This window comes from Propionispira raffinosivorans DSM 20765 (assembly GCF_000381065.1).
Classification (GTDB): domain Bacteria; phylum Bacillota; class Negativicutes; order Selenomonadales; family Selenomonadaceae; genus Propionispira; species Propionispira raffinosivorans.
The window spans coordinates 1-115,343 of record NZ_KB905847.1; the positions used below are offsets into that span (position 1 = coordinate 1).

Sequence of the window (115,343 nt, forward strand, 5' to 3'; positions counted from 1 at the left end):
CAAGCCAAAGGCAGTCAGATTAGTGCTGGTAAAAATCTAGATATTATCGCAACCGGTACGAACAAAAACGATGGTAACGTGACCATTCAAGGTTCAACCGTAACAGGCGATAAAGTCCATATACAAGCCGTAAAAGATATAACCATCGAAAGTGCCGAAAACCAAACAAGCAATCATACACAAACCGATGGAAAATCCTCTGGAATCGGAGCCCAGATCAGTGCCAAAGGTGTTGGTTTCTATGCAGAAACCAGCAAAAACAAAGAACTTGAAAACGGAACCATTTTGACCCATACACCAAGTGTGGTAACGGCTAAAGATACGCTCAAAATTGAAGCAGGACATGATGTAAATATCCTAGGCTCCAAAGCCAGCGGCGATCGTGTCGAAGTAAATGCCGGCAATAATTTAAACCTTGCCAGCCAACAAGATATAGACAACTACAATGAAAAAAGCAGCAACAGCGGCGGCAAAATAGGAACCGCAGGAATCGGTCTGCAAGGCAATGCCAGCAAAGGAAAAATCGATTCGAACTATGAATCCGTAACCACGCAGGCAGAAATCCATGCAGGACAAGGCGGCTTTAACATCGAAGTAGGGAAAAATACCGACCTGAAAGGTGCGGTTATCTCCAGTGATGCAACGCCAGACAAGAATAAGATTAGTACGGATACACTGAGTTATTCGGATATAAAGAATAAAGCGGATTATAGTGCAAGTAGTACAGGAATTGCTTATGAAAAAGGAACTAAAGATGACCAACATAAAAGGCAAGAAGGATGGCGGCCGGAAGTTAGTCCTGTTAGTAAAGGAGAGGCAAGTAGTATCACACAATCAGGCATTGCGGAAGGGACATTGGAGATTCGTGCTGACAAGAACAAAACTGAGAAAGATAAGACTAATCTGGATAGATTAAATCGAAATCCTAGTAGTGATTATCAAGGTTTAACAAAGATATTTGATAAAAATAAAATAAAAGAACAACAAGAATTATCTAGCCTATTTGCACAAGAGGCATATGAGCAGATAGGAAAAATAGCAAGGGATAATCACTGGGCAGAAGGTTCTACAGAGAAAGTTTTACTACATGGTGCAATAGGAGCAATAGTTTCGGAATTTGCTGGTGGTAATGTATTGGCAGGAGCTGCAGGATCTTCCGTAAATGAAATTGTAAATGGATATATAGCGAAATGGGAATTTGAAAATAAAAAAGATATAGATCCGTCTTTGCGACGTGCAATTAGTTTGGCAGTAGGAAATGTAGTAGGGGGACTTGTGGGAGATTCTCAAACTGGTGGATCTACGGCTTGGATGGGAACACAATATAACGCCTTGTCATCACAGCCTGTAGAAGTTAAAATAGTTGTGTATGATCAGGACTTACTGCATGGTGAATTTGGACATACCTCACTTGTTATTGATAATAAAGAGGTTAACTATGGTAGATATGTGCCTGAAGATCAAGATACGTTAAGGTCGGCAGGAGGTACAATCGGTGAAGGCGCTGTGGTTGTTGCGGATGATGCAAACCAAAAGATTAATAATGCAAAAGAAAGCGGTGAAACCGTAAATGTTTACACGTTAAATCTTTCAAATTCAGAATCGGCTAATTTGGTTCAAGCTATAAATGATGAGGTGGATTCAAATGGATGGCATTGGACCGATAAGGAAAATAACGTAGGCGTGGATTCTGCTTATAGATTTAATCAAGGGGCGTCTTATCAAAAATATGTTTTGTGGCAGAGAAACTGTACAACTTTTGTTACGGATATGTTGACACGAGCTTTGCCTGAAGGAGATACGCGACTTGGTACATTAAAATTAGTACTTGCTCCGCATGATGCGGCAACTATTTTAGATCAGGATGTGCAGGGCCATGGTGGTGACTTAGTAAAAGAAAAGTTGTAGAGGTGTTTTTATTGACTAGTAAATGGATTGCCTATTTGTCAGTTTTTGTTAGTGTTTTAATAGTTTTAAGTAGTATGTACTATTACTATAATTGGAAGCATGGTGCATATATGGATATTGAGGGCACTCTATTATTGCCAATTAATTATAATGAAAAAACGACAAATAAAAAAGCAGGTATTTATCAGATATCCACATTGACAGAAATATCTGATAAACCATACTTTAGTGATGAGAGGTATGAAAAATATGCATATCCTTTTATCATTGGGGGAGATTTTATGTGTGTTGCTAAGAATAAAGAAACTGGAGATAATGTCTTGCTTAGAGTCGAGAATGGTCATATTAGTGAGATGCTGAATTCTAATAAATCAATTTATTTTCCTGTTGTATCTCCTGACTTAAATACGATTTGGTATCTTCAATCTGAGGACAATGATAATAAAACGGCTCGGATAACTTCCCTGTGGAAATATAATCGAATAAATGGAATGAAAGAAAAGTTATTTGATGATCGTATTGATTTTTCATCTGGTATATTAGTAGCTCCGGATGAGTCAATCATTCTTGTTCAACAATCCGGTAAACTAGATGGGCATTCTGAAATTATTCAGATATCTAATATAGGAGAGAAAAAAGTTTTGCTTTCTAAGGCGCATTTTCCATCATGGTATGAGAAGGGTAAAAGTATTCTTTTTAAAAGCGGAAATCAAATTAATGTGTTTATTTTAAAAAGTGGAGAAACTACAAGCATGGGAAGCGATGATCAATGGTGGGATTACCCCCCCGTTGTTAGTCCAGATAAAAAGCATTTGGCGGTAGTTGAATATGCACGAATTCAGTTTTTTGGTGGTGAAAGGGATCATCGGTTGAAAGTAATATCTATTGATGGAAAGGTTGAACATGAATTAACATTTTTGCAGAATGATGGCATCAAGCCATGGGGAATAAATGTATTTTGGCTAAGTAATTAGAGATAGGGGTGAAGACGTGAAACAAATTATGCTAATATTGTTTTTTGTAATTAGTTTATTGTGTAACTATAACATAACTGCGCAAGCACAAGATAATTTTGAAAAGATGCAAGTAGAAGCAGAAAAAGGAAATTCAGCTGCTCAATTTACGCTAGGATTGGCTTATGCAAATGGAAATGGCATAACTCAGAACAATAAGGAAGCAATAAAATGGTGGAAACTATCAGCTGCACAAGAAAATCCGGGAGCTGAATTGTATTTGGGGATTGCCTACGCTAGTGGTATGGGTGTTATTAAAGATGAAGGTGAAGCGGCTAAGTGGTATGCCAAGGCGGCAGAGAAAAAATCAAAAATAGGACAACTGATGATTGCAACTGCCTACTCACAAGGAATAGGAGTAGAAAAAAATCATGAACAAGCAGCGTTTTGGTATCGAAAGGCTGCAGACCAAGGCGTAGGAGAAGCTCAAGCTAGGCTGGGAGAATTATATGCCACTGGTGACGGGGTCGAAGAAAATCTACAGGAAGCCATACGATGGTGGAAACTTGCAGCTAATAATGGTGTTGCTAGAACTCAGGTCTATTTAGCAAATTCTTATGCTTTAGGAAAAGGTGTTGGGACTGATTTAATAGAATCTGCAAAGTGGCAACAACTTGCGGCTGACGGTGGTGACAGTCGTATGCAAACTCAGTTAGGATTTAGTTACTATGAAGGAAAAGGTGTGCCGAAGAATGATGAATTGGCTATAAAATGGTGGAAAAAGGCTGCTGAACAAGGAGAGCCTTTAGGTCAATATATGATCGGAAAAGCTTATTCATCGGGATTTGGTATTGAAAAGAATAGCACAGAAGCAATAGAATGGATAAAGAAAGCAGCAGAGCAAGGCGAGGTAAATGCTATAAGTTGGCTGGGATTTTCATATTATTTTGGCCGTGGAGCAGAACAAGATATAGAAGAAGGATTAAAATGGATTCGTAAGGGAGTTGAAAAAGGCGATCCAACATCACAAGCGTTATTGGGAAATGCAGATTATACGGGACACGGTTTAATAAAAGATTATTCAAAAGCAATTACGCTCTACCGACTATCAGCGGATCAAGGCAATCGTTTTGGTGAATTATTTTTAGGCTTTGCTTATTATGAAGGGAATGGGGTTGAGAAAGATCCTGTTGAATCATCTAAATGGTTGCAGAAAGCAGCAGATCAAGGATTAGAGGATGCAAAGAGGTTATTACAGAAAATTAATCCATAATTTTACAAGCAGAATAGAGACTATCCTGAATTATATGTAAACCATCTATGATGGTTTAAAATAGAGATTGATTTTACCCCTTAAGTATATACTTGAAATTCTTCATTTAAAAGCCAGCTCTTATTGAATAGGGCTGGCTTTTATGCGGATATGGGTTAAGAACACAACAGCGAAGTAGGCGATAAACGATTATCGGCTCTCTATGATGTGCAGGCAGTCCAGGCTTTATCGGGGCTTAAAAAATGATGCACAAGGATTATGGAATATGTTTGCCAACTTTGACGAGACAATAGATGGCATAAAAAATGCAGCAGGAACAATATATGATTTAGGAAAAGAACAAGGATTTAGAGCAGCAGCAAGATACAAAACAGTACCAATGACACTAGACAAGCCAAAGGCAGTCAGATTAGTGCTGGTAAAAATCTAGATATTATCGCAACCGGTACGAATAAAAACGATGGCAATGTGATCATTCAAGGTTCAACCGTAACAGGCGATGCTAAAGATATAGAAGGTTTGACGCCGAAGCAGATTCAAGATAAATTTGCTCTGCCGAATACTCCTAAATATGTATGTGATGTTGAATTAGAAAAAGGTACACACATACGAGTAGGAGAACAACAGGAAACGACGGTAAAAAAGTAAGCGATAGGTTATGAAGCCCATAAACACAAAGGCCATAGTGGTGGATTTTCGACGGTGACCACCACGACATTAGATAAACTAGATCAGACGACCAGTATAGGCACAAGCATATCTGGTGATCGTGTCAACCTGCAAGCAGGGCAAAATATAGAGATACTGGGAAGCAGTGTCGTTGGAACCAATGATGTTAACCTCGCAGCAAAAGACAATATAACCATTGCCGCCGCACAAGAAAATAAAACCGAAAAAAATATGCGGCAAGAAAAAAAATCAGGCCTGATGGGAAGCGGCTTTGGCTTCACAATCGGAACTGAAATGCAGAAAAATACACTGGATGGAACCGAAACGACACAAGCCAAAAGTACAGTCGGCTCCGTACAGGGTAATGTAAACATAAAAGCCGGAAAAGATGTTACGATACAAGCTTCCGATGTTATTAGCGGACAAAACACGAAAATTATCGGAGCCAATGTAAATATAACAGATGGTCTAGAAACATCACACGAAAAACAAAGCTATGAATACAGTAAAAGCGGATTAACGGTATACGTAAGCAGTCCGGCCATCGATACGATACAAAGCATCAGCAATAAAGTAGACAGAGCCAGCGAAGTAGGGGATAAACGATTAGCGGCTCTCTATGCTGTGCAGGCAGTCCAGGCTTTATCTGGGCTTGATAAAAAGATCAATAATACCGTCAATGGAGCCACAACAAATGACGGTAAAAAAGTCAGCGATATCAGCCTCAATGTCAGCCTCGGCAGTACCAGCAAGACACAAAACAGTACCAATGACACTACGCAAGCCAAAGGCAGTCAGATTTCTGGTCTGGAAAAACTAATGGAGTTGGTGGCGCAGAAAAGGCTGCTGAAATTGCAAAATCTCAGGGCGGAACAACGTTGGAATCAATGATTGCAGAGAAAAAAATAAGTATGCCTGAATGGGATATCAATAATTCAAGTTCGATAAAGGCATGGGAGGATGTATCTGCTGAGTATGCTAAACAGGTAGTCCATATGATTTTAATCCTGATGGATTAGTTAAAAATGAGTATCCTGGCACCAAAAATGGTAAGATAATAAAATGGCAAGATCCTCAAACAGGTGCGGGATATGAATGGGATGAAGATCCCGCAAATGGAGAGCATTATCATAAGCTTCCCGAAGGCGGTAATGGAAGAGTGCCGGACCCGGACACTGGCAATACCCATTATTATCCGGGAGATAATGTTCCAGAATAAAAAAGGGAGATGATGAATAAGTGCTGATCGTAAGTGAAAAGTCGAAATTACAGGAAATAAATTTTCATGATGCAGAAGTAGCGAAAATTATTTGTGATTATTATAATGGAACAGTTGAAATGCCTATAATTATGGATGATATAGGTCCATATAGATACAACGCATTGTTGAAATTCGAAAATGTGGTACACGTAGAAGTTAATCGAAGGAAACCATGGGGACCGGGGATTAATATTATTTCATTAGATATTGATTCAATTGAAGGAGATTTATTAAAAGTAGAAATTGTACTAAGCTCTGGAGATGAAATAAATATTACGGCTTCTATAATGATTTATTCGACGGAAGATTAAAAAAATGTAGTATAGAAGAAATTTACGGGTCAGGGGTTATTTCCTTGACTAAGATGACACTTTCAGAATGGGAAAAGGGCAATTTAAAGTTTGATTTTTGGTTATTAAAGAGACTATTTTGAATTATGCGTACGCTTGATGATTTTAGGAAGCTTGTTGAAGCGAAAGATATGGCTGACCAATCAACGAATTGATTACGAAAAATTATCAAACTTAAAAGGAATTACATTGACCGAAGCACTGTCTTTGATTAAAGCGCAACGCCCTGATTGGTATAAGACGTATTCAAATTTGTATCAAATCTAATTGAATACGTTTGAAGATTTTAATAAGGAAGAGAAAGAGATATTCAATAGCATGTGATATCATTGCAAAAAGTACGAAGTGAAATGTTTATGCATATACCTAGTGGTAAGACAGGAAAATTAGCAGATGGTAGGAATGCAAACGTAAGAGTTGATAGCTCAGATGGTAGACCAACATTGGAAATTATGAATAAAAACGGTACACGTACGAAGGTTCGATACGATGATTAATGGGGGAATGATTGAATTGATAGAAGAATGGAAAAAGTGGATTCCATCTAAAGAGCTTTCTTTAAAAATGTATATAGAAAAGGTAATCGATGACAAAAAAGGATTGCAGCTTTTTTGTCAAAGTAAAGATGAGAAGATTACGATTAAAATTTGTTTCGAAAATTTTGTGTTTTCATATCGAAACACAGATGAAGGACGAAGATTAAAAATGTTAAAATTTTTAACTGAAAAATATGGAAAAGAGTTTTATGCTGAGTGGTCATTTTTTAAAGTTATTAATTCGACTTATATTGAATGGTTTAATCAAGAAACTTATAATATGTACTCTGATTATAATATTGAGCATTATGTATTTCTCACATGTGATGATGTTGTAGAAGTACTATCAACTTATGCACCACAAATCAGTCTTGATATGAGTGAAAAGAAAACAACATAAAAGACAAAGAGGTCAGCAGACGTAAAAAATCCGCTGACCTTTCTTGTGAGAGGGCCTACTTTTTTGTGTAAAGCCCAAATATTAGGATGAAATTAATTTAAGTTTTACAAAGAAATTTTGACGTGATCACCAACATAAATCATTAGCTTATCAAGTATCATTCCCCAATTTCGAATGGACATTTTCCATTTATCAATGATGTTTATGGTTGTTAAATACAGCAACTTCATCAAAGCATTATCCGAAACAAAGGCACTTTTTGTCTTTGTTGGAATGATTCGTACGGGTGCAGTAGATACCTAGAGTACTGGTGTAATATAGTACCGGAGATACCATAGATGATCTTATTTATTGGGCAAAACAGTCAGGATGTTCCATCATGGGCAAAAGGGAATCAGCCGGATGAGGGAGAAAGTGGCAAAGATTTTGCAAAACGTTTAATGGACGAAAAATATGGTGAGGAAAATTATGATAAAGGACTAGGGTCTGAATATAATAAAATTCGAAAATGGGGAGATAGCGGTTTTAATACGTGAAGGGGGAGTTTGCTATGGGAGCAGTATACATTCTTCAACATAGTTATGAAGTTGGGGAAGATGGACAATTTGATGAGATAAAAATGATAGGAGTTTATTCGTCCCGAGAAAGTGCAGAAAAAACAATAGCTCGTTATAAAATGCTTTCAGGTTTTAAAGATTATCCTATAAGTTGCTTTTATATTAGTAAATATGAAATAGATAAAGATCATTGGACAGATGGTTTTATTAAAACAGATGAAGCATTATTGTAACTCAGGCTACAGTGGCAGAATGGGGTGCTGATTCTGGGGGGCAGTATAAAGTTGCCAATGTCAATTAACAAATTGATTGCGGACGGCTATTGTAAACCATCTACGATGGTTTACAATAGAGATTGATTTACTCTTTAAGTAGATAGAATTCTTCATTTAAAAGCCAGCTCTTATTGAATAGGGCTGGCTTTTATGCGGATAGGGGTTCTAGAATACACCATCGCAGTAGGCGATAAACGCTTCGCGGCTCTCTATATTAGATAAAGAAGGTGTAGTTGGTATCAAGTACAACTATTGCATTGGTAGAGTTGATCCATTTTTGTGGAGATAGAGTAAAAGCATTTAAACCAGCTTCTTTTTTAAACCCGTCGAATTCGACCCCTTTAAAATTAGTATTATGTAGTTGTTCCCACAAACCAACAAGATATAGACAACTACTTGATTTGATCAATATTTTAAAATTTAAAAAATTAGGACTTAAGTAAACCAACTTAATCATCGATAAAAATAATGAGATATGGAATTATAAAGCAAGTTGTTAATTTACGATGTAGTAACAGATGGATCTGTTATTTAACAATATAAATCATGGAAGATTTAGTTAATATCCTTATATTTAGTGGATTATCTTACATGTAATTGATGAATAATAAGGTTGATGAAATGACTCTGGTTACTATTTATAGAATTTTTGAAGATTTTATAAATGAACCAGAGCCGTTTTTTTTATGAGCATTTTGTACTACATAACATTACAGTCAGCCTAAGTTTAAGGAGGAACGAATTTGAAAGGTGCGCTTTTAAGAAGGGGTGAAGAATATTATACCCACATGAGTAAAGTATTTGCTACGATTAAAGACGAACAACTGAAATATAACTGGTTAATAACAGATTGTATATGTTATCCTCAAAATGCTAAATATACGGAACTTCTGTCGCAAGAATATGCTTGGATCACAGGAGAAGAACTGACTCACATGATTGATCGGGAAGACTTTCAATGGATATGGGGTGTTTTATCAGGTTTTATGAAAAACATTACCCTAGAAGAAGTTTTAAAGTATAAACTACCGTACGCAGATGGTTTTATTGGATTTTGGGGATCAACATTAAATATACAAAATCCTTTGCGGATATTGAAATTGTACCTTGGGACAGTTCACTTGTCTTAGCAATAAGCAGAAACAATATTGTTATTGATAATTTTATGAACTACTTTCCTTTGGCGCAAGACTTAACCACGTATAATAAGCAGTTTGGAAAATGAGCATATTAAACTATTTTTTTTGAAAACTTATGGAAATTTATTTTTTGAGCGGCAGATTAGAACATATACAGAAGCGTATTCTTAATAATGATGAAAAAACAAGACTCTTATTGTGCTTTTGTAAAAAAATTATTGACTCACATATAGAAAGGGATGGTCTAGTGAAAGTTAAGTATCTATTATTAGTAATTGTTTTCGTTTTTACCGTTTGTAGTAGTAATAATGCTGTTTGTGCAGAACTAAAGGATGGTGATCTAATTCCAACTACAGGGGAGACTGTTGGTGTACATGCAGGGGATACTGCACCAGATTTAACATTATTTGATTTGAATGGTAATCTAAAGAACATTTCATTTAAAAATTCTCCGGCAATCCTAATTTCGCTATATAGGCTAAATGGTGATAGTAATAAGATACAACAGCTAGTAGATTTATATGCAAAGCGAAAGGATATAAAATTGCTCTTTGTTGTAAGGGACGAGGCCGAATATGTAAAAGTATCTTTAATGAAGCACGACTTCGACATACCGGTTTATTTTGAACGGAAAAAAGAATTCTCAACTAAGTATAATATCGGTGTACCAACAATGGTTATAATTGATAAGAAAGGTATTGTTCGCTACAATAATACCTTTTGGGTCGATGCAAATTCTATGGATAGTTTTATAGAAAATTTAATTTCGGGTAAAGGGAATCAAACCCCTAGATTATTATATTCGGCACCGAAAGAAGTTAAAAAGGAAGTACCAAGGCTGATCAATCTTGGTGAAAACGTACCTGTAGATGTTTTTCGTGACTTGGAAGGGGCTCCCGTCAAGTTAGATTATAAAGGAAAACCAACCGTTATATTTTATTGGATGAGTTTCACAAATGACAAATTTCTTAATCAAATGATGCCTGTTATGCAGAGTCTTTATGAAGAAAATGGAAAAAAAGCTAATTTTTATACCATCAACGGCAGTGGCGAACGCCGTTTTACGATGAGTATACTTGATCGATATTATAGCAGTTTTCCAACGTTAGTTGGAGGCGACGTGCTTCAATATAGTCGAGTTTTCCCTGCTTTTATAATAATTGATAGCGATGGTGTTTTGAGATACAGGACAAGTACATTTCCCAATGTTGAAGAGTTAAATACGCTTCTGACTGAGATCATAGATGGGTAATAAATGAAATGGATTAGCTGATAAAAGCCGACTCATTTTGGTGGATAAGAATAGTATCATATGTGATTGGTTTGTGATATTTTGTATAACTAATAAAATTTACTGGAACGGGGTAATGTTTTTGAAATTGAAATTTTTAAATAAGCGAATCATACTTGTTTTGTTTTTGGTTATATCACTTCAAGGCATAATGTTTTCGATGGTAAGCGCGTTTTCTTTGCCTGATCCGACTGGAGAGAAAACAAAGGAGTTTAATAATATGTTTTTCAATAAGCAGCAAGTGTATGCAGTGACAGTTCCTATGGAACGTATTTTTATGAAACAAGCAATTTCGGAAGCGACAGCTCGGGGGTTTGCTGAAAACCAGGTGCAGTTTGATTTAGCGCGTGTATATAATTCGCGGATTTATGCTGCAAATTTAGGACTGCATGCCGACACTTTTTCGGTATCAACGAAATCGATTCCGTTGGAAGAGGTATCGGAACAAATTGAGGAACAAGAAATAAATGGGAAAAAATCAAAGTACATGACCGTGGTCTTTCGCGAGAAAAAAATTGACAGTAATGCCTTTAATCCATTTATTGAAAAGAAGATAATATCACAGCCTGCTGTTATTAAAAATTTCAACTATACGGATGAACATTGGGAGATTGAAGCTGAGGGGTATGGATATTATGAGGGCACGGAGGATATTGATCACAAAGCAAGTATTGCCGGAAGTATGGCACGGGCTGCTGTCTTTGATATTGTAACTCAAAAAGCGGTGGAATTAGGGATTATTACTACGGATAACGAACAGGAATTTCGACAGAACCTTGCACAGAAGAAGCGTTTAGGCGGAATTTATGATCCGATCGGATGCGGGGTATATTTTACGAAACCTATCAGAGTTTGGATTACTGATGATGGTGAAATATTAGATGATTTGAGATCATAAAGAGCACAAGGAGACTCTATTAATGAGGAGGAAGAATGTGGAAGATGAAAAGGCAATAGCAACAAGGATTCGAATAGAAAATGGGTATAAAAATGGAGCCAGTTGGTTCTATTGGATTGCGGGAATGTCCATTTTAAATGAAATATTTTATCAAACCAACACAGGTTGGATTTTTGCTATAGGACTCGGAATAACGCAGGTTACAAATGTGATATTTCAAAATAATGGTATGTCGCTTATAGCGACATTGATTTTATCGGGGATATTCGTATTTTTCGGTAAAATGGCACATAAAGGATATAGGTGGGCTTTTATAACAGGTATGATTTTCTATATTTTGGATGCTATTCTTTTTATTATGGTCAAAGATTACATAGGTTTAGGACTACATGGAATTGCAATATTTGGTATATACCGTGGGCTGAGGCTGCATAAGAAACTAATTGAGATAAACAACAACCAAGATTTAAAACCAAGTGAAGAAGGCGCGCCGGTTTAGCGGTTATGATAATATCTTTCTTATGAGCACACGGCGTTTTGAAACGAATTTTCATAACTTTTTGTGCCTTGAACGCAGCGAAAGGCGTGAATGTATATGATAGAATTATCTATAAGTTATATAAATAACGAATTGGTAGTATATGGTACAGTAATAGTAATCCTTTATTTGGGAATGAAATTGCATATATCATGGATTGATGTAGGTGAGAAGATTACAAGAAAAAGATTTTTTTGTCGATGGATAATGTGTTTACTTATAGATATAATCGTATATTTGATTATTGTATTTTCAAAACTATTTGAAGTCCATAATATTTTAGTCTATGACTTAATGAGAAATCTTGTGGCAATATTGATAATTTTGTATGAGCTTTTAGCAATTAGTAGTATCATACAACGATGCCGTTGTATGATATATTCTAGATTTTTTATGATAGTTATAATGCTATTTTGGGTTTTCAATGATTTTTTTAAAGCTTTCGTTAACCCTGTTGCATTAATGATAATTTTAGCAATGGGCATGATTCCAAATAAAGATAATACCAAGAAGTATCATCAAAAATAGATTTTATTTTAGCTTGATAAGTGAGGTCAATGGATGTGAAAATCTATTGACCTCGTTTCTTCATCTTTATTCGGGCTCGATAAAAAGATCGATAATATCTTCCATGGAACTACGGGGAAAGACGGCAATAAGTAAGCGATGTTAGCCGCAATGAATCAAACGGTTGATGAAGCGCATAAACACCAAGAACATGGGGGCGGTTTTTCGACGGTGATCACCACAACATTAGATACGCTGGATCAGACGACCAGTATAGGCACAAGCATATGTTGCTACATCACCAGTCGGAGTAGCAAACTACCAGAAATTAATTGATCAATATCCTAATATGGTTCAAGCTAATGAAAATTACAAAGCAGCCGTCAAACAAGCGCAAGATGACTTCAATGCCAAATCAGCAGATATTAATGACCAAGATAAAAAGCTTTATTTCAGCAACTACAGCAAGAAATCCAGCAAAAACATCAGGAACTATTAAATGTTATTCTTAGTAAAGTAAATGTTGCTGTTAAAGAAGTAGCTGATTCCAAAGGGTTAGCCATTGTCGTGGATAAAAGTGTTACCATATATGGCGGTCAAGATATTACGGATGATGTGTTAAAGAAAATAACGGATAAATAATCTAATGACATTCGGAAAGGAATGGTTACAATGTTTCGAGAAATTTTTATAATTAACGGTAGACTTAACCGAAAGAAATTTATTTTATATTGGGTGCTTGCTTCCGTTTCTCCACTAATAATAATGATGTTACTTTATTCTCTTGAAAAAGCACTTTCACTATCGCAAAGTGTGATTGGACTAATTGTAGCAATTAGTTTACTAGCTGGTGTGGTAGCGCATATTTGTTTAGCGATTAGGCGATTGCATGATATTGAACGTCATGGAGCGCTGGTAATAGGTTTATTTATCCCAATAATAAATATTATATTGAATTTTTATTTGTTCTTTACTAAAGGCACTGTAGGTTATAACTATTATGGACCTGATCCTTTAGAGTTACACTAGTGACACCTAATTAACAGGTGATAAATTCCTATTAATAATACAATTTCCATTATGTGCACAAACGATTGAAACGGCCCATACAATGTAGAGCAATAGTAAGTATGTCCAATTATTTAAAAATACTATATAACGAAGATAAGCGAGAACGGGGGCATGGATCATGAAGAATGAACAAAATGAATTGGACTCTACTTGTGGTATATCAGATGATGAGCTTACAAAAAGATTTAGGGAGGCAGTTCGAATTGAAAACGAAATCAAAACAATTAAAGGGCTGCCCATATCAAAATATGACCATGAAAAGAAGGCTCCTTATATACAATACCCTGACGGGAGCAGAGAATATGCATAAGTATTAGATAAATCGAAAGATATCAAGCCTATTTTCCTTGCAGAAGATAGGCTTTTTTATTTTGTGACATCGTTAAATCCATATATGTTTACTGGCGAGATTCCATATTTTTTGAAATTTTGAATATATTAAAAATTTGGCAGGAATATTAGATTATTTGTGTAAATGTAACAGTGTAAATAGTAAAAGATAACACAGGGAGTTGTTTTATTTTATTACGGTAAGACGGGTATGATAATCGACTATAAAAAGAGGAGTGTTATGATGGAATTTTACACAGGACGTTTACCTGCTGGGTTTAAGTATGTAGGACAAGACAATTACTGCATTTATGATTTGGAAGCTGAAAAGCAAACGCCGTATTCATACTTATATTCAGATAGTGCTACATCTTGCATTATCGTTATTGCTATCGGCGAAAGTATGAAAAACGGTCACAAGACAGTATGCATGGCTCATTTGAGCAGACTGCAGCGTTTTGATGCTTTTTTTCAGCTTATGACCAAAACCCTAAAACAGGGAGTTTATTTATATGCTCAGGGCGCTAATCCGGTGAGTGACAGTACAACGCAAACTTCTACGCAAAATGTGATCATTTTAATGCAAAATCTTCAGTCAATTATCAATGCCAATAGTGCATACTTTGCAACCCTAAGTATATCTGTCGGGCAAGGAAATCCTAATTGTGGCTGGGGCACATACGGCGTTAGTGTAGATGCAGCATCAGCAGATTATCTGCAACCGACTAACCGCTATTATGAATTAAGTAACACGGATCGCTGTACAGCACAAGGGGTACAAACGCTTTTTTGTGTGTATGGTCTTAAAACTATGAATATTCATCCCGAACAGTTATTTATCTTGCATAATACAGATGAGCTGGAGTTTCCGAAAAATGAGATTAAAACTCTTGTAGATCGGGCAATTGCTGATGATTTTACGCAGATCTGCGACATGACGGATGATGAAATTTTAACCAAGTATTCTTCTACACCGCAGTATGAGGCTGCATGGTTCTGTGCGACTATGCGTGAAGCGGCGGAGTTTGCCAATAATTATTATAAATAAGGAGGCAAGATGATGTGTACAATTGGTGCAGTATATGACGGGAACTCTATGATTAGTTTTAAACAATGTGATTTGACAGATCCGACTAATTTTTTGAAACCTGAAATTTTGCAAGGTGAAGACGATATTCAATACGTTAAATTTGGTAGGGAAAATACTAATGGATTATGGGCAGGGCTTAATAATTACGGTGTATCTTTTGTGGCTGCTGATTCATATTTGACAGGAATGGATAACCACAGAGGGCATCATACGAGTCCTAAATCGGCATCAGAAGATATTTTTACAAAGTATCGGGAAATTGTTTCAAACTACAAAACAGCAAAAGAAGCTGCTGATGCAATGGTTGATTTTTATACGAATGAATTTAAAGATCCTGATATTTTATTGATTAGCGATGCCAGCGAGCGATATTTTATTGAAGCTTATAATGGTGAAGTAATTAACGTTAAGCTTGCTGATACCGATACTGCCAATTATTTTGCGTCAACCAATCATTTTCGGTATATCCACGGTGGAACTACTTTTCCAGAAAATCACAGCACATATCTCAGACTGCAGCGGGCGGAAAGCATTTTGCAGCAGAATCCTAGCCAGGCTGGTGTTGAGAATGTACTGCAAGATCAATATTATGGACAATCAGTGCTTTCAATTTGTAGGGAAAGTACAATATGTCCTCGGGGGGAAGCTGCGTTTAATACCATGGCATCCGTTATTATGGTTGTACATAATGCGGAAATAAAGTTTGGCTATCAAATTAACGGCAATCCCAGAAACAATGCATATACTTGGGTGACATGCCCTTTTAATAATGGTTATGGTGTAAAATTTTGACAGGATGATAGGATTTTTATCGCTTTTGTACGTGAAGTGCAGAAAGAGGGAGCCTATATGTTCCTGATTGATATTACGGAAGATTTATTGCTGAAATTTATATATTTTACGAAAAAAACACTTTCATATAGCGGCATGGCCGTACTGGGGGTGTTTTTTTGTTGCGCAATGTACCTTTTATGGTCATTGTTTAAAGTTTAATTATATGGGATACTTCTATTAGATTTGAGTATTTTATATAAACCAAACATAGGGATTGAAATGGAGCATTGATAATATGAAAATACGCAATGAGTATACATGTCCGTTAGAAATTGTGCATGATATGGTAAAGGGGAAATGGAAGCCAATTCTTATATTTCAGCTTAGAAATGGAGCCGTAACATTAGCTAATTTGGAACGTCAAATACAGGGTATTAATCAGAAAATGTTAATTGAGCAATTGAAGGAATTAACAGAGTATGGCATTGTAAAACGTACAGAATATGAAGGTTATCCGTTGAGGGTAGAATATTCAATAACGCCTGAACGGGGAAAGAAAATGTTAGATGCGGTTTTGATTATGCAGGCTATAGGAATTGATTATATGAAAGAAAACGGAATGGCTGATATATTGAAGTGTAAAGGTCTTATATGAGTATACTTACAAAAAAGTGGGTAATTTACAGGAAAGAATTCTATCGCTATAATAAAGAAAAATCTACTAGGAGGTAGCGATCGATATGGAAAATGCTGCATTACTTATCATTGATATTCAGAATATTTATTTTCATGAAGGAAAGTTTTACTTACCTGATGCCAAAGCTGCTGTAAATAATGCAAAAAAAATTTTAGATGTATGGCGGGACAATGAAAAAACAGTAATTCATGTCAAACATCATTTTCACTTAAGTGAGCAAGAGGATTATCTTAATTGTATTAACGAAAAAGTTGCACCATTACAGGATGAATTGGTGATAGAAAAGAAATATCCAAATTCTTTTTTAGAAACGAATTTATTAAAAAATTTACAACAACGAAAGATAAGTCATGTTGTGATTGTAGGAATGATGTCCAATATGTGCATTGATACAACGGTAAGGGCATGCCAGAATTATGGAATTAAAGTTACATTAATTCATGATGCATGTGCAGCGAAACCTATTACATTTTATAATGAAGTGATTACAGCCGATATTGTTCATAAGGTTTTTATGGGGGCACTGGATGGAATGTTTGCAGACGTGATTGATACAAAGAGTGTATTAGCTTATGTGTGAGTAAATGAATAATGGATAAGAAGGACAGATTTGAATGGGATGGAGAAATAAAATGGTATTTATGAAACAGAACTTGATCCAAGTAAAATTTTATATGCAAAATCATTAAAAGTAGCTTCTGAAGGTGATGAAAACGACGTATTAATTGATGTGTATAGTTATGGAAAAAAATGTTGGGTAATATAAGAGAGGTCCGTGGAGATGAAAAATCCACGGACCTCTCTTGTGCTTTAGGCGTTTTCTGTTACGTATCGATAAAACAAGAGCGAGATCAACGGTTATTAAAAAATAGTGTTGGTCTCGCTCTTGTTTTGGGAGTGTAATGTTTTTTTCAATATATTTATAATTGTGATATTGGTAAGCGGCATTATTTTTTTTGCTCTTTTGTTGGCATGTATTCGGAAAAAGATTTACGAAATTGAATTTTTGCCCAGATGCGAATTTCAGGATCTGGGTCAGACATTATTTTGTGAAGGACATCATACATTTCTTTTAAATCAAGATTTTCTGATAATTCATTTTTGTGTAAAGTAGTTTCTCCTGTTAAAATCCAATCTGCAGATACATCATATTTTTTTGTTATCAATATCAACGTATCATATGATGGAGAAATCTTATCTTTTTCCATTTCGCTTAAATTACCTTGAGAAATCTTGATAGATGTAGCAAATTCCTTTTGGGTCAAGTTATGGGTTTTTCTCAATAATTTTAATCTTTTTCCAATACTATCAATGATATCAGGCATTAATAGAAGGCCTCCTTTTGTTTAAAAAATCTAATTTAAAGATATTTTTATTGAAATATTTAGAATACAGATGTATAATAAAGATGTAAGTTGAATAGTTACGTTAATAAATTTATAAAAACCCTACCGGCCGGAGGGTGAAGAGAACTTAAGACTTACCAAAAACTGCATAATACTTTTTTAGAAACTACTTCATTCAAATATTAGGAGGAAGCAAATGAAACATTTCAAAATTGCTTATGGACCTGAAGCTAAAAAGTATTTTACTACGGAACGGGATTTGGTAGAGGCAGGGCAGACGGATTATACCGATGTGGCTGCCATTGTTCTTACGAGTGAAGAAACAAGCTATGCCAAGGCCGTTCAGGATACGAAGTTTGGTATTCCACTCTTTATCGTACTGGTCAAAGATGTTCCCTTGGAAGAAGCTTTCGTGGGAAGGGTTTATCATGTGATGGATACGACGCATTTTGATCTGCGTCTTTACAGCCGTCAGATTGAAGCGGCGGCTGTTTTATATGAAGAAAAAGTATTACCGCCTTTTTTCAAGGCGTTGAGTGAATATGTAGAAAGCGGCAATGCGGCGTTTGACTGTCCAGGTCATCAAGGCGGGCAGTTTTTCCGCAAACATCCGGCAGGACGTTATCTTTACGAGTTTTATGGCGAAAACCTATTTCGATCCGATATCTGCAATGCAGATGTGAAACTGGGCGACCTTTTGATTCATGAAGGATTTGCCTGCGAAGCCCAAAAGCAAGCCGCACAAGTATTTAATGCGGATAAGACATATTTTGTTTTAAATGGCACGTCAGCCTCCAATAAGGTTGTAACCAATGCCTTGCTCTCTCCGGGCGATTTGGTTTTATTTGATCGCAATAATCATAAATCCATCCATCAGGGAGCTTTGACACAAGCGGGTGCTATACCGATTTATCTGGAAACAGCACGAAATCCGTTTGGCTTTATCGGCGGGATTGACAGCCACTGCTTTGATGAAACGTATTTGCGTGAGCAGATTGCCAAAGTTGCGCCACGCAAAACAAAAGAAAAACGACCTTTCCGCTTGGCGGTTATCCAGCTCGGCACGTATGATGGAACGATTTATAACGCCCGACAGGTCGTCGATAAAATCGGTTCTCTATGCGATTATATTTTGTTTGATTCAGCCTGGGTCGGCTATGAACAGTTTATTCCTATGATGAAAGACTGCTCACCACTTTTATTGACGCTGACAAAAGATGATCCGGGTATTATTGTAACACAATCCGTTCATAAACAGCAGGCCGGATTTTCGCAGGCCTCACAGATTCATAAGAAAGACAGCCATATAAAAGGGCAGAAACGATACTGCGACCACAAGCGCTTTAACAATGCGTTTATGCTTCATGCCTCGACGAGCCCATTCTATCCGCTTTTTGCAACCTTAGATGTGAATGCGAAGATTCACGCTGGTGAAGCTGGGCGCAAACTATGGATGAGCTGTGTAAAAATGGGGATTGAAGCGAGAAAAGCATTATTAAAGAATTGTTCGATGATTCAGCCGTTTATTCCTTTAATGGTAAACGGGAAAAAATGGCAGGATTATGATACCGATGAAATGGCAAATGATTTGGAGTTCTTTAACTTTCACCCTGGTGAAAAATGGCATTCGTTTGAAGGCTATGCAGAAAATCAATATTTTGTCGATCCCTGCAAATTAATGCTGACGACACCAGGGATTAAGGTTGATACCGGGGAATATGATACGTTCGGTATTCCGGCGACCATCTTAGCGAATTATTTGCGTGAAAACGGGATTATTCCGGAAAAATGCGATTTGAATTCCATTTTATTTTTACTGACACCAGCAGAAACTTCGACGAAATTGCAAAACCTTGTATCGCAAATTGCTCGTTTTGAAATTGCTATTAAGGAAGATTTGCCGCTGAGTGAAGTATTGCCAACCGTTTATAAAAATAATATGGATCGGTATGCAGGCTATACAATCCGTGCTTTATGTCAGGAAATGCATGATTTTTATAAGGAAAACAATGTAAAGAATTTGCAACGGGATTTATTCCGCAGTAAAACGTTACCACGGACAGCAATCAGCGCCCAGGAAGCACAATGGGCTTTAATTCGCAATGAAGCGGAACTTGTACCATTGACGCATATTGTGGATCGTGTTGCCTTGGAAGGAGCTCTACCATATCCGCCAGGCATTATCTGCGTTGTACCGGGTGAACGCTGGAATAAAACGGCACAGCATTATTTCTTGACGCTGGAAGCCGGAATTAATGACTTCCCAGGGTTTGCGCCTGAAATTCAAGGGGTCTATCTGCAACAAGCTGGAAATCTGATTAAAGGGTATGGCTATGTATTGAAAAAGGATTGATCTGACAGACGGCTTTTAGTCTGTCAGGTTCGTCTAAAAGCCGTCTGATATTTGTATCACCAGAAGAAAGGGTGAATCACAATGTCTGAAAAAAACAATAAAATGAGTGTTATGCAGCTCACTTTTTTAACGGCAATCAATATGATGGGTTCCGGCATTATTATGTTACCGACCAAACTGGCGGAAGTGGGGACGATTTCGATTGTTTCCTGGCTGGTGACGGCAACGGGTTCCATGGCACTGGCGTATGCTTTTGCCAAATGTGGGATGTTCAGTAAAAAGTCCGGCGGAATGGGTGGTTATGCAGAACATTCTTTTGGTAAAGCTGGAAATTTTATGGCGAATTATACGTATGGAATTTCTTTGGTTATTGCCAATACAGCAATTGCTATTTCGGCGGTAGGCTATGGGGCAGAACTTTTTGATGTGACGCTTTCACCGTTTACCGTGAGTCTATGGACCATTTTTACCTTGTGGCTGGCAACCGTGCTGAATTTTGGCGGAGCCAGAATTACGGGGCAAATCAGTTCCTTCACGATTTTAGGCGTTATTATTCCAGTGGTCATATTAAGCATTTTTGGCTGGTTCTGGTTTGACAGCAGTTTATATATCGCTTCCTGGAATCCGCATGATTATCCGCAGTTTGAAGCAATCAGCATGTCGATTTCCATGACCTTATGGGCGTTTCTGGGGCTTGAATCGGCCTGTGCAAATACGGACGCCGTCGACAATCCAGAAAAGAACATCCCGATTGCCGTTTTAGGCGGTACATTGGGTGCAGGTGTTATTTATATTCTTTCCACCAATGTTATGGCAGGTATCGTACCAAACGCAATTATGGCTGAATCAACCGCACCGTTTGGCCTTGTATTTGCAGCGATGTTTAATGATACAATCGGTAAAATTGTCATGGGCCTCATGGTGATGTCCTGCTTTGGCTCTTTGCTGGGCTGGCAGTTTACGATTGCACAGGTGTTTAAAAGTTCAGCAGTAGAAGGTTACTTTCCCAAACTTTTCAGCAAGGTAACAAAATCCGACGTACCGTTGACGGCTATGCTGATTATTACAGCCGTTCAGACAGGTCTGGCCTTGTCGACCATGAGCCCTTCGTTGAACAAACAGTTTAATATTCTGGTCGATTTGGCGGTTGTGACCAATATCATTCCATATCTCCTTTCAATGGCATCCGTGTCCGTCATTCAAGAAACCGCGGGCGTCCCTTTCGGGAAAAGCCGTTGGGTAAATTTTGTTGCCTTCGTGGGATCGTTGTACAGTCTTTATGCGTTGTATGCCTGCGGCTTTACAGCGATGATGTATGGTGCAATGATTACCTTCGCCGGATGGACCTTATATGGATTTGTTTCCAAACGCTTTGATTTAATCTCCTCGGTTACAGATCGACATATTTAAATTAGCTTACCAACCATATGTTTATATATTTTACCGAAAAAACACTTTCAGATAGCGGTAGTTCCGTGCTGAAAGTGTTTTTTTGCTATCTAATAGAGACGATAGATGTAGAAAAAAAGATTGTTAATAATATAAAATGAATTTTGTCCCTAATATTGATTTTTTGTCCCAGGTGTGGTAGTCTATATTTGGAGGTGATTATAATGAAAAAAAAGAATGTTTTAAACTTAATAAAATATTATGCCGAAAAAAATGATGCCGCTTTTAGAAATGAAGCATATGAAATAGCAAGATATTTTGATGAAATAAATAATTATCAACTTTCTGAGTATATTATGGCGCTTTTGTCAGACACAAACACGTTTTCTCCGCAAATGGATGAGACTAAACATATATTTTTTAACCGAATAGATATTAACACGGATTCGCTTCCCTTACCGGATCGTATAAAAGATAGTGTTTTAGGCATTGTAAATGCAGTTAGTCGTAATGCAGGAGTCAACAAGTTTTTGTTTGAAGGACCTCCAGGAACCGGAAAAACAGAGACTGCAAAACAAATAGCACGCATACTTGAAAGAGAGTTATTTGTAGTTGATTTTGATTCGGTTATCGATAGCAAACTTGGACAAACATCTAAAAATATAGCAAGTCTTTTCGATGAAATTCGTAATGTATCACATCCAGAAAAAGTTATAGTTTTGTTTGATGAGATAGATGCTATAGCTATTGACAGAATTAATTCGAATGATTTGCGTGAAATGGGTAGAGCCACTTCTTCAGTATTAAAAGGGTTAGACAGCTTAAATGATAATATAGTGTTAATTGCAACTACTAATTTATATAAGTCGTTTGATAAAGCATTAATAAGAAGATTTGATTCTGTCATAGATTTCAGCAGCTATACTCAAGACGATTTAATGGATATTGGCGAGATCATATTAAATGAATTATTAATAAAATTCAAATCTGCTGGTAGGAATATAAGGCTGTTCAGAAAAATCCTTAGTTGTATGAGTCAAATTCCTTATCCTGGTGAGTTGAAAAATCTTATAAAAACTTCATTAGCTTTTAGTGCTCCTAATAATGAGTATGACTACCTAAAAAGGTTCTATCATGCTGTAAATAAACATATTGCAGAAACTGATTTAAAGGATATGCAAAATAGAGGCTTTACAGTTAGAGAAATTGAAATTTTAACGGGTGTTTCTAAAAGTCAGGTATCTCGAGAATTAAAGGAGTAATTGCAAATGAATAATTTATTACAACTAAAGGGAACCTTTGAACAAGCCTCAAGTGATTCAAGACCAGGCGCATCGAATCTACCATCTGGAAAATCTGTTAAATTTTCACAATTAGAACAACTTAAAAAAAATTTAGAGGAATTAAAAATTTTTTGGTCAAAGGAAAATATATTTTCTGGAGCATTGATTAGCGTGTACTATAATAAAGTTGCAGCTAAAAGCAATAGGATACAAGGTTTATTATCGAAAAGTAGTATTACCGCAAATAGCTCTATTGTTGGTGCAAGATTTACAAATGTTGAATCTCCAAAACACATAATTACACATTATGTTTCTATGGAAATAATAGATGAGTCAATTGAGCGCTTAAATATATGTATTAACATATTAAATGAAAATTTTGATGGGACAATAACCTACGATATAATAAAAAAAATAAACTCAAATCAAAGGTCCTTTGTTTCATCAAAGATTGCAAAAACAAAGTTTCTTAAAGTGATAGTAGATGCTTTTTATGTTGAAAAATTCGATGTATTAGTTGATGATATAGATTTAAAAGATAAATCCATTATCACTATATATAAAACAGATGTTAAAACAAAAGAACTTATGGAAAAATTGGGCATCAGTTTACAGTTTACTAGAGTTATGGACGATACGACTATTTTATTGCGACCAGATGAATTTGCTCTTTTAAAACAAAAAGCACCATATTTAATATCTATGGCGGTTAGTGACATAACACAATTAAGTAAAGTTGATTTTGACTTTTGTGATAATGCTGTAATCTCTATTCCTTCCCCTGGAAATGAACCTACTATAGGTGTAATCGATACTATGTTTGATGAAAATGTTTATTTTTCCGAATGGGTTAAATTTACAAATGTCTTGTCTGAAGACATTCCACTATCACCAAGCGACTATAAACATGGAACCGCGGTATCATCTATTATAGTAGATGGTCCGTCATCTAATCCTCATATGGATGATGGCTGCGGTAGATTTCGTGTAAGACATTTTGGTGTTGCTGCCGGAAATCAGTTTAGTTCATTTACAATTTTAAGAAATATAGATGAAATAATATCGTCAAACAAAGATATTAAAGTTTGGAATTTATCACTTGGATCTAAATTGGAGATAAATCCGAATTTTATTTCACCTGAAGCGGCAATGTTAGACAAAATTCAATATGAAAATGAGGTGATATTTATTATTGCCGGAACTAATAATAATGCAACAGAAAAAGAACCTAAAGCTATTGGCGCTCCGGCGGACTCTATCAATTCTTTGGTTGTTAATTCTGTTAATTTTGACAATCAACCTGCCTCATATACCCGAAAGGGGCCAGTATTATCATTTTTCACAAAACCTGATATTAGCTATTATGGTGGGGATGGAAAGAATCTTATGAGCGTTTGCACTCCAACAGGTGAAGCTTTTGTGAAAGGAACTTCTTTTTCAGCTCCATGGATATCAAGGAAAATGTCTTACTTAATCGATATTTTAGGTTTAAGTAGAGAAGTATCAAAAGCATTAATAATTAATTCAGCAACTGGTTGGGAAAAACAGAAAATAGATATTTCGCTTATCGGGCATGGCATAGTTCCTCTGAAAATAGATGATGTCGTTCGTTGTCCAGATGATGAAATACAATTTGTTTTATCGGGTGTTTCAGAAAAGTATGATACTTATAACTATAATATTCCGGTACCGGTAAGTAAGGATAAACATCCATTTGTCGCAAAAGCCACTTTATGCTATTTCCCCTGTTGTTCTCGAAACCAAGGTGTTGATTACACGAACACAGAACTTGATATATCGTTTGGCAGATTAAATAAAGATGGAATAAAATCAATAAATAATAATTATCAAAGTGCTAAAACGGAATGTTTTACATGGGAAGAAGACGCTAGAAAATTGTTCCGAAAATGGGATAATATAAAACATATTCGTGAAGTATTTACACAAAAAAATCGTCCAAAGACTGCTTATGATAAAGGTCTTTGGGGAATAAGTTTAAAAACAAAAGAACGCTTGGATAAAAAATATGGAGCAGGTATAAAGTTTGGCATCGTAGTAACTTTAAAAGAAATAAATGGTGTTAATCGAATTGATGATTTTATAAAAAATTGTTCGCTTAGGGGTTGGCTTGTAAATAAAATTGATGTCGAAAATAGAATTGATATTTATAATATTGCTGAAGAAAAAATTAATTTTAACGATTTTGATGCTATGCCAAGAAAAAGCACAAACTAGACAGAGTATCCATTGAATGGTAACCGTTTCATAAGGTAGTGGATAGCAACCTTCTATTTAGAAGGCTGCTTCCTAAACTTTTCAGCAAGGTAATAAAATCCGCTGTACCGTTGACGGCTATGCTGATTCTTGATATAATCAATTCAATCTCTTATAGGCGATGGAGTTCGCCATAAATTTGTTCGGTGAACAATGATGACTCCTACCATTTTTCTAAATGGTAGGAGTCTATTTTTTTTATCGGAGAATGTGTTTAAACGATTATGGGGATAGAATACGTGGCGTGAATATCTCATGGAAGTATGACATAATAGGAGATAAGAAATTTTAGTATAGGAGGGACTTTTATGGCTGCTATTAAAAAATGTGCGAAACGGTTACGGATTTATATCGGTGAAACCGATCATTATGACCGCATTGTAAAAAAAGCCAAGGAGCTTGATATGGCAGGGGTTACGGTTTTTCGTGGGATTATGGGTTATGGTGAAAACAATCGGCAAATTCGGTCGGCAAAGTTGGTGGAGCTATCCTGTGATTTGCCAATTGTGATTGAAATTATCGACAGTGAGGAATATATTGATAAATTCATGCCGCATTTGGATACGCTTGTGCAAAAAGGTATGATTACGATTGATGATGTTAAAGTTTTAAAATATGGGAAGCAACTTCCTGGGCATGAATAAAGGTGGGGTCAGTGGTGTTTAGTATCGATCAGATTTTAATTGTTTTATTTGGCGGGGGCTGCGGTGCGGTGGCACGTTATGTTTTAACAACGTGGATTGCCAGTAAATATGGGGCATATTTTCCGTTTGGTACCTTGTTTGTTAATGTAGCGGGATGTTTTGTTATGGGCTTTTTTATGATGCTGACGACGGATCGTTTTACAGTGTCGACCAATCTGAGACTTTTGGTTACGGTTGGATTTTTGGGTGGGTTAACAACGTTTTCTTCTTTTGGTTACGAAACGATGCAGTTTTTACGCGAGGGTGATTTAGTGAACGCGTTTATGAATATGGGAGCCAATTTATGTATCGGCTTACTTGCTCTGTGGCTGGGAATTCTCACGGCGAAGTTCATATGAAGTTTTTTATAAATGAAGATACGCACTTGATTATCTTGCAGCATCGTAAAAGTTTTGCCAAAAACTTTTTTCTGTGCTAGAGTAAAGATTAGTTGAGAAAAACCACGTCGTAGGAGCGAATGATATGAAGTTGGAGATTTCAGAAAAGAAGAAGTATGAATCGATACGTGAATATGCTTTGCGAATCATGAATAAAAATTTGTTGAACATGAATCTCGCCCCCGGCATGGCTTTGTCAGAACAGGAAATAGCCAATGAACTGGAGATAAGCCGGACTCCTGTTAGGGAGGCGTTTATTCGCTTGGCTCATGATAACTTATTGGATATTTTGCCGCAAAAGGGTACGTATGTAGCAAAGATAGATTTGGGACAGGTTGCTGAGTCTATTTTTTTGCGGGAAACAATGGAACATGCCATTATGCAAGCCGCTTGTAAAACTTTTTCGGGAAGTAGTCTGCAAAAATTGCAGTCTTGTTTGGATTTGCAGGAACTTTGTGTGAAAAGGGATGACTTTCCACGCTTTTTTGAAATGGATGGAACGTTTCATGGAATCATCTTTGCTGCGTGTGATAAAACTCGGATTTGGCAAATGATTGAGCAGATGAGTTTGAACTATAATAGAGTTCGCATGCTGAATTTGGTGAATGGGTATTATGAAATGCCAAAGCTGTTTGGTCAGCATGAGGATATTTTTATGGCAATTGAGCAGTCCAATTGGGAAAAAGGCGAGAAAGTTATAGGCGAGCATATTAATAAAGTGTTAAAAGATACAGAAGATTTAAAAGAGAAATATCCATTGTATTTCAAAGACTAAGAGATAGTATCCCTTGCAGAATATTTATTTTGCCGGGGATATTTTTATATAAGAAATTAAAAGTATGGTGTGCTATATGGAGCGCATTAAAGAAATTACATCCAGTTTATCAGTCTGTCAGGAATAGTATATAAAAATAGTTAATGCAACTTATATAGATAAAAGTCAGATTATTTATAAAACTTCAATATGTGGAGAGAATAGAAGAAAATTAAAGATAATAAATGGTAATTATAATAAAATGAATGAAAATAAAATTGTTATTGAAATACTAGTATGGTAGTATATCTATAACAATTATAGAGCTGGAGGAATTTAAAATGAAGATGACATTCCGTTGGTATGGGAAAGATGAAGATAAAATTACATTGCAGCAAATTCGGCAAATTCCAGGTATGGATGGTGTTGTTGGTGCATTATTTGATGTGCCGGTAGGTGACGTTTGGCCGTTAGATAAAATTATGTGTCTTAAAAAAGAGATTGAAGATAATGGTCTTGCTTTTGAAACGGTAGAAAGTGTTAATGTACATGAAGATATTAAACTTGGGTTACCAAGCCGAGATAAATATCTTGAAAATTATATTGAATCTTTAAAAAATCTTAGCAAAGCCGGCGTTACGGTTGTTTGTTATAATTTTATGCCGGTTTTTGATTGGACTCGTACGGAGCTTGCAAAACCGCTTTATGATGGGTCTACGGCATTAGCCTTTGACTATCATTTAATTGAGGGAAAAGATCCTCAGACGATGGTGAAAGAAATTCAGGCAAGTAGTAACGGGTTTTCTTTGCCTGGCTGGGAGCCGGAACGTTTGAAAGAATTGACGCATTTATTTGAGCAATACAGCGATGTTGATGAAGAAAAATTATTTGAAAATCTTGGCTATTTTCTTAAAGCAGTTGTGCCATATGCAGAAAAATATGGGATTCAACTAGCGATCCATCCGGATGATCCACCTTGCAGCGTGTTTGGCTTACCGCGTATTGTGACAAGCGAGAAGAATTTAGCACGTATTGTGGACTTGGTAGACAGCCCAAGCAATGCACTGACAATTTGCAGTGGGTCACTCGGCGCAAATCGGGAAAATGATATTCCACAAATTATTCGGCATTTTGGGAAAATGAATCGTTTAGCTTTTGCGCATATAAGAAATGTTCAAGTGCATGAACCATGGGTGTTTAATGAAGTTGCCCATAAATCAAAATTTGGTTCGCTTGATGTGTATGAAATGATGCGTGCCTTGTACGATGTTAATTTCACTGGACCAGTTCGTCCGGATCATGGCAGAATGATCTGGGGAGAGGTTGGACGCCCAGGTTATGGACTTTTTGATCGAGCACTTGGTGCGAACTATTTATGCGGCTTGTGGGATGCCATTTGTCGGGAAAATAGCAGAAAATAGTAGAAAGAAGGATATAAGATGAAACTCAATGTGGAAAGTCTGCAGGATGCATTTACTTGGGAAAGTAAAGGGATAGCATTGCCAGAGTTTGATCGCAGCAAAATGCTGCAGGAAACCGCAAAAAATCCAAGCTGGCTGCATTTTGGACCGGGAAATATATTTCGTGCTTTTATTGCTTCCTTACAGCAGAATTTGCTCAATCAAGGGGCTGTGAACACGGGAATCATAGTAGCCGCAACGAATACTCGCGAAATCATTGAAAGAATTTATCAGCCACATGATAATTTGAACTTATTGGTTACATTGTATCCAGATCAGAGTATTCGCAAAACTGTAATTGGCAGCATTGCAGAAAGCTTGACTTGCCGTACGGAAGAAAAAGCTGACTGGAAGCGGCTGCAAGAAATTCTGCGTAATCCATCGCTTCAGATTATCAGTTTTACGATTACCGAAAAAGGGTACAAGGTTAAAACGAAGGACGGTACTTACTTACCTGATATTGCTGCAGATCTGGTAGCTGGACCCAAAGCACCGCAAAGCTTTTTAGCAAGGGTAGTTTCGTTACTCTATGAACGTTATATAGCAGGTGCTTGTCCAGTAACGCTTTTAAGTCTGGATAATTGTTCACAAAATGGTCTGGTTTTGAAAAATGCGGTACAAGAGATTGCTCAGGTTTGGGAACAAACAGGTCTTGTCAAAGCAGGCTTTTTGGAATATCTAAGGCAACAAGTCGCTTATCCGTGCAGTATGATTGATAAAATAACACCGCGCCCGTCAGAAGCCATACAAAAAGAACTTTTGGAAGACGGATTTACGGATATGGAGTTTATTTCTAGCCAACGTGGTGGCTGTTATGCTCCTTTTGTCAATGCGGAAAAGACCGAATATTTGGTCGTAGAAGATACATTCCTTAATGGAAGGCCGCCTCTCGAAAAAGCTGGTGTGATTTTCACGAACCGCCAGACGGTTGATTGTGTGGAAAAAATGAAGGTTTGTACGTGTTTGAATCCACTGCATACAGCATTGGCGGTTTTTGGTTGTTTGTTAGGTTATACATTAATTGCCGATGAAATGAAAAATCCGTTGCTCTATAAGCTTGTTGAAAACATTGGTTATCAAGAAGGTATGAAAGTTGTCGCTGACCCAGGGGTATTAAATCCACAAGATTTTATACGGGAATGTTTGACAGAACGTTTTCCAAATCCCGCAATACCGGATACGCCACAGCGTATAGCTTGTGATACTTCACAAAAACTTGGCATTCGATTTGGTGAAACGATTAAAGCGTACCAAAAATCACCAGACTTAGATGTGAGCACGCTTACCTACATTCCGTTGACGATTGCGGGCTGGTGTCGTTATTTGCTGGGCCTTGATGATTCTGGCAATCCATTTACGGTGAGTCCCGATCCATTATTGGCAGAGCTGCAGGGTCATTTGACCGATGTACATTTTGGTTCAAACATCGATGTCCATGCTGCATTAAAACCGATTCTCAGCGATTCAACTATTTTTGGGTTGAATTTATATAAAATTGGGCTAGGGGATCGGATTGAAGTCTATTTTAAAGAAATGATTACTGGACCGGAAGCTGTTCAGAAAACTTTGCAAAAATATTTAGGCTGAAACGTGAGATCTGAAAGGGTGCTATGAAAGTTCCATTTCAGGTCTTACCATTTAAACGTATTACAGAAATAATTATCAGAATATATAAAAAATACAAGCGACTTTCAATTTAGAATATAGGAGGAATTCATATGACTGCGAAAAACAGAAAAATTACAATTCCGATTGGCATTGGCTATGGATTAACTGATTTAATGGGTGGCGGTGCATTTACCATTATCGGGGCATGGATGCTTTTCTTTTATACAACCTATGCAGGCTTAACACCGGTTCAGGCGGCTTCCATAGTCGGAATTGCTCGGATCGTTGATGCGGTTGTCAGCCTGGCGATTGGCAGTATATCCGATAACTTTTTCAAGAATAGCCTGGGCAAACGGTTCGGACGCCGCCGGTTTTTCTTACTGATTGGGTCACCCCTTATGCTGGTTTATGCTTTGCTTTGGCTTACCGGCATGAGTTATTGGTATTATCTAACCTGTTATTTAGCTTTTGAAATTATTGCGGCGATGGTATTGATACCTTGGGAAACTTTACCATCAGAGATGACAACCGATTTTAATTCTCGGACCAAGCTGTCGACCTGTCGTATGTTTATATCCTCTACGGGTGTTTTTTTAGCTACGTTTGTTCCATCCATCTTAATTCGTTATTTTGGTGAAAATAATGCGTATGCCTATACGTTAAATGGTACGATCTTTGCGGTATTGTTTGCTATCTGTCTCTTTATTAGCTATAAAGTGACTTGGGAAAGAGATCTTACTGCGAAAATGAAAGAAGAACTTCTTCAAGCTGAAGTGCCACAAAGTTTTGCGCAAAGGTGTTCAAGTATTGTCTATATTGCCCAAGAATATTGGTCTACTTTGAAGGTTAAAGCTTTTCGTCAGCATTTATTGATCTATATTTGTTCTTTTACGGGAAAAGATGTTTTTAATACAATCTTTATTTTCTTTGCTGTATTTTGTCTGGATCTTCCATCAGCAAATGCCGCAGATATACTTTCACTTAGTCTTATTGGAATACCGACAACAATTGCGGGTGGTTTCTTAATGATTAAATTTGGTCCGCGCAATTTGTTTAAAATTTCGTATATAACAATGATTGCCTGCTTGTTTGGCTTTTTTGCCGTATATCTGTATGATCCCGCTTCAAAATTAGCTATTTTATATGCACTTGGTTTTTTCTATCAAATTGGCCGCCAGCTTCTCGAATTTACACCCTGGAATGTTTTTCCTTTTATTCCGGATGTAGATGAAATTATATCACAGAAAAGAAGAGAAGGTTTGTTTGCGGCGGTCATGACCTTTGCCAGAAAAACTACAGTAGCAATTGCTACCATTATTGTAGGTTTTGTTATGCAGGAAGGCGGTTTTGTTAAAGGGCAGTTGGTTCAGTCACCAGAAGCGATTCATACGATTGCGAATACATTATTGATTGGAACAGCTGGTCTGATTGGTATTGCCTTGTATTTTGCTTGGCACTTTAAGCTAAATAAACAGACCCATGCTGTGTTGATTCAAGAAATTGATCGTTTAAAAGCTGGGGGAAGTAAAGCGGATGTCAGTATTGAAGCAAGGGCGATTACAGAAGAGTTAACAGGGTATAAATATGAAGAACTTTGGAGTCAGCCAAATGAAGTAGAATATCCACAAGGAGTGGAAGCGGATCAACTGGTTTTGGCAAATGCAATTTTGAAAAATGTTGGTGGTGCCTATAATATCGATTATTATACATATTGCGCTACCCGTCTCAGAATTACATTATCCGATAATACAGCGGCAAACTGCGAAGTTTTAAAAAATTTAGATGGTGTTAAAGATGCTGTTATCGTTGGTGAACAGCTCCAAGTAGCCTTGGAGAAAAAAGTAAATCGTGCTTATAATGCTTTACAAAGCGTAATTGGCATAAAAAATAAAAAGAAATAACTGTCTGGGAGTATTGCATTTGAAGCGGTTATGAAACCGCTTCAAATTCATTTTATCCGTTCATGAATTTTTATGTTAAAGGAGTGCTGCTGCTTTGATTTGTGCAACAAAAGTTACAAACAGCAAAAAAATCGAAAATGGTTATTTGATAGAAACGGATGGACCATTTATAAAGCTTATTTTTTTAACGAAAGATATTATTAGAATAAGGACATCATTTGATAAAAAATTTATTGAAGAATCTTATGTACTAACTTTAACCGCCTGGGAAGATCGATTTGATAACTTTCTAGGCAAAGAAAGAAAACGCATCAAAGCGATTGATGTTTCCTATACGGAAGATAAACAAAAAATGATCTTTAAAACGAGCAGTTTAATACTCGAGTTATATAAAGAACCATTTGGCTTCAAATTGTATGATCATACGAAAGTGCTGTTGTATTCCGATTTGATAGGCAGATCTTTTGTCAAAGACCAGTTAGGCAGAAGATATCATTATAATGCGATTGATTTAGATGAAGATCATTTTTATGGGTTTGGTGAAAAAACGGGAAACTTAGATAAAAAAGGACAGCGGATGATGATGAGTCCTAAAGATGCGATTGGACATGATCCTGAAAATGGCGATCCTTTGTACAAACATATTCCGTTTTATATTCGCATCAATGAAACCAGCAAAAAGGCAGTGGGGCTGTTTTACCATAACTCATATGATGCCGTTTTTGATATGGGTCGTGAAATTAGTGGTTATTGGCCACGCTATAGTTATTATATGACAGATGGTGGTGATATTGATTTATTCTTGATTCATGGACCAAAAGTTAAAGATGTAGTGACGAAATATACAGATTTAACAGGTAAGCAAGCGTTTCCACCTAAGCAATCATTAGGGTATACGGCTTCGACCATGTATTATGCTGAGTTAAAAGAAAACTGTGATCAAGAAATTTACAACGTGATTGATAAACATAGCAAAGAGGACATACCAATTGATAATTTTTGGCTGGCATCAGGATATTCGTCTGGTGAAGAAGATAATTTACGTTATACCTTTAACTGGAATCATAAAAAATTTCCTAGCGTAAATGAATTTTTTCGAAGTATGAATGATAAGGGAATTAATGTTATACCAAACTTAAAACCGGGTGTACTAAAAAACCATCCTTATGCTACATATTATGAAGAACAGTCGGCTTTTATTAAAGATGCAGACAATAAAGAAGACTGCTTGGGAAACTGGTGGGGTGGACTCGGGAAATTTATTGATTTTAGCAAACCAAGCGGTAGAAATGCATGGAAGAAATTGCTAAAGGAAAACATTTTGACAAAGGGAACCAGTACCGTATGGAACGATAATTGTGAATATGATGGAATTACGAATAAAGAAGCTATTTGTGATTTTGATGGCGGCTTAGGGACTATGGCGCAGCTGAAAAGTTTGCAGAGTAATTTAATGGCACATGCTGGCCGAGAGGCAATTGCCGAAGTCTATCCAGAGGCTCGTCCTTATATCATTAGCCGAGCCGGGTTTGCCGGGATTCAAAGATATGCACAAACTTGGGCAGGCGATAATTTGACAGATTGGCGTACGCCTAAGTTTAATATAAATACAATTATCGGTATGGGCCTGTCTGGTGTAGCGAATAATGGGTGTGATATTGGCGGCTTTGCGGGAAAAGCACCTGAGGCTGAACTATTATTACGCTGGATTCAAAACGGCATTTTTCAACCTAGATTTGTTATAAATTCGGCAAATAATGATAATACAGTGACGGAACCATGGATGTATGCTGAAAATATTGAATTCGTCAGAGCAGCCTATAAATTAAGATATAAATTATTGCCATATATGTACTCCTTAATGTATGAAGCTTGCAGTGAAGGTACACCGATTATTAGACCGTTGTTTTTGGAATTTCAAGACGATACAAGATGTTTGACGGATGATAACTTTACGTTTATGTTTGGATCCAGCATATTAGTAGCGAATGTTTTTGATAAGGGGGCTGTATCCAGAAAGTTATACTTGCCGGCCGGATCAGCTTGGTATTACTGGGAAACAATGGAGAAATTTGATGGTGGTCAAGAGATTGAAATACCGATATCTTTAGCATCAATTCCAATGTTTTTTCGAGATACTGCTATTGTGCCAATGACCGAGGACATATCAAATATCAGTAAAGATCAAGTTGAAAAATTAGAATTGGTTATTGCGACGGATAGGGACAGCAAATTTACATTTTATGAAGATGATGGAAAAACGAATGAATATTTAAATGGTACATATTTAAAAACTATGATTACGGTAAAAAATAAAATAAGATCAGAAATTATTTTTCACAAAGAGGGTAAATTTGTTTCAAGTATTGAAAGCATATTTTTACAGGTAATTAATAAAGAAAAAGGGGCTTATTGGGTTACTGTTAATGAGAAGCAGCTAAAACAGTATTTACATGTTGATACCTTCGCCAAAGCAGTTGAAGGGTGGCATTATAATCCTTCAAGGGGAGTTGTATGCATAAAATATAAAAATATTCCAATTGATTACAAAGTCGTGGTCAGTTTTGAAAAATTCGATTTAATTGGCATGGAAGATGAATTGTAAATATATGATATTGCATGAATTAAAAATTGCGACAGCTAGGGGTATTATACAAAATAAAGATTATCGAGGGAGGCCTTGCTTATGAAAGTGAGCAGAAAAGTTGTAAAAATAGAGAACCACCATACTTATTTAGATATAGAGACAGATGCGGGCAAGTATCGATTGATCTTGTTAAATGACGATATTGTACGGATTCGCTGTACGTTTGCAGCTGAATTCAAACCAGAGGCTTCCTATGCACTGGTCCTGACAGCTTGGCAAGATCATATGGACGAGCTGCTGCAAGGTGAAAGAAAAAGAGTAGAAGCCATTGCCGTGGCTTATCAAGATTGTGATACTTATATTTTATGGGCTGCTAAAAAATTGAATATCAAAATTTACAAAAATCCTTTTGCAATAGAGATTTCAGATAAAAACGGAAATATATTGCATTCTGATTTACAAGAAAAAGCCAGTGTTCAAGATGACTTAGGGAGAATTTATCATTATTCCTGTATGGATGATGATGATTATTTTTATGGGTTTGGTGAAAAAGCAGGGGACTTAAATAAGAAGAAACGTCGAATGAGAATGCATAATGTTGATACGCTTGGCTATGATTCTGAATTGACAGATCCGCTGTATAAGCATATTCCGTTTTATATTAAGCTAAATAGCAAAAACAATATAGCGAGCGGTTTATTCTATAACAACTCCTACGATTCTGTTTTCGATATGGGTTGTGAAAGAAGTGGGTATTGGAATAAGTATAGCTATTTTTGCGCAGATGGAGGAGAGTTAGATGTATTCTTTATTTGTGGGCCGAAAATAAAAAATGTCATAAAAAATTATACAGATTTAACAGGGAAAACAATCTTTCCCGCAAAATATTCCTTGGGTTATATGGGATCTACAATGTATTATACGGAATTGGATGTTTCTGCTGACAAGGCTATTCTACAATTTTTGGACAAATGCAAAGAAGAAGAAATTCCGTGCGATGGATTTTTCTTGTCTTCAGGTTATACTGCAGGGGTGGATGGAAAAAGATATGTATTTAACTGGAACTATGACCGCTTTACGAATCCTCAAGGCTTTGTAGAAGAAATGAAGGAAAAGGGTGCGGCATTAGCACCTAATATCAAACCGGGCATGTTAACGACGCATCCGTTATATAAAGAGTTTGCTGCGGCCGGAGCCTATATAAAAGATGACAGTGATGAGAAACCGCAAACTGACAGGTATTGGGGGGGACAAGCTTCTTTTGTTGATTTTACAAATCCTAAAGGTCGTGAACTCTGGAAAAAGTATTTGCAAGAAGCGATTGTTTCCCTTGGAATTACCTCAATATGGAATGATAATAATGAATATGAAATGAATGATTTAGCATCAATTTGTCACTATGAGGGATTGAAGGAAAATGTGAGTGCCTTGCGTCCCCTTATGCCAAATCTTATGGCCTTTATGGCTAAAGAAACCGTTTTAGAGACGTATCCTAATATTAGGCCTTATATTGTCAGCAGGGCTGGGTTTGCCGGTATTCAACGTTATGCCCAAACCTGGGCGGGGGATAATAATACAAGTTGGAAAAGTTTGAAATTTAACATTCCGGTGATACTCGGTATGGGTTTGTCTGGGGTAGCGAATCAGGGCTGTGATATTGGAGGATTTTTTGGGCCGGCCCCTGAACCGGAACTCTTTGTCCGATGGGTACAAAATGGAATTTTCCAACCGAGATTTTCAATTCATTCTTGCAATACGGACAATACTGTTACGGAACCGTGGATGTTCCCTTCGTATACAAAATATATCAAGGCGGCTATTCAATTGAGGTATCGCTTAGTTCCTTATTTGTATTCATTGCTTGTGGAGGCGGCTACCGAAGGTTCACCGATTATGAGACCCTTAATATATGAATTCCAAAATGATCACAATGTACTGGAAGAAAGTTTTGATTTTATGTTAGGTAGTTCCTTGTTGATTGCTAATATCTTAGATAAGGGTGCAAAAACAAGGCGGGTTTATTTGCCAGCAGGAGCAGAATGGTTTGACTGGTACACTAAGAAGCGTTACGAGGGCGGGCAAACAATTGAAGTAGAAGTATCACTGGGCTCCATTCCAATGTTTCTTAGAAGTGGTGCTATTATACCGATGAGCGAAGAATTAACGAATATTCATAAGGATGTAGTCGAAACACTGCACCTGCTTGTGGAAGTCTCAAGAGAGGCGGAATTTAGTTTATATGAAGATGATGGTATTACAAATAACTATAAGCACGGCGATTATTTAAAAACAAAAGTTAATATCAACAAAAGTAATGGCACGAAAATTACCTTTACGCCAGAAGGCAGCTTTTTGACACCCGTTAAAGTAGTGCAGTTAGACTTAATCTGCCATGATATCGCACCAATTCAAATTAGATTGCAGGGCAGGAAACTCCCGATGTTTCTAAATCAACGAGAATGGCAAGCAAGTACTGCCGGCTGGTACTATGATATGGAACAAAAAATAGCTAAAATTAAATATAATAATATAAATGAAACCTACACCATACATGCCGATTTTGCTGTTAAAGATTTAATTTCGGTGTAAGCAATGCAAACAATAAGGACAAGGGGAGACGAATCCCTCTTGTCCTTATTTTTATAAGTGTGTTTTAAATTTTGCTGATCAATTTTATATGAAATGACAGTGTTAAAATGTAAGCACTATTTTACAAACTTCAGCTGGATTTGTATCCATAAAGGTAAAAGCTTTTTTGGCATCATAAACACGAAAGGTATGAGTAAGAACTTTTTCTGGTTGCAGCAAGCCTTTGTCAAACCATTCAATTACTTGAGGAAACTTGCCTCTGTTAAGGCGAGTCCCGATAATCTCAAGTTCGCGGCTCATAATTGCGACTTGTGGTATTTGTACCAGTTCTGTGCTGAAACCCAGAACGACAACTCTGCCGGCAGGGGAGGCAATTTTAGTAATACATGTTTCAAGTACCTTAATATTGCCGGTTGCCTCATAAATAAGACTGGCACCTTCTTGATTGGTAAACGTCATCATTTCTTCCGTCACATCGCTGCTAGAGGCATCAATAACTAGATCTGCTCCCATTTCTTTGGCACGATTCAGTCTTGTCGCAAGTACATCCATAATAGCAGCTTTGGCACCAACCATTTTAACCGCTTGCAAAATAATTAAGCCAATCGGTCCTGCACCACAAATTAGAACCTGATCATCTGCTGTTAGTCGTCCTCGTTCTAAGACTTGTGCCGCAATCGTATAAGGTTCAATCAGTGAAGCAATTTCCCATGAAATATGTTGAGGAATTTTATAGACATTTTCACTTTTTACAGCTATATATTCTTGATAGCCGCCATCTTGATGTACGCCTAGAACCTTGAGGTTTTTACAGACATTATGTCGGCCGATACGGCAGGCATAACAATGCCCACAAGCCATAACGGGATCAACGGCAACTCGATCACCCACTTGCAGCTTTTTTACATTCACACCGATTGTGATGATTTCTCCCACAAATTCATGACCAACAATACGCGGATATGTTGCAAAGGCATTTTTTCCATGATAAATATGAACATCAGAACCGCAAATTCCAGCAGCTTTCACTTTTATCAAAACTTCATTTTCTCCACAGGCAGGAATTGGACGTTCTACAATTGTGATTTCGTCAGGTTTTAGCACTTCAATTGCTTTCATAAGCTGCAGCCTCATTTCTTATATCTTTAGACAAATTTAACATTGAAGAAAAAATATCTTCTATTATAAGTTGCATTAAATATTATATATGGCAATCGTCAGGAATGGATATGGGGTTGAGTGGCGTTACGGAGGAAGCAAACGATGCCCTATATCCATTCCTGGCAGCCTAATAGGTTAGATGCAATATATAGATAAACTAGAGCGGCAAAAGGCCAGAATTTATTTCCGGTTCTTTGGTGATGAATTGGATAATTTTATTTTTACAACAACTTTGCGGATTTTATCAACAGAACCGGTAGAACAGCCCGGACGATGAACATCATTGGGATAAACAACCGCATAATTGCCGGCTGCTAGTTTTACATTGATTTCATCCACGGTGTTTTTATAAAAAATGACATCCTGCTTGGCTAGTAAATCTTCCAAAACTTCATTTTTGTCAGATAAAAAACTGCAGCCAAGGAATTCTTCGCCCGAATGAACATATTGAATGTCAATGTATTCCTGGTGGGCTTCTGCGCGCCGCATCGCCTTGCTTTCTGGCAGATAGTCTGAGACAACAGCGAACATTGTATCACCGTCTATTACATGCTTACCCGGAGATAATTTCGCAATGTCTGTAGTTTTTAAATACTCTAATCCTTTTTGAATCATGGGTGAAAAAGCACTTTTTTCCTGTTCTAGATTTTTTATGCAACCATAAATCATCATAATCATCCTTTGTTTATTTAGTTTTAGTCAAAAATATTTATAGTTTGAGTATTTCCTGCCATACATTTTCATCTGCGGGAATTCCTTGTTCCATATTCTCACGGCGTGTTTTTGCAGCTAATTCGCCAGGAAAGTAAATTTCTCCGTCTTCTTTTACGGGTTCAGAAGCTTTTATATAGTCAACCGTTTCATTTAAAGTTTGTTCGACAAAAGTCTTTGTCCCAGCGGCATAAGGATCAATAACGATGAAAATTTGACTGCAGCCGCCGCAGCTTCCTTCCTGGATCTTATCAATCCCAGAAGTAGCTAGACCATTCGATAAAATCGCAGCTACGGTATCAAGTAAAATAGCAAATCCAGACCCCTTCCAATAACCTGTAGGCAAAATTCGCATCGATTCCTCAATAAGACCAGGGACACTGGTTAAGTTACCGTCTTTATCATAGCCACCTGGTACGGGTAAAAGCTCATTTTTCAGTCTTGTCACTTGCAGTTTACCATAAGAAAATTGTGACATAGCCATGTCTAGGACAATATTTCCCTCAGTTCGCGGCAGCGCCATTACAAAAGGATTATTGCCAACTCGGGTATTTTTTGCGCCCCAGGTCGGCATGCAAGATTCTGTATTGGTCCAGCAAATCCCCACATAGCCTTGATTGGCTGCATCCCAGCCATATGTACCGCCGCGCATCCAGTGCGTGGTGTTGCGTAAAGTAACAAGGCTAATACCAAATTTTTTGGAGATTTCAATGGCACGATTCATAGCAAATTTTGCATTCAGGATGCCAGGGCCACGATTCCCATCATAGTTTTCGATAGCCCCTGCACTTAAAAATAAAGTAGGTTCAGCATTTATATCAACCCAGCCTTTTTGTACGTAATCAACAAATCGAGCTACACGATTTAGACCATGGGAATATACCCCGTCGCGACTTGACTCTGTATGGACTTGCGCACAGACCTCCGCCTTTTCTTCCGACATTCCGACTTTCAAGAAAACTCGCTTTACTTCTGCCTTCATTGTTTCAAAAGGTATTCTCATTTTATTTTCCTCCACTCGTAATTTGATTTAATAAATTAAAATTTTTCTCTGTATATTGCTGGGTATTTATTTATCTAATATAACTGTTTTATTTTTGTGAATAATCTAATAATTTAATCTCTGTACACAAAATATCAATCATTAGACTACTATTAATCTACATCTTATAGAATGTTTTGAACATATATTATATAATTATATTTGTACTATCTCACTATTTATGGAGGTGCTTATGTCTGATTTATCGCCTGAATATTTATTAGAAAACATGTTTCTCCAAATTACGTATGCCGCGGAACGAAAATGTACTCCCGATTGGAAGCTCGAGGGAAAAACCATTTATGACAGACATAATTTAATTTTAGTTTATGATGGTGAAGCCAAGCTGGTTTGTAATCAAAAAAGTTATAATGTTAAAAAAGGAGATTTGGTCTATTATCGTCCGGAAGATTATCGATTAGGGAGTACCAGTTCCCCAAATTTGATGAAATGTTTTACCGTCGATTTCTTTTACACGCATCCAATTTTTAGTGATAATCAGTGGATTCAGACAGATAATCCTCTTCCATTTTGCACGGTAGAAAACATTGCCGATCATTTTTTATACTCCCGCATCGCCGAATTGTTTTCCAGTTTCATAAAAACATGGTTTTTTAGCGATTATAATCGAATGATACGGGCTAAAGCTATTTTTATGGAAATTTTGTCGCTGCTGCTCTATTGGAAAACAACCACAAATTTCAGTTATGACCACATAAGGAAAATAGAAACTTTACTTCATTTTATGTCCAAAAACTATTGCAGCAAAATTACATTGAAGGATCTTGCTGATAAAATTAATATTAGCCCAACCTATCTAGAAAATATTTTCAAAAAGATCACAGGGAAATCACCAATTAACTATCTAATCCATTTGCGGATTCAAAAAGCCAAAGAACTTTTACTTGATGGTCACACGATTTCTGTTGCCGCTGAAAAGGTTGGATTCAGTGATGTTTTTTATTTCAGTAAATGTTTTAAAAAATGTGAAGGATTTGCCCCTTCACATTTTTTAAAATGATAGGGATATGAATTTAATGCAAAAAAATAAGGGTAAGGGGAGTGCGAAATCCCCTTGCCCTTATTTTATAAGAGTGCTTTTAATTTTTTCCGGTCAACTTTACCGGAATCGTTTAGTGGTATTTCATGGATGAAGATAAATCTTTTTGGTATCTCGACTGCCATCAGAGTTTCTTTTATCATGGAGCGGATAGAATCTTTTTTGACCTTACCGTCGGTAACAAGAAACGCAGCTGCTTCATTGCCCCTTTTATCATCCTGATAGGCAATGACGGCAATGTTCTTGATGCCGGGTATTTTTTTGAGTGCCTCTTCGATTTTTACACAGCTTATTTTGAAGCCGCCTTTGTTGATCACATCTTCTTGTCTGCCTAAAAATATTAAGTGCTGATTTTCAGCAAAATAACCTCGATCATACACCGTATACGGCAAGGTGATCCCTTCGATATGATACGGTGTATCAACATAGATAAATCCTTCTTTGATCGATACGGTTACGCCGGGAAATGGCTTTCCTACGCTGAGTGGGTTTGTTAGTAGATCACTATATTCGAGATAGGTAATGTAATTTAATTCGCTGGCGCCATAATAGAGAATGATGTTGGTATTGATGAATTTTTCTTTTAAGGTACGGGCCATTGAAGAAAATAAGAGCTGCGAACCGGTGAAAATCATCGTTACGCTTTTATTTGGTTCATGGATGAACTTGATGAATGCTTTTAATTTGGCTGGCACAAGGTAAATCGTCGTTACTTCAAATTCGTTTATTTCGTTCAGCCAGGTTTTGCAGTGGAACACATCGGTTAATACGATTGAGCCGCCTGCATATAAAACAGAAAGAATGGCATTGAGATTTCCGGTAAAACTTAAACTGCCATGCATAAATAAAATGCTTGAGGCGTCTATGCCAAAAATTTTATTTTGCGTAGGAAAAAATCCGGCCCAGCTTTCATAGGAACGAAAGAGGACTTTAGGGACATCGGTTGATCCAGAGCTTAATACTCCCATACAAATAGTAGACGTGGTACTTTGTTCTTCTTCAACCTCGGTCGTTAATAAAAAAGCTTCGGGCATCGTTTCAACCTTGACAAGAAAATCAAAATTCGGGTTTTGATCTGATAGGATATATTTTATCTGATTTTTAATTATCATTTTTTTTAATGACTCAATAGGGAGACTGTAATGCGACAAAATGGGAATATTCCCGGATTTCATGGCCGCAAAAAAAGCGGTGACTTGAAAAAGTAAATTGTTAGAATAGATAAGCACAACAGAGTGTCTTAGTTGTATTTGATCACCTAAGCAATTTGCTGCAAAAAATAGATCTTCATAAGAATAATTGTTTTGATTGAGCCTTACAAACAGCTTAGTTTTGTTTTTATATGACAGTTCTTTCAATAATGTAAAATAATTCATTACGCTTTCGTCCTCTTGATTAAAATTGCTGAACCTAGTCCGCCTGCTCCGGCAATCGAGCAAACGCCATAAAGTCCCTTTGTATATTCTAGGGCTTTTAATAGATGAAGCATAATGATTCCTCCAGAGGCTCCATAGGGATGCCCGTACGCTAATGCGCCGCCCAATATATTATAACGGTCAACAAGCTTTGGATAGGCACGTTCAAATAATACATCAATAACAGCAAAGGCTTCATTGAATTCAAAATTTGCAATATCGTCGTATTTCAAATTGGCACTTGTTAGGAGTTTATCCACTGCTTTCATTGCTGACAGCGGGCTGTATAAAGGGTTGGTTCCGATGGAGCAGGTGTGCAAAATTTGTGCGAGGGGAGTTTGTCCATTTTGCTTAAGAAATTTTTCGGAAGCGAGGACAATAAAAGCTGCTCCGTCGTTGATCAGACATGAATTTCCAGCGGTTATGAGCGTATTTTCCCCGAGCAGTAAGGGCAGGCGGTCTAATAATTTTTGGCTCATTCGTTCGCGAATACCTTCATCTTTGGTGCTGCCATATAGAGGCAGGATCACATCGGCAAGTTGGTTTTGATTTTTGGCAGCTTTGGCACGGATATGACTTTCTAACGACCAAAAATCAAGTTCGGCTTTTGTTATTTTTTCTTTTTGTATGACTCGCTGTGCACCTTCGAGCATGGCAAGGTCACTGTTTTCGTTTGGTGAGAATTGTGCCACCATATACTGGGCATGACCATCGCTATAACGACTGTCATTTTTTACGTAGCTGCGAAGTGGCTGGAGGGAACTGCTCTCCATGCCGCCGGCGATAATCAAATCACATTGTCCGCTTTGGATTTTGGCGAAGGCAACATCGATGCTCATGCAAGCTGACGAGCATTGCATATCAATTGTAAAAGCAGGGACTTCTTCGCTAATACCTGCTTTTAATGCCATTAAACGGGTAATATTTCCGCCTGTTCCAACGGCATTGCCGCCAATGATTTGGTCGATGGTGTCGAGTTGATATTTTTTGATCAATTCTTTTAAGAGGTCAGCTGCTAAGTCTTCCGGCTGTACATTTTTAAATATACCATTTTTGAGTCCGATATGGCTTCGCATACCACCTAGAATATAAACATTTTCCATTTTATTTATCCTCTTTGACTTGCAAAAATTTTATTCAACTTAACTCCTAAATAGGCAGCAATTCCAGATTTGACGATATCACCGATAATGAAAGGAAAAACTGCCACCACCAGTGTAGAAAAGATATCTAAATTTTGCACGAGACACATTGAAATGGAACCACCTATATAAATAACAGGCATTCCGATAAAAACAGCAACCGCCATATAGCGTTTGAAATCAGGGGTTTTTCCTTTTAAGAGACTCATTAAAGGTACGGCTAAAAGATAGCCGAAAATAAAACCACCAGTCGGTCCGAATAATTTACCAGGGCCGCCCATTCCTCCTACGAAAATAGGCAGACCAGCTGTTCCAAGTAAGATATATACGGCAAGGGTCAGAAAGGCTTGTTTTGGCGTTAACACAAATGCGACCAGGTTTACTACGACCGTTAATGCGGTCAGCATAGCGGCGGTAAACGGCAATGGAATGGATATGTAAGCGGATACGCTTAAGAGTGCTACACAGATTGCTATTTTGGTTAAAACTCTTGTATTCATGGTAATCAAGCTCCTACTTTTTTATTTTGGAATGTAAATAATTTTTGCGATTTGGCATTAGGGCTTTTGGTCGTTTATGCTATTCTTCATTATACCTATGTCCGGTTAAATCGTCAACCAAGTTAGATTCTGATGGTTGACAAATTTATTTTGCTGCTTATTGGTTTATGATAAAAAAGGGACATTCATTTTTCCTTCATAAAGTGTTATAGTGTAGATAACACAAGAACAGTATTTATTGAAATAATATCCCACGAATAATGCAGTGAGGAGCTGGTATCATGGAAAAAACATGGTGGAAAGAAAGTGTAGTTTATCAGATTTATCCGCGCAGTTTTTATGACAGCAATGGTGACGGCATTGGTGATTTGCGGGGGATTTATGAAAAACTTGATTATTTAAAGGATCTAGGGGTTGATGTACTATGGCTGTCACCGGTATATCAGTCACCAAATGATGATAATGGGTATGATGTCAGTGATTATCAGGCGATTATGCAAGATTTTGGTACGATGGTCGATTGGGATGTTTTAGCAAAAGGAATTCATGATCGTGGCATGAAGATTGTTATGGATTTAGTGGTAAACCATAGTTCTGATGAACATAAATGGTTTATTGAATCTGCATCATCCAAAGACAATCCAAAACGTGATTATTATATTTGGCGTTCAGCAAAAAATGGAAGGGAACCAAATAATTGGGAGTCATTTTTTGGTGGGTCAGCCTGGCAATATGATTTAAAAACGGATGCTTATTATTTACATTTGTTTTCGAAAAAACAACCGGATTTAAATTGGGAGAATCCAGCTTTGCGTAAGGAAATTTACACTATCATGAACTGGTGGCTGGCAAAAGGAGTTGATGGCTTTCGGATGGATGTCATTAATTTCCTCTCAAAAGTACAATCTTTGCCAGATGCTTCAATAGTAGCTGGACGAGCTTACCAGGCAGGCGGGCAGTTTTTTATCAACGGGCCGAGAATTCATGAATTTTTACAGGAAATGCATGCAAACGTATTGACGAATTATGATATCTTAACGGTTGGTGAGATGCCAGGAGCGAGTGTTGAAGATGCTATATTATATACAGGCCAAGATCGACATGAACTGAACATGATTTTTCAGTTTGAGCATATGGATTTGGATCGTGCCGATGAGGACAAATGGCACTCTAAACCATGGAACTTTTTGGAACTGAAACGGATTATCAGTAAGTGGCAGATCGGTTTGGCAGATCGAGGCTGGAATAGTTTATATTTGAATAATCATGATACGCCGCGTATGGTCAGCCGCTTTGGCAATGATAAAATTTATCGGGTGGAGTCGGCAAAAATGCTGGCAACGTTTAATCATATGCTTCAAGGGACACCATATATCTATCAGGGGGAAGAACTTGGCATGACCAATGTGAAATTCTCGTCGATTGAGGATTATCGTGATATTGAAATTTTGAATATGTATCAGGAAAAAGTAATAGAATGTGGTGAGGATAAAGAAGCTGTTATGGAAGCTATTTATCGCAGTGGCCGGGATAATGCGCGGACGCCATTTCAATGGAATCAGGAAGAAAATGCCGGATTTACAAAGGGAAAACCATGGATTGGTGTGAATTCGAACTATAAAGAAATCAATGCGGAAGCTGCTAAACGTGATGAGAATTCCATTTATTATTATTATAAGCAATTGATTGAATTGCGGAAAACACATGAAATTATTGTTTACGGATCGTATCGACTTCTTTTGGAAAACGATGGGAAAATTTACGCGTTTATGCGCGAATTTGGAAAAACAAGATGGTTGGTCGTTTTAAACTTTTTTGCTCATGCTGTGACTTTCCATTTACCAGAGGATATTTCGTATACGAAAGCTGAATTTGTGATTGGTAATTATAAGGATGATATACAAGAAAATATCGATCGGATTTGCTTGAAGCCATATGAAGCCTGTGTGTATAATCTGCTGTAAATAAAAAAATATTTGCCTGTATTTTCCAAAATCAAAGAGAGATCAAAGAAATGAATTGTAAAATATACTATATAAGTTGTATTAAATATTTTATATGACAGACGAATAGGCTGGATGTCATTTATTTAATGCGTATCTATAAAATAAATTATGAGTGGAGATCATGTATATGAAAATTATAGCAATGTTAATGTTTTTTAGCATGCTGCTTACTTTTACAAGTATATCGAGAAGTATGAAACTGAGTGAAGTGCCTGCGGTTATCAAAAAGAAATAATTGGATGAATCGTTAAAACATCCTATAAAAAGACATGTTTTATGTCTTTTTTATAGGATGTTTTTTTTCGAGCATTTTTGCATACGATCTGTTAAAATAAAAAGATATTCTGTAATGGTCATAGCAAAGGAGACAATGTACTTGAAAAAAGTGAAGTTTTTGGTGAATATATGTATTATTTTCGGTCTATTGTCCTGGGTGGCTTTTTACTCAAATACAATGTGGCCCGAAAAACAGAGTTCGGGAATTTTTCAAGTTGTCGCGCAAGATGGGACAGATGCAGTGATGCAGGATGATGTACAAAAAACGGCGGATCTATTTAATCAGGTTTTGCAGGCAGATATGAAGGTTACATTAAATAGGGACATCAAGATTTTCATCTGTCCAACCAAGGAGCAGTATGCATCTGTTTTGCAAAAAGAATTTCATATGAAAGAGAAAAATATTGATCGAGAAGCGCAAGTAACCGGCGGTATGGCGAATGCCGACCTGAAAGTCGTTGCGCTAAATGGTTATTCGAATAATATGCGTTTGTCACAAAATCGCGTAGCTACCATGGGACATGAACTATTTCATCAGCTACAGGCACAATTATCACATGATAAAGGTGATAAAGCTTTGCGCTGGCTGACGGAAGGTACGGCTGATTATATGGGTGCTCGTATGGCTGAGAAAAGTGGCTATTTACCGATGCGGCAATTTCCGGTCGAGCGCATCAATGCTTTGCGCAGTAAAAGCGACCAATTAAATCCAGGCGAGGTGTTTCATGCAAACAAGGATCAATGGGTAAAACTTATGGAAAAGGACGAATCATCCTATCGTATCGCGGATTTGATGGTGTTTTATCTGCTTGCTTCTGTACCAGATAATCAAAAATATGAATTAATTGCTGCATATTTTCGGGAAGTAGGTCAACTGGGAAATGGTGAAAAAGCATTTGAAAAGGTTTTTCAAAAAAAACCAGATGTATTTTTAAGTGATTTTGAAGCATGGTTTTCTAATCAGCTGTCTGAGCCAACCACGCTGCAAATTGTTCGACAAGATGGTGTATCGGCTGCTTATTATGAGGATGTTGAAAATAGTGTTATGCTGACGCGGCAGTTTTTAAAAAATCAGTGGGGCAGTGATCTGCGTGCTTCCCAAAAAATCATCCTTACAAATGAAGCAGGATATCGAATGACGCTGCAACGTGAATTGGGTTTGAGCCTGGCAGAGGCTGAAAAACGGGCAGGCAAAAGCCTTTATTATAATTATGGGCATACCGTTGTTTTAAATATGACGAGTTTATCTCATAAAGAGCAGCGTGTTTTTGTGCCGGCTATGATCTTGATTAGTTATTTTCAAGAACAAACCGCTTCACAAGAACAGTTAGCAAAGCTGACCTGGTTTAGTAATGGAAGTATCTATGTTACAGCGGCTTACACCGTTGAGTCAGCAGGTCTGGCCAATTTGAATATGTATAAAAAAACATGGTTTCGCCTATTGGCAAAAGCAGATACAAGACCAAGTTTGCTAGAATTGGAAACGGCTGATGGCTGGGAAAATGCCGTAAAAACCTATGGCGAAGGTACGGTTGATGAAGTCGCTGAATTGGCCGCTTGTTACTTAGTGGATATGTATGGTGTGGCTTCAATTCATAATTGGACACAACAGGTTCAAGCTACAGGTGATGCTGAAAAAGCTTTTACTGAAGTATATGGTATGACACCGACAGAATTTGATGTTGTGTTTGAGGCATATTTAGCGAAATATTTATCAAGGAACAAGTAAGCGGAGCCGGTTTATTTTCTTTTGTGTGACCGTACTGGTATTATGGGGACAAACCATATATAATAGAATATATATAATCACAGGGAAAAGTGAGGGTAATGTATGAAAAAAGCGATTTTCTTTGATGTGGATGGCACATTGATTGATATAAGCAAAGGCATGATGACGATGAGCGCTAAAACAAAAAAAACCATTCGTCAGCTGCAGGATGCGGGGCATTATACTTTTATTGCTTCAGGCAGACCATTTGCTTTTTTAGATAAAGAAATCACTGAATTTGGCTTTGATGGATATGTATTGATGAATGGTGCAGCCGTTATCATGGGAGATCAGGTGCTTTATAAAAAACCACTGGATAAAGCTTATGTAGCAAGCACTTGTAAAAAGTGTGATGACCATCAAGTGGAATATATATTGCAAGGGACGAAACATGTTTATTTAAAGCCGGAATTCAAACAGCTGGACGATTTTTATGAAGATATTGAAATAGCAAAAAATCGGTTTGTGTATGATTTTGATGCGAGAAATTTAGATGTTTATAAAATGGAATTTATTTCGAAGAATGAGCAAGGATTGGATGTATGTATGTCGTTTGTGAATGATAAAATGGAATTCATGACCGATCCACGTCATAAGCTGAACTTTGAACTTTATGCGAAAGCACAAACAAAAGCGACGGGCATTCAGCGGGCTTTGCAGGCTTTGGATATTCCGCTGGAAAACAGTTATGCCTTTGGCGATGGTAAAAATGACAAGGAAATGCTGGCGGCTGTAGGGTACGGTTTTGCTATGGATAATGCGGATGCTTCACTGAAGAAGATTGCGGATTATACAGTAGATTCTGTGCATCATGATGGTGTAGCACAAGGCATATTAGAATATATACTCTAAAAAAATATTGATTCAGCAGGCGGCGAAAATGAATTTTTTGTCGCTTTTTTTTATGCGTTTATTTGGTCTATAATCTTTACAATAATATAACAAAATCATAACCATTTCTAGTACGTAACAGCGTATGATGAAAATTAGTACCATCGTAGTCCAGTTTAAATATAATTGGAGGGAAATGGAAATATGAAAACAAAAAAAAGGATTTTGACAGCGGCCATTTTTGCGGCGATAAGTTTGGGAACTTTGACTAGTTTTGCAGCTACGGAACATTGGAATGATGCTTCATTAACACCACAAGCTGTGACAAAAACGCAAGTGTCTGCAGATACAGATTGGCAAGCTTGGAAAGCTGCCTGGGATGATACAAAAACAAATCATGAGCAGGTTTCCCTGTCTCCCGGGAGTGATGCGAGCCAGCTGAATTTTGCCTGGTATTCGAAAATGGACGGGGCGCAGGTTCGTGTGGCGAAAGATGTTTCGATGAAGAATGCAAAAGAATTTTCAGGAACATCCGAGACTGGGTCCGTTGTAGAAGGCATTCAATATTATGCGAATAAAGTTGTTGCTGACGGATTTAAGGCGAATCAGACCTACTGGTATCAAGTGAAGATTGATGGAACTTGGCAGAAACCGCAAGAGTATAAGACAAAAAGCTTGTCTGATTTTTCTTTTTTGTTTGTTGGTGATCCACAGATCGGTGCTTCGACAGGGCAGGTTCCTGTAGGCAGTGATCAAAAACAGAATTCGGAGTTAGCTGCGCGAAATGATGCTTATAACTGGAACAAAACATTAAATGCAGCGCTTACACAGCATCCTGAAATCAGTTTTATGATTTCGGCGGGTGATCAAATTAATGAAGTGGCAAAAAATAATACACCGGATGAGATCAAGCAGCAAGAATACCAATATTCCGGATACTTGTCAGCTGCGGCACTTCGTTCTTTACCAGTTTCCACAACGATTGGTAATCATGATTCTTTGACAAGAGGGTATCAGAACCATTTTAATACACCGAACCCTTTTAAAGAAGAACAGAGTCCAACTGCAGCTGGACATGGCTATTATTATAGTTACGGCAATGCCTTGTTCATTGTCCTTAATACAAACAATTATAATGCAGCCGACCATAAAGCTCTTATCGAAAAGGCTATTGCCGCTAATCCGAAGGCTAAATGGCGTATTGTGATGATTCATCAAGACATTTATGGTTCAGGGCTTGATCATTCGGATTCAGATGGAATCATTCTTCGTACGCAGCTTACCCCAATATTTGATGCAAATCATATTGATGCTGTTTTGCAGGGACATGATCATACTTATGCAAGAACGTATCAGTTAACGGGGGACAGCAAACAACATCAGGCCTTTGACAAGACGGTGGATTTAAAAAATGAGCAGACACGGGCGGATTTTTTAACACAAAATAATTGCTACAATATTGCTGATATGCGTCAGGGAAAAGTTACAAATCCTAAGGGTGTTTTCTATATGACAGCCAACTCTGCTACGGGATCGAAATATTATGAGCTATTGCCAATCCAGCAGGATTATATCGCAGCTCGTAATCAGAGCTGGCGCCCAACGTATTCAGTGGTAAATATTACCGCAGATACATTCGCCATTACAACGTATGATGTAGGAACCGGTAAGGCAATTGACGATACGTACAGTATCGTAAAAAAATAAAAAATGTTATTTTAGGTAAGCGAAGCTGCGGTAAAGTGATGAAACTTTATCGCAGCTTTTTGGAAATTCAGGAGATAGGATCGATGGCAGATGAGATTTAGCAGATTAAAGCATAAACGTATTTATGTATGGCTGGGAACGATCGCTATATTGGTTGGCTTGGCAACTTTTTTATATATTTTTCAGCAAGTGGAAAAACCGGTTTTAGTGAATACGGGCGGACGAACGTTTGAAAATGCGACGGTATTGGATATTCTGGAAGATAATATGCAGGAAAATGGCATGCGAATCGGGGATCAGAAAGTAAGGCTTCAGATCGATAGTGGTGTGCTATCGGGTAAAACGGTTGAAGCGACAAGTGCCAATGGTTTTTTGTTTGGTGCAGCCTGCACTGTGGGCGGGAAAGTCGTTGCCATCGTTAGTTTAGCCGGAGATAGCCAAATGGTTACAGTTTATAGTGTAAATCGTGCTTTGCCAATTTATGCTTTTATTGGTTTTTTCCTTTTGTCACTTTGTGTGATCGGTGGGAAAAAAGGTATGAAATCAGCGGGGGCTTTGATTTTCACGATGGTTTGTATCGTATATCTGTTTTTACCAATGCTGGTTCGAGGTATTTCTCCGTTCTTGGCAGCCAGTATAACTGCTGTGGTTACAGTAACTGTGAGTCTGAGCTTGATTGGCGGCTTGAATCGTAAGACGCTAGCGGCAATCCTTGGTACATTTTTTGGTGTTGTCATTGCCGGAACCTCAGCCGCTGTTTTTGGTTATTTTGCCAGTATTTCAGGCTATAATGTTTCTAATATTGAAGCATTGCTTTTTGTGGGGCAAAATACGAAAATCGATATTGGTGGATTGTTGTTTGCGGGTGTCTTAATTGCGACATTGGGGGCGGTAATGGATATAGCTATGGATATTGCGGCAGCGGTCAGTGAAGTACATGATAAGACACCTCAGCTTACCAGACGGCAGCTTTTTGAAAGCGGTATGAATGTAGGGCGTGACATCATGGGAACGATGGCGACCACCTTGATTTTGGCATTTACGGGAAGTTCATTAGGTATTCTAGTCCTGAATTATGTTTATGATCTACCATATCGACAGGTCCTTAATTCAAATTCGATGGGCATTGAAATTATGCAGGGGATTTCCGGCAGTCTGGGCGTTGTTTTCACTGTACCGATGGTGGCTGTGATGGCCGCACTTTTATTGAAAAAGGCCAGTGCAGAATAAAGAAAAATAAAAGTCAATTGTAAACCACTTTAAATAAAAGGTTTACAATTGACTTTTACAATTTTTTCTTTTATAATTCAGATTGGTAGACTCAAGGTTGCTAATTTCGTAAGGGTGATCATGGAGCTAATTAGAGTATCTATAATTATAATATACTGGTCAACCTTGTTTTAAAATAAGGTTGACCAGTATAAGGGGGGGGATGTTTTTATGAGCCTAAGAAATATGACTACCACTGCGTTACTTGCGGCACTTATTGCAATTTCAGGTTCGTTCAAGATCCCAGGGTTTATTCCTGGAACTGAATTTCAACTATCGGCGCCTTTAGCTGTAGCGATTTGTGCAGCTTATGGGTTTCAACGGTATTTTATTGCGGGTGTTATAGCTAGTACGCTTGTTCTTCTGTTGGGGACACAAACTGTTTTAAATGTGGCCATTGCATTATTGTTTCGGGTTGTTATTGGAATCGTTTTCTATTTGGGGGGGACATCGTTGTTTGTTATTGTTATTGCGGGCCCGATCGCTTCCTTTATCGCTCGTTTAGCTTTTATAGGCATTATAGGGCAGGCCGGTTGGGTTGTTATTTTTGCAGCTATTCCCGGCATGATTTATACAGCTTTGGCAGCTTGGCCACTTACGTTGGTATTACGTCGAGTTCGACAAACCGCAGAAAGGATGCTTACAAATGTTGTATAGCGTTAAAATGCGTTCAGCGAAAGGTGGAGCACATGAATTGGGTGGAAAACATATTTCTGGTGCGGAACGTATTGTAAATCAAGAAGAAATTGCAAGAAGTGTCCAAGCCATGATCGAAAGAGCATTTCAACATGATCGTGGCTGCGCTGATTTTATTAATTTAAAAATTGAACAAATTGTGCCGCAGAATATTGTTTATATTAGGCAGCTGGCAATCTCCACGCTTGCAGCGGATACGATGTTATCAGGGCGCAATGCTGCAGTGGAAAAACTTATAAGTTCGGGGGTAACGAAAGCGGCAGCGCTATCGGGGATAGAACAATTAGCTGGACTCAGTGAAAGTATGCATGGAGCGATGCTGTTATCTTCAACGACCGGGCAACGGCTGGACGCAGCGGCACAACGAGGAATTCGAGTCAGTAATATGGATGTTGCAGATTTGCCTGCCTATAAAATGGTGCTTAGAAATTGTGGCTTGTTGGATATGCATGTTCGTGAGGCTGTAGTTTTGGCTTCTAAAGTTCAATCTGCAGCAGGTGTTATGGCGGAACTTTGCTGGTCGGACGATTTGACTTATACAACAGGCTACGTAGCCAATCAATCGGGGTATTATAGAATTCCACATTTAAAATTGTTGAATAGTCCAAATGGCGGACGGGCATTTTTTATTAAACCAGATACGAATATTGAAGCATTGGTTTCTTATTTAGAAAACACACCTGTTTTAATTAGACCACAAGCGAAAGCAGGCTGTGATCCATGCAAAAATTAACACAGATAAAAACGCAGCTGCTTTCCATGCATGCAGAAGCTGTTTTACGTCAACTTCATGAATTCCATTTTGCTGATCCCGTGCATGTTTACATAAAAAATGAAAAATATCTATTGATGGCATCCAATAATTACTTGGGATTGACGCATCATCCGGCGGTTAAAGCAGCGGCAGCTGCTGCTATAGAGGAATATGGTACAGGTTCAGGTGGATCTAGATTGACGAGTGGTAACCATCCGCTTTACGGACGATTGGAAAAGGATATCGCCCAGTTTAAACAGACGGAAGCTGCTTTAATATTTAATTCTGGATATATGTCGAATATCGGAACCATTAGTGCTTTAGCCAATACAGCAGCAGATGTTATTTTTAGTGATGCTTTAAATCACGCGAGCATTATTGATGGTTGTCGTTTAGCGAGAGCAAAAACGGTTATCTATCCACATAGTAATATGGCAGCGCTGGCAGATTTGCTTCAAAATATACCTTGCAGCGGGCAGCGTTTTATTATAACGGATGGTGTATTTAGTATGGATGGGGATATTGCTTGTCTGGATAAAATCGTTTATTTAGCAGAAAAATATGATGGTTTTGTGATCGTAGATGATGCACACGCTACTGGCGTTATTGGCAGTGGGGGCCGGGGATCAGCAGCTTATTATGGACTTAACGGGAGGGTTTCGCTGGAACTTGGCACATTGAGTAAGGCTTTGGCTTCTGAAGGAGGCTTTGCAGCGGGCAGTCAATTGGTTATTGACTATCTGATTAATAAAGCCAGAAGCTTTATTTTTTCAACCGCTTTGTCCCCAGCAACGCTTGCTGCAGCTAGTGCTGCATTGCAGATTTTGCTAACAGAGCCATACCGAGTGGAAAAATTGGCTGTGAAAGCTGCTATAATGAAAGATGAATTAAGGCTGGCTGGTGTTCCCTTACTGAAAAGTGAGACACCGATTCTTCCAATTCTAATTGGCACTGCTTCACAGGCTATGGACTTTGCCGAAAAACTTTATGCTGAAAAATTGATTGTATCAGCGATTCGTCCGCCGACGGTTCCCGTTGGGAGCAGCCGATTGCGCTTGACGATAACAGGGGCGCATTCAGTGGCAGATATAGATAAAGCCAGTGATCTTATAATTCATACTGCGATAAAAATGGGATTGGTGAAACCTTTTGCCCGATAGGGCTCTTACAAAAATGAAAATAAATCTCTAGTGATACGAGTTGTCACTAGAATTTTTTTTGCTTTTTTTAGTTACAAAAAAAGCAAAAACACAAACAAGGGACTTTGTTCCTATTAATAAAAAGACTTGAATTTTATATACTTAACTATATTGTTTCAAAAATATCATGGAATAACAGTTAATTTGTCTTAACATTCAGAAATGAACAATAGGACTTATGTATAAATAGGAGGGGTTTATTTGAAGTTGTTGAATGATCTAAATGTAGCAAAAAAACTGGCATTACTGATTTCGATTTTTATGGTTGGTCTGGTTGCAGTATGGATTACGGGGTATGTTTCTTTAAACAAAACGAATGAAAATATGGAATCCATGTATAGCAAGAATTTTGCGGCCGTTAATTTATTAACAGAAAATCGCAATCATGCTCGTGCAATTGAGTCAAATATGTTTGCTATGATTTTGGCAAAAGAGCCACAGGATATCCAAAAATTGCAGGCTGATATTACAAAGCGTGGTCAACAGTTTGATGAAAATTTAAGTGCATATGAAAAACTTGGCTTATCGGGTGATGAACAGATGAGTTTGAAGAATGTACGTGAAGATCTAGTGAAATATCGCGAAGTTCGCAAAAAAGTTTTAGAACTTGCAGCTCAAAATAAAGACGAGGATGCATATCGTTTATATCAACAGCAGGGAGATCCATTATCGAAAAAATTTAGTCAGGATCTTTTAGCGATGAGTGATAAGGCGAAACAACAAGCGGCGGCAACGAATGAAGATAGTAAAAAAGATTTTACGGGAGCGAATGTTACCTTTAGTATTATCGTGCTGTGCTCTATTTTCTTAGGACTTATTTTGGGCATTGTTATTGCTAAACGTATTGCAATGCGCCTAAAGCAAGCGGTAGGGTTTTTAGAAGAAATTGCCCAAGGTGATTTTTCTCGTGACGTTCCAGCTGATAGTTTAGCTGATAAAAGTGAATTTGGTGTTTTATCAGCAGCCGTGGATCGTATGAATAAAAATGTTAGGGCCTTGATTCAAAAATTAGCGCAGGCCTCGGAACAACTCGCAGCTTCTTCGGAAGAACTGACAGCCAATGCAGAACAGTCGGCTCAGGCGTCCAATCAGGTAGCTGGAGCTGTAACAGCAGTAGCGCAAGGTGCTGAGCAGCAATTGCATTTGGCCAATGAAGCCAATACAGCGGTCGAAAATATAGCAAAAGCAATTAATCAGGTTTCTGATAATACGCTAGTGGTTTCTACTTCATCAGAAAAAACAGCAGAAACGGCTAATAAAGGCGGCGAAGCAATTCGCAAAGCAGTTCAGCAGATGTCAATTATTGAAGAAAAAACAAAAAGTACATCGGGTGTTATCGGTGAACTGGAAGCTAAATCCAAGCAAATTGGCCAAATTGTTGAAGTGATTGCAAGTATTGCCAGCCAAACGAATCTTTTGGCTTTAAATGCAGCCATTGAAGCAGCTCGAGCTGGTGAGGCTGGTCGCGGCTTTGCTGTTGTGGCGGAAGAGGTTCGAAAATTAGCTGAGCAATCGCAGGAAGCGGCGAAGCAAATCACGGGATTGATCAATGAAGTACAAGAAAAAACGGATAATGCTGTTACCTATATGAGTGACAGTCAAAATGAAGTCAATCGAGGTGCGGAAGTCGTTAAGGCAGCTGGTGATAATTTCAGTGCAATTTTGCTGATGGTTAGTGAAATGACAAAAGAAATTCATGAAATTTCCGCATCCCTGCAAGAAGTTACCAGTGGCACGCAGCATGTTGTAACTTCTGTAGAAAATATTGATAAGGAAAGTCAGAAAACGTCTGAACAGACACAGAATATATCAGCGGCGACCGAAGAACAATCGGCAACCGTTGAAGAAATTGCCTCGGCCAGTGAACATCTGGCACAGATGGCAGAAGAATTACAACATTCGATCCGAACGTTTAAAGTTTAAGTACAGATTGATTTTTTTACCGTGCAGTCATATTGTCTGCACGGTGTTTTTATAAGTATCATGGTATCATTTTTGATACTATGGCACTTTAGAGTGTCTACTTCCCATAAGGGGCTAATTGGGTTATCATTGTATTTATAAGATAGAAATAGATAATAAAGGAGCTTATGAATATGAAAATTGCAATTATTGGCGCGAGTGGTAAGCAGGGAAATATGATTTTAAAAGAAGCCAGCACAAGAGGTTTTGAGGTTACGGCAATTGTTCGAGATAAAACTAAAATTACAGATGCAGTAACGACAGTAGAAAAGGATTTATTTCAGCTAACGGCAGCCGATTTAAAACAGTATGATGTTGTCGTTGATGCTTTTAATGCACCACCTGGAAAAGAAGAACTTCATCAAAGCGCATTGGCTCATCTGACGAAAATTTTTGAAGAATTACCGTCGGTGAGGCTTATCGTTGTTGGTGGAGCGGCGAGTTTGTTTGTTGATCCAGATAAGAAAGTTCGTTTACTGGATACAGAAAATTTCCCGAAAGAATATTATCCAACGGCATCGAATATGGCGGAAGCTTTTAAAAAATTACAACAAAGCAGTATTCAGTGGACGTTTTTGAGTCCGGCCGCATATTTTGATTATGCAGGAAACCGCACTGGATCTTACAAGCTGGGGGCAGACAATTTGATTGAAAATGCAGCGGGTGAAAGTTATATATCCTATGCGGATTATGCGATTGCTCTTGTTGATGAAGTTGAAAAGAAAGCTCATATTCGTAAACGGTTTACGGTTGTTGGTGAAAAAGCATAAAAAACAAAAAGGTCTCCTGTTATCAATATAAAGATGATAACAGGAGATCTTTTTATTTTTTTGTTATATATAATGCATTAAAGAAATTGCATCTAGACTATTAGGCTGCCAGAAATAGAGTTGTTAGTTTATTCTTTTTGACCAAATATTCATATTTTCAAATTGCCCGCAGATATGGCAATTGTTTATCAGGCAGCCATAGTAGTTATACATATTATGAAAAAAAACGCTGTTCATTCCAATGGAACTAGCACGCGCTATAGAATACAATGTTATAAGTTGTAGTTGTTTGGCCTCGCTTTCGAGGCTTTTGACTAAATGTGACATCAGACCTTTGCCGGAATGCTTTTTAATAGTAGCACAGTCAGTAAGTTCAGCACTGCTGGTTCGTTGGTCTACATCAATTGATGCAGCACTAATGATTTTATTTTGATACAGCATTATCTTAAAAATAGAAGTTTTTTGCATGATTTTTTCTAGATAGGTATGGTCATTCATTGGTGATGGATACGTTGAAAAAACACTGGTATATAAATTGGAAAGTTCAGGAATTGAGACGGGGTCAGCTGTTTTAATGCTATATTCAGATGGTAAATCTCTGCTTGTGTGAGGGCTTTCTTGGACTTTTTTCAATAAAGCTTTTTCAATCAGGCGATGATTCGATTCCTGTCTTTCTATATTGGTGAATTTTGCTAAGTGAAAGCCGGGTTCACCCTTAAAAAAAGATGGGTGAAGTGCTTCCAGCAAAAAATCGCGAACAAATAAAGCTTCCCAATCTTTTTGTTTTGCAACGATAATGATTTTGTATAAATTGTGTTTTTGGGCAGTTGTTTCTAAGAATCCAACAAAATCATCATAGTTTTCACAGGTATAGTCTTCGATTTTTAGTCTATTGTTTACAAAATCTATAAAGAAGAGAACTTTAAAGGTGTCCGTTTCTTTGGTTGCGTGGTAGCTTAGCTGATGGGCTTCATCTAAAAGTTTATCGATGGGTTCTTTTTGTGTTAAAATCATAATTTTTCTCCTTTTCGTTTAAACTGAGAAAAAGATTTTCGGCGTTTTTCACGGTTGTTGTCGGTAGGAATCAGACTGATTTTTTTATCAGAAAATAATTTGCCGATGCCGATTTTGCTGCTTTTGCTTTTATATTCTTCACAGAGTCCGCATTCGTGGCACTTGCTTTGTTTATGAGTTGATTCTGCATAGGTGGAAATAATACCCTCATAATTACGTAGTATTACTTTTTTTTCGGATCGGGATATTACATATTGTGGTCCAACCGGGATTTTTCCACCTCCACCAGGTGCATCTATTACATAAGTCGGTACAGCAAAACCTGAGGTATGTCCGCGCAGCATTTCCATAATTTCAATTCCTTTGGAGACAGATGTACGAAAATGATCAATACCGTTTGATAAATCACATTGATATAGATAGTAGGGACGAACACGCATTTGCACTAATAAATGTACCAGCTTTTTCTGTATATAAGAACAATCATTTACACCACGCAGCAGGACGGTTTGATTTCCTATAGGAATACCGGCATCAGCAAGCTTTTCACAAGCAGCAGTGGATTCAGCAGTTACTTCATTTGGATGGTTAAAATGAGTGTTAACCCAAATTGGATGATATTTTTTTAGCATATTGCATAGTTTATCGGTAATTCGTTGTGGCATTACAACAGGGGTACGTGTTCCAAAACGAATAATTTCTACATGGGGGATTTTGCGAAGCCGTATTAATAGAGATTCAATAAATTCGTCACTTAGCAGAAACGGATCTCCGCCGGATATTAAAACATCACGAATTACAGGTGTTTTGGCAATATAGTCGATAGCCGCAGTGATTTGGGCAGGGCTTCTTGCCTGATCTGTAGTACCGGCAAACCGTCTTCTTGTACAATGACGACAATACATAGCACATTGACTTGTAACTAAAAATAATACGCGGTCTGGATACCGATGGGTTATTCCGGGAACCGGAGAATCGGCATCTTCCGACAAAGGATCGTCCAAATCGTAGACCGTGTTGACTAATTCGTCCATTGTCGGGATGGATTGTTTCCGAATGGGACAGTCGGGATTGGCAGTATCAATTAAAGATGCATAATAAGGCGTAATCGCCATACGCAGAGTTTTCAAACAATTATTAACACCTTTTTCTTCACTGGGAGTCAAATCTATTTTAGTTTTTAAGGAAGTTACGTCTGTAATTCTGTTTTTTACCTGCCAGTGCCAATCATTCCAGTCTTGATTTGGCACATCTTGCCATGCTGATATAAGTTTTTCTTTACGTAAATACATTTTACAACGCATCCTTTCGTCAAATCCTTTTTTTGATAAAAGTTGCGTTGAAATTCTAGATTGATTCATCTGGATAATTCCAACGCAACTAACAACTCTATAATACATTAAAAGCTGTTAGTTGTCAATTTTAGCTCTTATAAAGCCGTAAAGATTATTTACATAACTAGCACTTTATGATAATATTTAGGTTGTTAGTTTAGAGGGGAGACCCGTTTATGAAAGATTCAATGCAAGTTCGTTTTCGAGAAGCTATGATCCAAAAACGTTTAATGATTGTACAATGGATCGTTGTAAGTATAATTTTTCTGTTATTGGGACGTGTTGCTTTTTTACAGATTATTACAGGTCAATATTATGAAGGCTTGTCGGAAACGAATCGCATTCGGACTGTATCAATAGAGGCTCCGCGCGGTAAGTTTTTAGATGCAAATGGCAGTCTTTTAGTTTCGAATCGGCCGAGCTTTGTGGTTTCTGCGTGGTTGTTCCCACGTAATATTTCTGCAGATGAAATACAAAGATTAGCTGACATATTGCATATGGACTCGCTAGAAATTCAGGAAAAGATCCAACAGCCGCATAGTTTGCCATTTCTTCCAGTTAAGATAAAAGAAGATGTTGATTTGACAACGATTACGCAGATTGAAGCAAAGAAAGAAGAGTTTCCGCAGATTGTTATAAAAACGGAGCCCATCCGAAATTACTTGTATGGTAATTTTGCCGCGCAAATATTTGGCTATACAGGAGAAATCAGCCAAAATGAATTAGCGAAAAATCCTACTGAGTATAAGAGCGGGGATCTTATTGGTAAATTAGGTCTTGAAAAAACATATGATGCATATATTCGGGGTAAAGCTGGAGCGGATCGAGTCGAAGTGGATGCTGGGGGACAAATGGTAAAACTCTTGCATCGGGTTTTACCGGTTCCGGGAAATAATTTGGTTTTGACAATAGATGCATCTGTCCAAAAAGCAGCCGAAGAAGCGGTAGATACGCAGCTGAAACTGCTTCAGACGCAGCATAAAACAAAAGCACAAGGCGCAGCCGTTGTAGTTATGAATCCGAATACAGGAGCAATTATTGCGATGGTAAGCAAACCGGATTTTAATCCGAATTTATTTAACGGAGGCATCTCTAAAAAAGCTTGGGATGTTATAATAAATAATCCATTTAATCCAATCGAAAATAGGGCGATTTCGGGCGAATATTCACCGGGATCTACGTTTAAGATTGTTACAGGCACGGCTGCTTTAGAACTTGGCAAAGTCACGACCGAAGAAAAAATATTAGATACAGGCAAGCATTGGCTGATACCAAAGGGGAATGCGGATGGTGAGGCTTTGGGGTGGATCAGTTTCCAAGAAGCATTAGCAAAATCGGATAATGTGTATTTTTATGAGATGGGAAATCGTGTAGGTATTGATAATTTAGCTCAATATGCTTATTTATATGGCTTAGGGAAACCAACTGGTATTGATCTGGCGGGTGAAGCGAGTGGGATTGTAGCTAGTCAGGAATATAAAGAGAAAACATACGATGAACCATGGTATCTTGCTGAAACGTTTGATGCGGCAATCGGACAGGGTTTTCAATTAGTGACACCACTGCAGATTGCAATGCTGATGAGTGAAATTGCCAATGGCGGTGATCGTTATAAACCGTTTTTGGTCGATAAAATTGTTTCGGATCAAGGGGAGATTGTGAAGCAGTTTTCTCCTGAAAAAACAGGACAGATTACCATACAACCATCTACGCTCACGGCTATTCGTAATGCTTTGCATGATGTAGCCATGTCCGGCGGGACGGCATCTACGGTTTTTCAGGGATTCCCGATTCCAATTGCGAGTAAAACAGGAACAGTAGAAAATTCGCAGGGCGATGACCATGGATGGTTTGTTGCTTATGCACCATTTGATAAACCAGAGGTTGTTGTGGCAGTTCTCGTTGAGCATGGTGGATATGGTACAGCATCCGCAGCACCGATTGTCAGAAAAATATTAGAAGCTTATTTTAAAATACAATAAAATTTTTCGTTAGAAAAAGGGAAGACGAATTTAGCTGTTATCAAAATCAGCCCAATTTGTCTTCCCTTTTATAGTTTCATTTTTTATGATCGATGGTATTTTTTAGTTAATAAAAGTTGTAACCGTGTTTAATTTGTCCAATGTTCCGATTACTACAAGCCGATCTTCTTTTTCGAGAATATCATCAGGACCAGGTGCGATTAAAACTTGCGTGCCGCGGCGAATTGCGATGATTAGAGTTCCTGTTGATTGCCTTAGGTTTAGTTCACGTAGTGATTTACCAATTGCTGCGGAATGGGGAGCTATTTGGATTTCAATTGGATTATACGGCGTGATGTTTTCTAGCCGATCAGAGTAATGCATAATCTCATTGGTTACTTTATGAAATCTTTTATCAATGGCTTCTTTTTCTTTGATCAATCGTTCTAATTCTTGTTTTAAAGAATAAGCTGCATCTATTTCCTGATGGTGGTCTAGAAGATGAGCGGCTTGTTGCGTGGAAATCACAAGCACTTCTTTTCCCTGCGAGACAGAGACAATATTATTTTCTTTTAATATGTAAATTGCTTTGCGAATCGTTTCCGGTGATACCTTATATTGACTGGCCAATAAGGTTCTACCTGATATCTTAGTGCCTGCTAAGAATTCTTGATTGACGATCCTTTTAGCGATATCAAGTGCGATAGCTCGATATACTGGTAAATCCATTTATGATGCCTCCATATAAAAAATAATTTTAATAAAAAATGCCGTTGTTGAAACAATTTTTATTATACATTATTTTAAAACAAAATCACAGAACTAAAAACTTAAAAATATGTTGAGATTGTTAGAACGAGGAGAATCATTGCCAATAAAGTCTTTTGTTCAATATAGTAAAATTTAGATAGGCTATTTTACTTAATTTTTATATAATAACAATAGACCCTCCGTTAGAAGGGTATTCAGAAATTTATTACGGTGAATTTTGGCGAATAAAAAGGAGTTTTTATGAGTATGAAGAGAAAAGACATTTTATTGGCTTTGCTTGTTGTGACTGCTTGGGGGGTGAATTTTATTGCCATTAAAGTTGGCTTGCTTGTTTTACCCCCGCTGCTTTTAGGGGCGTTACGTTTTTTATTGGCGGTTGTGCCCATTATTTTTTTCTTGCCACGACCACCTGTTGCTTGGAAATGGCTGCTTACATTAGGACTTTGCATCAATGTTGGTCAGTTTGCTTTCTTATTTTATGGTATGAAGGTTGGAATGCCAGCGGGACTTGCTTCTTTGGTGCTGCAGTCACAGGCATTTTTCACTTTATTTTTTGCAATCGCCTGGTTTCATGAATCCTGGTGCTGGAACCATATTGCAGGGCTGTTGATTGCCGTTGGGGGTATGAGTGTGATTGGGATGAATCAAGATGGAAATATGACAATGGCAGGTTTTGTTTTTACGCTTGCGGCGGCGGTGAGCTGGGGGCTTGGTAATGTTGTGATGCGTCGTACGACACTTAACCTGCCGCCTTTTTCGATGCTGTCACTTGCTGTTTGGGCGAGCGCTGTCGCAATCGTGCCGCTTTTCATTTTATCTTATTGTGTCGAGGGGATTGCTTCTTGGCGAACTGCTTATCAAAATTTTGATGGGGTAACACTTTGTGCAGTTTTATATCTTTCCTACATTGCCACTTTAGGCGGATATGGTCTTTGGGGTAGACTGATGTCGCGATACCCGGCTACGGTGGTTGCCCCTTGGGCATTATTAGTGCCAATTGTTGGTATGAGTAGTGCGTCCTTTTTTTTAGGGGAGACTTTTTCTCTTTGGCAGGGGCTTGGCTCTCTTGGTGTGATGGCAGGCCTTTTAGTGCATGTTTTCGGTCAGCGATGGAAATTATAAAAAATAGCCTATGGCAGTTTAAACTGTACCATAGGCTGTTTTTGTTGTTAGATGTAGTTTTATGTATGCGGGGAGGTGCTTAGCAAGGCTGATCTTGAGGATCAACCAGATTCGTTGCAATCAATAAATTACGATTACTGAGGATGTCTTGCGGTAAACCTTCAGCTGTGATTTCATGATCATCACCTAATACAATAACTCGATCCGCTATTTCGGGAACGAAGTTAAGCTGATGGGTTGCTAGAATAATCGTTTTTCCTTGCCGATTTAGGTCATTTATCGTATTCAAAATCCAGCGTTGTGATTTTGGATCGAGCCCATTTGTTGGTTCGTCAAAGATTAATACATCGGGATTGCTGGCCAAAACAGCGGCAATGGCGACTTTTTTTTTCTCCCCACCACTTAAATGATGTGGCGAATCATGTGCTAGTGAAGCAATATCACAATAGGCAAGCAGATCATGGGCCCGTTTTTTGGACTGATGCAGCTCTAAACCCATGGCGATAGGACCGAACATAATTTCATCTAAGACACTGGAGCAAAAAAGCTGCACATCTGAATTTTGGAAAACAAAACCGACTTTTCGGCGAAAAACAACGGAAAAATTTTTATCTTTCATTGCATTTTCGCTGATTTTTCGATCAAATGCTGTCAGCGTGCCATCCGTTGAGAAAATTAATCCGGCGAGTATTTTTTGCAGAGTTGATTTGCCGCAGCCGTTAGGACCGAGCAGCATAATTCGTTCGCCGGCGTTGATTTTGAGATTAATCTGATTGAGTGCGGTTTTATTTGATGAATAACGATACGAAAGATTTTGGAGATTATAGACTAAAGATCCAGACATGGTTCATTCCTCCATAGGCATAACACCCCAAAATAATAATTGCCGCAGCAAACCAAAAATCAATCAAATGTAGTGGCCCCTTTGCTTCTGCATAATAAATGCCAGTATAGCCGCGGGATTCTAGTGCATATTGAATATCTTGACTGTACTCTATCGTGATTCTTAAAAAATCAGAAATTGTACCGCCTATCCAAGCAATTTTTGATGATTGTGTTTCCAAACCAACTAAGCGGCTTTTTCGACCTAATACATAGTCCATAAATATAAACAAAAATAGATAGATATAGCGATACGTCATATCTAAAATTGTCACGATGATATTTGATAAACCGTATTTTGCCAAAACTTTTGTTAAGACAGACCAGCGGGTTGTTTTTATCAAAAGCATCGCAATACCTAAAGAAGCAGCACTTCGAAGTATTACAAAGAGTGCCGATTTTACACCTTGTCGGGTGATGGTTAGTTCCTCTGGTAAAGTGAAGAAGTGTCCACTAAACGTTAAATTGCTATATATAGTATAAAGCGGATCACCAGGAGTGACCCAATTGATTATGCCTGGTAATACGGCAATTCCAGTAAAAAAGAAAATCGGCAGCCAAATGCGTACGAAGTAATCGCCCAACCGAATACGCGATTGTAATGCTGCAAATAAAATAATGCTATTCAGCATTATTAAAAATACTAAATTTTGCGTTAAAGCCGCTAAAAGAATAACCGTTAATAAACCAGTTACTTTCATATGCGGTTCAAGTTTTTGGAGTAATCCATCTTGATTATTTAGAACAGAGCGATTGTCTTCAGACAAGATAGCATGAATTTTTTTCAATGTTTTTTCTAAATAATTGTGTGGTTTCCATGAGTGGGTGACAGCAGGCAGTCTTATGGTATCATTACTTTGGAGCCACGCAGGCAGATCCAATCTGTTCATTTATTGGAGCAAGACAATGTTGAGTTTTTTTTTGCTGCTATCATTTTCGTAAGTAATAGAGAGAGTCCATATACCATTGCGGAACCGATTATGGCGGCAAAGATATAACCGATGGATTGACCTAGAGAACTTTCGCCGAGAAAGCCGATACTATAGTCAGGGAATATGCCTGCCCAGACATCTTGTACATTTTTCATCCCTTGTGGAATATACCCTAGTGTTTCCGATAAATCGTCACCACCCCATTCACCCCACGCTGTGCCGTCAGCAAGCAACCCAAGTGGTGATAATATAATTAGTGCCGCAATGGCCAGCCAATAACGTTTCATCATAGTTATACAACCCCTTCCCTTTTATTTGTTTGTGATTGCAGCATTGTCACAGGTTGCACTGCCATGAATTTTAATGCCGCGGCGGTTACGATTCCCTCAATAAATCCGGCAACGGTGAGGTGCGCAACCATCATTGCAGGTATTGCCACATCTAAACCATAAGGACAATACAGTGGTGTACCATCAGCGGCTGTAAAGAAGAGTGGTTGAATGCCAAATTCTATAGAAGCAACAAAAGCAGCACAGTTAATGGCGATATAGCCAGCAATGGCTCCAGCAGCTAGTTGGCGGGTTGAACCTTGTAATGCATTTGTACTGATGAATTTGTAAACATAATAGCCGACAAAAGGGGCAACAAACGCCATATTAAAAGCATTTGCACCAAATGCTAAAATGCCACCATCAGCGAATACAAGAGCCTGAATGGCGAGTGCCACACTCATAGCAATAACCGCAGCCCAGGGGCCGAAGATAATGGCAACGAGCGTAGCACCAATGGCATGCGCGGTTGTACCATTTGGAATCGGCACATTAAACATCATAATTAAAAAACAAAATACAGCACCCATGGAAAGAAGGGGGACTTGTTTTACGTCCAAATCTTTTTTTAGTTTGGCTGAAGCTTTATACCATATAGGAATCATCACAGCTCCTAGAGCCAAACAGGTTGAAGGACTTAAATATCCGTCGGGAATATGCATTTCACTTGGACCTCCATTTTGTTGAATTTTTAGGTGAACGGGTAATCTATTTCAAATGACTATGCTCCGCTACCGATTCTTCATTCATATGGGTTACAGATAATTCGGCATAAAATACACCCTTTTGAACTTGAATTTGCTGGCAAAGTTCATTTAATTTTCGATAAACACCTCGTACGACTAGTACTTCAAGACATTGTGCATGATTTAGATGAACGTGCATTGTGGAAATGATCTCATGATGGAAATGATGCTGCAATTCAATTAAATACGCGGCTAAACCATTAAAAGCATGGTCATAAACAATTACGATGGTACCAGCTACGGCTTGCGTTTGCTGCAGCATAGTTGGTTCAATCAAAGCTTTACGGATCAAATCACGGATCGCTTCAGAGCGATTATCATAACCTTGTTTGTCGATGATTTTATCGAATTGTTCAACCAGATCCTGGTTCATCGAAACGCCAAAGCGGATCAAAGCATCTTTTTCAGTCATGAGAGCACGTCCTTTTCATTTCGTGTTACTTATATCATATATAGTAACACGAAATGTTTTTTTTTTAAAGTATCTATATAAGTTGCATTAAATATTTTATATGACAATCGTCAGAAATGGGGTATAAGGTTCCGTGGCGTTACGTAGGAAGCAACGATGACCTCTCCCCATTCAGGTTACAATTTTTTTAATGCCACTTACTATATAAATAGAAGTGCTTGGAATAAAGAGAATTAAGAATTGTAAAAAAAATAAATGATAATGATAATTAGTATTGATTAAAAGCTACTGCTGTGCTATTATAGGTTCATAGAAGAAATACATCGTTTTACTATGAATGTAATTTTGAAAGGGGATATAGCATATGAGTAATTTAATAGGAACAGAGTTGACGGATTTCAAGGTACAGGCGTATCAAAAGGGTCAATTTCGTGAAATAAGAAAACAGGATGTTTTAGGCAAGTGGTCGGTTTTCTTTTTCTATCCGGCAGATTTTACTTTTGTATGTCCAACCGAATTAGGCGATGTACAAGATTTTTATAAAGATTTTACAGAACTTGACTGTGAAATTTATTCTGTATCGGAAGACACGCATTTTGTACATAAAGCGTGGGCTGATTCATCCGATACGATCGGAAAAATTGAATATCCAATGATCGGTGATCCGACAGGCGCCTTAGCAAGGTTTTTTGGCGTTTTGGTAGAAGAAGCCGGTCAAGCCTTGAGGGGAACCTTTATTGTCAATCCACAGGGTGTTATAAAGGCTTATGAGGTTCATGATATGGGAATCGGCAGAAATGCTGAAGAATTATTGAGAAAAGTACAGGCAGCTCAATTTGTCGAAGAACATGGTGATCAGGTTTGCCCTGCTAAATGGAAACCAGGTCAGGCAACCTTGATACCAAGTCTTGACTTGGTAGGTAAGTTATAAGAACAACAAAACTCTATCAGGGTTTCCTGATAGAGTTTTGTTTATGAATAGGTGATGTTAACATGCAAAAAATATATGACTTGATTATTATTGGCGGCGGGTGCGCTGGTTTGTCAGCGGGAATCTATGCTGGCAGAGCAAAACTCAATACATTGCTCATCGAACGAGATCATCCCGGCGGGCAGACCAGTAATACCAATGAAATAGCCAATTATCCAGGAGTTCGGAAGATTACAGGACCTCAATTGATGCAGGAAATGCAATCTCAGATGCAGGATTTTGCTGTGAGTATTGTGCAAAACGACATACAAATGGTTGATTTTTCTGGTGATGTGAAACGTTTGTATACAGCAGATGCTGAATACAACACTCGCGCTGTGATTATTGCAACTGGTGCAACACCAAAAAAAATAGGATTCCCGGGAGAGGTTGAATTTACCGGCAAAGGAATTGGTTATTGTGCAACCTGTGACGGAGAGTTTTTTTCGGGACTTGATATTTTTGTAATTGGTGGCGGTTATGTTGCGGCAGAAGAAGCCGTTTATTTAACACGATATGGAAAAACCGTTACGATTGTAATGCGGGGGAAAGATTTTTCTTGCGCAAAATCCATTGCGGATCGGGCGAAAGAACATCCAAAAATCAAAGTGCTCTATAATACCGTGGTGCGGGAAGTTCAAGGAACTGATTTTCTAGAAAAAGTGGTCTTTTTTAATACAAAAGAAGAAAAAGAAGTGGTTTATAAAGCAGATTTGACAGATAAAACATTTGGCTTATTTGTTTTTGCAGGGTATCAGCCAGCAACGTCTATTTTTAAAGATCAGATTACACTCGATTCGGCTGGGTATATTCCAACGGATGAATTTATGCAAACCAATGTGCCAGGAGTATATGCAGCAGGTGATTTACGGTCAAAGAGTTTACGCCAGATTGTAACTGCGGTAGCCGATGGCGCAATTGCTGCAACTGCAGCTGAAAAATATATTGCCCAGGAAAAAGAACGGCTTGGTATTGTTAATTCTGTCGAATCGGTGAATGTTACACCAGCGAAAACTGAGATACCTTTGGCTGTAAAAGGACAAACTTCAGAAGAAAATCCGACAGAATTTATTCCAGCTGAAATGAAAAAACAACTTACCGGACTTTTTGCTGCATTGGTAAAAGATATCTCAATTGTTTCGATTTATGAAGAAACGGATGCAAAATCAATGGAGATGGTTACTTTTTTAAAAGAGATAACTGCTTTGAGTGAGCAAATAACATTATTGCTTTATCGCAAGAATGAAAATCCGGATATGGAAAAACAAATTGGCTTTACTCGGATGCCAATCGCTGCTTTCTTGAACGAAAAAAATGAATATGTTGGTATTAAGTTTTCAGGGATACCAGGTGGACATGAAATGACTTCATTTGTATTGGCTGTTTATAATTTGGCCGGCCCGGGACAGCAAATAGAGCAGAGCGTGCAAGCTAAAATCGAAAAAATAACAAAACCAACTAAACTAGAAGTTTTTGTATCGTTATCGTGTCATTTTTGTCCGGATGTAGTCAGTGCTGGACAGAAGATTGCATCGATTCAACCGTTGGTAGAGGCGGAAATGATTGATATATCACTCTTTCCTGAACTTAAGCAAAAATTAAAAATCATGAGTGTTCCTGCAATGTCAATTAATGGCGGAAAAATTATTTTTGGTGCTAAAAAAATTGATGAAATTGTCGATCAAATCTTACAGGAGGCATAACGTCGAAGAATTTGTTCATAAGAATATAGGCGAAATTGATAACTATTTTTATAGTTATTGATTTCGTCTTTTTTAGAGCTTTAAAAGGATGTTTTTAAAAGAGGAAATTGTTAGAATACAGCGAATAATAATACTAACCGGTTAACTAAATTGATTGCTATTAACCTAATAATATACATAAATGGTTTATTTAAGTATAATCTATGATAGACAAGGCATATGAAAAATTTTGGGTGTTGAGGTGGAGAAACAAAATGAAACTTACGATTGGTAAACAGATTTCAGCAACTTGTATCATGATTATTGCTATCTTTATGATAATGGATGTGTACATGTATTATCGTTTGATAAATGTTGAGCAGACGTATCAAACTCTATTAACAGATTCTACAGAGTTTACCAGTGCCGCAAAAGATATTCGCGCACAGCTTTGGATACGCAATACACACATACGAAATTATATATTGACGGGTGATAAAGCCTATTTAAAACAGAGTGATGATGTGAAAAAATTGACAGACGATAAGGTTAATGAGCTAGAATCTTCTATGAATTTTTCTCAAGCGAAAAAAGAAATAGGAATACTAAAATTAGCTCTGACCGAGTATGATAAGACGTTGAATCAGGGAAATGAAGTTCGTGATAAATTAGGTATTGAAGGGACCTTGAAATTTTTGTCGGCTTCTGGGAAACGGGCTGATGGAATGGATAAAGTCATTGATGGTTTTACGAATTTTGTGGGAGCGGAAATTAACGCAAGGATCGATCAAACAAAAGCGGAACAAAAACAGGCAAGTGTAATTTTAGTTGTATGCAATTTATTGACTTTGATTTTTGCTGTTTTGGCATCCATTATTTTAGCACGGAAAATATCACGACCCGTGGCGATGATGGCAGGTGTTGCCGGAAAAGTTGCCGGTGGTGATTTGCGGTCAGAGGATGTTGGCTATCATTCGAATGATGAAATCGGTGATATGGCTAAAGCAATTCAGGAAATGGTTACACGCCTGCGTAGTATGGTCCAGCAAGTTGTGCTTACGGCTAAAGATGTCGCAGCAGCTAGTAATCAATTAAATTTGGTTTCGGATCAATCGGCACAAGCGGCACAGGAAATTGCGGACACGACTACTCAATTAGCCGAAGGTGCGGTGAGACAAACCACTGAAATGAATCAGGTTGTCAGTGTTGTGGGGGACATGGTAGATAATATTGGCAATGTTGCTGATAATGCAGTGCGTTTGTCACAGCGGGCTACGAAAACCGCGGATGTTGCAGTACAAGGGAAAAATGCGGTGGCTAAAGTCGGATCGCAGATGCAATTGATTAATGATTCCGTGAACCAGTCTGCAGATGGTGTTAAAAATCTAGGTGAAAGTTCAAAACAAATTGGCGAAATTGTTCAAGTTATTAGTGAAATTTCAAGTCAAACCAATTTATTAGCTTTGAATGCGGCGATTGAAGCGGCAAGAGCCGGTGAGCATGGCCGTGGTTTTGCAGTTGTTGCTGGTGAGGTAAAAAAATTGGCGGATCAGTCTCAAAAAGCAGCGCAGAGTATTACAGAACTTATCAATGATATACAAGTACGTATCCATTCGGTGGTTGAAATGATGGAAAAGGGCAGTGTCGATGTACAAAATGGAACGACTGAAATGATGTCAACCCTCGAGCAATTTAATAACATTGCAACACTTATACAGGAACTTGATCAGCAAGTCGGCGATATCACCAAGGGAACCGCAAATGCATCCACCTCAGGTACTCGAGTTTTGGATTCCATTGAAATGGTTAAAAAAATGGTTGGGAAAACGGTTTCGGGGACACACTCTATTTCGGCTGCAACCGAGCAGCAGCTGGCATCCATTGAAGAAATTTCATCTTCGAGCAGTTTGCTGGCAAAACAGGCAAAAAAATTGGAATCAATGATGGATCGGTTTAAACTTTAATTTATTTAATACAGTTGATGGAGGTTTACGGGAATATGATGAGGAAAACTGTTTTATTGCTGCTGGTTATTTCTTTGCTTGTTCTTATATCTGGCTGTGGCAGTTCAGATAAAGAGAAAAATGCGACGATCATTTTAAAAGCAAATGATGTACATACAGACGATTACCCAACGACACAAAGCACAAAATATATGGGGAAGCTACTGGAAGAGCGGAGTAATGGCCGGATTAAATTGCAAATCTATTCAGATGGGCAGCTAGGGGATGGCAAGGTAATTGAAGATGCTATGGCTGAGGGGGTCATTGATATCGATCGGGAAGGTATTGATCGTTATGCAAGTCAGATTCCGACGCTGCAGGCCTTCATTATGCCTTACGTATTTCGTGACTCAGCGCATGTATGGAGAGTGCTTGAGGGGCCTATTGGTGAGCGGGTCAAAAGTGAATTAAAAGATAAAGATAAGGTAGTTTTGGCCTTTTATGATTCAGGTATGCGAAGTTTTTATGCTATGAAACCGATTATGAAACCGGAAGACCTTAATGGAATGCAGCTCAGGGTACTAAGTGGTGATGTGTTTGAAAATATGCTGGGAATATTGCAAGCGCAGAGTGTGGCGCTAGGGTATAATGATATTTATCCAGCATTGCAGGTGGGGAAAATCACTGGAGCTGAAAATAATATACCGAGTTATTTAAGTGCAAAACATTTTGAAATTGCTAAATATTATACCTTGGATGAGCATATGGCAATTCCAGAAATCCTGTTTATCAGTAAACAATCCTGGGATAAGTTAAGTCCGGATGATCAAAAATTATTAGCAGAGTGCGGTGCGGAAGCTGGTCAATATGAACGGAAATTATGGGATGATTTCACAAAGAAGGGGATGGATGAATTACAAAAGCAGGGTGTACAGTTTATTAAACCGGATAAAGCGGCTTTTACAAATGCCATGCAGCCGTTATATGAAAAATACCCCAATTTAGTGCCAATTATCAAAGAAATCCAAGCCGTACAGTGATAAATAAGACCTCTCAGCTTTTTTGCTGAGAGGTCTTATTTAGTATGGTTACGTATTTATTTATGCTTTGTTTTTTGGTAGACATATTTTATGTGAAATCGTTACCAGACAGGTGTCTCGATTCTTTTTTGTCGTAATATCATATTGTGATTTAAATTCTTTTGTATCAAGCCATGGCGGCAGGTGGGAACAGATAAAGTCCAGTTTGATAAAGGGTGTGTTTTTCAAAAATGGCTGTAAGGCTCTTTTGGATGAGATATCGGGATGTGTAGTTTGGAGCTGGATTAAATCTAAAAAATAAATACCATCTACGGTTTTTACAGGACCTAATGCAGTGTCTGACTGTTCACTGTTTTCGTGTTCAGAGCGATAAACATCAGCGACTATTTCATCGAAGTCTTGCGGTGTAAAGTTCGTCATTTCGAAAATATGAAAGCCCATTCGGTCAAAGATATGAAAAGGGAGACCATTAATCGAAGGACTGAGAATGATTTTACAGTCTTCTAATTTTGTGATTAAATTGCGAATCTGATTACGAAGATCTTCTAAATTACTTTTAAAATTGAATTGTACAGGAATTTCTTTGCGTAACTGCCATGTATCATCTTGCTTTTGATAGAGCAAGATAATCGTTGTTTCGCTCAGTGCAGCAAAATTTTTGGCTGTGTTTGTTGTTATAGAAATTTTGTCCAACATGAGTTTACATTCCTTTCATTAATCAATGATTTATTTATAAAATATAGGCTACACTGTATAAAAAGTCAAGCGGAAAGATTGTATACAAAATATTTATAAAAACTTGAAAATTTCTTCGACGAATAAAATAAAGTAAATATATAGAATGTATTAATTTTTAAAGTAAAAAGAGGACACTTCTTGTTTAGTAAGCTATGAATACAAATGACAGAAAATTTAAAAAAGAGAGGATTTTTTTTACATAAAATGGAATTGACAAAGATATTTTTATAATCTATAGTTATCACATCGAAGGGAAATTGCCCTGAGATTTATAAACAGGAAATAAAAAATTTATGTTGATGCAATGAGTAAACTTATATAGTTTTGGTTTTGCGGACAGAGACGTCTTGATTATAGCAATCGCTATGATCAAGACGTTTTTTTATTCTCTTTGTTGTAAAGTGCAAATAAGGAAACATCCTTTTTGTCTTTATATAAATAAATTAAGTGATAACGAGATGGAGGGTTTTATTATGAGACAGGTAGCTATTTATGGCAAGGGTGGAATTGGTAAATCTACAACGACACAGAATTTGAATGCTGGTTTAGCCGCAATGGGGAAAAAAATAATGATTGTTGGTTGTGACCCGAAAGCTGATTCAACTCGCTTAATTTTGGGAGGACTGGCACAGCAGACTGTTCTTGACACACTTCGTGAAGAAGGCGATGATGTTGAACTGGATCTGGTTTTAAAAGCAGGTTTCAGTGGTATCCGCTGTGTTGAATCAGGTGGTCCGGAACCAGGTGTTGGTTGTGCTGGTCGTGGTATTATTACCTCGATTAACTTATTGGAACGCCTTGGTGCATATGAAGAGGATTTGGATTATGTGTTTTATGATGTTTTAGGTGATGTTGTTTGCGGCGGGTTTGCAATGCCAATCCGTGAAGGTAAAGCAAAAGAAATTTATATAGTTGCTTCTGGTGAAATGATGGCATTGTATGCAGCCAATAACATAGCCAAAGGGATTACAAAATATGCAAATACTGGTGGAGTTCGTTTGGGCGGTATTATTTGCAACAGTCGTAAGGTTGATGGTGAAGCAGAGCTGGTGGAAGCATTTGCCAAGGAACTCGGTTCACAGATGATTCATTTTGTACCGCGTGACAATATGGTACAGAGAGCCGAAATCCATAAACAAACTGTAATTGAATTTGATCCTGAATCTACGCAGGCTGGTGAATATAGATCTTTGGCAAATAAAATTGACGGTAATCAAATGTTTGTTATACCAAAACCATTGTCGCAAGAACGTCTGGAATCTTTATTAATGGAACATGGATTGATGGATATTTAAAAATTTACAGTTGAGATAAGAAGGGGGATATGATTATGATTATGATAAGGGCGGTTGTCAGACCCGAAAAATCGGGGCTTGTTTTATCAGAATTATTGGATGCTGGTTATGTTGGTGTAACGAAAGAAGAAGTTTATGGTCGTGGTCGCCAAAAAGGAATTATTGTTGGTGAAGTTCATTATGATGAACTGCCAAAAGAACTTTTGATTATTATTGCCGAAGATGCCGATAAAGAAGACATTATAAAAATTATTATGAGAAATGCGAAAACCGGTGAGAATGGCAACTTCGGTGATGGCCGAATTTTCATCACACCAGTTGATGAAGCGTACACGATTAGTTCTGGAAAAGCTGGGCTATAAGAGAGGATGGGTGGCAAATGAAAGAAATAATGGCTTTTATACGCTTGAATATGGTCAATCCAACCAAGCATGCACTGGCAAAAGTCGGTTATCCGTCCTTTACTTGCTCGAAGGCGGTAGGACGAGGTAAAAGACCGCTGGCCGCAGAAGCAATTCAGGTTATTATGGAAAATGCAGGTTCGGTTCCCGCCGATGAAATAGGGGAACATTTATCAGAAGGTATCCGTTTGGTGCCGCGTCGTTCTTTTTCTTTGATTGTGGATGATGAACAAGTGGCTTTGGCTGTGAAAACTATTATTCAAGTAAATCAAACAGGAACACCAGGAGATGGCAGGTTGTTTGTGATGCCGGTTGCGGAAGGCTATAATATTAGAACTGGTGAACGCCAGATAAAAGAACTTGACCGATAGGGGGCGAACAGCGTGAATGAACGCGAGAAAATTTTAGATAAATATTCAGCAAAAGTTTTTAAAAATCGTAAAGATCATGTTGTCCAATTTGACAATGCGGGAATGCCAAAAGAAATTGCTGCCAATAGTCGCTCCATTCCTGGTCTTATGAGTAATCGGGGCTGTTGTTATGCAGGTTGTAAAGGTGTTGTACTAGGGCCGCTGCGAGATGTTGTAGTTTTAACCCATGGACCAATTGGCTGCGGATTTTATAGCTGGGGGACACGACGCAATAAAGCAAAATCTGAAGATGGCAAGAGTTATATTCAGTATTGTTTTTCGACGGATATGCAGGAAGCGGATATTGTTTTCGGTGGTGAAAAGAAACTGAGACAGGCAATAGAGGAAGCTATGGAACTATTTAATCCAAGCTGCATCATGATTTGCTCTACCTGTCCGGTCGGTCTGATTGGTGATGATATCAACGCTGTCGCAACTTGGGCTGAAGAAAAATTCAAAATTAAATGTGTGGCCTATAGCTGCGAGGGCTATAAAGGTGTCAGCCAATCAGCCGGGCATCATATCGCCAACAATGGGTTAATGAAATCCATTATCGGAACTGGTGATGCACCACTGACGAAGAAATATTCCGTGAATATTCTTGGTGAATATAATATTGGCGGCGATGGCTGGGAAACAGAACGGTTGCTCGAAAAAATCGGGTATGAAGTGGTATCGATTTTTACCGGGGACGGCAGCTATGAAGCCATTAAAAATGCTCATACGGCGAATTTGAATCTCGTACAGTGTCATCGTTCCATCAATTACATTGCTGAAATGATGAAAACAAAATATGGGATTGATTGGCTGAAAGTGAATTTTATCGGGATTGATGAAACGATTCGTACTTTACGGGAAATTGCTGTTTACTTCAACGATCCGACCCTGATTGCAAATACTGAAACAGTTATTGCTGAGGAATTGGAAGAAGTGGCAGAAGCCAGAGAATATTATCAAGAAAAACTCCATGGGAAAACCGCAGCTGTTTTTGTTGGGGGCTCTAGATCACATCATTATCAAATGTTGTTAGCTGATTTTGGCATGAAGACCATTATTGCGGGTTATGAATTTGCCCATCGTGACGATTATGAAGGGATGGAAGTTCGACCAAATGTAAAAGTTGATGCTGATAGTCGTAATATCGAAGAACTGACGATGACGCCTGACGATAAATACTATCATCTATCAGTTGACAAAGAACGTTTTGATGCGTTGAAGTTGACCACGGAGCTTGAGTATTATAAAGGTATGTTCAAGGATATGGGTGACGGTACGATTGCGCTTGATGATTTCAATCATTATGAAACAGAAAAATTATTGGAATTGTTTCATCCCAATATTTTTTATTCTGGTATCAAAGATAAATATATGATTCAAAAATCGGGGACACCATCCAGACAAATGCATTCGTATGATTATAGCGGCCCGTATGCGGGGTTCAAAGGTGCTATCAAATTTGCCAGTGATACGTATATGAGTTTATTTACACCAGCTTGGCAGTATATTACGCCGCCATGGCGCATGCAGCCAACGCTTGAAGGAAAAGTAGGAGGTGCAGACTAATGCTGGATTTAACACCAAAAAAAATAATTGAACGTACGGCATTGCGCATCAACCCTTGTAAAACATGCCAACCAGTTGGTGCTATGTATGCGGCACTTGGAGTACATCGTTGTATGCCGCATAGCCATGGCTCACAGGGTTGTTGTTCCTATCACAGAACGTTTTTAGCTCGGCATTTCAAGGAACCGGCAATTGCAACAACGAGTGCTTTCACCGAAGGTACATCGGTATTTGGCGGCGGGAGCAATGTTAAACAATCCGTAAAAAATATTTTTGAAATCTATGATCCAGATATTATTGCGGTGCATACGACTTGTCTAAGTGAAACCATTGGTGACGATTTAAATACGTATATTCAACAGATGGACATTCCTGAAGGTAAAATCGTTGTGCATACGAATACACCAAGTTATGCGGGATCGCATGTTAATGGATTTTTCAATATGATGTGTGGGTTTATTAAATATTTGTCTAAAGCTACAGCCGTTAAAAATGGTAAAATTGGTATTTTTCCGGGGTTTGTCAATCCTGGAGATATGCGTGAAATGAAACGGTTGGCAAAATTATTAAAGGCTGAATTTATCATGTTTCCTGATACCAGCGGCGTCTTAGATGCACCGATGACTGGCGAATATGAAATGTATCCTAAAGGCGGCACGACAATTCCTGAGATTGTTTCTTTAGGTGATTGTGAAAAGATACTAGCACTGGGCGAGCTTACCAGTATGGAACCAGCTATCGAATTGAAACGTAAATGTGAAGTTGACTTTGATTCTTTGCCGCTGCCAATTGGCATTCAGGCAACGGATGCATATGTTATGGCGCTGTCACATTTTTCACAGCAGGAAGTTCCCGCTGCATTAGAAGAAGAACGCGGCCAATTAGTTGATATTATGATGGATGCGCATGCAAACTTTGATAAGAAGTCTGTAGCAATTTATGGTGATCCTGATACAGTTTTAGGGTTGGCTGCATTTGTTTTAGAAATGGGTATGATTCCTAAATACTTGTTGACTGGTACACCGAATGAAAAATTCATGACAAAAGCCAATGCTTTATTTGAAAAATTTGGTGTTACTGGCTGCAAAGCCAAAGCAAATGGTGATTTGTTTGAGCTGCACCAATGGATAAAAAATGATCCGGTGGATTTGCTTTTGGGTACGACACATGGTAAACAGATTGCCAAAGCGGAAGATATTCCATTGGTTAGAGCTGGTTTTCCGATTATCGATCGTTATGTACATTCTTATATGCCGCTTGTCGGGTATAGAGGGGCAATGCGTCTTTTGGAACTCATCTGCAATGCCTTGATGGATCGTCGTGATCGTGATGCAAAAGATGAAGATTTAGAAATGGTTATGTAAAGATTCGTAAAAAATACTTGACATTAAAAAAGAATTTGCCTAATATGAATATATAACTAAAAACTTTAAATCGTTGAGCCGAAGACCTTTAATACAATGAAGTATTTCATTTGTGTTAAAGGTCTTTTTATTTTTAACTGGGAGGGATAGCTATGGGCGCTGGAATCTTAGAAGAAAGAAAAGAGTCTATTTTGGTGAAAGACCATTGCAGCGGCAATGGAAAAGGCATTCAATGTGAGACACAAAGTGTCTCAGGAGCCGTCAGCCAGCGAGCTTGTGTATATTGCGGCGCCAGAGTAGTTTTGAACCCGATTACCGATGCTTATCATATCGTGCATGGTCCGATTGGCTGTGCCAGCTATACTTGGGATATCAGAGGAAGTCTATCCAGCGGCAGTGATATTTACCGCAATAGTTTTTCTACGGATTTGCGTGAACTTGATGTTATTTTCGGTGGTGAAAAGAAGTTGACTTCGGCTATCGATGAGATTGTTGCCTTGCATAAACCAAAATTGATTTTTGTTTATGCAACTTGTATTGTTGGCGTAATTGGTGATGATGTTGAAGCTGTCTGTAAGGCGGCCAGCGCCAAATACAATCTTTGCGTTATCCCAATTAAAGCACCAGGTTTTTCTGGAACGAAGACGTTAGGTTATAAGATGGCTTGTAATGCAATTATGGAAGTAATCAAGCCACATGTAAAAGTTGGGCAGATCAAAAAAGGAATCAATATTTTAGGTGATTTCAATTTAGCCGGTGAAATGTGGATCATTAAAAATTATTTTGATAAAATTGGGGTAAAAGTCATTTCAACGATTACGGGTGATGCTTCCTATGATACGTTAATTCAGGCTTCCACTGCAGAATTGAATATAGTGCAGTGTGCAGGTTCCAGTACGTATCTGGCGACTCGTATGGAGGAAGAACTCAATATTCCCTATATTAAAGTGAGCTTTTTTGGTGTGGAAGACACGACAAGTTCATTGCTTCGAGTTGCACAGGCAGTTGGTGATGCCCAGACGTTAGCACGGACTGAAACTTTTGTACAAGAACAGAGTAAAATCGCCCAAGAATTTCTAGAAAAATACAAACGAAATTTTATTGGCAAAAAAGCAGCGATTTATGTTGGTGGTGGATTTAAAGCGATTTCACTGATTCGCCAATTTAATGAAATGGGTATAAAAACGGTAGTTGTTGGTACGCAAACGGGCAAAAAAGAAGATTATGATATTATTGAAAGTCTGGTTGAAGATGATACCGTTATTTTGGACGATACCAATCCAGCAGAACTAGAAAAATTTATGAAAGAAAAAGAAGCCGATATTTTGGTCGGTGGTGTTAAGGAACGACCGTTGGCCTATAAACTTGGCATTGCATTTTGTGATCATAATCATGAGCGTAAACATGCACTTGGTGGTTATGAGGGCGTTATTAATTTTACACAGGAAGTAAATTTAACAATGAATAGTCCGGTTTGGCGCTATTTATAAAAAGATGATAAAAAGGGGCTGGTCTTATGGGGTACAATTTTACGAATTTAAATGTGAATCCTTGCAAAATGTGTATGCCGATGGGAGCGGTAACCGCGTTGTATGGAATTAAACGCTGTATGTCGATTTTACATGGATCACAAGGCTGCAGCACCTATATTCGTCGTCATATGGCTACACATTATAATGAACCGGTGGATATCGCTTCTTCTTCTTTAAGTGAAGAGGGTACTGTATTTGGCGGGGCGGATAATTTGCTTAAAGGATTAGCAAATATGATTCGCATGTATCAGCCGGAAGTAATCGGGGTGGCGACAACGTGTCTGGCAGAAACGATTGGCGAAGATGTCCCAGCGATTATCAGACGTTTTTATATGGCGAATCCTGACTGTAAGGTGAAGATTATACCAGTATCGAGTGCTGGCTATGCAGGGACGCAATATGAAGGCTTTTTTCGCTCCTTGCGCGCGATTGTTGAGTACGCAGAGATGGATGAAACAAAAAATAACAAAGTGAATATCATCACGGGAGCTATTTCACCAGCTGATACAAGATATCTCAAAAATTTATTAACAGAGCTGGGTATTGATTATATTTTGCTGCCGGATTTGTCAGAAAATCTGGATGGCGGGCATAGTGATGTTTATAATAGACTGCCGGATGGTGGGACTTCTTTGGCAGAAATCGCACATATGGCAGGGGCACAATATACGATAGAACTTTCAACTTTTATCAGTGACGAATCATCGCCTGGGAAATATTTAGCAGATACCTATGGTGTACCTTATAGCCGGATGGATTTACCAACCGGGGTACGAGCGATGGATGAACTTGTTGCTAAACTACTTGAGCTTGGCGGGAAGAGTACGATCAAACTGCAAAAAGAACGGGAACGTTATCTGGATGCAATGATTGATTCACATAAGTACAGTGCTTTGGGGCGGGCGGCTGTTTTTGGTGAACCGGATTTTGTTAAAGCGGTGATCCAATTATGTGCTGAAAATGGAATTGTCCCAGTTGTCAGTGCTACGGGGTCGGCTTGTAAGACGTTCCACGAACAGATTGAACCGGATATTAAAGCAGTAGCAGCGCCCGTGTTTGTGGAACGTTATGCAATGGTTGATGATGCAGACTTTGAGATGATTGAAAAATTGATGGTTGATTTGAAAGTGAATGTCATGATTGGCAATTCCGATGGCAGACGTGTTGCCCAAAGATTGAGTCTCGATTTGATTCGTTGCGCGTTTCCGATCCATGATCAAATTGGCGGGCAGCGCATTCAAATGCTCGGCTATGAGGGATCTTTGCAGCTTTTGGATCGCATTGTCAATTCATTATTAGGGGCGCGTGAACATACTTTTAGGGAAGAACTTTATAATAAATACTATTTAGGTGGTGAGCCGGGGAAAATGGAAACACAAGCAGTCGTAGAGATGAAGAGCGAAGTGCCAGTTGTGATGGAAAAAGTTAGTTCGCCTGCAGATAAAACAGAGACACATCCTTGTTTTAATTGCAATGGCGGTAAATATGCACGTATCCATTTACCGATTGCACCAAAATGCAATGTACAATGTAATTATTGTTTGCGCAAATACGATTGCCCGAACGAAAGCCGCCCTGGTGTAACAACGCAGATTCTTAACCCAGAAGAAGCTTTTGAAAAATACAAATTGGTGAAAGCAAATATGCCAAATCTTAAAGTAGTTGGTATTGCTGGCCCTGGTGATTCTTTAGCCAATTTTGATCAAACCAAACAAACGTTGTCTCTCATTAAAGAATATGATCCTGAAGTTACATTTTGTTTATCAACGAATGGGTTGATGCTGCCGATGTATGCGCAAGATCTTATTGATTTAGGGGTATCACATGTGACGGTTACAATGAATACCATTTCACCAAAAATCGGCGCACAAATTTATCAATATGTGAATTACATGGGTTTTCGTTACACGGGTGAACAAGGAGCAACGATTTTACTGGCGAATCAGCTCGCTGGAATCAAATACCTTACAGATCATGGCATTGTTTGCAAAATCAACATTGTCATGTTAAAGGGAATTAATGATGAGGAAATTGAAGCCGTTGTGCAAAAAGCAAAAGAATTACATTGCGAAATTACCAATATTATGCAGCTTATCCCGGTTAAAGGCAGTACGTTTGAAGATATGCCGCTTGTCAGCAATAAGGAAATCACGGCAATGCGTAAAAAATGTGAAGGGCATATGAAGCAAATGTATCATTGTCGTCAATGCAGAGCGGATGCCGTGGGGACCTTGGACAATGATGAGTCTATTAATTATCAAATGAAACAAGAAACAAACGTGATAGCGATTAAAAAAGAACGGCAGCGTTTTGCTGTAGCCACGAAGAGTGGTATGCTGGTTGATCAGCATTTTGGGCATGCACAAGAATTTTATATTTATGAAAGTGATGGGGAAACGGCAAACTTTATTGAAAAACGCAATGTTGATAAATATTGCAATGGACCTGATGTTTGTGAAGATAAGGTAGATAAAATTGAATCTATTTTGCAGACTATAAAAGATTGCAGCGCTGTGCTGGCACTGCGCGTTGGTGAATCACCATCACGACGGCTGGAGGCTCTGGGAATTCGTATTGTGGTTACCTATGATCGGATTGAAGAAGCTGTTAAAAAAGCAGCAAATCAATAAAATAAAGATACCATATAGGTTGAATTAAAAAATTGATGATTGCCATATGAAATATTTAATGCAACTTATATATTTTAGCGGGGTGAGAAGGATGATTCGTATCATTGATAATACGTTATCCTGTCTTGATTCATATCATGCATCACCGCATGATCTTTATCAATTGTTGGAAAGCTTATTAAAACTGCCAACAACTTATATTGAAATGTCTGCTTCAGTATATGAAAAGCTAATTTCCTTAAAAACGCTGCCGCAAAATAGAAAATATTTATTGCATGTCGTAAGTGCCATGCAGGCGGATCGTCATCCGGGACTTGCTGGTTATATTATGCCAGCCGAATCTTTTGGTAAAATGGGAAATGCGGTATATGAAATTAATTTCAAGAATATGGATAATTTTGTTTTTGATGAAAAATGTGTACAAGGTCTGCGTATTGTTGGCTTTGCTGAACGCATGGCAAAAGAGATCGAACAAGAAATAATAGATATATTGGCCTCGAAAGAAAAATTTGAGTTTTGTCCGAAAAACGATTATTTTTGTGCAACGGCTTTGGCGTTTGAATGGTGCCGTCTGGGCGGACAGAAGGTTGTTGCCAGTTTTTCTGGTATTGGCAATCAGGCTGGGTTGGAAGAACTTTTAATGGCGCTGCATTTAGAAAATTTATATGACCTCAAAGGAGATTTGTCTTGCTGCACCGAAATTAAACATTGTTTAGAGCGTATTGTCGGTCAAAATATTGCTCCCAATAAAGCCGTTATTGGCGAAGCTATTTTCGCAGTTGAAGCGGGTATTCATGTGGATGGTATCGTGAAAAATCCCAGCATTTATGAACCATATCCGCCAGAATTTGTGGGAAACAAACGGCAGATTGTTATGGGGCAATATTCGGGACGCAATGCGGTGCTCGCAAAAATGAAAGAACTGCAAATTCCAGAAAATGGTGTGGATCTTATTAAACTAGTGGAACTATTACAGCATAAAAGTTTGGTACTGCAAAAAAATTTGACGGATGCAGAATTTGCCAACCTTGTAAGGCTGGTGAAATAATGAAAAAACAACTTTATATGATTGATACGACATTACGTGACGGGGCACAAAGTCCGGGAATTTCTTTTTCAAAGACCGATAAAATCGAGATTGCCAAAGCTTTGGAAAAAGTCGGAGTTTATCAGTTGGAAGCAGGAATTCCTGCTATGGGGGCGAGTGAGAAAGAGGCTATTCTTGCCATTAAAGATGTTTGTAAAAAATCATTGATTGCTGCATGGAATCGGCTGAATATCAAAGATATTCAGCATTCTGTGGATTGCAGCCCCGATATTATCCATATCAGTGTCCCTGTCTCGGATTTGCAGGTGTATCAAAAGCTGCAAAAAGATCGTCTTTGGCTCAAAAAGGAAATGCTTGCCTGTGTTGATTATGCCTTAGAAAAAGGATTCTTTGTTACGATTGGTTTTGAAGATGCATCACGCGCAGATCTGGCTTTTATGATTGAAATGGGTACTGCTTTGCAGCAACTGGGCGTAAAACAATTGCGTTTTGCGGATACGGTGGGAATCTTGACACCGCACACTACGCAGATAAAAGTACGTTCTTTGATTGAATACACGGGGCTTGATATTGAGTTTCATGCACATAATGATTTGGGAATGGCTGTGGCTAATTCGATTGCTGCTGCAAGGGCGGGAGCAAGCTTTATTGATACGACAATTAACGGTATTGGAGAACGCACAGGAAATTGTGATTTCTATCAGTTTATAAAAGCGGCGCATTCTTTTTATGATATAATGACGGAAGAACTAGCAGCAAAAGAGATGGTGCAGTTGTTAGAAATAAATTTGCACAGAGAAAAGGATTGAGTGAAATGGTGAATAAAATATCTAGATTATTGGCAGTTTTGGCGATTTTTGCTTTTTCAATTTGGAGTGCTGGCTGTGGTGGGGCTGAAACTAAAAATACAGCGGCAGAGTCTAAGCCGCAAAAAGAAATTTTTGTTTCAGCCGCAGCGAGTTTAACCGATGTAATGAAAGAAATTTCGGCTGCCTATACAAAAAATCATCCAGATACCAAGTTGACGTTTAGCTTTGGCAGCAGCGGTGCTTTACAGACTGCAATTGAGCAAGGCGCTCCCGCGGATATTTTTCTTTCAGCGGCACAAAAACAAATGAATACCCTTGATAAAGAAGGGATTTTGGCTGAAGGAACAAAAAAAGATTTATTGATTAATAAAGTAGTATTGATTACACCGAAAGATAGTAAGGTTGAGATCACATCTTTTGCGGATCTTACCTCAGATAAAGTAAAACGAATTGCCTTAGGTGAACCGAAAGGTGTGCCGGTTGGTCAATATTCGGAAGAAATTTTCACCTCATTAAATACACTGGATCAAATGAAAGCGAAAGCCGTTTATGGTTCCGATGTGCGTCAGGTTTTAACTTGGACAGAAGCTGACGAAGTGGATTGTGGTATTGTCTATGCAACGGATGCAGCAACATCAGCTAAAATCAAGGTTGTAGCAGAGGCTCCGGCAGGCAGCCATAAACCTGTTATTTATCCGGCAGCGGCAATTAAGGCAAGTAAAAATCTAGATGAAGCAAAAGACTTTTTGACATTTTTAGCGACACCAGAAGTAACGAAAATTTTTGAGACATATGGATTTCAGGTAAAATGACGGACTGGTCACCACTTATTATTTCTTTGAAAACGGCCTTTTTATCTACGTTTATTACTTTTTTCTTTGGCGTTTATGCAGCTTTTTTAGTAGTGAAAGTGAAACGTTTTCAGGGATTAATGGATACCATTTTTACGCTGCCGATGGTTTTGCCACCGACCGTAGTCGGATTTTTTCTTTTACTATTATTTGGTAAGCAAAGTTTTCTTGGGCAAATTTTTTTGAGCGTTGGGGTGAATTTTGTTTTTTCGTGGGAAGCAACGGTAGTTTCTGCTGTGGTGGTCTCTTTCCCTTTGATGTATCGAACAACACGCGGCGCATTCGAACAATTAAATCCTGATTTGATTTACGCAGCTCGAACACTTGGCATTAGTGAATTTAAAATTTTTTGGCGAGTTATCTTACCGAATACCTGGTATGGCATTATGGCAGGGCTTATTCTTTCGTTTGCGCGTGCTTTAGGTGAGTTTGGGGCGACAATCATGACAGCTGGGAATATTCCCGGACTTACCCAGACCATGTCAACGGCTATTTATTCGGCAGTGCAGGCGGGAGATAATGCAACAGCTTTTTTTTGGGTAAGCATTGTGTGTGCCATTTCTTTTGCTGTGATTATTATGATGAACTATTGGATGAATCATCAACAGCAGTTTGCTGAATTTATCAGCAAAAGAAAGCGAGGCACTAAAAATGTCGTTGTTCGTTGATATAAAAAAATCATTGGGAGAGTTTGAACTCAATATTAAATTTGAGACGGACAATGAAGTATTTGCTTTGCTAGGTGCATCGGGTTGCGGTAAAAGTATGACTCTGAAATGTATTGCCGGTATTGAAAAACCGGATTCTGGTGTGATTCGTTTAAATGAAACGATACTCTTTGATAGTGAAAAAAAAATTAATTTACCACCGCAAAAACGTCATATTGGGTATTTGTTTCAAAATTATGCATTGTTTCCGAATATGACCGTGCGCGAAAATATAGAATTTGTTATTCAAACAACAGGAGCTGCGAAACTGGACATGCTGGCGACGCAGGTTCAAAGATTTCATTTAGCAGGATTGGAAGACCTTTATCCGGCTCAACTATCTGGTGGGCAGCAGCAGCGGACGGCTTTTGCCAGAATTTTGGCTTCCCAGCCAGAAGTATTGATGTTAGACGAGCCATTTTCTGCTTTAGACAGTTACTTGAAATGGCAGGTCGAACAGGAGCTTCGGGCCTTGCTTAAAACATATCAACGTCCTGTTTTATTTGTATCGCATGATCGCGATGAAGTATTTCGGCTTTCAGAGCGGATTGCTGTTTTAGCGCAAGGTAAAATTGATGTGATTCATAGCAAACATGATTTATTTGATTCACCAGAAACATTAGCGGCTACGTTGATTACCGGGTGTAAAAATATTTCCATTGCGAAAAAAATTGACTCTCAGACGTTATATGCACAAGAATGGGGACTACAGCTTCGTGTTGATGGTACGATTCCCGATGATTTATGTTATGTTGGTTTTAGGGCGCATTTTTTTGAAATGGGTCAGTCACCCAAAAATTCTTTTGCCGTTGAAATTGTTGATGTGGTAGAAGACACTTTTTCTATATTGATAATGATTCGTCCGCAAGGGTCTTTGGTTAAGCCGCTTCGTTGGGAATTAGGAAAAGAACTCTGGCAGAGAATCTCACCAGATAATCTTTTTTTAACCATCCCTGAAGATAAAATTATATTAATGAAGAAATGAGGTATGAAAAATGAAAATCAGTGCGAGAAATCAACTCAAAGGTGAAGTGGTTTCCATTCAAGAAGGTTCTGTTAACGCGATTGTGGGTATCAGGATTGCAAGTGGGGATGTTGTAAGTGCAACCGTATCCATGAATGCAGTGAAAGATTTGAATCTGAAAGTCGGGAAAGAGGCTTATGCAATAATTAAAGCAACTTCCGTTATGATCGGTGTAGAATAAATCGCATAAACAGCAGGTGTTTATGTTTGTACAAAATGAAATGTCCAGGTGAAAACCTTGGACATTTCATTTTTTTGTTTTAAATTATGCTACAATATATATAATGCATTGAAGAAATTACATTAATCCACCAGTCTGTCATATATAATATTTAATGCAGCTTATTATAGAAAGAGATCAAGAAGTAAGCCGCAAGGAGGTGCAATGTATGAGTGATGAGTCATTGCTGTTTCAAATGGTTGCCAGAATGAGTATGGCGGCAACATTGGCCTTTATTTTATCGCAGGCAAAACTATTTCGTCGGGTAAATTATCGGTATGTAAGCTGGTCTGATAAAATAAAATTATCCGTTATTTTTGGCTTGATTGGTATTGCTGGCACGTATGTGGGTATTCCAATTAATGATGCTTTGGCGAATTCAAGAGTCATTGGTGTTATGGCAGCAGGATTAATAGGTGGACCAGCCATGGGAGCCGCCGCGGCAGTAATTGCGGGTGGCCATCGCTATTTCTTGGGCGGCTTTACGGCTTTTTCCTGTGCATTATCGAGTCTTTGCGAAGGATTGCTGGCAGGCTATGTGAAAAAAAGATATCCAAATAAACCGATTCCCTGGTGGCTGGCACTGCTGACTGGACTTGTCGGAGAAATCATGCAGATGGGGATTATTTTATTGACAGCTCAGCCCTTTGATCAAGCGTTACAGCTGGTAAATAAGATTGCGATGCCGATGATTACGGCCAATGCGATTGGTCTTACGATTTTTATGCTCATTATAAAAACAACAATGGATGCACAAAATAGAGTAGGTGCGATTCAGGCCCAAAAAGTTCTGCGTATTGCGGCAAAAACTCTGCCATATTTTCGACGCGGTATCAGTCAGGAATCGGCACAAGCTGCGGCACAGATCATCTATCAATATGGTGGCTATCATGCGGTAGCTGTTACTGATACACATCGAGTTTTGTCTTTCATTGGAGCTGAGGCAGATCACCATATGACAGAAGAAAATAATTTTACCAAGTCGACGAAACAGGTCATTGAAACAGGTGAAATTTATATTGCTGAACATGCCAGGGAAATTGGCTGTAACCACCCGGGCTGTACTTTGAAAAGTGCTATTATCGTTCCCTTGAAATATAGTGAAAAAGTTGTTGGAACATTTAAACTTTATTACACAGTGAGTAATTTATTGAATCAAACCGATACTGTCTTTGCGGAAGGGCTTGCACAGCTTTTTTCCATTCAGTTAGAGCTGGCAGAAATTGAACGTGAGTCTCAGCAAGCCGCTCAAGCTGAATTAAAAGCACTGCAGTCGCAAATTAATCCGCATTTTTTATTTAATACCTTGACAACAATTATTTCTTTAGTGCGAACAAAACCAATGCTCGCGCGGGAACTTTTGCTTAAACTTAGTGAGATTTTTCGTTTCACGTTACATAAAACAGGGAAAGAAATTACACTGGAAGAAGAATTGAATCAAGTGCGTGCTTATTTGACGATTGAAAAAGCACGATATGGTGATAAATTAACATTCAAAGAGACAATTGAATTGAATCCTAATATTTATTTAATATCTTCTTTAACAATTCAGCCACTCGTAGAAAATGCAATACAACACGGACTTAAGCCGAAAGAAAATGGTGGGACAATTTATCTTTTGATTCGAGAAGACATGGATTTTATTGAAATTTTGCTTAAAGATGATGGAATTGGTTTTGATTTAGCAAGGATGAATCCATTGCAAAAGCCGCTCGAAGGGCATATTGGCATTCGTAATGTGCATGAACGGTTGCAACGTCAATATGGTAAGCGTTATGGGTTGACGATCGAAAGTATACCAGGGGCAGGTACAACGGTTATAATTCGTATACCAAAATTAATTTTTATGGATGGTGATATTGATGCTGAAAATTTTGATTGTGGATGATGAAATGCCGGCCCGGGATGAACTAAAATATATATTGTCTTTATTGGAAGAAAATGAAGTTGTTGGTGAGGCCGCGGATGCAGCACAAGCGATTGCCTTAGCAGCGAAGCTAAGACCAGATGTGATATTTTTAGACATCAATATGCGAGAAATGAATGGACTGGCAGCGGCAAAAATCCTTCTGAGTGTTGCACCAGATGCGAGGCTCGTATTTGCCACAGCGTATGATGAATATGCTCTAAAAGCATTTGAAATTGGTGCTATCGATTATGTTTTGAAACCTTTTATTGACGAGCGTATCCAGCAAACACTTCTGCGAATTAAAACATATCGAAAAGAAGATCGGCATATGATGTCTAAGCAAATTGATAAAGTTTTGGAGCATACCAATATTCAAGTGAATAAATTGCCGGTTGAAAAAAACGGAAAAATCATGCTGCTTAATTATGATGAAATTTTGTATGCTTATGCATCAATGGGCACGGTTAAAATTGTTACGGACGTAGAAGAAATTAATTATAATGGTTCATTATCTGATTTGGAAGATCGACTTTATGGTACACATCTCTTGCGGGTCCATAAAAGTTATTTAGTTAATATGGATAAAGTAGAGGAAGTGGTTCCTTGGTTTAAGGGAACATATTGGCTTAAGATGACCAGTGAGGGCAAACATGAAATTCCAGTTAGCAAAAGTCAGATCAAAGAGATTAAAACAATTCTGGGTTTAAAATAAAAATTTTCCATTAAATGGAGCATAGTTCCATTCAGGATGAGTTTTCTTCCATTGAATGAAAAATCCTATTCATATAGTAGAATGTAGTCTATTATAAAGTTGCTAGTGATTCAGAAAATTGAGTCAATTCAACTTTATATGGAGGTTACTTTTATGAACGGACTTTATCTTGTAATTATTTCTGCTTTAGTTTTAAGTCTTTGTTATCGTTACTATGGTGCATTTATGGCAGCAAAAGTATTGACGCTTGATCCAAATCGTCCCACACCGGCTGTCGTCCATGAAGATGGACATGATTATGTGCCGACCAATAAATGGGTAACATTTGGTCATCATTTTGCCGCAATTGCTGGTGCTGGTCCTTTGGTTGGTCCGGTTTTGGCAGCACAGTTTGGCTATCTTCCCGGCACGATCTGGCTTCTAGTTGGAGCGTGTATTGGTGGTGCTGTGCATGATATGGTTATTCTATTTGCTTCGATTCGCCATGATGGATTGTCCATCGCAGAAATCGCGAAAATAGAAATCGGTAAATCAACAGGCTTGGCAACTGCTGTTGCCGTTATTTTTATTTTGATTATTACCATGGCTGGAATGGCGATTGCCGTTGCTAATGCCTTATTTAACAGTCCATGGGGAGCCTTTACAGTTGGGGCAACCATTCCAATAGCCCTGTTTATTGGTGTTTATATGAGATATTTGCGCCCTGGTCATATCGGTGAAGCTTCTTTTATCGGAGTTATGCTGGTTATTGGTGCAGTTTTTGGTGGTGCGTGGGTACAACACTCTGCTTTGGCTCCATTTTTTACTTTAAGTAGAGCACAACTTGATATCATTTTACCTTGTTATGGTTTTATTGCAGCAGCGCTTCCTGTTTGGCTGTTGCTTGCTCCACGTGATTATTTAAGTACATATATGAAAATTGGTACGATTGGGGCATTAGCTCTCGGCATTATCATTGTTCAACCAGCAATTCAGATGCCTGCCATCACGCAATTTATTGGTGGCGGCGGCCCGGTTGTTCCAGGTCCGGTATGGCCATTTGTTTGCATTACGGTTGCTTGCGGGGCTATTTCGGGATTTCATACGATTATTGCCACGGGTACAACGCCTAAAATGTTGATGAATGAAAGAGAAATTCTGCCAATTGGTTTTGGTGCAATGCTGGCAGAATCTTTTGTGGGAATTATGGCCTTGATTGCGGCTACCAGCTTAGTGCCGGCTGATTATTTTGCGATAAATAGTGCACCAGATGTTTTTGCAACACTTGGCATGAACATTCAGGAATTACCTATGCTCTCGGAAATGGTTGGTGAAAATGTTGCCGGCCGTCCAGGCGGGGCTGTGTCGTTGGCTGTTGGTATGGCACATATTTTCTCGCAGATTCCAGGTCTTGAAACATTAATGTCATTTTTATATCATTTTGCTATTATGTTTGAAGCTTTATTTATTTTAACAATTATTGATGCTGGTACACGGGTTGGTCGTTATCTATTACAAGAAATTGGTGGACTCGTGTATAAACCACTAGGCGATGTTCATTGGACACCGGGAATTATCTTTACGAGTGCTTTGATTTCGGCAGCTTGGGGCTACCTTGTCTTTGGTGGTTCTATTGCCTCGATTTGGCCATTGTTTGGCCTTTCCAATCAGCTGCTTGCCAGTATGACCTTGGCGATTGGGACAACAATTTTGCTTAGAATTGGCAAAGGCCGCTATATTTGGACTACACTTGTACCACTTTGTTTTATGATCACTACAGCACTTACGGCTGGGTTTTATAATATTTTCGAATTTTATCTGCCGAAAAGTCAATATTTATTGGCGGGAGCGAGTGCCGTAATGATGATATTAATCGTGTTTGTTATCATTAATTCAGTACGTGTATGGCTGCAAATTATGAAGTCTGACAAAAAAGAAATGCAGCAGTCCCTTTAAAAGCAAGAGATTTTTCACGAAAATAAAAAGCAAGGCTTATCGTTCACTGCATAAGCCTTGTTTTTATTTTGTTTTGGGGGGATAATATACAATGGTTTGATTAAATAGTGAATTGTGGCAATATTTTGCGAAAACATTAGCCTGAAATGCCCCAAAAATATTTTCGAATGTTATAATAAGATAACAGGAGATTTTCTGCTAGAACTTAATCATAAAAAGAAACTTTCCTGATTACGATCACATTTGTGGAGGAGGAAATATAGTGAATTTTCAAATCGAAAATGAAAGAGTAGTTGCTGCATTTGACAGCAAGGGGGCTGAAATTATAAGCTTCAAAGACAAGACCACGAATATCGAGTACATATGGCAGGCCGATCCGGCTTTTTGGGCAAGTCATGCACCTATTTTATTTCCCTTTATTGGACAGTCGAAAAATAAGCAATATGAATACAATGGTAAATCTTATCCAATGACAAATCATGGTTTTGCTCGTGAATATGATTTTAAAGTTTCCGAACAATCAAAAGACTCTATTTCTTTTGTGTTGACCGATTCTAAAGCTACACAAACAGTGTATCCATTTCAGTTCTCTTTTGAAATAACGTACAAAGTAGAACAAGCATCTTTAGTGGTAAGTTTCCAAGTGAAAAATACAGATATGAGCAATCCGCTTTATTATTCGTTAGGTGCGCATCCGGCTTTTAATGTACCAATGGTAGAAGGAACGAAGTTTGAAGATTATTCTTTGAGCTTTTCACCTAAAAAGAAAAGAAAAATATTTAAATTAGCGGATTTAAAAGAATTCTTACTTGATTTTTCAGCTACTGCAGAGGCTCCAACGGATCAGGACTTACCACTTCAGTACGGTTTATTTAAAGATGGTTTGTTTGCTTATGAAACAACAGGGGCTACAACGTGTACGCTTCACTCCAATAAAACACCCCATAGTGTTGCTATTACGTATGATAACATGCCATATTTATGTGTTTGGTCGCCTACACCAAAAGATGCACCTTTTGTTTGCATTGAACCGTGGGTTGGTTTACCTGATAACACAAAGGCGACAGGGAAACTGGCAGAAAAATTTGGCATTCAAAAATTGGAAGCACTTACAAGTTCGCAAACAGGGTTTACGATTACTATAAAATAAAGAATAGGCATTTAATTTGGCTGTGCCCATGAAAGTTCACAAGAGATGTTTTATCGTTAATTCTATTGCGATAAAACGTCTCTTGTTTTGGTTTGATCGGCAAAAATTAATTTTGATTCACTACATATGTATTGACAATTTATTGCGTTTTATGTTATAAATTACATATGAACATATATTCATATGTAAATACGTAAAGTAAACTTCAATAAAAGGAGCGAGCATAGTATGGATAAAAAACAAAATGACGAAGGAATGAGACAAAAGATCTATAGTATAGAAAATCTTGGTTGTGCACATTGTGCGGGGCAAATGGAAGAAAAAATAAAAAATTTGCCGGGGATAGAGAATGTTTCGATTACATTTACGACAAAGCAGCTAAAGATTGTGGCCAAAGAGCCGGATGAATATTTGCCGATGATCCGTGAAATCTGCACATCGATTGAAGCTGATGTAAAAATTGTACCCAAGGTCCTTCGAAAAAATAAACACCAAGAAAATGGGCAAGACTGGATGATATGGGAAGTTGGTATTGGGGCTGTGCTTTTTTTTATGAATGCAGTTTTGGATATCATTCCTGATCCTTTTGTTTTGGCAGTTTATGTGCTCGACTATGTGCTGGTTGGGGGGCGGATTGTTCGCAAAGCTTTGCTGAATATCGTTCATGGAAAAGTTTTTGATGAAAATTTCTTGATGATGATAGCAACATTAGGTGCATTTGCCATTGGTGAATATCCTGAGGCTGTTGGTGTTATGCTGTTTTATCGAATTGGTGAATATTTTGAAGATCGAGCTGTTGCTAAAAGTCGCAGCCAGATCATGGATGCGATTGATTTGCGTCCTGAGACCGTCCAACGAATCGTTGGTACAGATATCGAAGTTATGGCTGCAGAAGATGCTAAGGTTGGGGATATCCTTTTGGTTCGAGTTGGTGACCGTATCCCACTTGATAGTGTAGTTGTAGATGGTGCAAGCCGCATTGATACTTCACCAATTACAGGGGAACCAGTTCCTGTTGCAGCTGTCATTGGGACCTCACTTGTTTCCGGCAGTGTTAATTTATCAGGGGTCCTGAAAATTCGCGTGGTTAAAGTATTAGCAGAATCTATGGTTTCCCGGATTTTGGCTTCTGTAGAGAATGCGGCAGCTACCAAACCAACAATTGATCGTTTTATTACCCGTTTTGCGCGCATTTACACACCGGTGGTAGTGCTGGCAGCCATAGCTGTTGCTGTTATTCCTTCCTTGGTGACAGGCAACTGGAATTATTGGATTTATACTGCCTTGACTTTTCTTGTTATTAGTTGTCCCTGCGCGTTGGTTTTAAGTGTTCCATTGGCTTTCTTTTCAGGAATTGGTGCAGGATCAAAGCAAAGTATTTTATTTAAGGGTGGTACAGCATTAGAGGCTTTAAATAAGGTAAAGCATATTATTTTTGATAAAACTGGTACAATTACGGAGGGGAATTTTATTGTTCAACAGATTGTTCCAGTAGGACCAATCACGGCAGATGAATTATTAGCACTAACGGCCTCTTGTGAAAGTCAGTCATCGCATCCGATTGCCAGTAGTATTTTTTCCGCAGCGAGAGAAAAAAACTTAGAGCTGGTTAATTTTGCAGCGATTGAAGAAACCGCCGGGCAGGGGCTTAAAGTTCGGTTTGCCGATAAATTTGTTTTATGCGGTAATCGAGTTTTATTAGAAAAAGCAGGAATTGATCTTACATCGGTACAAAAGACTCTTTATGGTACAGAAGTTTTTGTGGCGGCTGATGGTTTATTACTCGGTTATCTTGTGCTTGCCGATACGGTAAAGCCGGGGGCAAAGATTGTGATTGAAGAAATTAAACGAATGGGAATCGGTGTTACGATGCTGACTGGTGATAGTCAGGAAAGTGCCAGTGCAATTGCTGCGCTAACGGGGATTGGGGAGGTTCGTGCCAGTCTTTTGCCACAAGATAAGTTTGATGAACTTACCAAAATCCGTGATAAGTATGGTGCGGTTATGTTTATTGGTGATGGTATTAATGATGCTCCGGTATTGGCGGGAGCTGATTGTGGAGCCGCGATGGGATCCGGAGCGGATGCTGCAATTGAAGCAGCAGATGTTGTATTTATGACATCAAAACTGGAAGCAGTTTTACAGTCATTGCAGATTGCACGAAATACAAATAAAATTGCCTGGCAGAATGTTGTTTTTGCTTTGGTTGTCAAAATCATGGTATTGGTTTTGGGATTGGCTGGTTTTGCTTCGATGTGGTTTGCTGTATTTGCCGATACTGGGGTTGCGATGTTGTGTGTGTTGAATGCAATTCGTATTTTATATATAAAAAATTCGAATCCGCAATTTAATGCTTCGATTACCGCATCTGATGCATAAATTTCGTTGCCTTTTTCGATTGAGTGGAATGAAAAGTTTACAGTTGTAAACTTTTCATTCCACTTTTTGGATCGATTTCGTTCCAAATAAAATTACCAGTGCAGGTTTTCTGCCTTTTAAAGTTGGCACATAACTTGCAATAATATATTAATAGTTAAAACATATTAATATAAAGTGGAGGGGTTCAAATGATTATTGGTGTACCGAAAGAAATTAAAAACAATGAAGCAAGAGTAGGTCTTACTCCCGCTGGAGCCGAAGCATTGTGTAAATCCGGACATACCGTATTGATGGAAAAAAGTGCTGGCCTTGGCAGTGGCTTTAGTGATGCAGCTTATGAAGCCACTGGCGCTAAAATTATCAGTGATAAAAAAGCTTTGTTTGATCGAGCTGAAATGATCATTAAAGTAAAAGAACCAGTTGAACCAGAATACAATTTATTCCACGAAGGGCAAGTTCTGTTTACATATTTGCATCTTGCACCAGAACCAGAACTTACCCAGGCCTTGTTAAAAGACAAAGTGATTGGTATAGCGTATGAAACAATTGTGGGACGAAACAACACGCTGCCATTATTATCCCCAATGAGTGAAGTGGCAGGCCGTATGGCTGTTCAGGTAGGTGCACAATATTTAGAAAAACAAAATGGTGGTAAAGGTGTTTTGTTAAGCGGCGTATCAGGCGTACCATCTGGTCAGGTTGTCATCATCGGTGGTGGTAATGTTGGTACAAATGCTGCAAAAATTGCTGTTGGAATGGGTGCACGCGTAACTGTAATTGATATGTCGGGCGACAGACTTCGTTATTTGGATGATATTTTTGGCAGCAGCATTGTGACGGTAATGTCAAATAGCTATAATATTGCCGAATGGGTTAAAAAAGCAGATTTGTTGATTGGATCGGTATTAGTTCCAGGAGCGAAAACACCAAAATTAGTTTCAGAAGATATGATCAAAACGATGGAAGCTGGTTCCGTGGTCGTTGATGTTGCAATTGATCAGGGCGGTTCGATTGTTACTTGCGATCATTGCACGACACATGATAATCCAACTTTTATCAAACATGGTGTAGTTCATTATTCGGTAGCTAATATGCCAGGTGCTGTGGCACGGACTTCGACGTTGGCTTTGACAAATGCTACATTACCATATGCTCTTCAACTTGCGAATAAGGGCTATCGTCAAGCTTGTCTCGATGATCCTGGCTTAGCAAAAGGGATTAACGTAATCAATGGGAATATTACCTTTAAAGGTGTTGCTGACGGTTTAGGATTACCTTATGTAGAGTTGAGCACTATCTTATAATTTCATAAACTATATTTTTAGAGTTATATATAATGCAACTTATATAGTAAGCAGTTCTATGTTATATTAAACAAGCTACGACCAACATAGAGCTGCTTATCTTAAATTAAATGAATATTCGAATAATTATCAAGGAAAAGGTTACAAGGAAACCTTTTTGTAGTACACTTAAACGATGTGGAATTTGACGTTAAAGACTGCTACTTTTTTATATAGCATATTCGTCAATTCTTACAGCTTATATCTACCATTCATGCCAAAGATTTATATGATATGGAGGGAAAGAAGTGGATAATTTAAAGAATGGACTTCAAGAAGACTTACATCGTGGACTCAAAGAGAGACATATTCAACTGATTGCATTAGGTGGTGCTATCGGGGTTGGTTTATTCCTTGGTTCGGCCGCAGCAATTAAAGTTGCTGGCCCGTCGCTCATTTTGACTTACTTTATAGGTGGGGTTGTTATTTTTTATGTTATGCGTGCACTAGGCGAGGTTACTGTAGAATATCCGGTATCTGGTGCATTCAGTGCGCATGCCAGCAAGTTTGTTGGACCGTTGTGCGGCTATATTACGGGCTGGACTTACTGGTTCATGTGGGTTGTAACTTGTATGGCCGAGATTACGGCAGTGGGGGTATATGTGAATTACTGGATACCCGATTTGCCGCAATGGATACCCGCACTCGCCGCACTCGTTTGCATGACGATTGTCAATTTGATTGCTGTAGCTGCATATGGAGAATTTGAATTTTGGTTTGCACTTATAAAAGTCGTTACCATTATTGCTATGATTCTGGTAGGCGGTGCGATGATCTTTTTTGGCATTGGCAATGATGGCGTTGCGGTCGGTATTTCAAATCTATGGACTTATGGTGGATTTTTCCCGAATGGAATCACCGGAATGGTCATGGCTCTTGTTATGGTTATGTTTTCTTATTTGGGAATTGAAATTATTGGAGTTACTGCTGGTGAAGCCGCTCATCCTGAAAAAACGATACCATCGGCAATTGATAAAGTTTTTTGGCGGATTTTAATCTTTTATGTGTTGGCATTGTCGGTTATTATGTCACTGTATCCATGGAATCAAATTGGCACGCTTGGCAGCCCGTTTGTTTTGACTTTTAGTAAACTTGGTATAAGTACAGCAGCAGGTATTATTAATTTTGTTGTTTTAACCGCTGCATTATCTTCTTGCAATAGTGGTCTTTTTAGTACCGGGCGGATGTTATATAATCTGTCATTGCAGGGAAAAGCACCTAAAATGTTTGGCAAACTTAGTAAACATATGGTACCAGCGAATGGGATTTTGGTTTCAGCAGGTTTTTTACTCATAGGTGTTGTCCTCAATTATATGGTTCCGGCTGAAGTGTTTACGTATGTAACGAGTGTGGCAACATTTGGCGCACTTTGGATTTGGGGTATTATCTTATTTGTTCAAATCAAATTTAGAGAAACTTTATCTCCAGAGCAAATTGGCAAATTGCATTATCCGATGCCGCATTCACCTTATTCGAGTTGGATCTGCATAGCATTTTTCTTTCTAGTGGCTTTTGTAATGTTCTTTAGTGAAAATACGCGGGTTGCACTTTATATTGCACCAATTTGGTTTGCGGGTGTAATTGCTTCATATTACATGAGTGGACTGCATAAGCAAGTTCTCGAAAAATAACAGATCTGTTTTTGTGAAAAATCAAAAAGAAGCTTCCTAATTTGTACTACATACAAATAGGAAGCTTCTTTTTTACTATTTAGCCTTAAATTGTTCGAAAGAAAGACCATATTTTTGCAGCTTTTTCAAGACACTGGTATGTGAAAGTCCAAGGACAGTGCCAAGTTTGCGGGAAGTATGATAATGGCACAAGGCTCGACATAAAATTTCCCGTTCTTTTTCGGCTAAAATATCAGCTAATCCTTTTTCAGGGACAGCGGGTAAAATAGGTTCTAAATTTGCTGCATGGCGCCCCAGCATCAAATGTTCAGGAGTTATGATTTTAGTTTCCACGACATTGACCGCTCGTTCCATGACATTTTCCAATTCACGAATATTTCCCGGCCAATCATAGTCGGTTAATACTTGGAAAGCTTGCTCGTTAATGGAATCAGCTTGTTTGTGAAGTTTGGATGAAAAGCGTTGTAGAAAAGATTGAGCAAGAACAATGATATCTTCTTTACGTTCTCGTAATGGTGGTAAAAATAAAGGAATTACATTGAGCCGATAATACAAGTCTTCGCGAAACGTGCCTTCTTCGATCATGGCTTCTAGATTTCGATTGGTAGCGGCTAAAAGCCGGACATCAATCGAAAATTCTCGGCGGCTGCCAATTCGACGAATTTTTCGTTCTTGCAGCACACGTAATAATTTTACTTGCAGATGGGCGGACACTTCCCCAATTTCATCCAAAAATAAAGTGCCACCATTTGCCAGTTCAAATAATCCCTGTTTGCCACCTTTCGTGGCACCAGTAAAGGCACCGTCTTCATAACCGAATAATTCACTTTCGAGCAGCGTATCCGGTATTGCGGCACAGTTGATTGGCACAAATATATTTTCCGAACGTGAAGATGCACTATGCAAGGCCCGGGCAAATAATTCTTTACCCGTGCCGGTTTCACCCCGAATTAGGACCGTTGAATCATTGTAGGCATATGATTTTGCCAGATTAATAACTTTTTGCATAATTTTGCTTGTATGTAAAATTTCATCGAATTTAAATACGGGTTGTTCGGTTAATTTCTGATACATTTTTCGGACATCTTTAATATCTTTTAAAATTGCGATGCCGCCAATTATTTTTTTATACCGATCCATAATTGGATGACTGCTGACTAAATAATGGCTATTTGTTTGCTCAAAAAATATTTCACGATTAATTGACTTTGAGCCACTTTGAATAGAGTCGACTAGAGATAAACAACAAGGGAAAATATCAGTCAGTGGCTTGCCGATTACATGTACAGTTGACGTGTGCATGATTTTTTCAGCTGCTGGATTATACTGGGTGATACAACCATGACTGTCGATCGCAACGACACCGTCTGTTACAGCATCTAAAACGGCCTTCAGTTGTTCCGCTTTTTCTTCGTGAGGCATTAATTCGATTTGAGCCACAGCGGTTATATCAGAAATTTGAGCTATATCACGCAGCAGGGGCTGCTCGAGTTCGATTGACATAGGTTCAGTTTCGAGGAAAATAACATTGATACCCACTTCCATCGAGATGATATTTAATTGATGATGAATAAAAATATAGGCAATATCAAAAACAATTCCAACACGGTCTATATAGGAAACCTTAATACGCATGAGGTATTCCCCCTAAATAAAATATTACAGGAAACTAGATAGAATGAATAAACAATATAAGTCCATAGTAGTATTTGTCCGATATGGAAGGGGATAGCTTGCTTAAGCTATCGTTAGCCTGGGGCTGCATAGAATTTCCTTCATTATATAGATTTGTAATGACATGCAGATTCGTACATCTGTCTGTTTCTACATAACCAGGTAAATCCCTGCTTAGTAGATAAAAATAGCTGCCTAAAAGAATTTTTTTTTACTTTTCTTGTAATTTAATTTGAATTTGGTGATTTTTTTATGGTAGTATATAAAAGAAACATATTGTTTAGCAAAAACAAATAGAGTAGAATTATGTTAGATTTATATGTTTATTGTATACAAGAAGGTGGAAAGTTTGACAGAAGTTACTAAAAAAATTGGTGATAAAATTTTAAAAGGTGAGCGTCTCACAAAAGAAGATGGTCTTGCTTTATATGATTGTGATGATCTGGCATGGCTTGGATCGATGGCGGATCTGGTTCGCTATCGTATTAGCGGTGATTATGTTTATTATAATGTAAATCGGCATATCAATCTTACGAATATCTGTACATCACGCTGCTCGTTTTGTGCGTTTGGCTGTGATGAAGACAGTCAGCAGGCGTATGAAATGAATCAAGAACGTGTTTTGGAAGTGGTTAAGCAGGCGACAGCGGATCCAGACCTTAGTGGTCTGCATATTGTGAGTGGACTCCATCCAACTTGGCCGTTTGAGTATTATGTAAATATTATTCGAGCCATTAAGACCAATTTTCCGACGTTGCATTTAAAAGGGTTTACGGGAGTCGAAATTACTCATTTTGCTAAGATTTCCGGGAAATCAATTCGACAGGTTTTACAAATATTAATGGACGCTGGACTCGAGGCCTTGCCGGGGGGCGGCGCAGAAATCCTCTCAGATCGAATTCGCCAGCAGCTTTGTCCGAATAAAGCGACGGCCAGTGAATGGCTGGAAGTGGCACAGACGGCACATGATCTTGGGATTAAAACGAATGCCAGCATGTTATATGGGCACATTGAAACCATTGAAGAACGTATTGATCATTTGTTGACTTTGCGTAAGTTACAAGATAAAACTGGCGGTTTTCAGACCTTTATTTGTTTTCCTTTTCATCCCGAACATACAGAAATGGCTAATATGGTTCAGCGGACCAGCGTATGGGATGATCTAAAAACGATGGCAATTTCACGCCTTATGTTGGATAATTTTCGCAATATTAAAGCCTATTGGGTGATGCTTACACTGCCGATTGCACAATTGGCCTTGGGTTTTGGTGCCAATGATATTGATGGGACCATCCAGGAAGAAAAAATCATGCATGCAGCAGGAGCGAAATCGAGTACATCACTCAGTAAAGAAACTTTGATTGCGACCATTCGGGAAGCTGGCCGGACGCCTGTGGAATGTGATTGCAATTTTAATATTGTTAAAGTATTTTAAAATTCAAACATCTTACTTCATAAGAAATTCACATTAAAGGAATATAATAAATATATGTCGAATTATATAAATAAGTGTAGTTTCAAATATACTAAATATAAAGTTTTGGAGGCTCGGTATGTCAGAAAGATTAACGTTACAAGATGTTCTCAGAGAGTATGGTATTCCCCAGATTAAGCTTGATATTCATGCGACTCGTGAAGAATGTCTGAAATTGCGGGAAAAGTTGATGGCGATTCGTGATCTCAGTCAGGCTAAAGAACAAGGCTATTTAGATATTGATTGTAAAGTTTATATTGATGTTGATGATATTGATCGCTATTTATCAGGTGAATTGGATACATTAGCAGAGATTTATGCATTTCCAGAAGATGTGAAAGCTTATCGGGAGGAAGAATAAAATGAAATTAAAGAAAATAGTAACGATTGTTTTAGTATGTTTCTTTGCCTTATCGTCGATTGCCTTTGCGGCGAAGGGCGGAGCAAAATTTTCCGCACCTAAGTCGGCACCTAGTGTTTCAACGCCGTCGAAAACTTCAGGTGCTTCAACGACTACACCATCAAAAGAATATACGCCATCGAAAGATGCTAAATCCTTAAGCAAGGATGCACCAGCAGCCAGTACAAAATCGGCAGCAACGCCAGCTGCTGCTGCCAGTTCATCCCCGTGGGGTGGAATGATGCGAAATGTTGGCTTGTTTGCCGGTGGTATGTTCCTCGGCAGTATGCTTGGTAATATGTTTGGTATGGGTGGTATGGGCATGGGTGCCGATATCATGGGCTTATTGATGAATGTAGTCTTGTTGGGAGTCGTCTTTATGGTAGGACGTTTCTTATGGAATAAGTTTAAAAACAAAGGTAATAATGTAAGTCATTTCACACGTCCACAACAAGATGTTTCACCATATCGGAATAAATATGATATGGCATCTAAAAAAAATGACGAAGAATTGCCGAATATTACACCAGAACACGATTCTTATCAAAGTAAAAGCAAAGCGGATGAATATCGTAACCGTTAAATAAAAAATGACCTGCATTTCTAAATTGAAATGCAGGTCATTTTTATGTCAGCGGATAGGATTAGTTATTTCGTGATACGTTTTGCGCCAATATATTTTGGCTTCCAATATGAATTATCTAATTCATCGATACGAACCCCTTTACTCGATGAGGTGTGAATGAATTTGCCGTCACCAATATAGATTCCACAATGGGAAGGCCCAGGCTCATAGGTCGTGAAAAAAACTAAATCACCGCTTTGCAAGGCACTGCGGCTGATGGTTTTGCCCAGTCTATATTGTTCGTCGGCAGTACGGGGAATAGATATTTTCTGCTGGGCGAATACATATTGCAGATAACCGGAACAGTCAAAACCTTTTGGTGTAGTACCACCGAATTGGTATGGAACACCAATGTAATGTTTTGCTGTTTTGATAATGGGAGGAACCATATTTGTCGTAATAAAGGGGGAACTTTCGGTGACTGGTTTGCTGGGGTACTTTGTTTGAGTAATAGCGGAAGCTGCGGCTCTTTTTTTTACAATAGGTTTTGCTTTCTTTAGTGCTCGCCAAGTCTGGCCATCAACGATACCATTAATCTTAATTCGCTGGTCACGCTGAAATTCAAGAACAGCTTGTTTTGTTTCTAAACCAAAAATACCGTCAATACTTGTAATGGTATAATTAAGTCGCTTTAATTGCTGCTGCAGAGCTATGACTTCGTTGCCATGCGAACTTTGTGAGAGCGATTTTGCTGCATTTGCTGCCGTGGGAGGAAGTAAAACAAACAGTGATGTTATGATAATAGAGTAAAGAATCAACTTCATAAAATTCCCTATCATTTGATTTTTCCTTTCAGCCATGCTTAATATGTTCGAGTCCTTGACTCATTAGGCTTACAACATGAGAGTCGTCAAGTGAATACCATGCTTCTTTACCCTCTTTGCGAAATTTTACGAGCCTTGCTCCGCGCAGTACCCTCAGTTGGTGCGAGATGGCGGACTGACCCATCTGCAGGGTTGCTGCAATATCACAGACGCACATTTCATTTTTTGTGAGCAGTCCTAATATTCGAATCCGTGTTGGATCCCCAAGGATTTTGAATGTGTCTGCCAAGATCATTGTTGTTTCTTCCGTCAGTAAATGCAGTTTTGCTGCGTGAACCATATCTTGATGTACGATATAAGCATCACATGTTTCACAATTGCAAGTTTCAGGTTTTTTTTCATGTATCATTGAATCCTCCTATTCTACTAGCAAGAGAAACTGTCCTAAACGCAGAAAATATTATTATTACGCTAATAAATTGCATTATATATATCAGTATAAAGCAAAAAATAAAATTTGAAAATAAAATCTTTGAAAATAAGTTGTTTTTTCTTAATGGGGACAGATAAAAATCTGTGGATAACTTTTCAATAAAAGAGAGTTATCAACAATATTATCCACAAAATCGAATATATTGTGGATAAGTATAGGCTCCTGAAACTAAATCATGTGTTACGGTATATAAAAAAGTTATTCACAAGCCTGAATAAATTTATCCCCAACTGTGTATAAGTATTTTTTTCTGTAAAGAAAAAGTGTGTTTTTGCATTAAAAAGCAGATAACTCCTACACTGAGAAATTATCTGCTTTTTTTAATTCGTTCTGTTAATATACCTTAGTTACAATAAAATCATTTTTTTCTAAAGCGGCAACGATTTGTTTGACATGGTCCTGCCCATGCGTCTCAATAGTGACTTCAAGTTGAACTTTTTTAAAGCTGTCCGTCACTTTGGCTTGGTTATGGTCAAGTTTTATAACATTGGCATTTTCTGCGGCTAAAACTTGTGAAACTTTAAGCAATTGTCCTGGCTTATCAGGAAGTTGGACCGCAAAACAGAAAACGCGCCCACGAGCAATCAAAGCTTTGTCAATTAGAGCTGAAATCGTCGATATATCAATATTGCCGCCACTGACGATAGCGACAACTTTTTTTCCTTTAAGAGAAAGTTTGGTGAGTGCAGCTAAAGATAGGACACCAGCACCTTCGGCGATCAATTTATGCTTCTCAATTAAAGAGAGCAGAGCCGACATGATTTCTAGTTCGGATACGGTTATTATTTCATCTACATATTTTTTTATGAATTCGAACGTCAATTTACCAGGCGTTTTTACAGCTGTACCGTCTGCTACCGTATCCACTTGTCGAAGTGTGCTGACTTTCCCCTTGGCAAGGGAGTATTTGATACAGGCCGCTCCCTCTGGCTCGACACCAATGATTTTTACATTGGGATTTACTGCTTTGGTAGCAAGAGCTACACCACTGATAAAACCGCCGCCACCGACTGGTACAAGTATGGCATCTACATCCTTAAGCTCGTCAATGATCTCAAGAGCTGTGGTTCCTTGACCGACAAGGACCTGAACATCATCAAAGGGGTGAACAAAGACATATCCGTGTTCTTTTTGTAGTTCAACGGCTTTTCCGTAAGCATCATCGTAGCTGTCTCCGTAAAGAACTACTTCGGCTCCGTAAGCACGTGTCGCTTCAACCTTTAAGATCGGAGTCGTTGCTGGCATAGCAATAACGGCTTTTACACCGAGCTGCTGAGCGGCAAATGCTACGCCTTGGGCATGATTGCCAGCGGAAGCTGTGATGACACCTTTTGATTTTTCTTCGGTGGATAGCTGACTAATTTTGTTATAAGCACCGCGTAATTTAAAAGAACCTGTATTTTGCAGATTTTCTGGTTTAATGTAGACATCATTTCCAGAAATAGAAGAAAAATACGAGCTTTGAATTAAATGTGTTTTTTTTACGACTTGATTTAACTGTTTTGCAGCCTGATAGACATCCGCAATGGATGTACTTTCCATGATTGATTGAGCGGTTGATTTTTTTTCTTCAGACATCAAGAAGCCTCCTAAAAATATAAATGAAGCTGAACATTGAAGCTTGCAATGGGACATAATGATTGCAGTCTTCAATTAACAACTTCAGTTTTGCGGTCAAACGCACATATGGAAATGACTATGTTTACAAATTATATACAATATGCACAAAAATAACCGATAAATGTTTAGTAGATTTTAGCATTAACCAAGCATTACTGTCAAGTTTGATTCGGCAAAATATAGTCGTGTTTTGCTATAAACTCAGGTAATTTGTAATTATTTATGGAAGTCGTTGTAAAAAGACAGGACTTTTAGCAGTTGTAACGAAGTATTAATATATGACAATAAGAGGCTAGAAAAAGACGAAGGATACATATAAAGAGGAGTGAGCTTTATGCAGGCATTTGGACGGATTTTGGTGCCAGTAGATGGTTCGAAAAATTCGGATAAGGCTATTGCAGCAGCAGTTGATATTGCTTCCGTATCCCATGGGCAGATTGATTTTTTATATGTGGCTTATTTTAATGGCAATACCGATGATCCTGCGGACCAGATTTCATGGCTGCCAGATGAATTTACGGGATCAATCCAGCAAATCAGCCAGGTTGTTTTGCAGCATGCCGTAAAGCAGATTTCAACAGGTTCAAATTATATGACACATACTGCAACTGGAATTCCGGCGAAACAAATTTTGAAATTTGCCAAGGACCATGCAAGCGATTTAATTGTAATTGGCGGGCGCGGCCTTGGGATTGTTGAGGGCTTTTTGCTTGGCAGTGTGAGTCAGGAAGTTCTTGAACACGCCCGCTGTCCAGTTCTTATCGTGAAATAACAGAGCATATAAATCGAAAAATATGGGGGGGATTATTATGGCGGAATATCGACATATTCTAGTTCCAGTTGATGGTTCAGCAAGTTCGTTAAAGGCAGTAGAACAAGCTATTGAGTTAGCCGGACTTTGTGATGCTGAAATCAACTTCATCCATGTAGCAAATTTAAATGGTGTCATGGGAAGTTACCCCGCATTTGTATCACCTCGTTCTACTTTTAGTGGTTCTATATTGGAAGATGTGGTAGAAATTGGTAGAAAAATATTAGACCAAGCATTGGATATGGTGCCGCAATCTATTAAAGCAAAAGGGCATTGTGTCAATGGCAACCCTGCTTCGGCAATTTTGCAAGAAGCAGAAGCCTTGAAGGTTGATTTGATTATAGTTGGAAGTCGGGGGCTAGGCGTGCTGAAGGGAACTTTGGTTGGCAGTGTCAGCCGTTCTTTGTTAGGCAATGCAAATTGTCCTGTCCTGGTTGTGAAAGCAGTAGAAGAAGAAAAATAGGAGGATATTATTATGGATAAAATTAGACGTATTTTAGTTCCGGTCGATGGGTCAGAAAGCTCAGATCGAGCAATTTCACAGGCAATAACGCTGGCTGAGGTTTGTGAAGCGAAAATAGCATTTCTCTATGTGGCCAATATCAATCAATTGGCGATTAATGCTTGTTTATCAGATGCGATTTTAGAAGCTGTTACAAAAGCAGGCAATGTAATTCTGGATAAAGCACTTGCTGATGTTCCAGAGTCGATTACAGCAGAAGGCTTTGCTGAAACTGGGTCACCAGCCGTGGTGATTCTCGATTTTGCAAATTCAGAAGGTATTGACATGATTGTTATGGGAAGCCGAGGACTTGGAATTGTGAAAGGTGTGCTTTTAGGCAGTGTTAGTCAGTATATTGTTGAACAATCAAAATGTCCGGTGCTCGTTGTAAAATAAGACTATTAAGTTAAAAGGCATTGCCTGCATTGATAAAATGCAGGCAATGCCTTTTTGTTTTGAGAAATGTTCTATTTTTTACTATGTCAACTGTCTGCTGCATCCGCTAACGCATCAAGTTCAATGATTTCAAGACCTTGTTCTTTGAGGCGCAGCAGCTCATCGTGATCGGCATCTTTACCGGTGATGATTGTAGTGACTTTATTGATTGAGCCACTGAGAAAATTATGTTCACGACCAATTTTGGAAGTCGTGGCAAGGACAAAGCATGGACCTTGGCAGCGCTTGAGCATCATTTCATTGACGGCTGTTTCCTGGAGGACCGACGTTGTAATGCCGCCTTTAACGCTAATACCGCCGACGCCGATAAAGGCTTTGTCTGCTGTGATTTTAGATAAGGTGTGCAGGGCAAATTCTCCGACCATTGATTGTTTGCGCTCGTAAACTTCACCACCGGTTAAAATCAATTCGACACGCGGGTCTTTTTCGGTCCCGACGGCACTGCCGTTATTGGTTACGATGATAACTCGTTTATTTTTAATGTATTTTAGCAAAAGCAAAGTTGTGGAACTTGAGTTCATAAAAATAGTATCACCATCTTCAATTAGGTCTGCTGCATATTTTGCAATAGCATTTTTTTGCGATATGTTTTTGGGGGACAATGTATCAAGTGCTGGATCTTCTTTTAAGGTTCCTTCTAATAATCTTGCACCGCCGTGAAACCGGTTGACTATACTTTTTTCTTCAAAAATTTGCAAATCACGGCGAATTGTTGTTGGTGAAACTTTTAGTTGTTGGGCAAGATCATCAACTTGTACATCTTTTGACTCTTTTAAAGCTTTTAAAATATATTGCTGCCGTTTAAAAACGACACTTTTACTATTTTTCATCGGACATTCAATCCTCTCATTATTAATATAAAATTACAGTTGTCTACTAGAACCTCGTTGCTGGATAGATTGTTTTTAGAAGTGCGCATAAAATTATCATAATGCTTATTGTTTATATTATATGCAAAAACAAAAAAATATACAAGTTTTAAATCATAAAAAGAACGTAAAAATTATATTTTAATTAAAATATAACATAAAACAATCGTAAAACAAACATAAAAGGTGATTTTATAAAATTTTAGTATTATTTTTTGCAAAAAAGCTTGAAATGTGCAAAAAAAAAGTGTATTATAAGGGCATAAAGAAAAAACAAGAAAGGAACATTCATAAAACGATCATAAAATAAATATTCGGAGGGCATTATGAGTAAAGTAGATACAATAACGAGAGAGTCTTGGATTTTAAATACGTTTCCTGAATGGGGTACTTGGTTAAATGAAGAAATTGATCAAGAAATAGTGAAAAAAGGAACTTTTGCGATGTGGTGGCTTGGCTGTACCGGAATTTGGGTTAAGTCGGAAGGCAATACAAATCTTTGTATTGATTTTTGGTGCGGTACTGGTAAACAGACAAAAAATAAAAAAATGGATCCACAGCATCAAATGGCGCGGATGTCGGGCGGGCGCAATGTGCAGCCAAACTTACGGGTAGCACCTTTTGTCTTGGACCCCTTTGGTATTAAAAATATTGATGCTGTACTGGCAACACACTATCATAATGATCATATCGATGTGAATGTTGCGGCAGCTGTTCTACAAAACTGTGCGTCAGACGTTCCTTTCATTGGACCCAAATATTGTGTTGAAAAATGGGTGGAATGGGGTGTGCCAAGAGAGCGCTGCATTCTTGTGAAGCCGGGAGATGTTGTAAAAATCAAAGATATGGAGATTATTTCATTAGAAGCATTTGATAGAACGGCACTGATTACTGCACCGCCTGATGGTGATTTAAAAGGCTGGCTGCCAGATGATATGGATGAAAAAGCTGTAAACTATCTTATTAAAACACCTGGTGGATCTATTTATCATAGTGGTGATTCTCATTATTCCAATTATTACGCCAAACATGGCAACGAACATAAAATCGATGTGGCATTAGGCTCTTTTGGGGAAAATCCTCGCGGCATCACCGATAAAATGACATCGGTAGATATTCTTCGGATGGCAGAAGCACTCAATACACAGGTTGTGATACCATTTCATCATGATATTTGGTCCAATTTTCAAGCGGATCCAGCAGAAATTCTTGCTTTGTATGAAATGAAAAAAAATAGACTTCAATATAAATTCAAACCATATATCTGGCAGGTTGGTGGAAAATTTGTTTTTCCAAATGATAAAAATAATGTAGAATATCATTATCCAAGAGGGTTTGATGATTGTTTTGCAGCCGCTGACATTAATTTGCCATATACGAGTTTTTTATAAAAAATTCAGCTGTCGATCGTATGCAAGTTTTAAGGTCGACAGCAAAAAATAAAAAAAAGTGGTGAGCACAAATGTTTAAAGAGTTGATTGAAAAAAACCGCTATTCGTTTCATGAAAGTTTTGCGACTTGGCAAGATGCTGTACGTGCTGCCTGTCAGCCATTGTTGGCTGACAAGACAATTGAAGCCGAATATATTGATGCCATTATTGAAAAAGTGACGGAACTTGGACCGTATATTGTTATTGCACCGAATATTTGCATTCCTCATGCACAAGAAGGTGTAGGGGTAAATGATACGGCAGTCTGTTTTATGAAGACCGAAGAATCGGTTCATTTTAGTGATAATTCTGAACATGATGCTAAGCTGTTTTTTGTTTTGGCATCCGTTGATAATGCCGTACATTTGGAAAATCTTTGTGAGTTATCGGAATGTTTGTCTGATGAAGAATTTGTTAATAAATTATTAGCAGTTCATTCTGGAGAAGAATTGAAGAATTTAACTTGCAGCATGAGCTGATGGATAAAATATTGATTATTAGGGGGAGAATAAATGGAATTTTTAATGCCGATCTGGGAGTTTTTCCAGAATAATATTTTAACGAAACCGCAATTTTTTATTGGGTTTATCGTATTTATCGGATATCTATTACTCCAGAGACCAATTTATGAGGCGATTGCCGGTTTCATTAAAGCGGTGGTTGGCTATATGATCTTAAATGTTGCATCGGGTGGACTAGTAGGAAACTTCCGCCCAGTACTAGCAGGGCTTAAAGACAGATTTGATTTATCGGCAGCGGTAATTGATCCATATTTTGGGCAGGCAGCAGCGCAGGCCTCGATTGAAAATGCCAGTCGTTCTTTCTCGATGATGATGGTTGTTTTATTAATTGCCTTTTCGATTAATATTTTATTGGTATTATTCAGACGTTATACAAAGATACGGACTTTGTTTATTACGGGACATGTTATGGTACAGCAGTCTTCGACCGCATTATGGCTCGTTATATTCTGTTTCCCACAGCTTCAGGATATGGGTGTTGTTTGTATGCTGGGGGTACTTCTTGGTACGTACTGGTCAGTTGGTTCGAATTTGACGGTAGAGCCTTGTCAGCAGCTTACGGAAGGCGGCGGGTTTGCTACGGGTCATCAACAGATGTTTGGTATTTGGATTGTTTCCAAAATTGCTGGTAAAATAGGCAATAAAGAAAAATCATTGGAAAATCTTAAGCTTCCTGGATTTTTATCAATTTTCAATGAAAATGTTGTGGCTACTGGTATCTTGATGTTTATCTTTTTTGGGGTCATCATCACAATTTTGGGTCCTGAACTGATGCACAAAATCGATCCATCTTTTAGTGCTAACCAAAGTTTCTTATTCTTTATTATTGAAAAATCTTTTAATTTTGCAGTATACTTGACCATTTTGCAACTGGGGGTTCGTATGTTTGTATCCGAACTTACGGAATCTTTTCAAGGTATTTCTAGTAAGATTCTACCTGGTTCAATGCCTGCTGTCGATTGTGCGGCAACCTATGGTTTTGGTCATCCCAATGCAGTAACATTTGGTTTCCTGTTTGGAGCACTGGGACAATTTTTAGCAATCATCGGTTTAATTGTGTTTCAAAGTCCAATCCTTATCATTAGTGGATTCGTACCATTGTTTTTTGATAATGCTACCTTTGCTGTATTTGCCAATCGTTTAGGGGGGCTTCGAGCTGCAGCAATTATTCCATTTGTTTCAGGGATAATTCAAGTGCTTGGTGGTGGATTTGCTGCATACTTTTTTACAACCGGAAATTTTGGTGGATGGCACGGGAATTTCGACTGGGATACACTTTGGCCAGCGATTGGCGTGATTATGAATTACGGACAGTATATCGGTGTCGTGGCGGTTATTCTTATTTTACTGGCAATTCCGCAAATCATTTACTATCGGAGTAAGGATACGTATTTTTTAATAGCAGAAGACTACGATCAATATCTTGAAGTTATGGAGCAGAAAAAAAGATCTGCTGAAGAACTTGAAGTCATGGCTCAAAAAGTTTAAGCTGATACTTGAATGTTTTAGATAAAAAAATGAGGTGTTTATAATGTTAAAAGTTATTGCAGCATGTGGAAGTGGAATGGGATCTTCTCAAATCATTAAAATGAAACTGGAAAAAGTTTTTAAGAAACTCGGCATAGAAGCAAGCATTTACCATACGAATATTGGCGATGCAAAATCGCAGGCAGCGAATTATGATGTTGTAGTATGTTCGGATTCTTTAATTGGAACATTTGCGAATGCAGCAGCAAAAAAAGTTATTGTTATTGGATTAAAAAATCTTTTATCAGAAAAAGAAATAGAAGAAAAAGTACTAGAGAAAATTGTAAACGTACAATAAAGCTGAAAGGGAATGGGGATAATTTATAAGGATTTCCTTAGGGAAGTTACGTAAATTTAGACCAAACCCTTTCCTTAAACGCCAGAAAATTCTGATAATACTAACTGAATGAAGTTATAAATAGTGTGAATGGGAGTGCATTATAGTGAATATAAAAAAGCAGTTTTTGACGAAATTACATAGATGCTATGCAACAAGCAGTACGACAATTGCTGGCGAACAAAAAATATTGTTTGCAACAGAAGGTGAGGGTGCTGCGTACATGTATTCCGGACCTGAATTTGAGCAATCAACTATTTGGGATGGACCTGGCGGCACGATGTCGATGATTCAAGTTCCCGGGAAAAATGGTGATTTTTTAGCCGTGCAGAATTTTTTCCCCACATTTCAATCCGAAAATGCGACGATTGTGTGGGCTAGGCCTAAAGCAAAGAATGAATGGGACGTAAAAACAATTCTAAAACTTCCTTATATCCACCGCTTTGATATTTTAACAGCAAATGGAATCCATTATTTTATCGGCTGTACTCTTTGTACGAGTAAAACGGATAAAGAAGACTGGTCTGATCCAGGGAAGATTTATGTTGGTGAAATACCGGAAGATTTGGATGAACCCATTAAGCTTAAAATTATTAAATCAGGGTTGGTTAAAAATCATGGCTATAGTCGTGCTACTTGGCGTGGTTGTATGGCAGGCATGGTGACCTGCGACAGCGGCGTATTTGCTGTCACACCACCACAAAAAAAAGGTGAAGGCTGGACGATTGAAACGGTGCTGACCTGCCCGGTAAGTGATATAGCGGTAGGTGATATCGATGGGGATGGTCAAGATGAACTCATTACGATCGAACCATTTCATGGTAATCAATTTATTATTTATAAAAAAATAGAAAATGTCTATGAAAAAGTTTATGAATATCCAGAACCAATGGAATTCGGGCATGTTGTCTGGGCTGGCAAGCTAAGGGGCATACCAACTGTCATTGGTGGTCAGCGTCGTCATAGTAAAGAACTTTTTTATATTCAATATAGAGATGGTGCTTATGTAAAAACAACGATTGAAAGTGATATTGGACCAAGCAATGTGGCAGTGGTCGCTGGCGAGGACCGTGATATTATTATTTCCGCGAACAGGGAAATTGGGGAAGCTGTTTTGTATATTGTAACAGACTGATAGGGGCGATAAAACGATGTTAGAAGCACTCAAACAAAAAGTTTATGAAGCTAATATGCTTTTACCAAAATATGGTTTGATTACATTTACATGGGGCAATGTTTCTGGAATTGATCGTGAACAAGAACTTTTTGTTATTAAACCATCGGGCGTAGAATATGACCAACTTCAGGCACGGGATATGGTCGTTGTCGATCTTATGGGGCAGGTGGTCGAAGGCGAGATGAATCCATCTTCCGATACGGAGACACATTTGAAACTTTATCAGTCTTTTCCTGACATTGGTGGAGTGGTTCACACACATTCGCGCTGGGCAACAATTTTTGCGCAGGCTGGTCATGAAGTGCAAGCTTATGGGACGACGCAAGCAGATTATTTTTGCGGGGCGGTTCCATGCACAAGAGATATGACAGAAACAGAAATTAAAAATCAGTATGAATATAATACCGGTGCGGTCATTGTGGAGCGCTTTGCGGATTTGAATCCAAACTATATGCCAGGGGTTTTGGTCAAGAATCATGGACCATTTACTTGGGGGCAAGATCCTTTGCTGGCAGTGCATAATGCTGTAGTTTTGGAAGAGATTGCAATGATGGCTTTTCATACGGAAATCATTACGGGAAATGAACAGGCCATGTCTAAATTTTTATTAGAAAAACACTTTATGCGCAAACATGGACCGAATGCTTATTATGGACAAAAATAATATGTTTTACTGAAAATCGCCCATTTTGTCTTGATATGCAGATGAAATGGGCGATTTTACTTTACGATTAGGAGAAAGCAGGTTGGGAAAAATGAAAAATTATGTACTGGGTTTATATGAAAAAGCAATGCCTATGGACTTATCTTGGCGAGAAAAACTGTTTGAAGCAAAAAAAGCGGGGTTTGATTTTTTAGAAATGAGCATTGATGAAACGGATTCTAAATTATCGCGGCTTGACATGTCCGAGGGTGAACGGGTGGAAATTCGGGAGAGTATGCGAAAAACAGGGGTGCCAATTCGATCTATTTGTTTGAGTGGGCATCGGAAATATCCTCTGGGGAGTCATGATCCGCATGTGCGGCAAAAAAGTCTTGAAATTATGCAAAAAGCAGTAAATCTTGCGGCTGATCTGGGGATTCGAATCATTCAACTTGCCGGATATGATGTATATTATGAAGAAACATCGGAAAAAACGCGAGCGTTATTTGTAAAAAATTTGGGGAAATGTGTTGAAATGGCAGCTAAAGAGGGAATTGTACTCGGTTTTGAAACCATGGAAACAGAATTTATGAATACAGTTACCAAATCAATGGTCTATGTACAAGCGATTCAATCTCCCTATCTTGGCGTTTATCCGGATTCAGGGAATTTGACGAATGCAGCAATCGAGTATCAATCGGATTTAATGGCAGATATTGAAGCTGGTGCTGGTCATATAGTGGCTTTTCATTTAAAAGAAACCGTTCCAGGAAAATTCCGCGAAATCCCCTTTGGCACGGGGCATGTTGACTTTAAGCGCATTATTGATGTCGCTTGGCGTTTAGGTGTTAGACGGTATGTGGCCGAATTCTGGTATGCTGGTAATGACAATTGGCAGGAGGATTTGCACTTTGCACAGGCTTTTCTCACGCATAACTTTGCTGAGGCAGCAGGTTTTTCAACGCTTGAAACTGTTTCTTGAAAACTGCAGGAAATGTGAATTATGGTTCTATTATTTACCAATATTCTTAAACACAGACTATGCTCTTTTGTCTAGAACAAACTTTCACACGAATATTTTTGGATAAATAAAGGAATCTGATGAATGCAGCTTGAAAATACGATAATAGTACGTATTTATTTTCAAGGTACATTTTTTATTTAAGGGTGGTTGTCAATCAATGAACAAAGTGAAAAAAATTGGTGTACTCACAAGCGGTGGAGATTCACCAGGAATGAATGCAGCTATTAGGGCTGTTGTAAGATCTGCTATTGATTTTGAAATGGATATCGTTGGTATTCGCCGTGGTTATAATGGACTTATTAATGGTGATGCAGTTGCATTGGATTCTCGTTCAGTATCGGATATTATTCAGCGGGGAGGGACTTTTCTCTATACAGCTCGGTGTATGGAATTTATGAATCCAGAAGGACGCCAGCTTGGTCTTGAAATGGCTCAAAAATTAGGCTTGGATGGACTGGTTGTAATTGGCGGGGATGGGTCGTTTCGCGGGGCTGAAAAGCTAAGTGAACTGGGTATGCCAACTGTTGGTATACCGGGAACTATAGATAATGATATTGTCTGTACGGAATATTCGATTGGTTTTGATACAGCTTGTAATATTGCTTTAGAGGCTGTCGATCGCTTGCGGGATACCGCATTGAGTCATGAAAAATGCAGTCTGATTGAAGTTATGGGGCGCTATGCCGGGCATTTGGCACTGCAGGTAGGCGTAGCTGCGGGGGCAACGGCAGTATTGGTTCCAGAGAAAGCCAGTGACATCGAAAAAGATATTTGTGAAAAAATTCGAGAAGGCCGT

Annotated in this window: 109 protein-coding genes, 1 pseudogene and 1 riboswitch (1 of these 111 running past the window's edge); of the genes and pseudogenes, 88 read left to right on the plus strand and 22 right to left on the minus strand. The window is 38.3% G+C overall.

From position 1 onward, the window contains the following. The 11 genes from F606_RS20810 to F606_RS0108590 form a co-directional block, all read left to right on the plus strand. On the plus strand, positions 1-1,908 hold a 1,908-nt coding region (locus tag F606_RS20810; protein WP_033368270.1), incomplete at its 5' end, for a hemagglutinin repeat-containing protein. Between the two features lie 110 nt (positions 1,909-2,018). Beyond that, complete coding sequence (locus F606_RS0108545) at positions 2,019-2,882, plus strand: TolB-like translocation protein (protein ID WP_211210046.1); 864 nt, start codon at positions 2,019-2,021, stop codon at positions 2,880-2,882. A 16-nt stretch (positions 2,883-2,898) separates the two neighbouring features. Next, positions 2,899-4,134, plus strand: a complete 1,236-nt coding sequence (locus tag F606_RS20815) for a tetratricopeptide repeat protein (RefSeq protein WP_019553469.1) — start codon at positions 2,899-2,901, stop codon at positions 4,132-4,134. 202 nt (positions 4,135-4,336) lie between these two features. Continuing rightward, complete coding sequence (locus F606_RS23170; protein WP_211210047.1) at positions 4,337-4,564, plus strand: hypothetical protein; 228 nt, start codon at positions 4,337-4,339, stop codon at positions 4,562-4,564. Positions 4,565-4,602: 38 nt separating this feature from the next. Beyond that, a complete protein-coding gene (locus F606_RS23650) occupies positions 4,603-4,782 on the plus strand; it encodes a hypothetical protein (RefSeq protein WP_019553471.1) in 180 nt (59 codons plus the stop codon). 54 nt (positions 4,783-4,836) lie between these two features. Then, positions 4,837-5,694 carry a hemagglutinin repeat-containing protein gene (locus F606_RS22275; protein WP_019553472.1) on the plus strand — a complete coding sequence of 286 codons (858 nt, stop codon included), beginning with the start codon at positions 4,837-4,839 and terminating at the stop codon, positions 5,692-5,694. Beyond that, entirely contained in the window at positions 5,682-5,822 is a 141-nt protein-coding gene (locus F606_RS23175; RefSeq protein ID WP_019553473.1) for a hypothetical protein, read from the plus strand. Before F606_RS22275 ends, F606_RS23175 begins: the two co-directional genes overlap by 13 nt. 220 nt (positions 5,823-6,042) lie before the next feature. After that, positions 6,043-6,375 (plus strand): hypothetical protein, encoded by a 333-nt coding sequence (locus F606_RS0108580; RefSeq protein ID WP_019553475.1) that lies wholly within the window; start codon positions 6,043-6,045, stop codon positions 6,373-6,375. Positions 6,376-6,531: 156 nt separating this feature from the next. Then, complete coding sequence (locus tag F606_RS23180) at positions 6,532-6,681, plus strand: hypothetical protein (protein ID WP_154651127.1); 150 nt, start codon at positions 6,532-6,534, stop codon at positions 6,679-6,681. Positions 6,682-6,743: 62 nt separating this feature from the next. Continuing rightward, on the plus strand, positions 6,744-6,911 hold the full coding sequence (locus F606_RS23185) for a hypothetical protein (protein WP_154651128.1): 168 nt from the start codon (positions 6,744-6,746) through the stop codon (positions 6,909-6,911). Between the two features lie 16 nt (positions 6,912-6,927). Further along, positions 6,928-7,350: a hypothetical protein gene (locus F606_RS0108590; protein WP_154651129.1), complete on the plus strand. Its 423-nt coding sequence runs from the start codon at positions 6,928-6,930 to the stop codon at positions 7,348-7,350. A gap of 104 nt (positions 7,351-7,454) precedes the next feature. Here the strand turns inward: F606_RS0108590 and F606_RS24110 are convergent. Further along, positions 7,455-7,619: pseudogene (locus tag F606_RS24110) on the minus strand (IS256 family transposase); the annotation flags it as partial. 69 nt (positions 7,620-7,688) lie between these two features. On the opposite strand from F606_RS24110, the gene F606_RS20825 reads away from it, so the two are divergent. The 14 genes from F606_RS20825 (at position 7,689) to F606_RS0108660 (ending at position 17,097) form a co-directional block, all read left to right on the plus strand. Next, complete coding sequence (locus F606_RS20825) at positions 7,689-7,886, plus strand: hypothetical protein (protein ID WP_019553478.1); 198 nt, start codon at positions 7,689-7,691, stop codon at positions 7,884-7,886. A gap of 14 nt (positions 7,887-7,900) precedes the next feature. Then, a complete protein-coding gene (locus tag F606_RS0108600; RefSeq protein WP_019553479.1) occupies positions 7,901-8,140 on the plus strand; it encodes a DUF7336 domain-containing protein in 240 nt (79 codons plus the stop codon). Positions 8,141-8,925: 785 nt separating this feature from the next. Next, positions 8,926-9,312 carry a DUF2691 family protein gene (locus F606_RS21960; RefSeq protein WP_211210048.1) on the plus strand — a complete coding sequence of 129 codons (387 nt, stop codon included), beginning with the start codon at positions 8,926-8,928 and terminating at the stop codon, positions 9,310-9,312. A gap of 124 nt (positions 9,313-9,436) precedes the next feature. Next, positions 9,437-10,573, plus strand: coding sequence for a TlpA family protein disulfide reductase (locus F606_RS0108610; protein WP_083923987.1), 1,137 nt, complete (start codon positions 9,437-9,439; stop codon positions 10,571-10,573). A gap of 259 nt (positions 10,574-10,832) precedes the next feature. Further along, positions 10,833-11,510, plus strand: a complete 678-nt coding sequence (locus F606_RS0108615) for a hypothetical protein (RefSeq protein ID WP_019553481.1) — start codon at positions 10,833-10,835, stop codon at positions 11,508-11,510. Positions 11,511-11,547: 37 nt separating this feature from the next. After that, positions 11,548-12,009 carry an MFS transporter gene (locus F606_RS0108620; RefSeq protein WP_154651130.1) on the plus strand — a complete coding sequence of 154 codons (462 nt, stop codon included), beginning with the start codon at positions 11,548-11,550 and terminating at the stop codon, positions 12,007-12,009. 895 nt (positions 12,010-12,904) lie between these two features. Continuing rightward, the gene (locus F606_RS23450; protein ID WP_211210049.1) at positions 12,905-13,054 is read left to right on the plus strand and encodes a hypothetical protein; all 150 of its coding nucleotides are present in this window, start codon (positions 12,905-12,907) and stop codon (positions 13,052-13,054) included. Between the two features lie 5 nt (positions 13,055-13,059). Next, positions 13,060-13,197, plus strand: coding sequence for an OmpH/Skp family outer membrane protein (locus tag F606_RS23955; RefSeq protein WP_407635975.1), 138 nt, complete (start codon positions 13,060-13,062; stop codon positions 13,195-13,197). Between the two features lie 30 nt (positions 13,198-13,227). Continuing rightward, positions 13,228-13,584 (plus strand): DUF805 domain-containing protein, encoded by a 357-nt coding sequence (locus F606_RS22280; RefSeq protein WP_019553484.1) that lies wholly within the window; start codon positions 13,228-13,230, stop codon positions 13,582-13,584. 160 nt (positions 13,585-13,744) lie between these two features. Continuing rightward, positions 13,745-13,936: a hypothetical protein gene (locus tag F606_RS0108635; protein WP_019553485.1), complete on the plus strand. Its 192-nt coding sequence runs from the start codon at positions 13,745-13,747 to the stop codon at positions 13,934-13,936. A gap of 261 nt (positions 13,937-14,197) precedes the next feature. Beyond that, positions 14,198-15,004 (plus strand): hypothetical protein, encoded by an 807-nt coding sequence (locus tag F606_RS0108640; RefSeq protein ID WP_169558424.1) that lies wholly within the window; start codon positions 14,198-14,200, stop codon positions 15,002-15,004. Positions 15,005-15,013: 9 nt separating this feature from the next. Next, entirely contained in the window at positions 15,014-15,838 is an 825-nt protein-coding gene (locus F606_RS20840) for a carcinine hydrolase/isopenicillin-N N-acyltransferase family protein (protein WP_154651132.1), read from the plus strand. A gap of 277 nt (positions 15,839-16,115) precedes the next feature. After that, positions 16,116-16,475: a winged helix-turn-helix transcriptional regulator gene (locus F606_RS0108655; RefSeq protein WP_019553489.1), complete on the plus strand. Its 360-nt coding sequence runs from the start codon at positions 16,116-16,118 to the stop codon at positions 16,473-16,475. 85 nt (positions 16,476-16,560) lie between these two features. Then, positions 16,561-17,097 (plus strand): cysteine hydrolase family protein, encoded by a 537-nt coding sequence (locus F606_RS0108660; RefSeq protein WP_019553490.1) that lies wholly within the window; start codon positions 16,561-16,563, stop codon positions 17,095-17,097. Positions 17,098-17,464: 367 nt separating this feature from the next. Here the strand turns inward: F606_RS0108660 and F606_RS22285 are convergent, their stop codons facing one another. Then, entirely contained in the window at positions 17,465-17,842 is a 378-nt protein-coding gene (locus F606_RS22285; RefSeq protein WP_019553491.1) for a helix-turn-helix domain-containing protein, read from the minus strand. A 217-nt stretch (positions 17,843-18,059) separates the two neighbouring features. On the opposite strand from F606_RS22285, the gene F606_RS0108670 reads away from it, so the two are divergent. The 12 genes from F606_RS0108670 to F606_RS0108725 all read left to right on the plus strand — a co-directional run bounded on the left by F606_RS0108670 (position 18,060) and on the right by F606_RS0108725 (position 37,142). After that, positions 18,060-20,216 (plus strand): ornithine decarboxylase, encoded by a 2,157-nt coding sequence (locus F606_RS0108670; protein WP_019553492.1) that lies wholly within the window; start codon positions 18,060-18,062, stop codon positions 20,214-20,216. 81 nt (positions 20,217-20,297) lie between these two features. Then, positions 20,298-21,626 (plus strand): putrescine-ornithine antiporter, encoded by a 1,329-nt coding sequence (gene potE / locus F606_RS0108675; RefSeq protein WP_019553493.1) that lies wholly within the window; start codon positions 20,298-20,300, stop codon positions 21,624-21,626. A 203-nt stretch (positions 21,627-21,829) separates the two neighbouring features. Further along, positions 21,830-22,867, plus strand: coding sequence for an ATP-binding protein (locus F606_RS0108680; RefSeq protein WP_019553494.1), 1,038 nt, complete (start codon positions 21,830-21,832; stop codon positions 22,865-22,867). A 6-nt stretch (positions 22,868-22,873) separates the two neighbouring features. Further along, complete coding sequence (locus F606_RS0108685) at positions 22,874-25,123, plus strand: S8 family peptidase (protein WP_019553495.1); 2,250 nt, start codon at positions 22,874-22,876, stop codon at positions 25,121-25,123. Positions 25,124-25,270: 147 nt separating this feature from the next. Then, positions 25,271-25,335: riboswitch (Fluoride riboswitch) on the plus strand. Between the two features lie 135 nt (positions 25,336-25,470). Next, on the plus strand, positions 25,471-25,806 hold the full coding sequence (locus F606_RS0108690; RefSeq protein WP_019553496.1) for a putative PII-like signaling protein: 336 nt from the start codon (positions 25,471-25,473) through the stop codon (positions 25,804-25,806). 14 nt (positions 25,807-25,820) lie between these two features. Further along, positions 25,821-26,204, plus strand: coding sequence for a fluoride efflux transporter CrcB (gene crcB / locus F606_RS0108695; protein WP_019553497.1), 384 nt, complete (start codon positions 25,821-25,823; stop codon positions 26,202-26,204). Positions 26,205-26,328: 124 nt separating this feature from the next. Beyond that, positions 26,329-27,018 (plus strand): GntR family transcriptional regulator, encoded by a 690-nt coding sequence (locus F606_RS0108700; RefSeq protein ID WP_019553498.1) that lies wholly within the window; start codon positions 26,329-26,331, stop codon positions 27,016-27,018. 320 nt (positions 27,019-27,338) lie between these two features. Next, the gene (uxuA, locus tag F606_RS0108705) at positions 27,339-28,418 is read left to right on the plus strand and encodes a mannonate dehydratase (RefSeq protein WP_019553499.1); all 1,080 of its coding nucleotides are present in this window, start codon (positions 27,339-27,341) and stop codon (positions 28,416-28,418) included. Positions 28,419-28,436: 18 nt separating this feature from the next. Then, positions 28,437-30,044 carry a mannitol dehydrogenase family protein gene (locus tag F606_RS0108710; protein WP_019553500.1) on the plus strand — a complete coding sequence of 536 codons (1,608 nt, stop codon included), beginning with the start codon at positions 28,437-28,439 and terminating at the stop codon, positions 30,042-30,044. 131 nt (positions 30,045-30,175) lie between these two features. After that, positions 30,176-31,966, plus strand: coding sequence for an MFS transporter (locus F606_RS20850; RefSeq protein ID WP_019553501.1), 1,791 nt, complete (start codon positions 30,176-30,178; stop codon positions 31,964-31,966). A gap of 94 nt (positions 31,967-32,060) precedes the next feature. Further along, positions 32,061-34,571 carry a glycoside hydrolase family 31 protein gene (locus F606_RS0108720; protein WP_019553502.1) on the plus strand — a complete coding sequence of 837 codons (2,511 nt, stop codon included), beginning with the start codon at positions 32,061-32,063 and terminating at the stop codon, positions 34,569-34,571. An 81-nt stretch (positions 34,572-34,652) separates the two neighbouring features. After that, positions 34,653-37,142, plus strand: coding sequence for a glycoside hydrolase family 31 protein (locus F606_RS0108725; protein ID WP_019553503.1), 2,490 nt, complete (start codon positions 34,653-34,655; stop codon positions 37,140-37,142). Positions 37,143-37,244: 102 nt separating this feature from the next. Here the strand turns inward: F606_RS0108725 and F606_RS0108730 are convergent, their stop codons facing one another. The 3 genes from F606_RS0108730 to yiaK all read right to left on the minus strand — a co-directional run bounded on the left by F606_RS0108730 (position 37,245) and on the right by yiaK (position 40,017). Then, positions 37,245-38,261 carry a Zn-dependent oxidoreductase gene (locus F606_RS0108730; RefSeq protein ID WP_019553504.1) on the minus strand — a complete coding sequence of 339 codons (1,017 nt, stop codon included), beginning with the start codon at positions 38,259-38,261 and terminating at the stop codon, positions 37,245-37,247. Between the two features lie 222 nt (positions 38,262-38,483). Beyond that, complete coding sequence (locus F606_RS0108735; protein ID WP_245542103.1) at positions 38,484-38,975, minus strand: NanQ anomerase/TabA/YiaL family protein; 492 nt, start codon at positions 38,973-38,975, stop codon at positions 38,484-38,486. A 37-nt stretch (positions 38,976-39,012) separates the two neighbouring features. Next, complete coding sequence (gene yiaK, locus F606_RS0108740) at positions 39,013-40,017, minus strand: 3-dehydro-L-gulonate 2-dehydrogenase (protein ID WP_019553506.1); 1,005 nt, start codon at positions 40,015-40,017, stop codon at positions 39,013-39,015. 232 nt (positions 40,018-40,249) lie between these two features. Between yiaK and F606_RS0108745 the strand changes: the two genes are divergently transcribed. Beyond that, on the plus strand, positions 40,250-41,077 hold the full coding sequence (locus F606_RS0108745) for a helix-turn-helix domain-containing protein (RefSeq protein ID WP_019553507.1): 828 nt from the start codon (positions 40,250-40,252) through the stop codon (positions 41,075-41,077). Between the two features lie 65 nt (positions 41,078-41,142). Here F606_RS0108745 and F606_RS0108750 read toward each other — a convergent pair whose 3' ends face one another. From F606_RS0108750 to F606_RS0108760, 3 genes are read right to left on the minus strand one after another with little or no spacing between them, the layout of a single operon-like run. After that, on the minus strand, positions 41,143-42,492 hold the full coding sequence (locus tag F606_RS0108750; RefSeq protein WP_019553508.1) for an AMP-binding protein: 1,350 nt from the start codon (positions 42,490-42,492) through the stop codon (positions 41,143-41,145). Beyond that, entirely contained in the window at positions 42,492-43,634 is a 1,143-nt protein-coding gene (locus tag F606_RS0108755) for a thiolase family protein (RefSeq protein ID WP_019553509.1), read from the minus strand. Before F606_RS0108755 ends, F606_RS0108750 begins: the two co-directional genes overlap by 1 nt. Positions 43,635-43,639: 5 nt before the next feature. Then, complete coding sequence (locus F606_RS0108760) at positions 43,640-44,173, minus strand: biotin transporter BioY (protein WP_019553510.1); 534 nt, start codon at positions 44,171-44,173, stop codon at positions 43,640-43,642. Between the two features lie 281 nt (positions 44,174-44,454). On the opposite strand from F606_RS0108760, the gene F606_RS0108765 reads away from it, so the two are divergent. The 10 genes from F606_RS0108765 to F606_RS0108815 all read left to right on the plus strand — a co-directional run bounded on the left by F606_RS0108765 (position 44,455) and on the right by F606_RS0108815 (position 57,411). After that, on the plus strand, positions 44,455-46,137 hold the full coding sequence (locus tag F606_RS0108765; protein ID WP_019553511.1) for a glycoside hydrolase family 13 protein: 1,683 nt from the start codon (positions 44,455-44,457) through the stop codon (positions 46,135-46,137). A gap of 418 nt (positions 46,138-46,555) precedes the next feature. Then, a complete protein-coding gene (locus F606_RS0108775) occupies positions 46,556-48,184 on the plus strand; it encodes a gluzincin family metallopeptidase (RefSeq protein ID WP_019553513.1) in 1,629 nt (542 codons plus the stop codon). A gap of 102 nt (positions 48,185-48,286) precedes the next feature. Further along, the gene (locus F606_RS0108780; RefSeq protein WP_019553514.1) at positions 48,287-49,075 is read left to right on the plus strand and encodes a Cof-type HAD-IIB family hydrolase; all 789 of its coding nucleotides are present in this window, start codon (positions 48,287-48,289) and stop codon (positions 49,073-49,075) included. Between the two features lie 183 nt (positions 49,076-49,258). Then, positions 49,259-50,761, plus strand: a complete 1,503-nt coding sequence (locus tag F606_RS0108785; protein ID WP_019553515.1) for a purple acid phosphatase family protein — start codon at positions 49,259-49,261, stop codon at positions 50,759-50,761. A 90-nt stretch (positions 50,762-50,851) separates the two neighbouring features. Further along, positions 50,852-51,991, plus strand: coding sequence for a YibE/F family protein (locus F606_RS0108790; RefSeq protein WP_019553516.1), 1,140 nt, complete (start codon positions 50,852-50,854; stop codon positions 51,989-51,991). A gap of 210 nt (positions 51,992-52,201) precedes the next feature. Beyond that, a complete protein-coding gene (locus tag F606_RS0108795) occupies positions 52,202-52,687 on the plus strand; it encodes a hypothetical protein (RefSeq protein WP_019553517.1) in 486 nt (161 codons plus the stop codon). Further along, complete coding sequence (locus tag F606_RS0108800) at positions 52,677-53,459, plus strand: 6-carboxyhexanoate--CoA ligase (protein ID WP_019553518.1); 783 nt, start codon at positions 52,677-52,679, stop codon at positions 53,457-53,459. Before F606_RS0108795 ends, F606_RS0108800 begins: the two co-directional genes overlap by 11 nt. Continuing rightward, on the plus strand, positions 53,447-54,640 hold the full coding sequence (bioF, locus tag F606_RS0108805; protein ID WP_019553519.1) for an 8-amino-7-oxononanoate synthase: 1,194 nt from the start codon (positions 53,447-53,449) through the stop codon (positions 54,638-54,640). Before F606_RS0108800 ends, bioF begins: the two co-directional genes overlap by 13 nt. A 240-nt stretch (positions 54,641-54,880) precedes the next feature. Beyond that, positions 54,881-56,602, plus strand: coding sequence for a methyl-accepting chemotaxis protein (locus F606_RS0108810; protein WP_019553520.1), 1,722 nt, complete (start codon positions 54,881-54,883; stop codon positions 56,600-56,602). Positions 56,603-56,775: 173 nt separating this feature from the next. Then, on the plus strand, positions 56,776-57,411 hold the full coding sequence (locus F606_RS0108815) for an NAD(P)-dependent oxidoreductase (RefSeq protein ID WP_019553521.1): 636 nt from the start codon (positions 56,776-56,778) through the stop codon (positions 57,409-57,411). Positions 57,412-57,534: 123 nt separating this feature from the next. Here F606_RS0108815 and ablB read toward each other — a convergent pair whose 3' ends face one another. Both ablB and kamA read right to left on the minus strand, forming a co-directional pair. Next, positions 57,535-58,425 (minus strand): putative beta-lysine N-acetyltransferase, encoded by an 891-nt coding sequence (gene ablB / locus F606_RS20855; RefSeq protein ID WP_019553522.1) that lies wholly within the window; start codon positions 58,423-58,425, stop codon positions 57,535-57,537. Then, the gene (gene kamA / locus F606_RS0108825; RefSeq protein WP_019553523.1) at positions 58,422-59,717 is read right to left on the minus strand and encodes a lysine 2,3-aminomutase; all 1,296 of its coding nucleotides are present in this window, start codon (positions 59,715-59,717) and stop codon (positions 58,422-58,424) included. The genes ablB and kamA overlap by 4 nt, the downstream gene beginning before the upstream one ends. A 218-nt stretch (positions 59,718-59,935) precedes the next feature. On the opposite strand from kamA, the gene mrdA reads away from it, so the two are divergent. Further along, entirely contained in the window at positions 59,936-61,741 is a 1,806-nt protein-coding gene (gene mrdA, locus F606_RS0108830; protein WP_019553524.1) for a penicillin-binding protein 2, read from the plus strand. A gap of 102 nt (positions 61,742-61,843) precedes the next feature. On the opposite strand, the gene F606_RS0108835 is transcribed toward mrdA, so the two are convergent. Beyond that, positions 61,844-62,449 carry a GntR family transcriptional regulator gene (locus F606_RS0108835; protein WP_019553525.1) on the minus strand — a complete coding sequence of 202 codons (606 nt, stop codon included), beginning with the start codon at positions 62,447-62,449 and terminating at the stop codon, positions 61,844-61,846. A 288-nt stretch (positions 62,450-62,737) separates the two neighbouring features. Between F606_RS0108835 and F606_RS0108840 the strand changes: the two genes are divergently transcribed. Continuing rightward, a complete protein-coding gene (locus F606_RS0108840; RefSeq protein ID WP_019553526.1) occupies positions 62,738-63,613 on the plus strand; it encodes an O-acetylserine/cysteine exporter in 876 nt (291 codons plus the stop codon). A gap of 79 nt (positions 63,614-63,692) precedes the next feature. On the opposite strand, the gene F606_RS0108845 is transcribed toward F606_RS0108840, so the two are convergent. Genes F606_RS0108845 through nikR form a run of 5 tightly spaced genes read right to left on the minus strand, consistent with a single transcriptional unit; the run spans position 63,693 to position 66,914 of the window. Then, positions 63,693-64,457 (minus strand): energy-coupling factor ABC transporter ATP-binding protein, encoded by a 765-nt coding sequence (locus F606_RS0108845; protein ID WP_019553527.1) that lies wholly within the window; start codon positions 64,455-64,457, stop codon positions 63,693-63,695. After that, positions 64,435-65,385 carry a cobalt ECF transporter T component CbiQ gene (gene cbiQ / locus F606_RS0108850; protein WP_019553528.1) on the minus strand — a complete coding sequence of 317 codons (951 nt, stop codon included), beginning with the start codon at positions 65,383-65,385 and terminating at the stop codon, positions 64,435-64,437. The genes F606_RS0108845 and cbiQ overlap by 23 nt, the downstream gene beginning before the upstream one ends. Further along, the gene (locus F606_RS23455; RefSeq protein ID WP_019553529.1) at positions 65,382-65,717 is read right to left on the minus strand and encodes a PDGLE domain-containing protein; all 336 of its coding nucleotides are present in this window, start codon (positions 65,715-65,717) and stop codon (positions 65,382-65,384) included. Before F606_RS23455 ends, cbiQ begins: the two co-directional genes overlap by 4 nt. A 2-nt stretch (positions 65,718-65,719) precedes the next feature. Next, the gene (gene cbiM, locus F606_RS0108860; RefSeq protein WP_019553530.1) at positions 65,720-66,418 is read right to left on the minus strand and encodes a cobalt transporter CbiM; all 699 of its coding nucleotides are present in this window, start codon (positions 66,416-66,418) and stop codon (positions 65,720-65,722) included. A 46-nt stretch (positions 66,419-66,464) separates the two neighbouring features. Then, positions 66,465-66,914 carry a nickel-responsive transcriptional regulator NikR gene (nikR, locus tag F606_RS0108865; protein WP_019553531.1) on the minus strand — a complete coding sequence of 150 codons (450 nt, stop codon included), beginning with the start codon at positions 66,912-66,914 and terminating at the stop codon, positions 66,465-66,467. Between the two features lie 364 nt (positions 66,915-67,278). Here nikR and ahpC point away from each other — a divergent pair, with 364 nt between their 5' ends. The 4 genes from ahpC (at position 67,279) to F606_RS0108885 (ending at position 72,549) form a co-directional block, all read left to right on the plus strand. Next, positions 67,279-67,845, plus strand: coding sequence for an alkyl hydroperoxide reductase subunit C (gene ahpC / locus F606_RS0108870; protein ID WP_019553532.1), 567 nt, complete (start codon positions 67,279-67,281; stop codon positions 67,843-67,845). 62 nt (positions 67,846-67,907) lie between these two features. Further along, positions 67,908-69,587 carry a thioredoxin-disulfide reductase gene (gene trxB / locus F606_RS0108875; protein ID WP_019553533.1) on the plus strand — a complete coding sequence of 560 codons (1,680 nt, stop codon included), beginning with the start codon at positions 67,908-67,910 and terminating at the stop codon, positions 69,585-69,587. 254 nt (positions 69,588-69,841) lie between these two features. After that, entirely contained in the window at positions 69,842-71,530 is a 1,689-nt protein-coding gene (locus F606_RS0108880; RefSeq protein ID WP_019553534.1) for a methyl-accepting chemotaxis protein, read from the plus strand. A gap of 35 nt (positions 71,531-71,565) precedes the next feature. Continuing rightward, a complete protein-coding gene (locus F606_RS0108885) occupies positions 71,566-72,549 on the plus strand; it encodes a TRAP transporter substrate-binding protein (RefSeq protein WP_019553535.1) in 984 nt (327 codons plus the stop codon). A 60-nt stretch (positions 72,550-72,609) separates the two neighbouring features. Here F606_RS0108885 and F606_RS20860 read toward each other — a convergent pair whose 3' ends face one another. Continuing rightward, on the minus strand, positions 72,610-73,245 hold the full coding sequence (locus F606_RS20860; RefSeq protein WP_019553536.1) for a Fe-only nitrogenase accessory AnfO family protein: 636 nt from the start codon (positions 73,243-73,245) through the stop codon (positions 72,610-72,612). Between the two features lie 515 nt (positions 73,246-73,760). Here F606_RS20860 and nifH point away from each other — a divergent pair. From nifH to F606_RS0108990, 20 genes are all read left to right on the plus strand, one after another. Then, complete coding sequence (gene nifH, locus F606_RS0108895) at positions 73,761-74,582, plus strand: nitrogenase iron protein (protein ID WP_019553537.1); 822 nt, start codon at positions 73,761-73,763, stop codon at positions 74,580-74,582. Positions 74,583-74,617: 35 nt separating this feature from the next. Further along, positions 74,618-74,944: a P-II family nitrogen regulator gene (locus tag F606_RS0108900; RefSeq protein WP_019553538.1), complete on the plus strand. Its 327-nt coding sequence runs from the start codon at positions 74,618-74,620 to the stop codon at positions 74,942-74,944. A gap of 17 nt (positions 74,945-74,961) precedes the next feature. Beyond that, positions 74,962-75,354 carry a P-II family nitrogen regulator gene (locus F606_RS0108905; RefSeq protein WP_019553539.1) on the plus strand — a complete coding sequence of 131 codons (393 nt, stop codon included), beginning with the start codon at positions 74,962-74,964 and terminating at the stop codon, positions 75,352-75,354. Between the two features lie 12 nt (positions 75,355-75,366). After that, positions 75,367-76,956: a nitrogenase component I subunit alpha gene (locus F606_RS0108910; protein WP_019553540.1), complete on the plus strand. Its 1,590-nt coding sequence runs from the start codon at positions 75,367-75,369 to the stop codon at positions 76,954-76,956. Next, complete coding sequence (locus tag F606_RS0108915) at positions 76,956-78,320, plus strand: nitrogenase component 1 (protein WP_019553541.1); 1,365 nt, start codon at positions 76,956-76,958, stop codon at positions 78,318-78,320. The genes F606_RS0108910 and F606_RS0108915 overlap by 1 nt, the downstream gene beginning before the upstream one ends. Before the next feature lie 152 nt (positions 78,321-78,472). Next, positions 78,473-79,810 (plus strand): nitrogenase iron-molybdenum cofactor biosynthesis protein NifE, encoded by a 1,338-nt coding sequence (nifE, locus tag F606_RS0108920; RefSeq protein ID WP_019553542.1) that lies wholly within the window; start codon positions 78,473-78,475, stop codon positions 79,808-79,810. Between the two features lie 26 nt (positions 79,811-79,836). Further along, complete coding sequence (gene nifB, locus F606_RS0108925) at positions 79,837-82,482, plus strand: nitrogenase cofactor biosynthesis protein NifB (protein WP_019553543.1); 2,646 nt, start codon at positions 79,837-79,839, stop codon at positions 82,480-82,482. A gap of 91 nt (positions 82,483-82,573) precedes the next feature. Continuing rightward, on the plus strand, positions 82,574-83,530 hold the full coding sequence (locus F606_RS22290; RefSeq protein ID WP_019553544.1) for a homocitrate synthase/isopropylmalate synthase family protein: 957 nt from the start codon (positions 82,574-82,576) through the stop codon (positions 83,528-83,530). Further along, positions 83,530-84,339 carry a hydroxymethylglutaryl-CoA lyase-like TIM-barrel protein gene (locus F606_RS0108935; RefSeq protein WP_019553545.1) on the plus strand — a complete coding sequence of 270 codons (810 nt, stop codon included), beginning with the start codon at positions 83,530-83,532 and terminating at the stop codon, positions 84,337-84,339. Before F606_RS22290 ends, F606_RS0108935 begins: the two co-directional genes overlap by 1 nt. A 5-nt stretch (positions 84,340-84,344) precedes the next feature. Continuing rightward, the gene (gene modA, locus F606_RS0108940; protein ID WP_019553546.1) at positions 84,345-85,151 is read left to right on the plus strand and encodes a molybdate ABC transporter substrate-binding protein; all 807 of its coding nucleotides are present in this window, start codon (positions 84,345-84,347) and stop codon (positions 85,149-85,151) included. Further along, positions 85,148-85,858, plus strand: a complete 711-nt coding sequence (modB, locus tag F606_RS0108945; protein WP_019553547.1) for a molybdate ABC transporter permease subunit — start codon at positions 85,148-85,150, stop codon at positions 85,856-85,858. Before modA ends, modB begins: the two co-directional genes overlap by 4 nt. After that, positions 85,842-86,882 carry a sulfate/molybdate ABC transporter ATP-binding protein gene (locus tag F606_RS0108950; RefSeq protein WP_019553548.1) on the plus strand — a complete coding sequence of 347 codons (1,041 nt, stop codon included), beginning with the start codon at positions 85,842-85,844 and terminating at the stop codon, positions 86,880-86,882. The genes modB and F606_RS0108950 overlap by 17 nt, the downstream gene beginning before the upstream one ends. 10 nt (positions 86,883-86,892) lie before the next feature. After that, positions 86,893-87,102 (plus strand): TOBE domain-containing protein, encoded by a 210-nt coding sequence (locus F606_RS0108955; protein ID WP_019553549.1) that lies wholly within the window; start codon positions 86,893-86,895, stop codon positions 87,100-87,102. A 208-nt stretch (positions 87,103-87,310) separates the two neighbouring features. Further along, entirely contained in the window at positions 87,311-89,029 is a 1,719-nt protein-coding gene (locus F606_RS0108960; protein ID WP_019553550.1) for a LytS/YhcK type 5TM receptor domain-containing protein, read from the plus strand. Further along, entirely contained in the window at positions 89,004-89,762 is a 759-nt protein-coding gene (locus tag F606_RS0108965) for a LytR/AlgR family response regulator transcription factor (RefSeq protein WP_019553551.1), read from the plus strand. Before F606_RS0108960 ends, F606_RS0108965 begins: the two co-directional genes overlap by 26 nt. Positions 89,763-89,915: 153 nt before the next feature. Then, the gene (locus F606_RS0108970) at positions 89,916-91,697 is read left to right on the plus strand and encodes a carbon starvation CstA family protein (protein WP_019553552.1); all 1,782 of its coding nucleotides are present in this window, start codon (positions 89,916-89,918) and stop codon (positions 91,695-91,697) included. Between the two features lie 262 nt (positions 91,698-91,959). Next, a complete protein-coding gene (locus F606_RS0108975; protein ID WP_019553553.1) occupies positions 91,960-92,847 on the plus strand; it encodes an aldose 1-epimerase family protein in 888 nt (295 codons plus the stop codon). A gap of 228 nt (positions 92,848-93,075) precedes the next feature. Then, on the plus strand, positions 93,076-95,226 hold the full coding sequence (locus F606_RS0108980; protein WP_019553554.1) for a heavy metal translocating P-type ATPase: 2,151 nt from the start codon (positions 93,076-93,078) through the stop codon (positions 95,224-95,226). A gap of 188 nt (positions 95,227-95,414) precedes the next feature. Then, positions 95,415-96,530 (plus strand): alanine dehydrogenase, encoded by a 1,116-nt coding sequence (gene ald / locus F606_RS0108985; RefSeq protein ID WP_019553555.1) that lies wholly within the window; start codon positions 95,415-95,417, stop codon positions 96,528-96,530. Between the two features lie 287 nt (positions 96,531-96,817). After that, entirely contained in the window at positions 96,818-98,200 is a 1,383-nt protein-coding gene (locus tag F606_RS0108990) for an amino acid permease (protein ID WP_019553556.1), read from the plus strand. Between the two features lie 75 nt (positions 98,201-98,275). Here the strand turns inward: F606_RS0108990 and F606_RS0108995 are convergent, their stop codons facing one another. Then, positions 98,276-99,835, minus strand: coding sequence for a sigma 54-interacting transcriptional regulator (locus F606_RS0108995; protein WP_019553557.1), 1,560 nt, complete (start codon positions 99,833-99,835; stop codon positions 98,276-98,278). 388 nt (positions 99,836-100,223) lie between these two features. On the opposite strand from F606_RS0108995, the gene mqnE reads away from it, so the two are divergent. The 3 genes from mqnE to F606_RS20870 all read left to right on the plus strand — a co-directional run bounded on the left by mqnE (position 100,224) and on the right by F606_RS20870 (position 102,331). Further along, positions 100,224-101,309 (plus strand): aminofutalosine synthase MqnE, encoded by a 1,086-nt coding sequence (gene mqnE / locus F606_RS0109000; RefSeq protein WP_019553558.1) that lies wholly within the window; start codon positions 100,224-100,226, stop codon positions 101,307-101,309. 118 nt (positions 101,310-101,427) lie between these two features. After that, the gene (locus tag F606_RS0109005; RefSeq protein WP_019553559.1) at positions 101,428-101,709 is read left to right on the plus strand and encodes a hypothetical protein; all 282 of its coding nucleotides are present in this window, start codon (positions 101,428-101,430) and stop codon (positions 101,707-101,709) included. 1 nt (position 101,710) lies between these two features. After that, on the plus strand, positions 101,711-102,331 hold the full coding sequence (locus F606_RS20870) for a hypothetical protein (RefSeq protein ID WP_019553560.1): 621 nt from the start codon (positions 101,711-101,713) through the stop codon (positions 102,329-102,331). 65 nt (positions 102,332-102,396) lie between these two features. Here the strand turns inward: F606_RS20870 and F606_RS0109015 are convergent, their stop codons facing one another. The 3 genes from F606_RS0109015 to ilvA form a co-directional block, all read right to left on the minus strand. Further along, a complete protein-coding gene (locus F606_RS0109015) occupies positions 102,397-103,137 on the minus strand; it encodes a C40 family peptidase (RefSeq protein ID WP_026329320.1) in 741 nt (246 codons plus the stop codon). Positions 103,138-103,165: 28 nt separating this feature from the next. Beyond that, positions 103,166-103,477 (minus strand): ArsR/SmtB family transcription factor, encoded by a 312-nt coding sequence (locus F606_RS0109020; RefSeq protein ID WP_051083334.1) that lies wholly within the window; start codon positions 103,475-103,477, stop codon positions 103,166-103,168. A gap of 486 nt (positions 103,478-103,963) precedes the next feature. Then, positions 103,964-105,208 carry a threonine ammonia-lyase gene (ilvA, locus tag F606_RS0109025; RefSeq protein WP_019553563.1) on the minus strand — a complete coding sequence of 415 codons (1,245 nt, stop codon included), beginning with the start codon at positions 105,206-105,208 and terminating at the stop codon, positions 103,964-103,966. A 376-nt stretch (positions 105,209-105,584) separates the two neighbouring features. Here ilvA and F606_RS0109030 point away from each other — a divergent pair, with 376 nt between their 5' ends. From F606_RS0109030 to F606_RS0109040, 3 genes are read left to right on the plus strand one after another with little or no spacing between them, the layout of a single operon-like run. Then, on the plus strand, positions 105,585-106,022 hold the full coding sequence (locus F606_RS0109030; protein WP_019553564.1) for a universal stress protein: 438 nt from the start codon (positions 105,585-105,587) through the stop codon (positions 106,020-106,022). A 37-nt stretch (positions 106,023-106,059) separates the two neighbouring features. Continuing rightward, positions 106,060-106,524: a universal stress protein gene (locus tag F606_RS0109035; RefSeq protein WP_019553565.1), complete on the plus strand. Its 465-nt coding sequence runs from the start codon at positions 106,060-106,062 to the stop codon at positions 106,522-106,524. Positions 106,525-106,536: 12 nt separating this feature from the next. After that, entirely contained in the window at positions 106,537-106,959 is a 423-nt protein-coding gene (locus tag F606_RS0109040; protein WP_019553566.1) for a universal stress protein, read from the plus strand. An 86-nt stretch (positions 106,960-107,045) separates the two neighbouring features. Here the strand turns inward: F606_RS0109040 and F606_RS0109045 are convergent, their stop codons facing one another. Next, a complete protein-coding gene (locus F606_RS0109045; RefSeq protein WP_019553567.1) occupies positions 107,046-107,849 on the minus strand; it encodes a DeoR/GlpR family DNA-binding transcription regulator in 804 nt (267 codons plus the stop codon). A 365-nt stretch (positions 107,850-108,214) separates the two neighbouring features. Here F606_RS0109045 and ulaG point away from each other — a divergent pair, with 365 nt between their 5' ends. The 8 genes from ulaG to pfkA form a co-directional block, all read left to right on the plus strand. Beyond that, the gene (gene ulaG, locus F606_RS0109050; protein ID WP_019553568.1) at positions 108,215-109,279 is read left to right on the plus strand and encodes an L-ascorbate 6-phosphate lactonase; all 1,065 of its coding nucleotides are present in this window, start codon (positions 108,215-108,217) and stop codon (positions 109,277-109,279) included. A gap of 71 nt (positions 109,280-109,350) precedes the next feature. Continuing rightward, positions 109,351-109,797: a PTS sugar transporter subunit IIA gene (locus tag F606_RS0109055; protein WP_019553569.1), complete on the plus strand. Its 447-nt coding sequence runs from the start codon at positions 109,351-109,353 to the stop codon at positions 109,795-109,797. A gap of 33 nt (positions 109,798-109,830) precedes the next feature. Continuing rightward, positions 109,831-111,327 carry a PTS ascorbate transporter subunit IIC gene (locus F606_RS0109060; RefSeq protein ID WP_019553570.1) on the plus strand — a complete coding sequence of 499 codons (1,497 nt, stop codon included), beginning with the start codon at positions 109,831-109,833 and terminating at the stop codon, positions 111,325-111,327. 43 nt (positions 111,328-111,370) lie between these two features. After that, complete coding sequence (locus F606_RS0109065) at positions 111,371-111,664, plus strand: PTS sugar transporter subunit IIB (protein WP_019553571.1); 294 nt, start codon at positions 111,371-111,373, stop codon at positions 111,662-111,664. A 145-nt stretch (positions 111,665-111,809) separates the two neighbouring features. Then, positions 111,810-112,838, plus strand: a complete 1,029-nt coding sequence (locus F606_RS0109070; protein WP_019553572.1) for an FG-GAP repeat protein — start codon at positions 111,810-111,812, stop codon at positions 112,836-112,838. 16 nt (positions 112,839-112,854) lie between these two features. Beyond that, entirely contained in the window at positions 112,855-113,544 is a 690-nt protein-coding gene (locus F606_RS0109075; RefSeq protein WP_019553573.1) for an L-ribulose-5-phosphate 4-epimerase, read from the plus strand. Between the two features lie 91 nt (positions 113,545-113,635). Continuing rightward, entirely contained in the window at positions 113,636-114,505 is an 870-nt protein-coding gene (locus tag F606_RS20875; RefSeq protein ID WP_033368288.1) for an L-ribulose-5-phosphate 3-epimerase, read from the plus strand. A gap of 199 nt (positions 114,506-114,704) precedes the next feature. Beyond that, positions 114,705-115,343, plus strand: partial view of a 6-phosphofructokinase gene (pfkA, locus tag F606_RS0109085; RefSeq protein ID WP_019553575.1) — the 5' portion only. 336 nt of this gene lie beyond the right edge of the window; the window shows 639 of its 975 coding nt (coding positions 1-639); the start codon lies at positions 114,705-114,707; its stop codon lies beyond the right edge, outside the window.

Excerpts from the sequence above, each read along its gene's own strand:
- F606_RS0108900 (WP_019553538.1), top strand. The coding sequence starts at position 74,618 with ATGATTATGATAAGGGCGGTTGTCAGACCCGAAAAATCGGGGCTTGTT.
- cbiQ (WP_019553528.1), bottom strand. The coding sequence starts at position 65,385 with ATGAACAGATTGGATCTGCCTGCGTGGCTCCAAAGTAATGATACCATA.
- F606_RS0108765 (WP_019553511.1), top strand. The coding sequence starts at position 44,455 with ATGGAAAAAACATGGTGGAAAGAAAGTGTAGTTTATCAGATTTATCCG.
- F606_RS0108955 (WP_019553549.1), top strand. The coding sequence starts at position 86,893 with ATGAAAATCAGTGCGAGAAATCAACTCAAAGGTGAAGTGGTTTCCATT.
- yiaK (WP_019553506.1), bottom strand. The coding sequence starts at position 40,017 with ATGAGAATACCTTTTGAAACAATGAAGGCAGAAGTAAAGCGAGTTTTC.
- F606_RS0108980 (WP_019553554.1), top strand. The coding sequence starts at position 93,076 with ATGGATAAAAAACAAAATGACGAAGGAATGAGACAAAAGATCTATAGT.
- F606_RS0108760 (WP_019553510.1), bottom strand. The coding sequence starts at position 44,173 with ATGAATACAAGAGTTTTAACCAAAATAGCAATCTGTGTAGCACTCTTA.
- F606_RS0108785 (WP_019553515.1), top strand. The coding sequence starts at position 49,259 with ATGAAAACAAAAAAAAGGATTTTGACAGCGGCCATTTTTGCGGCGATA.
- F606_RS0108545 (WP_211210046.1), top strand. The coding sequence starts at position 2,019 with ATGGATATTGAGGGCACTCTATTATTGCCAATTAATTATAATGAAAAA.
- F606_RS0108710 (WP_019553500.1), top strand. The coding sequence starts at position 28,437 with ATGAAACTCAATGTGGAAAGTCTGCAGGATGCATTTACTTGGGAAAGT.
- nifE (WP_019553542.1), top strand. The coding sequence starts at position 78,473 with ATGGGCGCTGGAATCTTAGAAGAAAGAAAAGAGTCTATTTTGGTGAAA.
- F606_RS0108600 (WP_019553479.1), top strand. The coding sequence starts at position 7,901 with ATGGGAGCAGTATACATTCTTCAACATAGTTATGAAGTTGGGGAAGAT.
- F606_RS22290 (WP_019553544.1), top strand. The coding sequence starts at position 82,574 with ATGATTCGTATCATTGATAATACGTTATCCTGTCTTGATTCATATCAT.
- F606_RS0108635 (WP_019553485.1), top strand. The coding sequence starts at position 13,745 with ATGAAGAATGAACAAAATGAATTGGACTCTACTTGTGGTATATCAGAT.
- F606_RS0108725 (WP_019553503.1), top strand. The coding sequence starts at position 34,653 with ATGAAAGTGAGCAGAAAAGTTGTAAAAATAGAGAACCACCATACTTAT.
- F606_RS0108835 (WP_019553525.1), bottom strand. The coding sequence starts at position 62,449 with ATGGATTTACCAGTATATCGAGCTATCGCACTTGATATCGCTAAAAGG.
- F606_RS0108780 (WP_019553514.1), top strand. The coding sequence starts at position 48,287 with ATGAAAAAAGCGATTTTCTTTGATGTGGATGGCACATTGATTGATATA.
- F606_RS0109020 (WP_051083334.1), bottom strand. The coding sequence starts at position 103,477 with ATGGTTCACGCAGCAAAACTGCATTTACTGACGGAAGAAACAACAATG.
- F606_RS0108735 (WP_245542103.1), bottom strand. The coding sequence starts at position 38,975 with ATGATGATTTATGGTTGCATAAAAAATCTAGAACAGGAAAAAAGTGCT.
- F606_RS0108745 (WP_019553507.1), top strand. The coding sequence starts at position 40,250 with ATGTCTGATTTATCGCCTGAATATTTATTAGAAAACATGTTTCTCCAA.
- ulaG (WP_019553568.1), top strand. The coding sequence starts at position 108,215 with ATGAGTAAAGTAGATACAATAACGAGAGAGTCTTGGATTTTAAATACG.
- F606_RS0108640 (WP_169558424.1), top strand. The coding sequence starts at position 14,198 with ATGATGGAATTTTACACAGGACGTTTACCTGCTGGGTTTAAGTATGTA.
- F606_RS23455 (WP_019553529.1), bottom strand. The coding sequence starts at position 65,717 with ATGATGAAACGTTATTGGCTGGCCATTGCGGCACTAATTATATTATCA.
- trxB (WP_019553533.1), top strand. The coding sequence starts at position 67,908 with ATGCAAAAAATATATGACTTGATTATTATTGGCGGCGGGTGCGCTGGT.
- F606_RS0108755 (WP_019553509.1), bottom strand. The coding sequence starts at position 43,634 with ATGGAAAATGTTTATATTCTAGGTGGTATGCGAAGCCATATCGGACTC.
- F606_RS20875 (WP_033368288.1), top strand. The coding sequence starts at position 113,636 with ATGAAAAATTATGTACTGGGTTTATATGAAAAAGCAATGCCTATGGAC.
- F606_RS0109035 (WP_019553565.1), top strand. The coding sequence starts at position 106,060 with ATGGCGGAATATCGACATATTCTAGTTCCAGTTGATGGTTCAGCAAGT.
- ald (WP_019553555.1), top strand. The coding sequence starts at position 95,415 with ATGATTATTGGTGTACCGAAAGAAATTAAAAACAATGAAGCAAGAGTA.
- F606_RS0109075 (WP_019553573.1), top strand. The coding sequence starts at position 112,855 with ATGTTAGAAGCACTCAAACAAAAAGTTTATGAAGCTAATATGCTTTTA.
- nifH (WP_019553537.1), top strand. The coding sequence starts at position 73,761 with ATGAGACAGGTAGCTATTTATGGCAAGGGTGGAATTGGTAAATCTACA.
- F606_RS22280 (WP_019553484.1), top strand. The coding sequence starts at position 13,228 with ATGTTTCGAGAAATTTTTATAATTAACGGTAGACTTAACCGAAAGAAA.
- F606_RS0109045 (WP_019553567.1), bottom strand. The coding sequence starts at position 107,849 with ATGAAAAATAGTAAAAGTGTCGTTTTTAAACGGCAGCAATATATTTTA.
- F606_RS0108885 (WP_019553535.1), top strand. The coding sequence starts at position 71,566 with ATGATGAGGAAAACTGTTTTATTGCTGCTGGTTATTTCTTTGCTTGTT.
- F606_RS0108730 (WP_019553504.1), bottom strand. The coding sequence starts at position 38,261 with ATGAAAGCAATTGAAGTGCTAAAACCTGACGAAATCACAATTGTAGAA.
- F606_RS0108750 (WP_019553508.1), bottom strand. The coding sequence starts at position 42,492 with ATGAATTATTTTACATTATTGAAAGAACTGTCATATAAAAACAAAACT.
- nikR (WP_019553531.1), bottom strand. The coding sequence starts at position 66,914 with ATGACTGAAAAAGATGCTTTGATCCGCTTTGGCGTTTCGATGAACCAG.
- F606_RS23450 (WP_211210049.1), top strand. The coding sequence starts at position 12,905 with ATGGTTCAAGCTAATGAAAATTACAAAGCAGCCGTCAAACAAGCGCAA.
- F606_RS0108970 (WP_019553552.1), top strand. The coding sequence starts at position 89,916 with ATGAACGGACTTTATCTTGTAATTATTTCTGCTTTAGTTTTAAGTCTT.
- F606_RS20825 (WP_019553478.1), top strand. The coding sequence starts at position 7,689 with ATGATCTTATTTATTGGGCAAAACAGTCAGGATGTTCCATCATGGGCA.
- ilvA (WP_019553563.1), bottom strand. The coding sequence starts at position 105,208 with ATGTCTGAAGAAAAAAAATCAACCGCTCAATCAATCATGGAAAGTACA.
- mrdA (WP_019553524.1), top strand. The coding sequence starts at position 59,936 with ATGAAAGATTCAATGCAAGTTCGTTTTCGAGAAGCTATGATCCAAAAA.
- uxuA (WP_019553499.1), top strand. The coding sequence starts at position 27,339 with ATGAAGATGACATTCCGTTGGTATGGGAAAGATGAAGATAAAATTACA.
- F606_RS0108685 (WP_019553495.1), top strand. The coding sequence starts at position 22,874 with ATGAATAATTTATTACAACTAAAGGGAACCTTTGAACAAGCCTCAAGT.
- F606_RS0108840 (WP_019553526.1), top strand. The coding sequence starts at position 62,738 with ATGAAGAGAAAAGACATTTTATTGGCTTTGCTTGTTGTGACTGCTTGG.
- F606_RS0108995 (WP_019553557.1), bottom strand. The coding sequence starts at position 99,835 with ATGCGTATTAAGGTTTCCTATATAGACCGTGTTGGAATTGTTTTTGAT.
- F606_RS0108680 (WP_019553494.1), top strand. The coding sequence starts at position 21,830 with ATGAAAAAAAAGAATGTTTTAAACTTAATAAAATATTATGCCGAAAAA.
- F606_RS0108795 (WP_019553517.1), top strand. The coding sequence starts at position 52,202 with ATGAGCCTAAGAAATATGACTACCACTGCGTTACTTGCGGCACTTATT.
- F606_RS0109005 (WP_019553559.1), top strand. The coding sequence starts at position 101,428 with ATGTCAGAAAGATTAACGTTACAAGATGTTCTCAGAGAGTATGGTATT.
- F606_RS0109040 (WP_019553566.1), top strand. The coding sequence starts at position 106,537 with ATGGATAAAATTAGACGTATTTTAGTTCCGGTCGATGGGTCAGAAAGC.
- F606_RS23170 (WP_211210047.1), top strand. The coding sequence starts at position 4,337 with ATGATGTGCAGGCAGTCCAGGCTTTATCGGGGCTTAAAAAATGATGCA.
- F606_RS0109030 (WP_019553564.1), top strand. The coding sequence starts at position 105,585 with ATGCAGGCATTTGGACGGATTTTGGTGCCAGTAGATGGTTCGAAAAAT.
- cbiM (WP_019553530.1), bottom strand. The coding sequence starts at position 66,418 with ATGCATATTCCCGACGGATATTTAAGTCCTTCAACCTGTTTGGCTCTA.
- F606_RS22285 (WP_019553491.1), bottom strand. The coding sequence starts at position 17,842 with ATGCCTGATATCATTGATAGTATTGGAAAAAGATTAAAATTATTGAGA.
- F606_RS0108880 (WP_019553534.1), top strand. The coding sequence starts at position 69,842 with ATGAAACTTACGATTGGTAAACAGATTTCAGCAACTTGTATCATGATT.
- F606_RS0108610 (WP_083923987.1), top strand. The coding sequence starts at position 9,437 with ATGGAAATTTATTTTTTGAGCGGCAGATTAGAACATATACAGAAGCGT.
- F606_RS0108905 (WP_019553539.1), top strand. The coding sequence starts at position 74,962 with ATGAAAGAAATAATGGCTTTTATACGCTTGAATATGGTCAATCCAACC.
- F606_RS0109060 (WP_019553570.1), top strand. The coding sequence starts at position 109,831 with ATGGAATTTTTAATGCCGATCTGGGAGTTTTTCCAGAATAATATTTTA.
- F606_RS0108690 (WP_019553496.1), top strand. The coding sequence starts at position 25,471 with ATGGCTGCTATTAAAAAATGTGCGAAACGGTTACGGATTTATATCGGT.
- F606_RS0108655 (WP_019553489.1), top strand. The coding sequence starts at position 16,116 with ATGAAAATACGCAATGAGTATACATGTCCGTTAGAAATTGTGCATGAT.
- F606_RS20840 (WP_154651132.1), top strand. The coding sequence starts at position 15,014 with ATGATGTGTACAATTGGTGCAGTATATGACGGGAACTCTATGATTAGT.
- F606_RS0108815 (WP_019553521.1), top strand. The coding sequence starts at position 56,776 with ATGAAAATTGCAATTATTGGCGCGAGTGGTAAGCAGGGAAATATGATT.
- F606_RS0108670 (WP_019553492.1), top strand. The coding sequence starts at position 18,060 with ATGAAACATTTCAAAATTGCTTATGGACCTGAAGCTAAAAAGTATTTT.
- F606_RS0108935 (WP_019553545.1), top strand. The coding sequence starts at position 83,530 with ATGAAAAAACAACTTTATATGATTGATACGACATTACGTGACGGGGCA.
- F606_RS0108800 (WP_019553518.1), top strand. The coding sequence starts at position 52,677 with ATGTTGTATAGCGTTAAAATGCGTTCAGCGAAAGGTGGAGCACATGAA.
- modA (WP_019553546.1), top strand. The coding sequence starts at position 84,345 with ATGGTGAATAAAATATCTAGATTATTGGCAGTTTTGGCGATTTTTGCT.
- F606_RS0108950 (WP_019553548.1), top strand. The coding sequence starts at position 85,842 with ATGTCGTTGTTCGTTGATATAAAAAAATCATTGGGAGAGTTTGAACTC.
- F606_RS0108615 (WP_019553481.1), top strand. The coding sequence starts at position 10,833 with ATGTTTTTCAATAAGCAGCAAGTGTATGCAGTGACAGTTCCTATGGAA.
- F606_RS0109015 (WP_026329320.1), bottom strand. The coding sequence starts at position 103,137 with ATGAAGTTGATTCTTTACTCTATTATCATAACATCACTGTTTGTTTTA.
- kamA (WP_019553523.1), bottom strand. The coding sequence starts at position 59,717 with ATGTATTTACGTAAAGAAAAACTTATATCAGCATGGCAAGATGTGCCA.
- F606_RS20850 (WP_019553501.1), top strand. The coding sequence starts at position 30,176 with ATGACTGCGAAAAACAGAAAAATTACAATTCCGATTGGCATTGGCTAT.
- nifB (WP_019553543.1), top strand. The coding sequence starts at position 79,837 with ATGGGGTACAATTTTACGAATTTAAATGTGAATCCTTGCAAAATGTGT.
- F606_RS0108790 (WP_019553516.1), top strand. The coding sequence starts at position 50,852 with ATGAGATTTAGCAGATTAAAGCATAAACGTATTTATGTATGGCTGGGA.
- bioF (WP_019553519.1), top strand. The coding sequence starts at position 53,447 with ATGCAAAAATTAACACAGATAAAAACGCAGCTGCTTTCCATGCATGCA.
- ablB (WP_019553522.1), bottom strand. The coding sequence starts at position 58,425 with ATGATTTTAACACAAAAAGAACCCATCGATAAACTTTTAGATGAAGCC.
- F606_RS0108845 (WP_019553527.1), bottom strand. The coding sequence starts at position 64,457 with ATGTCTGGATCTTTAGTCTATAATCTCCAAAATCTTTCGTATCGTTAT.
- F606_RS0109055 (WP_019553569.1), top strand. The coding sequence starts at position 109,351 with ATGTTTAAAGAGTTGATTGAAAAAAACCGCTATTCGTTTCATGAAAGT.
- F606_RS0109065 (WP_019553571.1), top strand. The coding sequence starts at position 111,371 with ATGTTAAAAGTTATTGCAGCATGTGGAAGTGGAATGGGATCTTCTCAA.
- F606_RS20860 (WP_019553536.1), bottom strand. The coding sequence starts at position 73,245 with ATGTTGGACAAAATTTCTATAACAACAAACACAGCCAAAAATTTTGCT.
- F606_RS0108965 (WP_019553551.1), top strand. The coding sequence starts at position 89,004 with ATGCTGAAAATTTTGATTGTGGATGATGAAATGCCGGCCCGGGATGAA.
- F606_RS20870 (WP_019553560.1), top strand. The coding sequence starts at position 101,711 with ATGAAATTAAAGAAAATAGTAACGATTGTTTTAGTATGTTTCTTTGCC.
- F606_RS0108915 (WP_019553541.1), top strand. The coding sequence starts at position 76,956 with ATGCTGGATTTAACACCAAAAAAAATAATTGAACGTACGGCATTGCGC.
- F606_RS0108960 (WP_019553550.1), top strand. The coding sequence starts at position 87,311 with ATGAGTGATGAGTCATTGCTGTTTCAAATGGTTGCCAGAATGAGTATG.
- modB (WP_019553547.1), top strand. The coding sequence starts at position 85,148 with ATGACGGACTGGTCACCACTTATTATTTCTTTGAAAACGGCCTTTTTA.
- ahpC (WP_019553532.1), top strand. The coding sequence starts at position 67,279 with ATGAGTAATTTAATAGGAACAGAGTTGACGGATTTCAAGGTACAGGCG.
- F606_RS0108700 (WP_019553498.1), top strand. The coding sequence starts at position 26,329 with ATGAAGTTGGAGATTTCAGAAAAGAAGAAGTATGAATCGATACGTGAA.
- potE (WP_019553493.1), top strand. The coding sequence starts at position 20,298 with ATGTCTGAAAAAAACAATAAAATGAGTGTTATGCAGCTCACTTTTTTA.
- F606_RS0108660 (WP_019553490.1), top strand. The coding sequence starts at position 16,561 with ATGGAAAATGCTGCATTACTTATCATTGATATTCAGAATATTTATTTT.